At 63.7% G+C, this 112,115-nt stretch carries 110 protein-coding genes and 1 riboswitch (2 of these 111 cut by a window edge); of the genes, 52 read left to right on the top strand and 58 right to left on the bottom strand.

Going from position 1 to position 112,115, the window contains the following annotated elements:
• From xdhC to uraH, 4 genes are all read right to left on the bottom strand, one after another.
• Positions 1-549: the 5' portion of a xanthine dehydrogenase accessory protein XdhC gene (xdhC, locus tag HNQ71_RS14280; RefSeq protein WP_184873164.1), read on the bottom strand. 342 nt of this gene lie to the left of the window's left edge; only the first 549 of its 891 coding nucleotides appear in the window; it begins with the start codon at positions 547-549; the stop codon falls past the left edge of the window.
• Positions 550-611: 62 nt separating this feature from the next.
• Positions 612-2,963: a xanthine dehydrogenase molybdopterin binding subunit gene (gene xdhB, locus HNQ71_RS14275; protein ID WP_184873353.1), complete on the bottom strand. Its 2,352-nt coding sequence runs from the start codon at positions 2,961-2,963 to the stop codon at positions 612-614.
• On the bottom strand, positions 2,963-4,444 hold the full coding sequence (gene xdhA, locus HNQ71_RS14270; RefSeq protein WP_184873163.1) for a xanthine dehydrogenase small subunit: 1,482 nt from the start codon (positions 4,442-4,444) through the stop codon (positions 2,963-2,965). The genes xdhB and xdhA overlap by 1 nt, the downstream gene beginning before the upstream one ends.
• A gap of 3 nt (positions 4,445-4,447) precedes the next feature.
• The gene (gene uraH, locus HNQ71_RS14265; RefSeq protein ID WP_184873162.1) at positions 4,448-4,822 is read right to left on the bottom strand and encodes a hydroxyisourate hydrolase; all 375 of its coding nucleotides are present in this window, start codon (positions 4,820-4,822) and stop codon (positions 4,448-4,450) included.
• A gap of 203 nt (positions 4,823-5,025) precedes the next feature.
• Between uraH and puuE the strand changes: the two genes are divergently transcribed.
• The 13 genes from puuE (at position 5,026) to HNQ71_RS14200 (ending at position 19,663) form a co-directional block, all read left to right on the top strand.
• Positions 5,026-6,444 carry an allantoinase PuuE gene (puuE, locus tag HNQ71_RS14260; RefSeq protein WP_184873161.1) on the top strand — a complete coding sequence of 473 codons (1,419 nt, stop codon included), beginning with the start codon at positions 5,026-5,028 and terminating at the stop codon, positions 6,442-6,444.
• 10 nt (positions 6,445-6,454) lie between these two features.
• The gene (locus HNQ71_RS14255) at positions 6,455-7,318 is read left to right on the top strand and encodes a bifunctional allantoicase/(S)-ureidoglycine aminohydrolase (RefSeq protein ID WP_184873160.1); all 864 of its coding nucleotides are present in this window, start codon (positions 6,455-6,457) and stop codon (positions 7,316-7,318) included.
• Positions 7,315-7,818, top strand: coding sequence for an ureidoglycolate lyase (locus HNQ71_RS14250; RefSeq protein ID WP_184873159.1), 504 nt, complete (start codon positions 7,315-7,317; stop codon positions 7,816-7,818). Before HNQ71_RS14255 ends, HNQ71_RS14250 begins: the two co-directional genes overlap by 4 nt.
• A complete protein-coding gene (locus HNQ71_RS14245; RefSeq protein WP_184873158.1) occupies positions 7,818-8,411 on the top strand; it encodes a nucleoside deaminase in 594 nt (197 codons plus the stop codon). The genes HNQ71_RS14250 and HNQ71_RS14245 overlap by 1 nt, the downstream gene beginning before the upstream one ends.
• 82 nt (positions 8,412-8,493) lie before the next feature.
• Positions 8,494-10,479, top strand: a complete 1,986-nt coding sequence (locus HNQ71_RS14240; RefSeq protein WP_184873157.1) for a CocE/NonD family hydrolase — start codon at positions 8,494-8,496, stop codon at positions 10,477-10,479.
• Positions 10,480-10,633: 154 nt separating this feature from the next.
• On the top strand, positions 10,634-12,220 hold the full coding sequence (locus tag HNQ71_RS14235) for an ABC transporter substrate-binding protein (RefSeq protein WP_184873156.1): 1,587 nt from the start codon (positions 10,634-10,636) through the stop codon (positions 12,218-12,220).
• A 16-nt stretch (positions 12,221-12,236) separates the two neighbouring features.
• The gene (locus HNQ71_RS14230) at positions 12,237-13,196 is read left to right on the top strand and encodes an ABC transporter permease (protein ID WP_184873155.1); all 960 of its coding nucleotides are present in this window, start codon (positions 12,237-12,239) and stop codon (positions 13,194-13,196) included.
• 9 nt (positions 13,197-13,205) lie between these two features.
• Positions 13,206-14,030, top strand: a complete 825-nt coding sequence (locus HNQ71_RS14225) for an ABC transporter permease (protein WP_184873154.1) — start codon at positions 13,206-13,208, stop codon at positions 14,028-14,030.
• A complete protein-coding gene (locus tag HNQ71_RS14220) occupies positions 14,030-15,685 on the top strand; it encodes an ABC transporter ATP-binding protein (protein WP_184873153.1) in 1,656 nt (551 codons plus the stop codon). Before HNQ71_RS14225 ends, HNQ71_RS14220 begins: the two co-directional genes overlap by 1 nt.
• Before the next feature lie 196 nt (positions 15,686-15,881).
• On the top strand, positions 15,882-16,721 hold the full coding sequence (locus HNQ71_RS14215) for an alkaline phosphatase family protein (RefSeq protein ID WP_184873152.1): 840 nt from the start codon (positions 15,882-15,884) through the stop codon (positions 16,719-16,721).
• A 278-nt stretch (positions 16,722-16,999) separates the two neighbouring features.
• Positions 17,000-17,566 carry a sigma-70 family RNA polymerase sigma factor gene (locus HNQ71_RS14210; RefSeq protein WP_184873151.1) on the top strand — a complete coding sequence of 189 codons (567 nt, stop codon included), beginning with the start codon at positions 17,000-17,002 and terminating at the stop codon, positions 17,564-17,566.
• Positions 17,563-18,231, top strand: a complete 669-nt coding sequence (locus HNQ71_RS14205) for an anti-sigma factor (protein ID WP_184873150.1) — start codon at positions 17,563-17,565, stop codon at positions 18,229-18,231. Before HNQ71_RS14210 ends, HNQ71_RS14205 begins: the two co-directional genes overlap by 4 nt.
• Complete coding sequence (locus HNQ71_RS14200; RefSeq protein WP_184873149.1) at positions 18,221-19,663, top strand: S8 family serine peptidase; 1,443 nt, start codon at positions 18,221-18,223, stop codon at positions 19,661-19,663. Before HNQ71_RS14205 ends, HNQ71_RS14200 begins: the two co-directional genes overlap by 11 nt.
• 13 nt (positions 19,664-19,676) lie before the next feature.
• On the opposite strand, the gene HNQ71_RS14195 is transcribed toward HNQ71_RS14200, so the two are convergent.
• Both HNQ71_RS14195 and HNQ71_RS14190 read right to left on the bottom strand, forming a co-directional pair.
• On the bottom strand, positions 19,677-20,171 hold the full coding sequence (locus HNQ71_RS14195; protein WP_184873148.1) for a hypothetical protein: 495 nt from the start codon (positions 20,169-20,171) through the stop codon (positions 19,677-19,679).
• A 23-nt stretch (positions 20,172-20,194) separates the two neighbouring features.
• Positions 20,195-21,013, bottom strand: a complete 819-nt coding sequence (locus HNQ71_RS14190; RefSeq protein WP_184873147.1) for a class I SAM-dependent methyltransferase — start codon at positions 21,011-21,013, stop codon at positions 20,195-20,197.
• Between the two features lie 180 nt (positions 21,014-21,193).
• Here HNQ71_RS14190 and HNQ71_RS14185 point away from each other — a divergent pair, with 180 nt between their 5' ends.
• On the top strand, positions 21,194-22,102 hold the full coding sequence (locus tag HNQ71_RS14185) for a LysR family transcriptional regulator (RefSeq protein WP_184873146.1): 909 nt from the start codon (positions 21,194-21,196) through the stop codon (positions 22,100-22,102).
• A 39-nt stretch (positions 22,103-22,141) separates the two neighbouring features.
• On the opposite strand, the gene HNQ71_RS14180 is transcribed toward HNQ71_RS14185, so the two are convergent.
• Positions 22,142-23,164, bottom strand: coding sequence for a substrate-binding domain-containing protein (locus HNQ71_RS14180; RefSeq protein ID WP_184873145.1), 1,023 nt, complete (start codon positions 23,162-23,164; stop codon positions 22,142-22,144).
• A gap of 362 nt (positions 23,165-23,526) precedes the next feature.
• On the opposite strand from HNQ71_RS14180, the gene HNQ71_RS14175 reads away from it, so the two are divergent.
• From HNQ71_RS14175 to HNQ71_RS14155, 5 genes are all read left to right on the top strand, one after another.
• Positions 23,527-24,882 (top strand): ABC transporter substrate-binding protein, encoded by a 1,356-nt coding sequence (locus HNQ71_RS14175; RefSeq protein WP_184873144.1) that lies wholly within the window; start codon positions 23,527-23,529, stop codon positions 24,880-24,882.
• 271 nt (positions 24,883-25,153) lie between these two features.
• Positions 25,154-26,167, top strand: a complete 1,014-nt coding sequence (locus HNQ71_RS14170) for a carbohydrate ABC transporter permease (protein ID WP_095083068.1) — start codon at positions 25,154-25,156, stop codon at positions 26,165-26,167.
• A gap of 1 nt (position 26,168) precedes the next feature.
• Complete coding sequence (locus HNQ71_RS14165; protein WP_184873143.1) at positions 26,169-27,323, top strand: carbohydrate ABC transporter permease; 1,155 nt, start codon at positions 26,169-26,171, stop codon at positions 27,321-27,323.
• A gap of 4 nt (positions 27,324-27,327) precedes the next feature.
• The gene (gene bglA / locus HNQ71_RS14160; RefSeq protein WP_184873142.1) at positions 27,328-28,992 is read left to right on the top strand and encodes a beta-galactosidase BglA; all 1,665 of its coding nucleotides are present in this window, start codon (positions 27,328-27,330) and stop codon (positions 28,990-28,992) included.
• 43 nt (positions 28,993-29,035) lie between these two features.
• Positions 29,036-30,148: an ABC transporter ATP-binding protein gene (locus HNQ71_RS14155; RefSeq protein ID WP_184873141.1), complete on the top strand. Its 1,113-nt coding sequence runs from the start codon at positions 29,036-29,038 to the stop codon at positions 30,146-30,148.
• 75 nt (positions 30,149-30,223) lie between these two features.
• Here the strand turns inward: HNQ71_RS14155 and HNQ71_RS14150 are convergent, their stop codons facing one another.
• Both HNQ71_RS14150 and HNQ71_RS14145 read right to left on the bottom strand, forming a co-directional pair.
• A complete protein-coding gene (locus tag HNQ71_RS14150; RefSeq protein ID WP_184873140.1) occupies positions 30,224-30,463 on the bottom strand; it encodes a DUF680 domain-containing protein in 240 nt (79 codons plus the stop codon).
• Between the two features lie 68 nt (positions 30,464-30,531).
• A complete protein-coding gene (locus HNQ71_RS14145) occupies positions 30,532-30,732 on the bottom strand; it encodes a DUF680 domain-containing protein (RefSeq protein ID WP_184873139.1) in 201 nt (66 codons plus the stop codon).
• Positions 30,733-31,241: 509 nt separating this feature from the next.
• A riboswitch (cobalamin riboswitch) is annotated at positions 31,242-31,443 on the top strand.
• Between the two features lie 114 nt (positions 31,444-31,557).
• Here HNQ71_RS14145 and HNQ71_RS14140 point away from each other — a divergent pair.
• Entirely contained in the window at positions 31,558-32,805 is a 1,248-nt protein-coding gene (locus HNQ71_RS14140) for an aromatic ring-hydroxylating oxygenase subunit alpha (protein WP_184873138.1), read from the top strand.
• Between the two features lie 79 nt (positions 32,806-32,884).
• The gene (locus tag HNQ71_RS14135; RefSeq protein ID WP_184873352.1) at positions 32,885-33,985 is read left to right on the top strand and encodes an FAD-binding oxidoreductase; all 1,101 of its coding nucleotides are present in this window, start codon (positions 32,885-32,887) and stop codon (positions 33,983-33,985) included.
• Positions 33,986-34,002: 17 nt separating this feature from the next.
• Here the strand turns inward: HNQ71_RS14135 and HNQ71_RS14130 are convergent, their stop codons facing one another.
• The 8 genes from HNQ71_RS14130 to HNQ71_RS14095 all read right to left on the bottom strand — a co-directional run bounded on the left by HNQ71_RS14130 (position 34,003) and on the right by HNQ71_RS14095 (position 40,888).
• Positions 34,003-34,407 (bottom strand): PIN domain-containing protein, encoded by a 405-nt coding sequence (locus HNQ71_RS14130; protein WP_184873137.1) that lies wholly within the window; start codon positions 34,405-34,407, stop codon positions 34,003-34,005.
• A complete protein-coding gene (locus HNQ71_RS14125; RefSeq protein WP_184873136.1) occupies positions 34,404-34,637 on the bottom strand; it encodes an AbrB/MazE/SpoVT family DNA-binding domain-containing protein in 234 nt (77 codons plus the stop codon). The genes HNQ71_RS14130 and HNQ71_RS14125 overlap by 4 nt, the downstream gene beginning before the upstream one ends.
• A gap of 94 nt (positions 34,638-34,731) precedes the next feature.
• Entirely contained in the window at positions 34,732-35,478 is a 747-nt protein-coding gene (locus tag HNQ71_RS14120) for a ferredoxin reductase (protein WP_184873135.1), read from the bottom strand.
• Positions 35,475-36,086, bottom strand: a complete 612-nt coding sequence (locus HNQ71_RS14115; RefSeq protein WP_184873134.1) for a sulfite oxidase-like oxidoreductase — start codon at positions 36,084-36,086, stop codon at positions 35,475-35,477. The genes HNQ71_RS14120 and HNQ71_RS14115 overlap by 4 nt, the downstream gene beginning before the upstream one ends.
• A gap of 150 nt (positions 36,087-36,236) precedes the next feature.
• Positions 36,237-37,760: a DegQ family serine endoprotease gene (locus tag HNQ71_RS14110; protein ID WP_184873133.1), complete on the bottom strand. Its 1,524-nt coding sequence runs from the start codon at positions 37,758-37,760 to the stop codon at positions 36,237-36,239.
• Positions 37,761-38,017: 257 nt separating this feature from the next.
• Positions 38,018-38,737, bottom strand: coding sequence for an MBL fold metallo-hydrolase (locus HNQ71_RS14105; RefSeq protein WP_184873132.1), 720 nt, complete (start codon positions 38,735-38,737; stop codon positions 38,018-38,020).
• A gap of 34 nt (positions 38,738-38,771) precedes the next feature.
• Complete coding sequence (locus HNQ71_RS14100) at positions 38,772-39,938, bottom strand: diphosphate--fructose-6-phosphate 1-phosphotransferase (RefSeq protein WP_184873131.1); 1,167 nt, start codon at positions 39,936-39,938, stop codon at positions 38,772-38,774.
• Between the two features lie 185 nt (positions 39,939-40,123).
• Positions 40,124-40,888, bottom strand: a complete 765-nt coding sequence (locus HNQ71_RS14095; protein WP_184873130.1) for a L,D-transpeptidase — start codon at positions 40,886-40,888, stop codon at positions 40,124-40,126.
• 240 nt (positions 40,889-41,128) lie between these two features.
• Here HNQ71_RS14095 and HNQ71_RS35500 point away from each other — a divergent pair, with 240 nt between their 5' ends.
• From HNQ71_RS35500 to xylB, 4 genes are all read left to right on the top strand, one after another.
• Positions 41,129-41,251 (top strand): hypothetical protein, encoded by a 123-nt coding sequence (locus HNQ71_RS35500; RefSeq protein WP_281391379.1) that lies wholly within the window; start codon positions 41,129-41,131, stop codon positions 41,249-41,251.
• Positions 41,252-41,346: 95 nt separating this feature from the next.
• Positions 41,347-41,970 (top strand): LysE family translocator, encoded by a 624-nt coding sequence (locus HNQ71_RS14090; RefSeq protein ID WP_184873129.1) that lies wholly within the window; start codon positions 41,347-41,349, stop codon positions 41,968-41,970.
• Between the two features lie 150 nt (positions 41,971-42,120).
• Positions 42,121-43,446: a tetratricopeptide repeat protein gene (locus HNQ71_RS14085; RefSeq protein ID WP_184873128.1), complete on the top strand. Its 1,326-nt coding sequence runs from the start codon at positions 42,121-42,123 to the stop codon at positions 43,444-43,446.
• Between the two features lie 82 nt (positions 43,447-43,528).
• Entirely contained in the window at positions 43,529-44,983 is a 1,455-nt protein-coding gene (xylB, locus tag HNQ71_RS14080) for a xylulokinase (RefSeq protein ID WP_184873351.1), read from the top strand.
• A 38-nt stretch (positions 44,984-45,021) separates the two neighbouring features.
• On the opposite strand, the gene HNQ71_RS14075 is transcribed toward xylB, so the two are convergent.
• Entirely contained in the window at positions 45,022-45,384 is a 363-nt protein-coding gene (locus HNQ71_RS14075; RefSeq protein ID WP_184873127.1) for a nuclear transport factor 2 family protein, read from the bottom strand.
• A 113-nt stretch (positions 45,385-45,497) separates the two neighbouring features.
• Here HNQ71_RS14075 and xylA point away from each other — a divergent pair, with 113 nt between their 5' ends.
• The 4 genes from xylA (at position 45,498) to HNQ71_RS14055 (ending at position 48,648) form a co-directional block, all read left to right on the top strand.
• Entirely contained in the window at positions 45,498-46,823 is a 1,326-nt protein-coding gene (gene xylA, locus HNQ71_RS14070; protein ID WP_184873126.1) for a xylose isomerase, read from the top strand.
• Positions 46,824-46,968: 145 nt separating this feature from the next.
• On the top strand, positions 46,969-47,445 hold the full coding sequence (locus HNQ71_RS14065; RefSeq protein ID WP_184873125.1) for a GNAT family N-acetyltransferase: 477 nt from the start codon (positions 46,969-46,971) through the stop codon (positions 47,443-47,445).
• A gap of 174 nt (positions 47,446-47,619) precedes the next feature.
• Positions 47,620-47,823, top strand: coding sequence for a hypothetical protein (locus tag HNQ71_RS14060; RefSeq protein WP_184873124.1), 204 nt, complete (start codon positions 47,620-47,622; stop codon positions 47,821-47,823).
• Positions 47,824-47,883: 60 nt separating this feature from the next.
• Positions 47,884-48,648 carry a TIGR01458 family HAD-type hydrolase gene (locus HNQ71_RS14055; protein ID WP_343068165.1) on the top strand — a complete coding sequence of 255 codons (765 nt, stop codon included), beginning with the start codon at positions 47,884-47,886 and terminating at the stop codon, positions 48,646-48,648.
• Here HNQ71_RS14055 and HNQ71_RS14050 read toward each other — a convergent pair.
• Positions 48,626-49,609 (bottom strand): GlxA family transcriptional regulator, encoded by a 984-nt coding sequence (locus HNQ71_RS14050; RefSeq protein ID WP_184873122.1) that lies wholly within the window; start codon positions 49,607-49,609, stop codon positions 48,626-48,628. The genes HNQ71_RS14055 and HNQ71_RS14050 overlap by 23 nt on opposite strands.
• 135 nt (positions 49,610-49,744) lie before the next feature.
• On the opposite strand from HNQ71_RS14050, the gene bcoG reads away from it, so the two are divergent.
• The 8 genes from bcoG (at position 49,745) to HNQ71_RS14010 (ending at position 57,998) form a co-directional block, all read left to right on the top strand.
• Complete coding sequence (gene bcoG / locus HNQ71_RS14045; protein WP_184873121.1) at positions 49,745-50,662, top strand: 3-dehydrocarnitine:acetyl-CoA trimethylamine transferase BcoG; 918 nt, start codon at positions 49,745-49,747, stop codon at positions 50,660-50,662.
• A gap of 100 nt (positions 50,663-50,762) precedes the next feature.
• The gene (locus HNQ71_RS14040; RefSeq protein ID WP_184873120.1) at positions 50,763-51,386 is read left to right on the top strand and encodes an HD domain-containing protein; all 624 of its coding nucleotides are present in this window, start codon (positions 50,763-50,765) and stop codon (positions 51,384-51,386) included.
• A 2-nt stretch (positions 51,387-51,388) separates the two neighbouring features.
• Positions 51,389-52,471, top strand: coding sequence for a carnitine 3-dehydrogenase (locus HNQ71_RS14035; protein ID WP_184873119.1), 1,083 nt, complete (start codon positions 51,389-51,391; stop codon positions 52,469-52,471).
• A gap of 4 nt (positions 52,472-52,475) precedes the next feature.
• Positions 52,476-53,639, top strand: a complete 1,164-nt coding sequence (locus HNQ71_RS14030) for an acyl-CoA dehydrogenase family protein (protein ID WP_184873118.1) — start codon at positions 52,476-52,478, stop codon at positions 53,637-53,639.
• An 84-nt stretch (positions 53,640-53,723) separates the two neighbouring features.
• Complete coding sequence (locus tag HNQ71_RS14025) at positions 53,724-55,802, top strand: acetate--CoA ligase family protein (protein ID WP_184873117.1); 2,079 nt, start codon at positions 53,724-53,726, stop codon at positions 55,800-55,802.
• On the top strand, positions 55,795-56,577 hold the full coding sequence (locus HNQ71_RS14020) for a carnitinyl-CoA dehydratase (RefSeq protein WP_184873116.1): 783 nt from the start codon (positions 55,795-55,797) through the stop codon (positions 56,575-56,577). Before HNQ71_RS14025 ends, HNQ71_RS14020 begins: the two co-directional genes overlap by 8 nt.
• Positions 56,578-56,607: 30 nt before the next feature.
• On the top strand, positions 56,608-57,546 hold the full coding sequence (locus tag HNQ71_RS14015) for an alpha/beta hydrolase (RefSeq protein WP_184873115.1): 939 nt from the start codon (positions 56,608-56,610) through the stop codon (positions 57,544-57,546).
• Between the two features lie 131 nt (positions 57,547-57,677).
• Positions 57,678-57,998 (top strand): hypothetical protein, encoded by a 321-nt coding sequence (locus tag HNQ71_RS14010; protein ID WP_184873114.1) that lies wholly within the window; start codon positions 57,678-57,680, stop codon positions 57,996-57,998.
• Here the strand turns inward: HNQ71_RS14010 and dapA are convergent.
• From dapA to HNQ71_RS13975, 7 genes are all read right to left on the bottom strand, one after another.
• Positions 57,957-58,910: a 4-hydroxy-tetrahydrodipicolinate synthase gene (dapA, locus tag HNQ71_RS14005; RefSeq protein WP_184873113.1), complete on the bottom strand. Its 954-nt coding sequence runs from the start codon at positions 58,908-58,910 to the stop codon at positions 57,957-57,959. The two genes, HNQ71_RS14010 and dapA, sit on opposite strands and share 42 nt — an antisense overlap.
• A gap of 690 nt (positions 58,911-59,600) precedes the next feature.
• Positions 59,601-59,792 (bottom strand): hypothetical protein, encoded by a 192-nt coding sequence (locus HNQ71_RS14000; RefSeq protein WP_184873112.1) that lies wholly within the window; start codon positions 59,790-59,792, stop codon positions 59,601-59,603.
• Positions 59,793-59,993: 201 nt separating this feature from the next.
• Positions 59,994-61,652, bottom strand: coding sequence for an FAD-binding dehydrogenase (locus HNQ71_RS13995; RefSeq protein WP_184873111.1), 1,659 nt, complete (start codon positions 61,650-61,652; stop codon positions 59,994-59,996).
• An 87-nt stretch (positions 61,653-61,739) separates the two neighbouring features.
• A complete protein-coding gene (locus tag HNQ71_RS13990) occupies positions 61,740-62,726 on the bottom strand; it encodes a Gfo/Idh/MocA family protein (protein WP_184873110.1) in 987 nt (328 codons plus the stop codon).
• A gap of 79 nt (positions 62,727-62,805) precedes the next feature.
• On the bottom strand, positions 62,806-63,381 hold the full coding sequence (locus tag HNQ71_RS13985) for a YceI family protein (protein ID WP_184873109.1): 576 nt from the start codon (positions 63,379-63,381) through the stop codon (positions 62,806-62,808).
• Positions 63,382-63,452: 71 nt separating this feature from the next.
• Positions 63,453-64,031 carry a cytochrome b gene (locus HNQ71_RS13980; protein WP_184873108.1) on the bottom strand — a complete coding sequence of 193 codons (579 nt, stop codon included), beginning with the start codon at positions 64,029-64,031 and terminating at the stop codon, positions 63,453-63,455.
• A gap of 161 nt (positions 64,032-64,192) precedes the next feature.
• Positions 64,193-65,083, bottom strand: coding sequence for a LysR family transcriptional regulator (locus HNQ71_RS13975; protein ID WP_184873107.1), 891 nt, complete (start codon positions 65,081-65,083; stop codon positions 64,193-64,195).
• 96 nt (positions 65,084-65,179) lie between these two features.
• Between HNQ71_RS13975 and HNQ71_RS13970 the strand changes: the two genes are divergently transcribed.
• Positions 65,180-66,175 carry an aldo/keto reductase gene (locus HNQ71_RS13970; RefSeq protein ID WP_184873106.1) on the top strand — a complete coding sequence of 332 codons (996 nt, stop codon included), beginning with the start codon at positions 65,180-65,182 and terminating at the stop codon, positions 66,173-66,175.
• 253 nt (positions 66,176-66,428) lie between these two features.
• On the opposite strand, the gene HNQ71_RS13965 is transcribed toward HNQ71_RS13970, so the two are convergent.
• From HNQ71_RS13965 to infC, 8 genes are all read right to left on the bottom strand, one after another.
• Positions 66,429-67,031: a nucleotidyltransferase family protein gene (locus HNQ71_RS13965; protein WP_184873105.1), complete on the bottom strand. Its 603-nt coding sequence runs from the start codon at positions 67,029-67,031 to the stop codon at positions 66,429-66,431.
• A gap of 39 nt (positions 67,032-67,070) precedes the next feature.
• Positions 67,071-69,479, bottom strand: a complete 2,409-nt coding sequence (pheT, locus tag HNQ71_RS13960) for a phenylalanine--tRNA ligase subunit beta (RefSeq protein WP_184873104.1) — start codon at positions 69,477-69,479, stop codon at positions 67,071-67,073.
• Entirely contained in the window at positions 69,476-69,898 is a 423-nt protein-coding gene (locus tag HNQ71_RS13955) for a GFA family protein (protein ID WP_184873103.1), read from the bottom strand. The genes pheT and HNQ71_RS13955 overlap by 4 nt, the downstream gene beginning before the upstream one ends.
• Positions 69,895-70,980 (bottom strand): phenylalanine--tRNA ligase subunit alpha, encoded by a 1,086-nt coding sequence (pheS, locus tag HNQ71_RS13950; protein WP_184873102.1) that lies wholly within the window; start codon positions 70,978-70,980, stop codon positions 69,895-69,897. The genes HNQ71_RS13955 and pheS overlap by 4 nt, the downstream gene beginning before the upstream one ends.
• Before the next feature lie 97 nt (positions 70,981-71,077).
• The gene (rplT, locus tag HNQ71_RS13945; RefSeq protein WP_023672281.1) at positions 71,078-71,479 is read right to left on the bottom strand and encodes a 50S ribosomal protein L20; all 402 of its coding nucleotides are present in this window, start codon (positions 71,477-71,479) and stop codon (positions 71,078-71,080) included.
• Positions 71,480-71,516: 37 nt separating this feature from the next.
• Positions 71,517-71,720, bottom strand: coding sequence for a 50S ribosomal protein L35 (rpmI, locus tag HNQ71_RS13940; RefSeq protein ID WP_006201248.1), 204 nt, complete (start codon positions 71,718-71,720; stop codon positions 71,517-71,519).
• Between the two features lie 227 nt (positions 71,721-71,947).
• Entirely contained in the window at positions 71,948-72,574 is a 627-nt protein-coding gene (locus HNQ71_RS13935) for a methyltransferase family protein (protein ID WP_184873101.1), read from the bottom strand.
• A 295-nt stretch (positions 72,575-72,869) separates the two neighbouring features.
• Complete coding sequence (gene infC, locus HNQ71_RS13930) at positions 72,870-73,406, bottom strand: translation initiation factor IF-3 (RefSeq protein ID WP_010912915.1); 537 nt, start codon at positions 73,404-73,406, stop codon at positions 72,870-72,872.
• Between the two features lie 206 nt (positions 73,407-73,612).
• Between infC and HNQ71_RS13925 the strand changes: the two genes are divergently transcribed.
• Positions 73,613-74,383 carry an alpha/beta hydrolase gene (locus HNQ71_RS13925; protein WP_184873100.1) on the top strand — a complete coding sequence of 257 codons (771 nt, stop codon included), beginning with the start codon at positions 73,613-73,615 and terminating at the stop codon, positions 74,381-74,383.
• Entirely contained in the window at positions 74,383-75,567 is a 1,185-nt protein-coding gene (locus tag HNQ71_RS13920) for a benzoate/H(+) symporter BenE family transporter (protein ID WP_184873099.1), read from the top strand. Before HNQ71_RS13925 ends, HNQ71_RS13920 begins: the two co-directional genes overlap by 1 nt.
• 88 nt (positions 75,568-75,655) lie before the next feature.
• On the opposite strand, the gene HNQ71_RS13915 is transcribed toward HNQ71_RS13920, so the two are convergent.
• Positions 75,656-76,669 carry a 1-aminocyclopropane-1-carboxylate deaminase gene (locus HNQ71_RS13915; protein ID WP_184873098.1) on the bottom strand — a complete coding sequence of 338 codons (1,014 nt, stop codon included), beginning with the start codon at positions 76,667-76,669 and terminating at the stop codon, positions 75,656-75,658.
• 162 nt (positions 76,670-76,831) lie between these two features.
• Between HNQ71_RS13915 and HNQ71_RS13910 the strand changes: the two genes are divergently transcribed.
• The 3 genes from HNQ71_RS13910 (at position 76,832) to HNQ71_RS13900 (ending at position 78,861) form a co-directional block, all read left to right on the top strand.
• On the top strand, positions 76,832-77,296 hold the full coding sequence (locus tag HNQ71_RS13910; protein WP_184873097.1) for an Lrp/AsnC family transcriptional regulator: 465 nt from the start codon (positions 76,832-76,834) through the stop codon (positions 77,294-77,296).
• 225 nt (positions 77,297-77,521) lie between these two features.
• Positions 77,522-78,004 carry a DUF2852 domain-containing protein gene (locus HNQ71_RS13905; RefSeq protein WP_095083163.1) on the top strand — a complete coding sequence of 161 codons (483 nt, stop codon included), beginning with the start codon at positions 77,522-77,524 and terminating at the stop codon, positions 78,002-78,004.
• A gap of 98 nt (positions 78,005-78,102) precedes the next feature.
• Positions 78,103-78,861 carry a M48 family metallopeptidase gene (locus HNQ71_RS13900; protein ID WP_184873096.1) on the top strand — a complete coding sequence of 253 codons (759 nt, stop codon included), beginning with the start codon at positions 78,103-78,105 and terminating at the stop codon, positions 78,859-78,861.
• Positions 78,862-78,955: 94 nt separating this feature from the next.
• Here HNQ71_RS13900 and HNQ71_RS13895 read toward each other — a convergent pair whose 3' ends face one another.
• On the bottom strand, positions 78,956-79,174 hold the full coding sequence (locus HNQ71_RS13895) for a hypothetical protein (RefSeq protein ID WP_184873095.1): 219 nt from the start codon (positions 79,172-79,174) through the stop codon (positions 78,956-78,958).
• 113 nt (positions 79,175-79,287) lie between these two features.
• On the opposite strand from HNQ71_RS13895, the gene HNQ71_RS13890 reads away from it, so the two are divergent.
• The 6 genes from HNQ71_RS13890 to HNQ71_RS13865 all read left to right on the top strand — a co-directional run bounded on the left by HNQ71_RS13890 (position 79,288) and on the right by HNQ71_RS13865 (position 84,994).
• Positions 79,288-79,947, top strand: a complete 660-nt coding sequence (locus HNQ71_RS13890) for a phosphoribosylanthranilate isomerase (RefSeq protein ID WP_184873094.1) — start codon at positions 79,288-79,290, stop codon at positions 79,945-79,947.
• Positions 79,948-80,034: 87 nt separating this feature from the next.
• The gene (gene trpB, locus HNQ71_RS13885; RefSeq protein ID WP_184873093.1) at positions 80,035-81,285 is read left to right on the top strand and encodes a tryptophan synthase subunit beta; all 1,251 of its coding nucleotides are present in this window, start codon (positions 80,035-80,037) and stop codon (positions 81,283-81,285) included.
• Positions 81,286-81,287: 2 nt separating this feature from the next.
• The gene (trpA, locus tag HNQ71_RS13880; protein ID WP_184873092.1) at positions 81,288-82,127 is read left to right on the top strand and encodes a tryptophan synthase subunit alpha; all 840 of its coding nucleotides are present in this window, start codon (positions 81,288-81,290) and stop codon (positions 82,125-82,127) included.
• 48 nt (positions 82,128-82,175) lie between these two features.
• Entirely contained in the window at positions 82,176-83,102 is a 927-nt protein-coding gene (gene accD / locus HNQ71_RS13875) for an acetyl-CoA carboxylase, carboxyltransferase subunit beta (protein ID WP_095083177.1), read from the top strand.
• 119 nt (positions 83,103-83,221) lie between these two features.
• Positions 83,222-84,547 (top strand): bifunctional folylpolyglutamate synthase/dihydrofolate synthase, encoded by a 1,326-nt coding sequence (locus tag HNQ71_RS13870; protein ID WP_184873091.1) that lies wholly within the window; start codon positions 83,222-83,224, stop codon positions 84,545-84,547.
• A 27-nt stretch (positions 84,548-84,574) separates the two neighbouring features.
• Positions 84,575-84,994, top strand: coding sequence for a VOC family protein (locus tag HNQ71_RS13865; protein ID WP_184873090.1), 420 nt, complete (start codon positions 84,575-84,577; stop codon positions 84,992-84,994).
• 29 nt (positions 84,995-85,023) lie between these two features.
• On the opposite strand, the gene HNQ71_RS13860 is transcribed toward HNQ71_RS13865, so the two are convergent.
• The 13 genes from HNQ71_RS13860 to HNQ71_RS13800 form a co-directional block, all read right to left on the bottom strand.
• Positions 85,024-85,305: a cupin domain-containing protein gene (locus HNQ71_RS13860; RefSeq protein WP_095083181.1), complete on the bottom strand. Its 282-nt coding sequence runs from the start codon at positions 85,303-85,305 to the stop codon at positions 85,024-85,026.
• A 133-nt stretch (positions 85,306-85,438) separates the two neighbouring features.
• Positions 85,439-85,762 (bottom strand): thioredoxin, encoded by a 324-nt coding sequence (gene trxA, locus HNQ71_RS13855; RefSeq protein WP_013891648.1) that lies wholly within the window; start codon positions 85,760-85,762, stop codon positions 85,439-85,441.
• Between the two features lie 75 nt (positions 85,763-85,837).
• Positions 85,838-89,350 carry a double-strand break repair helicase AddA gene (addA, locus tag HNQ71_RS13850; RefSeq protein ID WP_184873089.1) on the bottom strand — a complete coding sequence of 1,171 codons (3,513 nt, stop codon included), beginning with the start codon at positions 89,348-89,350 and terminating at the stop codon, positions 85,838-85,840.
• Positions 89,347-92,481 carry a double-strand break repair protein AddB gene (gene addB / locus HNQ71_RS13845; protein ID WP_184873088.1) on the bottom strand — a complete coding sequence of 1,045 codons (3,135 nt, stop codon included), beginning with the start codon at positions 92,479-92,481 and terminating at the stop codon, positions 89,347-89,349. Before addB ends, addA begins: the two co-directional genes overlap by 4 nt.
• A complete protein-coding gene (locus tag HNQ71_RS13840) occupies positions 92,478-93,206 on the bottom strand; it encodes an NTP transferase domain-containing protein (RefSeq protein WP_184873087.1) in 729 nt (242 codons plus the stop codon). The genes addB and HNQ71_RS13840 overlap by 4 nt, the downstream gene beginning before the upstream one ends.
• Positions 93,203-94,714, bottom strand: a complete 1,512-nt coding sequence (gene tsaE, locus HNQ71_RS13835) for a tRNA (adenosine(37)-N6)-threonylcarbamoyltransferase complex ATPase subunit type 1 TsaE (RefSeq protein ID WP_184873086.1) — start codon at positions 94,712-94,714, stop codon at positions 93,203-93,205. The genes HNQ71_RS13840 and tsaE overlap by 4 nt, the downstream gene beginning before the upstream one ends.
• An 8-nt stretch (positions 94,715-94,722) precedes the next feature.
• On the bottom strand, positions 94,723-97,278 hold the full coding sequence (locus tag HNQ71_RS13830; protein WP_184873085.1) for a sensor histidine kinase: 2,556 nt from the start codon (positions 97,276-97,278) through the stop codon (positions 94,723-94,725).
• A 202-nt stretch (positions 97,279-97,480) separates the two neighbouring features.
• Entirely contained in the window at positions 97,481-98,881 is a 1,401-nt protein-coding gene (gene ahcY, locus HNQ71_RS13825; protein WP_095083195.1) for an adenosylhomocysteinase, read from the bottom strand.
• 181 nt (positions 98,882-99,062) lie between these two features.
• Positions 99,063-99,359 (bottom strand): HPr family phosphocarrier protein, encoded by a 297-nt coding sequence (locus tag HNQ71_RS13820; protein WP_184873084.1) that lies wholly within the window; start codon positions 99,357-99,359, stop codon positions 99,063-99,065.
• Positions 99,356-99,757, bottom strand: a complete 402-nt coding sequence (locus tag HNQ71_RS13815) for a PTS sugar transporter subunit IIA (RefSeq protein WP_056589309.1) — start codon at positions 99,755-99,757, stop codon at positions 99,356-99,358. Before HNQ71_RS13815 ends, HNQ71_RS13820 begins: the two co-directional genes overlap by 4 nt.
• Before the next feature lie 164 nt (positions 99,758-99,921).
• Positions 99,922-100,419: an HPr kinase/phosphorylase gene (locus tag HNQ71_RS13810; RefSeq protein WP_246461502.1), complete on the bottom strand. Its 498-nt coding sequence runs from the start codon at positions 100,417-100,419 to the stop codon at positions 99,922-99,924.
• Between the two features lie 35 nt (positions 100,420-100,454).
• A complete protein-coding gene (locus HNQ71_RS13805) occupies positions 100,455-102,242 on the bottom strand; it encodes a sensor histidine kinase (protein WP_184873083.1) in 1,788 nt (595 codons plus the stop codon).
• 144 nt (positions 102,243-102,386) lie between these two features.
• Positions 102,387-103,088, bottom strand: coding sequence for a response regulator transcription factor (locus tag HNQ71_RS13800; protein WP_013528337.1), 702 nt, complete (start codon positions 103,086-103,088; stop codon positions 102,387-102,389).
• Between the two features lie 343 nt (positions 103,089-103,431).
• Here HNQ71_RS13800 and HNQ71_RS13795 point away from each other — a divergent pair, with 343 nt between their 5' ends.
• The 3 genes from HNQ71_RS13795 to HNQ71_RS13785 all read left to right on the top strand — a co-directional run bounded on the left by HNQ71_RS13795 (position 103,432) and on the right by HNQ71_RS13785 (position 106,316).
• A complete protein-coding gene (locus HNQ71_RS13795) occupies positions 103,432-105,042 on the top strand; it encodes a phosphoenolpyruvate carboxykinase (RefSeq protein ID WP_184873082.1) in 1,611 nt (536 codons plus the stop codon).
• Between the two features lie 91 nt (positions 105,043-105,133).
• Positions 105,134-105,571, top strand: coding sequence for an alternative ribosome rescue aminoacyl-tRNA hydrolase ArfB (gene arfB, locus HNQ71_RS13790; RefSeq protein WP_184873081.1), 438 nt, complete (start codon positions 105,134-105,136; stop codon positions 105,569-105,571).
• Positions 105,572-105,662: 91 nt separating this feature from the next.
• Positions 105,663-106,316: an alpha-ketoglutarate-dependent dioxygenase AlkB family protein gene (locus tag HNQ71_RS13785; protein ID WP_184873080.1), complete on the top strand. Its 654-nt coding sequence runs from the start codon at positions 105,663-105,665 to the stop codon at positions 106,314-106,316.
• Positions 106,317-106,353: 37 nt separating this feature from the next.
• Here the strand turns inward: HNQ71_RS13785 and coaA are convergent, their stop codons facing one another.
• The 9 genes from coaA to hisB form a co-directional block, all read right to left on the bottom strand.
• Positions 106,354-107,313 carry a type I pantothenate kinase gene (gene coaA / locus HNQ71_RS13780; protein WP_184873079.1) on the bottom strand — a complete coding sequence of 320 codons (960 nt, stop codon included), beginning with the start codon at positions 107,311-107,313 and terminating at the stop codon, positions 106,354-106,356.
• A 24-nt stretch (positions 107,314-107,337) separates the two neighbouring features.
• Complete coding sequence (locus HNQ71_RS13775) at positions 107,338-107,661, bottom strand: phosphoribosyl-ATP diphosphatase (protein WP_184873078.1); 324 nt, start codon at positions 107,659-107,661, stop codon at positions 107,338-107,340.
• 72 nt (positions 107,662-107,733) lie between these two features.
• Positions 107,734-108,528: an imidazole glycerol phosphate synthase subunit HisF gene (hisF, locus tag HNQ71_RS13770; protein ID WP_184873077.1), complete on the bottom strand. Its 795-nt coding sequence runs from the start codon at positions 108,526-108,528 to the stop codon at positions 107,734-107,736.
• Positions 108,525-109,361: an arginase family protein gene (locus HNQ71_RS13765; protein ID WP_184873076.1), complete on the bottom strand. Its 837-nt coding sequence runs from the start codon at positions 109,359-109,361 to the stop codon at positions 108,525-108,527. Before HNQ71_RS13765 ends, hisF begins: the two co-directional genes overlap by 4 nt.
• A complete protein-coding gene (hisA, locus tag HNQ71_RS13760) occupies positions 109,358-110,107 on the bottom strand; it encodes a 1-(5-phosphoribosyl)-5-[(5-phosphoribosylamino)methylideneamino]imidazole-4-carboxamide isomerase (RefSeq protein ID WP_184873075.1) in 750 nt (249 codons plus the stop codon). Before hisA ends, HNQ71_RS13765 begins: the two co-directional genes overlap by 4 nt.
• A gap of 3 nt (positions 110,108-110,110) precedes the next feature.
• Entirely contained in the window at positions 110,111-110,401 is a 291-nt protein-coding gene (locus HNQ71_RS13755) for a DUF1330 domain-containing protein (RefSeq protein WP_184873074.1), read from the bottom strand.
• 6 nt (positions 110,402-110,407) lie between these two features.
• Positions 110,408-111,058: an imidazole glycerol phosphate synthase subunit HisH gene (gene hisH, locus HNQ71_RS13750; RefSeq protein WP_184873073.1), complete on the bottom strand. Its 651-nt coding sequence runs from the start codon at positions 111,056-111,058 to the stop codon at positions 110,408-110,410.
• Between the two features lies 1 nt (position 111,059).
• Positions 111,060-111,536, bottom strand: a complete 477-nt coding sequence (locus tag HNQ71_RS13745) for a DUF2628 domain-containing protein (RefSeq protein ID WP_184873072.1) — start codon at positions 111,534-111,536, stop codon at positions 111,060-111,062.
• A gap of 4 nt (positions 111,537-111,540) precedes the next feature.
• Positions 111,541-112,115 carry the 3' portion of an imidazoleglycerol-phosphate dehydratase HisB gene (gene hisB, locus HNQ71_RS13740; RefSeq protein WP_184873071.1) on the bottom strand. It continues 25 nt past the right edge of the window, so only the last 575 of its 600 coding nucleotides appear in the window; the start codon falls outside the window, past its right edge; it ends in the stop codon at positions 111,541-111,543.

Below are 112,115 nucleotides of genomic sequence, written 5' to 3'. Positions count from 1 at the left end.
ATCGCGCACCATCGCTTCGGGCATCGGCGTCAACCGCGTCTCGACTGTTTCCGGCATGCCTTCCAGCGCCTCGGCCCGCGTCTCAATGACGACGGCGTGCACAGGGAGAAGGGCGGCCGCGGAGGCCAGCGCCTGGCCGACATGGCCGCCGCCGAAGATATAGACATGGGGCAAGTGCGCCTCTTCGGTCTCCGCCACCGCGACCAACTCGGCTGCCAGCGCGGTATCGACGAGCCGGATCCCCACTTCGACGCGCCCGCCGCAGCATTGGCCGATCTCGGGGCCGAGCGGCACATCCAAGGTCGCGCAGACCTCGTCGACCTCGATGCGGGCATCCCTTGAGGGGGAGAAAAGCATCTGCCGCGCCTTGTCGATGGCCATATACTCGAGCTGGCCGCCACCGATCGTGCCAAAGATCGCCGCCCGCGAGACGAGCATGAAGGCGCCCTTCTCGCGTGGCGTCGAGCCTTTGGTGCCCGCCACTTCGACCAGGGCGACCCGACCGGCGGTACTGAGAAAGGCTTTCAGGCTTTGCACTTTCGAGTTCATTTCTCGCGTTCCCGAATGGGAAATGTAGGCTTTTTCGGCCTGAATTGCACGTCTCGCCGGTTTCAGGCGCCCGCTTTGACCTCGTTCTTCAGCCGCTCGATCGCCATCAGCACGCGTTCCGGCGTTGCCGGCGCATCGAGGCGGGGGCAGATCCTGTGGTCGGCGACGCTGGCCACCGCGTCCGACAGCGCGTGCAGAACCGACATGCCGAGCGGGAACGGCGGTTCGCCAACCGCCTTGGAGCGGTGGATCGTCGGCTCGCTGGCTTCGGGCCAGTCGGCCAGGGTGACGTTGAAGATCTTCGGCCGGTCCGAGGCCAGCGGAATTTTGTAGGTCGACGGCGCGTGCGTGCGCAACCGGCCCTTGCCGTCCCACCACAGTTCCTCGGTCGTCAGCCAGCCCATGCCCTGGATGAAGCCGCCTTCGATCTGACCGATATCGATGGCGCGGTTCAGCGAGCGGCCCGTGTCATGCAATATGTCGGTGCGCTCGACCATGTACTCGCCGGTCAGCGTGTCGACCGAAACTTCCGAGCACGAAGCGCCATAAGCGAAGTAGTAGAACGGGCGGCCCTGGCCCTTGTCACGGTTCCAGTGGATCTTTGGCGTTTTGTAAAAGCCCGCCGCCGAGAGCTGGATGCGGGCCATGTAGGCCTGTTTGACGAGGTCGGCGAAGGCGATCTCCTGGTTGCCTATGCGCACCCGATTGGGCAGGAACAGCACCTGGTCGCGCGGCACCTGATATTTTTCGGCGGCGAAATCGGTCAACCGATCCTTGATCTGGCGAGCGCCATTCTGCGCCGCCATGCCGTTGAGGTCGGAACCGGATGACGCTGCGGTGGCCGAGGTGTTCGGCACCTTGCCGGTCGTCGTCGCGGTGATCTTCACCTGATCGAGATCGATCTGGAACTCCTCCGCCACCACCTGCGCCACCTTGACGTAGAGGCCCTGCCCCATTTCCGTGCCGCCATGGTTCAGATGCACCGAACCATCGGTGTAGACATGCACCAGCGCGCCGGCCTGGTTGTAGTGCGTGGCCGTGAACGAGATGCCGAACTTGACCGGTGTCAGCGCCAGGCCACGCTTGATGAAACGGCTGTTGGCATTGAAGGCCGATATCTCGCGCCGCCGCCGGGCATAGCCGGCGCTTTGCTCCAGCTCGGCGACGATGCGCTGGATGATGTTGTCCTCGACCGTCTGGTGGTAGGGCGTGATATTGCGGTCGCTGGTGCCGTAAAAATTCTTCTTGCGGATTTCGAGCGGATCCTTGCCGACGGCAAAGGCAACCTCGTCGATGACACGCTCGGCGCCGACCATGCCCTGTGGACCGCCGAAACCACGGAAGGCGGTGTTCGACACCGTGTTGGTGTAGAGAGGCGCCGACTGCGCATGCACCGCCGGCCAGAAATAGGTGTTGTCGCAGTGGAACAGCGCGCGATCGGTCACCGGACCTGACAGGTCCGAGGAGAAACCACAGCGCGCCGCGAACATGAAATCGACGCCGAGAATGTTGCCGTCGTCATCGAAGCCGACTTCGTAGTCGACGAGGAAGTCATGCCGCTTGCCGGTGGCGATCATGTCGTCGTCGCGGTCGGGCCGAATTTTCACGGCGCGATGGTGCTTTTTCGCGGCGATGGCGGCCAATGCCGCAAACTGGTTGCCTTGCGTTTCCTTGCCGCCGAAACCGCCGCCCATGCGGCGGATTTCCACCGTGATGGCGTTGCTCGGCACGCCGAGCGCATGGCTGACCATGTGCTGGACTTCGCTCGGATGCTGGGTCGAGGAATAGATGGTGACGTCCTGGTCCTCGCCGGGCACGGCCATGGCGATATGGCCTTCGAGATAGAAATGCTCCTGACCGCCGACGCGCATCTGGCCTTTGAGCCGGCGGGGCGCGGCCTTGATCGCTGCCGCGGCGTCGCCACGCTTCAGGGTCAGTGGCGGCGTGACCAGCCTGTCCTTGCGGGGATCAAGTTCGCCGATGTCGGTGACGAAAGGCAATTCCTTGTATTCGACCTTAGCCAGCCTGGTGGCGCGGCGTGCCTGCTCGCGCGTCTCGGCAATGACGCAGAAGATCGGCTGGCCGTAGAATTGAACCTTGCCGTCGGCCAGCACCGGCTCGTCATGGCGACCTGTCGGCGAAATGTCGTTTTCGCCCGGCACATCCGTGGCCGTCAGCACGTCGACGACCCCTGGGGCGGCGCGCACCGCCGACAAGTCCATGCTGGTGATGGTGGCATGGGTGGCAGCCGAAAGCCCAAGGCAGCCATGCAGCGTGCCGGCCGGTTCCGGCATGTCGTCGATGTAGACAGCGGTGCCGCTGACATGCTTGTGGCCAGAATCGTGCCGCTGGTCGGTGGCGACGCCGCCGGTGATCTTTTCAGCCCTGAGATTGGGGGTGGCGTGCTTGTTCATCATGCCGCCTCATGCCTTGAAACCTGGATCGGCTCCCTGGTGCCGCTGGTCTCGGCGAAGAAGCGCAGCAAAAGATTGCGCGCCGCCAGGGCGCGATACTCGGCCGAGGCCCGCATGTCGGTCAGCGGGGTGAAATCATCCGCATACTTCGCCATCGCAGTCTCAACCGTCTGTTCGGTCCATGGCTTGCCGAGCAGCGCTTTTTCGACAGCCGACGCCCGCTTCGGTATCGCCGCCATGCCGCCATAGGCGATGCGCACATCCGCGACCGTGCCATCCTTGGCCAGGGTCAGGAAGAAGGCGCCGAGGGCAGCAGTGATGTCCTCGTCGCGGCGCTTGGTGATCTTGTGGACGGCGAATTTCGTGCCCTTGGGGGGGACAAGAACGTGTACCGCCTCAACGAATTCGCGAGACTGCCGGTCCTGCTTTCCATAGGCAATGAAGAAGGTTTCCAGCGGGATCGTCCGCCGTTTCTTGCCCTTGCGCAGCGTCAGGCGCGCGCCGAGCGCGATCAGGGGCGGTGGCGTATCGCCGATCGGCGAACCGTTGGCGATGTTGCCGCCGATGGTGCCCATGTTGCGCACCTGTTCGCCACCGATGCGATCGAACAGCGGCCCCATCGCCGGGATGCGCTTGGCGAGGGTCGAGAACGCCTCGGTGTAGGTGACGCCGGCGCCAATGGTGATGACGCCGTTGTCTTCGGCGATGGTGCAAAGCCCGTCGAGATCGCCGATGAAGATCACCGGCGAAATGTCGCGCATGTGCTTGGTCACCCACAGGCCGACATCGGTCGAGCCGGCGACGATGGTGGCGCCGGGTTCCTTGTCCAGCACGGCGGCGAAATCGTCGACGTTGGCCGGCACGACGAGCCGGTCCTTGCCGGCGCCGATCTCGACCCGAGCGCCGTCATGCATGGCCCCGAGCCTTGCCGTGATTGCCCTGCGCTCGACCGCCAGCGGGTCCTTCGCCGCCTTGCCGTAGCTGGAGATCGCGCGGGCCGCGCGCATGATCGCCTCGTAGCCGGTGCAGCGGCACAGATTGCCTTGCAGCGCCTTTTCGATGGCTTCATTCGACGGGTCTGGTGATTTCATCCACAGGGCATAGAGCGACATGACGAAGCCCGGCGTGCAGAAGCCGCACTGCGAGCCATGGAAATCGACCATCGCCTGCTGCACCGGGTGCAACTGGCCCGGCGGGCCGCGCAAATGCTCGACGGTTACGACATGGGTGCCGTCCAGCGAGCCGAGGAAGCGGATGCAGGCGTTTACGCTTTCATAGACCAGCCCACCAGCCGAGAGCTTTCCGACCAGCACGGTGCAGGCGCCGCAATCGCCCTCGGCGCAGCCTTCCTTGGTGCCGCGCAGCGAACGGTCGAGGCGCAGCCAGTCGAGCAGGGTCGCGTCTGGCGCCACCGACGAAAGCGCGACATCCCTGCCATTGAGAATGAAACGTATCTCGTTTCGGATACGGACCTTGGCCATGCCTCAGCTCCCCCTGTAGGTCGAATAGCCGTAGGGCGAGACCAGCAGCGGCACATGATAGTGCACCGGTTCGGCCATGCCGAAACGGATCGGTATCACGTCGAGAAAGGCCGGTTTGGGCAATTTCGTCCCCTGCTTGCGCAAATAGTCGCCTGCGGCAAAGATCAGTTCGTATTCGCCGGTGCGGAACTCGGCGCCGACAAGCAGCGGTGCGTCGCAACGGCCATCGTCATTGGTGACAACGGTCTTCAGATGTGTGCGCGCATCGCCCTCGAGGTGATAGAGCGCGATCGACAATCCCGCCGCCGGCATGCCGGTCGCCGTGTCGAGGACATGGGTCGTCAGACGCCCGCCATCGGCTTTCGACGTTTCTGCCACTGGCCGCCTCCCATTTCCTGTACGTGCGAACTAGCCCGGTACAATCGAACATTGCTGATGAATTGTGCGCCAATTAAAGGCGATGCATAAGTCCCGGTCGAGCGGAGTGCGACAAAAACACTTTCAAAAATTTTCGGGGGAATGCGCGAGCAGCCCTTTCGATATCCTGATCATACATCGGGCGATGCCCGGCGGGAGGGACGATGCGTTACATCAGAGACATGCGCGGCTATGGAGCCAATCCGCCGGATCCGAAATGGCCTGGTGGTGCGCATGTCGCCGTGCAGTTTGTGGTCAACTACGAAGAAGGCGGCGAGAACTGCGTGCTGCATGGCGACAAGGCGTCGGAAGCCTTCCTGTCGGAGATCGTCGGCGCCGCACCCTGGGTGGGCCAGCGCCACTGGAACATGGAATCAATCTACGAATACGGCGCCCGCGCCGGTTTCTGGCGGCTGCTCAGGCTGTTCACCGAGGCCGAAGTGCCGGTGACCTGCTACGGCGTCGCCACCGCGCTCGCCCGTTCGCCCGACCAGGTCGCGGCAATGCAGGAAGCCGACTGGGAGATCGCCTCGCACGGCCTGAGATGGATCGACTATCGCGACCACAGCCCCGAGGACGAGCGCCGGGACCTCGAAGCGGCGATCCGTCTGCACTACGAGGTGACCGGCCAGCGCCCGACCGGCTGGTACACGGGGCGCACATCGGTCAACACGGTGCGGCTGGTGGCTGAGGAAGGCGGCTTCGCCTATGTGTCGGACACCTATGACGACGAGCTGCCCTACTGGTTCGAGCATGAAGGCGGCGCGCAGCTCATCATCCCCTACACGCTCGACGCCAACGACATGCGCTTCGCGACGCCACAAGGCTTCAATTCAGGCGACCAGTTCTTCGCCTATCTGAAGGACAGTTTCGACACGCTCTATGCCGAGGGCAAAGCCGGGCGGCCGCGCATGATGAATATCGGCCTGCATTGCCGCCTCGTCGGGCGCCCGGGCCGGGTGGCGGCGCTGAAGCGCTTCGTCGACTATGTGAAGTCGCACAACAAGGTCTGGCTGGCACGGCGCATCGATATCGCCCACCACTGGCAAGAGAACCATCCCTATCGACCCGCGGCACTCAGGCCATCGAAGATGGAATTCGAGGCGTTCCTCCACACTTTCGGCGGCGTCTTCGAGCATTCGCCCTGGATTGCCGAACGCGCCTACGAGCTGGAGCTGGGCCCGGCGCATGACTCATCCGGCGGCCTGCACAACGCGCTCTGCCGCGTTTTCCGTTCCGCCAGCGAGACAGAGCGGCTTTCAGTGCTCAACGCTCATCCCGACCTTGCCGGCAAACTGGCCAAGGCCAAACGGCTGACGGCGGAATCGACCCGCGAACAGGCCTCGGCCGGCCTCGACGCTCTGACCGATAAGGAACGCGAACTGTTTTCCAAGCTCAATGCCGCCTACGTCACCACCTTCGGCTTTCCTTTCATCATCGCGGTAAAAGGCAAGACCAAGGAGGAGATCCTGGCGGAATTCGAGGCGCGCATCGGCAACAGCCGCGGCGTTGAATTCGAGACCGCCTGCAAACAGGTTGAGCGCATCGCGCTGCTCCGCCTCAAGGACATGCTTCCGCAATAGGTTTAACCTCATGGATACGATCAGGATGCCCGACCGAACCTATTACGCGCCGCATGGCGGCCACCCCGGCCAGAGCGAGCTGCTGACCGGCCGCGCCGTCTTCACCGAAGCCTATGCCGTCATCCCCAGGGGGGTGATGCAGGACATCGTCACCAGCGCCTTGCCGTTCTGGGACAAGACCCGCGTCTGGATATTGTCGCGGCCGCTGTCCGGCTTTGCCGAGACGTTCTCGCAATACATTGTCGAGGTCGCGCCCGGTGGCGGCAGCGAGCGCCCAGAGCCCGACGCCGGCGCCGAAGGCGCCCTGTTCGTGGTCGAAGGCGAGTTGACCGTTCTGCTTGCCGGCAAGAAACATGTGCTGCGACCGGGCGGCTTCGCCTTCCTGCCGCCGGGCAGCGGATGGACGGTTCGCAACGCGGGCAAGGACGACGTCCGTTTTCACTGGATCCGCAAGGCTTACGAGGCGGTCGACGGTCTCGATGCGCCGGAAGCCTTCTTCGCCACTGAACAGAACATCGCGCCAACGCCGATGCCGGGCACCGAGGGCCGCTGGGCGACGACGCGCTTCGTCGACCCGGCCGATTTGCGCCACGACATGCACATGACCATCGTCACGCTCGAGCCCGGCGCGGTCATTCCCTTCGCCGAGACCCATGTCATGGAGCACGGTCTCTATGTGCTGGAAGGCAAAGCGGTCTACCGCCTCAACCAGGACTGGGTCGAGGTCGAGGCCGGCGACTACATGTGGCTGCGCGCCTTCTGCCCGCAGGCCTGCTATGCCGGCGGCCCGGGCAAATTCCGCTATCTACTCTACAAGGACGTCAACCGCCACGCCAAGCTCGGCGGCGCCGGCATTGCAAGGCGGGCGCCGTGACCCGCATCGTCGCGCGGCGGCTGACCCGCGAGAATTTTGCCGCCTTCGGCGACGTCATCGACATGGGCGGCGACAACCACTATCCGATCAATGGCGGCAGGGCCGAGCGCTATCACGATCTTGCCACGGCGCAAGCGACAGGGCCGAACGCCCGCGTGCTGATCTCGATGGTACGCGGCACGCCCTACGAATTGCCGCTGAAGCTGACCATGGTCGAGCGCCATCCCTTCGGCACCCAGGCTTTCATTCCGCTGTCGCCGCGGCCGTTCCTGGTCGTCGTCTGCCACGACGGCGATGGGGGACCGGGTGAACCGCAGGCCTTCATCACCGCGCCCGGACAAGGCATCAACTATTCCCGCAACCTGTGGCACGGCGTGCTGACGCCGCTCGGCGAGGCGCAGGATTTCCTGATCGTCGACCGTGGCGGCGACGGCTCCAACCTGGAAGAGTTCCATTTCTCGCACGCCTACGAGATCCATCTCCCCAACGAGCGCCTGTAATGACCGACATTTCGCTGATCGACCGCCTGCTCGACGTCATCGAGCAGGACATCGTGCCGAAGACGGCGGACGGCGTTGCCCACGGCAACAAGCTGTTCGGCGCCGCGATTCTGCGCAAGGACGACCGTTCGCTGGTGCTGGCCGAGACCAACAACGAGATGGAAAACCCGCTCTGGCATGGCGAGGTGCATTGCCTGAAGCGCTTCTATGAAATGCCGAAGGCCGAGCGCGTGGATACCAAGGAAGCCATCTTCATCGCCACGCACGAACCCTGCTCGCTCTGCCTGTCGGCGATCACATGGACCGGCTTCGACAATTTCTACTATCTGTTCAGCCACGAGGATTCGCGCGACAGCTTCGCCATCCCGCACGATCTGAAGATCCTTAAGGAGGTCTTCACCCTCGATCCCGGCGGCTACAATGCCGAGAATGCCTATTGGAAGAGCTTTTCGATCCGCAGGCTGGTGCGGTCGCTGCCCGAGACCGAACGCCAGCGCCTGGAGACGCGCATCGGCAAGATTTCGGCCCGCTATGACGAATTGTCCGGCGCCTACCAGGCGAGCAAGGGCGACAACGACATTCCGCTGAATTGACGTGGATTGACCAGCCGAATTCGTTGGCTGGCCCACGACGCGGTCCCGTCGGCTCCATCATCTGGCGATCCTGGAGTCCCGCATGAAAACCGTCACCGAATTTCCCCGCAAGGTCGTCGAATATCCAGACATGGGCATCGTCATGCCCGATGGCTGCCGGCTGTCGGCGCGGGTGTGGATGCCGCACGATGCCGGCGACGACCCGGTGCCGGTGATCCTCGAGCACCTGCCCTACCGCAAGCGGGACGGCACCATCTTTCGCGATCAGCTGACGCATCCCTATTTCGCCGGTCACGGCTATGCGTCGATCCGCGTCGACATGCGCGGCAATGGCGATTCCGAAGGGCTGATGGACGACGAATATTCCGAGCAGGAATTGCAGGACGCCTGCGACGTCATCGCCTGGGCGGCATCGCAGCCCTGGTGTAACGGCAATGTCGGCATGATGGGCATATCCTGGGGCGGGTTCAACTGCCTGCAGGTGGCGGCCAAGCAGCCGCCGGCGCTGAAGGCGGTCATCAGCCTGTGTTCGACCGTCGACCGCTATGCCGACGACATCCACTACAAAGGCGGTTGCCTGTTGATCGAGAATTTCGGCTGGGCCTCGACGATGCTGTCCTATTCGTCGCGGCCGCCGGACCCGCTCCTGACCGGCGACAACCGATGGCGCGATCTGTGGCTGACCCGGCTGGAGAACCAGCCCTTCCTGGCACCGCTGTGGCTGAAGCACCAGCATCGCGACGCCTATTGGAAACGCGGCTCGATCTGCGAGGACTATTCCGCCATCCAGGCCGCGGTGCTGTCGATCGGCGGCTGGCATGACGGCTACCGCAACACGATCTCGCACCTCGTCACCAACATCCCGTCTCCGGTGAAGGGCATTGTCGGGCCGTGGATCCACAAATACCCGCACTACGCCGCCCCCAAGCCCGCCATCGGCTTCCTGCAGGAAGCGTTGCGCTGGTGGGATCGCTGGCTGAAAGGCATCGACACCGGCGTCGAGGCCGATCCGGCCTACCGCGCCTATGTCATGGACAGTGTCCGCCCCGCGCGCTGGCATCCCGAGCGGCCCGGCCGCTGGGTGGCGGAGCAGGAATGGCCGTCGTCCACCGTCAATACGCAATCGATCGATCTGATCCCTGATGGCAGCAAGCCCGCTATCGTTGCCTCGCCGCAGAGCTGCGGCCTCGCCGGCGGCGAGTATTTTCCGTTCACCTTCGGCCCCGAATTGCCCGGCGACCAACGCCCCGACGACGCTTTGTCGGTGTGTTTCGACCAGCCGGAGCTGGCTGAGGCGGTCGACATCGTCGGCGCGCCCGAAGTCGAGGTGCGGCTGTCGTCCGACCGCCCGCAGGCAAACATCGCGATCCGGCTGTGCGATGTGCATCCTGACGGCGCCTCGGAACTGATCTCCTATGGCGTGCTCAATCTGACGCATCGCAATTCGCACGAATTCCCCGAAGCGCTGGTGCCGGGCGAAACCGTGTCGGCGCGCGTGGTGCTCGATCAATGCGCCTATCGCGTGCCGGCAGGCCACCATCTGCGCATCGCCGTGTCGAACGCCTATTGGCCGATGATCTGGCCGTCGCCCGAACCGGTCCGGCTGGCCTTGTCGGCGGCGACGCTGGCCTTGCCGCTGCGCCCCTTGGCGACGGGCAACGAAGTGACGTTCGCCGAGCCGGAAGGCGCCACGCCGTGGGCGACCGAGACGATCCGCGCCACCAATTCCGAGCGTCATGTCGATCGCGACGAGAAGACCGGAATTGTGACGCTTTCCATCGTGGATGATTTCGGCGAGGTGCGCGATCTTGCCCACGGCCTCGTCCATGGCAGCATCGCCCGCGAGACCTGGACGATCCATCCGGACGATCCTTTGGCGGCCTCTGGAAAAACGCACTGGACCCAGACCCTGTCGCGAAATGGATGGTCGGTGCGCACCGAAACATTTGCCGAAATGCGATCGGACGCGCAAAACTTCATTGTGAGCGCCAGAATCGAGGCCTACGAGGGCGAAACTCTCGTTTTCGAGCGTAACTTCGAGGAAGGGGTGCCGCGCGTCCTCCTGTGACCACGGATTTCGTTGGTCCAAATGCGACGTACGATTTACGCCACGGCATGTCGCATTCGGTCTTGCTTACCGCTTTCCCTTGCGGTCATTATTCTCCTCACAAGAAACAAGAAAAACGACCGCAGAGTCGAACCAACAGAGTGAGGAACTCAACATGTCGAACGAACTGGAATTTCTTAGCCGGCGAGTCGCTTCCGGCAAATTGAGCCGTCGCGATTTTCTCGGTCGGGCGGCAGCGCTCGGCGTCACCGCGACCTTCGCCAACTCGCTGCTTTCAGGTGCGGCGCGCGCTGCCGGCCCAATCAAGGGCGGCACATTGAAGGCCGGCCTCGTCGGCGGCGAATCCACCAACAGCCTCGATCCGGCGCTTATGATGACGCAGGTGCCGTTCGCCTTCGGCAAGTGCTGGGGCGAAATGATCGTCGAGCTGTCGCCGGAAGGCAAGCTCGAGAACCGCATCGCCGAGGAGATCGGCTCCTCGGACGACGCCAAGGTGTGGACGTTGAAGATCCGCGACGGCGTCGAATTCCACAATGGCAAGACAGTGACCGCGGCAGACGTCGCCGCGACTCTCGAGCGCCATTCGGACGAAAAGTCGAAATCCGGCGCGCTCGGCTACATGAAGGGCATCGAGACTATCAAGGCGAGCGGCAAGGAAGTGGTGCTGACGCTGAAGGAGGCCAACGCCGACCTGCCCTATCTGCTCAGCGACTATCACCTGATCGTGCAGCCGAACGGCGGCAAGGACAAGCCGGATGCCGGCATCTCGGCCGGCCCGTACGTGGTCAAGACCAACGAGCCTGGCGTTCGCCATGGCGGCGAGCGCTTCGCCAATTACTGGCAGGGCGACAAGATGGGCCATGCCGACCAGGTCGAAGTCATCGTCATCAACGATGCGACCGCCCGCACGGCGGCCCTGCAGGGCGGCCAGGTCAACATGATCAACCGCGTCGAGCCGAAGATCGTCGACCTGATCAAGCGCCTGCCGGGCGTCACCATCCGGAACCACGCTGGTCCTGGGCACTACGTGTTCATCATGCATTGCAACACGGCACCGTTCGACAACAACGATCTGCGCATGGCACTCAAGCTGGCCATCGACCGCGAGGAAATGCTGGACAAGATCCTGCGCGGCTACGGCTCGCTCGGCAACGACTTCCCGATCAATTCGTCCTATCCGCTGTTCACCGAGATCGAGCAGCGCAAGTACGATCCCGACAAGGCCAAGTTCCACTACAAGAAGTCGGGTCACGACGGCACCGTGCTGCTGAGGACCTCGGACGTCGCCTTCCCGGGCGCTGTCGATGCCTCGCAGCTGTTCCAGCAGAGCGCGGCCAAGGCCGGCATCAAGATCGAGCTCAAGCGCGAGCCCGGCGACGGCTACTGGAACGAGGTCTGGAACAAGCAGCCCTTCTGCGCTTCCTACTGGGGCGGCCGCTCGACGCAGGACCAGATGTACTCCACCGCCTATCTGTCGACCGCCGACTGGAACGACACACGTTTCAAGCGTCCGGACTTCGACAAGATGGTGCTGGCGGCGCGTGCCGAACTCGACGAGACCAAGCGCAAGCAGATGTACCATGACATGGCTGTCCTGGTGCGCGACGAGGGTGGCCTGATCCTGCCAATGTTCAACCAGTTCATCGATGCGACCGGCGCCAAGGTTGATGGCTGGGTCGATGATCCGCATCAGGAATTGATGAACGGCTACGCCCTGGCGAAGTGCTGGCTCCAGGCCTGAGCCCGGCTTTGCGGATATGTCTTCACCCATCCTGAAGCTAATTGCCCAGCGCGTTGCGCTGGGCATCGTCCTGTTGTTGGCCGTTTCGGTCCTGATCTTCGCCGGCACCCAGATCCTGCCCGGCGACGTCGCGCAAGCCATTCTCGGGCAATCGGCAACACCGGAGTCGCTCGCCAATTTGCGCGAGCAACTCGGCCTGAACGATCCGGCCTATATCAGGTATTTCCGCTGGCTCGGCGGCGTGCTCACCGGCGATCTCGGCACAGCCATGTCGAGCGGCCAGGATATCGCAACGTCGATCAAGGACCGGCTGTGGAACACGCTGTTCCTCGCCTTCTGGGCGGCTATCGTCGCCGTACCACTGGCCATCATCCTTGGCCTGATCGCGGTGCGCTACCGCAATGGCTGGGTCGACAAGCTGATCTCCGGACTGGCGCTGGCCTCGACCTCGTTTCCCGAATTCTTCATCGGCTATGTGCTGGTCTATTTCTTTGCCGTGAAATGGCAGATCTTCCCCGGCATTTCGACCGTCTATGACGGCATGCCGTTCGGCGAGCGCATGCAGGCGATCGCCTTGCCGGCGACGGCGCTGACGCTGGTGGTGCTGGCCCACATGATGCGCATGACGCGCGCGGCGATCCTCAACGTCATGCAGTCAGCTTATGTCGAGACGGCCGAACTGAAAGGTCTTTCGGCGTTCAACGTCATCCGCAGGCACGCCTTCCCCAACGCGATCGCGCCGATCATCAACGTCGTGATGCTCAACCTCGCCTATCTGATCGTCGGCGTCGTCGTGGTCGAGGTGATCTTCGTTTACCCGGGCATGGGGCAGTATCTCGTCGACCACGTCACCAAGCGCGACGTGCCGGTGGTGCAGGCGGTCGGCCTGATCTTCGCCGCCGTCTACATCAGCCTGAACATCATTGCGGACATAGGGGCCATCGTCGCCAATCCGCGCCTCAGACATCCAAAATAGGGGGCGGATATGCTCGATATCAAACGCATCCCCATCCCCGCGCTGATCGGCATCGTGCTGACGGCACTGTTCGTGCTGGCGGCGCTCTTCGCACCCTGGATCGCGCCACACGGCAATGGCGAAATCGTCGGCGACGTCTGGGAACCGATGTCGGCAACGCATTGGCTGGGCACCGACAATCTCGGCCGCGATCTCCTGTCGCGCATGATCTACGGCGCCCGCATCACCCTGTTCATCGCCGTGCTTGCCACGGCGCTGTCATTCTCGCTCGGCGCCATCCTCGGTTTCTCGGCGGCGGTGTTCGGCGGCTGGTTCGATACGCTTTTGTCGCGCCTCGTCGATCTCCTGATGTCGATCCCGACGCTGATCATGGCCCTTGTCGTGCTCTCCGTGCTGCCGACCAACCTGGTGACGCTGATCCTGGTGATGGGCGTTCTGGACTCGACCCGCGTCTATCGCCTGTCACGGGCTGTCGCCGTCGACATCAACGTCATGGACTATGTCGAGGCGGCGAAGCTGCGCGGCGAAGGCAGCGCGTGGATCATTTTCCGCGAGATCCTTCCCAACGCGCTGTCGCCGCTGGTTTCGGAACTCGGCCTGCGCTTCATCTATGCCGTGCTGTTCCTGTCGACGCTGTCGTTCCTCGGCCTTGGCGTTCAGCCGCCGGATGCGGACTGGGGCGGCATGGTCAAGGAAAACAAGGACGGTATCGTCTTCGGCATCGCAGCCGCGCTCATTCCGGCGGCGGCAATCGCCATGCTGGCGATTTCCGTCAACCTGGTTGCGGACTGGGTGCTCAACCGGACGACCAGCCTGAAGGGAGGACGCGGGTGATGGCTGAGAGCAAAGCGAACCCTGGCCTGCTGCTCGACATCCGCAATCTGCGCATCGAGGCCACTGTCTTCCCGCCCGGCGAGCCGCCGAAGAACATCGTGCTGGTGCACGATGTCTCGCTGACCCTGCAGAAAGGCAAGGTGCTTGGCCTGATCGGCGAATCCGGCGCCGGCAAGTCGACCATCGGCCTGTCGTCCATGGGCTATGGCCGCGGTGGTGTGCGCATCACCGGCGGCGAGGTGATCCTCAACGGCCGCGATATCCTCAAGGGCGGCAAGGACGGCTTCCGCAAGCTGCGCGGCCGTGAGGTCTGCTACGTCGCGCAGTCGGCGGCGGCTGCCTTCAACCCGGCGCACAAGCTGATGGACCAGGTGGTGGAAGCCACGCTGCTGCATGGCACGGCGACACGCGCCGAGGCCGAGAAGCGCGCCGTCGCGCTGTTCAAGAAGCTCAGCCTGCCCAACCCCGAAACCATCGGCGAGCGCTTTCCGCACCAGGTCTCGGGCGGCCAGCTGCAGCGCGTGATGACGGCGATGGCGCTTTGCTCCGAGCCGGACCTGATCGTCTTCGACGAGCCGACCACGGCGCTCGACGTGACAACGCAGATCGACGTGCTGGCGGCGATCAAGGACGCCATCCGCGATACGCATGTGGCGGCGCTCTACATCACCCACGATCTTGCCGTCGTCGCCCAGGTCTCGGACGAGATCATGGTGCTGCGGCATGGCCGGCTGGTCGAATGGGGCGGCACGCGCCAGATCATCAAGGAGCCACGCCAAGAATACACCAACGCGCTGGTTTCGGTGCATGAGATCGAGCACGCCGAGCAGAAGCCCGGCACGACGCCGTTCCTGTCGGTGAAGAACGTCACCGCCGCCTATGGCCGCAGCCACATCAAGGTGCTGAAGAACGTCTCGGTCGACATCTATCCGGGCCAGACGCTGGCCGTGGTCGGCGAATCCGGCTCCGGCAAGTCGACGCTGGCGCGCGCCATCACCGGGCTATTGCCGCCCGAGGAAGGAACCGTCACCTTTGACGGGCGCCCGTTGGCAAACCGGCTGGCCGACCGGCCGAAGGAGGATCTGCGCCAGCTGCAGATGATCTACCAGATGGCCGACGTGGCAATGAACCCGCGCCAGACCGTCGGCACCATCATCGGCCGGCCACTCGAATTCTATTTCGGCATACGCGGCCGCGAGCGCGACAAACGCGTCGCCGAACTGCTCGACAAGATCGAAATGGGCAAGGGCTTTTCCGACCGCTATCCGGCTGAGCTTTCCGGTGGCCAGAAGCAGCGCGTCTGCATCGCCCGCTCGCTCGCCGCCAAGCCGAAGCTGATTATCTGCGACGAGGTGACCTCGGCGCTCGATCCGCTGGTGGCGCATGGCATCCTGAAGCTGCTGCTCGAGCTGCAGAAGGAAGAAACCGTCGCCTATCTGTTCATCACCCATGACCTCGCCACGGTGAAGTCGATCGCCGATTCGATCGCCGTGATGTATCGCGGCGAAGTGGTGCGCTATGGGCCGAAGAGCAAGGTGCTGAGCCCACCCTTCGACGACTACACCGACCTTCTGCTGTCGTCGGTCCCCGAGATGGAGATAGGCTGGCTGGAAAAGGCGATCAAGGGACGGCGCATGGCCAGCGCGGGGAATTAGGGCAATTCCAGGAAAAGTGTGAACCGTTTTCCCGGGAAAAGCGCGTAGCGAACAAAGAGATAGAGCGGTTCGGCGTTTCCGTGAAACGATGAACCACTCTCGCCAATCCCGCCTGTTGTTTCATAAGAAGGAACGCCGTGCGCCCCAGCGGTGCACGGCGTTCTGATTTCAACTGGTCAATCGCAGGGAGCCGCCCGTGGCGCTCAAGACAAAACTTTTGCTGATCATCCTCGATGGCGTCCCCTACAGGAACTGGCGCCGGCTGATGGGCAATCTCGAGGGCTGGGTGCAATCGGGCGAGGCAAATGTCTGGAAGATGCGCTCCGTGCTGCCGTCGACCTCCGCCTGCTGCTACGCCTCGATCCACACCGGGGTCTCGCCGCAGGTGCATGGCATCCTGTCCAACGAGAACCGGTTCCGCGTCGAACAACCCGACATCTTCTCCGAAGTCAGCAAGGCCGGTGGCAAAACGGGTGCGGTGACCCATTCCTATTGGTCGGAATTCTTCCGCGCCTATCCCTTCGACCTGGTCGAGGACATGGAATTCGACGAGCCGGGCGGACCGATCACGCATGGCCGGTTCCACACCATGACCGGTTACAATCTTCGCAACCAGATGACGCCGAGCGACGTCGATTTGTTCGCGACGCTGACCATGCTGACCAGGCGCCACGGCATCGATTACGGCATCCTGCACACCTGCACGCTGGACTCGATGGGCCACCGCTTCGGCCATGACTGCCACGAGATGGATCATGCCGTCTATGCGATGGACGGCATGCTGGCCGCCTTCCTGCCACGCTGGATCGAGGCGAGCTACGAGGTCATGGTCACCGCCGACCACGGCCAGACCGATCGCGGCCATCATGGCGGCCATGACGACGAAATGCAGGATTTCGCGCTGTATTATTTCGGCCCCGGCAAAGGCCCGCAGGCCGAGACGCTGCTCGACCAGCTGCAACTGGCGCCGACCATCTTGAGCCGCCTCGGCGTGCCGGTGCCGGCGACAATGAAGGCGAAGTCTTTCCTGGACTGAAGGCGTGCCGGCGACGCACGCCAACATTGAAAATAAATAGCGAACGCCGGCGCCGCTGCTCATCCGCCTGCCGGCGTTCGTCGTTCAAAAAGCCAAGCAATTGGCTTTTCGTCCGTTACGCGGACCACGTCTCACCTCCCCGTACAGGAATGTGGAGAAGGGATAGTCTGGCAACCGCCCCGCTCTTCGGTTAGCCTCCGCGAATTCCTTGGCGGAGGATGAACCTTTTTGGACCGATCAGCGACAGAGCAGACAGGAGCCAGGCGGCTCGACCGGCCATGACGGCAGCGACGGAGACCGATCGCGCTCTTGTCGACCGGGTCGCGAAGGGCGACCGTGCCGCCGTGCGGCTCCTGTTCATGCGTCACCACGCGCGGATCTACCGCTTCGTGGCGCGCCAGACGGGATCGGATATGATGGCAGACGATATCGCGAACGAGGTGTTCCTCGAATTGTGGCGGCAGGCGCCAAGTTTCGAAGGACGCTCCGAGGTCTCGACATGGCTGCTCGGCATCGCCCGGTTCAAGGCGCTGTCTTCGCTGCGCAAGAAAAAGGAAGACTGGATCGACGACGAGGCTGCCGCCGCGGTGCCCGACAGCGCCGACACGCCGGAAGTCGTCACCATGAAGGAAGACAAGGCCGCCGCCTTGCGACGCTTCGTCGACGCCTTGCCGGAAGAGCACCGCACAGTGATCGACCTTGCCTATTATCATGGGCAGTCGGTGGGCGAGATCGGCGAGGTGCTCGGCATTCCGGTCGCTACCGTCAAGACCCGGATGTTCTACGCCCGCAAGAAACTCGGCGAGGCCCTCAAGGCCGCCGGTTACGACAGGGGGTGGCCATGAGCGCCGCTGAAAAAATGTCGCGCCGCGACGAAATGGAAACGCTGCTGCCGTTCTATCTGAACGGCTCGCTGGAAGGCTCGGACCTGGAAGCCGTCGAGGAATGGCTGGCCAGCGATCCCGCGGCGCTGGCCGCCCTTGGCGAGGCCGAAGCCGAATTCTCCGGCACCACGGCCGCCAACGAAGCGATCCGCCCGCCGGCCGATGCGCTGAGCCACTTCGCCAAAGCGCTCGACGCCGAGGCCGGGCCAGCGCCCGCGCCGGCAAGCGCGTCCTGGCTGGCGCAGGCCTGGGGCCGCTTCATGGCGGTGCCGGTCGGGGTTGCCTGGGCGGCGGCCGCGGTTCTGCTGGCGCTGATCATCGCGCAGTCGTTTGTTCAGCCCGGCGGCAAGGGCAAGGATTTCGAGATTGCCGGCGCGGAGGGTGATCTGGCGAAAATGCCGTTCGCCCTGGTCAAGTTCAAGCCGGATGCAAAGATGTCGGATATTTCGGGCTTTCTGGGCAGCAACGGGCTGAAGATCATCGGCGGACCGACCGCCGATGGCGTGTTCCGGCTTGGCATTCCCGCCGCCAACGCAGCCGACTACACCAAGCAGCTCGGCCTTATTGCCGCCCAGCCCTTCACCGAGACTGTGATCGAGGGAAGGAAACCGGTTGATGGCGGCTGAGGCGTCGGTCATTCGATTTGCGGCAATCCTGGCGGCGGCGATGACAATCGCCGCCGTGCCTGCATCGGCGCAGACCAACGCCCCCAATCCCGATCCGACGAAAATCGACTGCAGCGACGCGAGCAATGCGGCAAGCGCCGACTGCGCCAAGGATGGCCGCGATACAAAGGGCGGATCGGGCGCGGTGCAGCCGGGCGCTGTCTTCCTGCCAGCCCTGATCGTCGACCTGTTCCCCAATCCGGTTGCGCCCCCGGCACCGCTGCCGACGCCACGGCCGGACCCGGCGACGCCGCCTGCCAACAATCAAGCCGGCCCACCGCCTGGTGGCCCGATCGTCTCGCCGACCGATCTCATCGCCGTTCAGCCGCCGCGCGCGGTGGCCGGCGATTTCGTGCCCGACGAGGTGCTGGTGACGGTGGACGGCGATGCCGGCGCGGTGCAGCAGATCGCCGCTTCCTTCGGCCTCCAGGTGCGATCGCTGCGCCAGTCGCGGCTGCTTGGCACCACGCTGGTGCGGTTCGGCATTCCCGACGGCCGCCCCGTCGGCGTCGTGCTGGCGCAACTGGCCGCAGACGGCCGCACCCAGCGGCGCGAACCCAACCATGTCTATTCGCTACAGCAGGCCGCCAGCATCGTCAATTATGCCTTCGAGCGCATCGCGCTCGATTCCAAACAGGCGAGCGGCGAAAACGTCCGCATCGCGGTGATCGACACCGGCATCGACGACAGCAATCCGGCGCTCTCAGGCGTCATCGCCGGGCAGTTCGACGCCATGCCCGACGTGCCGATTGAAAAGCGCGATCACGGCACTTCGGTCGACGGGCTGATCGCCGGCGTCGGCGCGCTGGAGGGCATGGCGCCCGGCGCCAGGATCTACCACGCCCGCGCCTTCGAGGGCGGCAAGTCGACCATGGACGTCATCCTGTCGGCGCTCGACTGGGCGGCGAGCCAAGACGTGCGCATCATCAACATGAGCTTCGTCGGGCCGAAGAACGACCTGCTCGGCGTCGCCTGCCGCAATGCGCGGGCGCTCGGCATCGTGCTGGTCGCCGCCGCCGGCAACAACGGGCCGAAGGCGCCTTATGGCTACCCGGCCGCCTTCGACGGCGTCATCGCGGTGACCGCCACCGATGCCAAGGACGGGCTGATGCCGCAGGCCAATCGCGGCCCCTACGTCTTCATCTCGGCGCCTGGCGTCGAGATGGTGGCGCCGAGCGGCGCTGGCTCGGACGTGGTTACCGGCACCTCGTTTGCGGCAGCGATCGTCACCGGCGCCATTGCCAATCTCATCCATGCCGCGCCCGACCGCTCGGCCGACGGCATCGAGAAGGCGCTGGCGGCAACGGCCAGGGATCTCGGCCCTAAGGGGCGCGACAATGATTTCGGCTACGGCCTGCTCGACATCAAGGCGGCCGAGGCGGCGAAGGAGTAGTCCGCGACAGGGCTCAAGCTGCGGCTTGTCGAGGACGCACCATAAAATAGAACGCGGCGATGTGCGTGATCATCAGCAGCGGCACGTAGATGACCGGGATCGCATAGGTGGCGCCCAATTCCCCGGCGCGAGCGGGAAGGCCGATCTGGATGGCGAGGTAGTAGTCGAGGATGAGGTCGACCGTCCCGACAAGATTGAAGGCCACCACGAACACCCAGAAGAGCGGAGGTATCCTTATCGTGAGCAGCGCCAGCATGGCCAGCACCCCGGTTGCGAAGTCGCCGTAGGCGGCGAACACTGCGAAGCTGGCTGGCAGATCGGGGCTTACGACGCCCGGGACGAGGAAGACGAGCCCGAAGAAGCGGAAGCTGTGCAAGGTCGCAATGACGCGTTGCGCGGCGACGCGGTCCATCGACCTGAGCCACGGCAGACCGTAGGCCCCGAAGCAAAGCAGCCACGCGACATAGCCCAGAACGAGATGGGTTTGGAACAAGACTTCCGTGGTCATTTGGTCTCCACTCGACGATTGGTTCAGGCAGCCTCGAACACCGCGGTCAGGACGCCGAGCCGGCCCTCCATGAGATTTCGTCCCAGGTTGGCCGCAAGCTCCGCGAAGTCCGGCCCCATCACCACGCCAAGATTTGGCGAAGGCGGCGGTCCCGAAACGCGGAGTTGTGCGAACCACGCCTTGGCAACCTCGGTGTCGTCTTGCCATGTCAGTATGCGGAAGCCGGCTGGTTCGATCGCCTCGCGCGTCGCACCGATTGTCATCAGAAAGCTCGTCGCCGGCGTTCGCGCCCATGGGAGCGGATAGTGTGGCTCACCTACCGCCAACACGACGTCGAAAGTGGCAAACCTGCCGCCTGGCTTCAGCACGCGCCGAATCTCGCGATAGAGCTGCGCCCGGTCGGAGATGTTCATCGCCACATGCTGCAGCAGCACGATCTCGAAACGGCCATCATCGAACGGGAGCTCCAGTGCACTGGCGGTCTGGAACGATAGCTGCCCGCTCTGTCCCGTGCGGTCGGTCAGATAGCGCGCGGCATCCACGAAAGGCTCGCTGATATCCACGCCGGTGACCTGGCAACCGTAGGTCGCGGCCAGAAACCGCGCCGGCCCGCCGACGCCCGATCCGACGTCAAGTACCGACATGCCGGCGGCGACCCCCGCCAATTGGGCGAGCTCGGCGGTGGCGGCAAGCCCACGGGTGTGAAATTGGTCAAGGGCGCTCAATTGCTGGGTCGTGAGAAGCTGATCATCCGGACCAAGGGCGGCCAGTACCGTCTTCAGCCGCTCAGTCAGGCCGGTTGCGCGATAGTGGTCGCGCACCCCATCAAGTTCATCGGTCATTGCAAGATGTCTCCTTGAGCGGTTCACCCGTTTCACGGAAAAGCCGAACCGCTCTATCTCTTTGTTTCGCGCAATTCCGGACGGAAAACCGCTTCACACTTTCCTGGAATTTGCTCTGGCTTCAGCTGTTACCTAAGCCCGCTTCCATAATTCGACTATCCACTGTAATCACAACAACCCATGAAGCAGAACTACACAGTCCGACACGGTGCGCTGGAGGGCATCGAGGCGTTCCTGGCTGTCGCCAGGCACCGCAACTTCCGCCGTGCCGCCGCGGATCTCGGCGTGACGCCGTCCGCCGTGAGCCAGGCGGTGCGCGCGCTGGAAGCGCGTATGGGCACGGCGCTGTTCGTCCGCACGACGCGCAGCGTCGGCTTAACCGAGCCTGGCCAGCGCTTCCTCGACCGTGCAGGCCCTGCCTTCGAGGAGCTCGTTGCGGCCGGCGAGGCTGTGCGCGATGCCAGCCAGCGGCCGACCGGGCTGCTGCGCCTGTCCGTACCCCGCGCCGTCGTGCCGTTGATCCTGGAGCCGATGATCGCGTCGTTCTGCCGAGCCTATCCCGAGATCCAGCTGGAGATCGCCGCGAGCGACGAGATGGTCGATCTGGCGACCGGTGGGTTCGATGCCGGCATCCGCCTTGGCCAGTTCATCGCGACCGACATGGTGGCGGTACGGCTCACGCCGCCGTTCGCGTTCGTGGTCGTCGGCAGCCCTGACTATCTCGAGCGCCACGGCCGCCCCGAACGGGTCGACGACTTGCGCCATCATGCCTGCCTGCGCTTGCGCCGTTCGAACGGCGCCATCGCGCCCTGGTCCTTTGTCGACGGCAACGAGGCTATCGAGGCGATGGTCTCAGGCCCGTTGATCGCACACGACTATCCGACGCTGCTCGGTGCCGCCATGCAGGGCGTCGGGCTGGCGCAGACGCCTCGACCCGTTGCCGAACGCCCGATCGCCGAAGGAAAACTCATGTCGGTTCTGGACGGCGTTGCCGGCTCGACGCCGGGCGTCTTCCTCTATCATCCCGGCAAGCGCCAGGTGCTGCCTAAGCTGCGCGCCTTCATCGATCACCTCAAATCGGTGGCCTGAACAGCAGCCGACCAACCATCGTGCGGAGTTGTCAGGTCCCTAGGCCGGCGCGCCGGCGACCGATCCCCTGACCACCAGGTCGACCGGCCAGACCTCGCCGCGGGCGCCCTCTTCCAGCCCCGAGATCCGCGCCGCCAGCCGCTCGGCGACGCGCGCGCCGGCGAGACGGATCGACGAGCGCGTCGTCGACAGCGGCACGGAGAAATTCTCCGGCCTCAGCCAGGGGAAAACATCGTCATGGGCGATCAGCGATATGTCGCCTGGAATGGTCAGGCCGAGATCGCGCACCGCACGCACGACGCCCAGCGCCATGATCAGGCTGGAGCAGACAATCGCCGTCGGCGCGTCGCCCGCCTCCAGCAAGCGCCTGGTGGCGCGATAGCCGTTCTCTTCGGTCATGACCACCGAGCAGACATGGCGTTCGTCCAATGCCAGCGCGCTCGCCGCCAGCGCCCGGCGAACGCCGCGCTCGCGATGGATGGCAAAGGTTTCGCGGTCGTCGCCGTTGATCAGCGCCAGCCGCCGGTGGCCGAGCTGGATCAGCAAGCGCGACGCCTCGTGAAAGGCGCCCTCATTGTCGATGTCCGTGAACGGATAGTCGAAATCGAAACCTTCGCTGCGGCCATGGACGATGAACGGAATGCCGAGCGTGTTGACTAGCGCCACGCGGCGGTCGGCGGGTCTCGGCGAGGAAATGTAGACGGCGTCGACCTGCCGGTTGGCGACGATGCGCCGGTAGGTCGTTTCCTGGTCGTCGGCGTCGGCCGGCGACAGCACCAGGTCCAATTCATGCGAGCGGGCATAGTCGCCGAGGCCGGACAGGAACTCGACGAAGTGCGGATCGATGTCGACGGACGCACCGGTCGGCAGGACATAGCCGATCATGCCGGTCTTGCCGGTCGCCAGCCGGCGTGCGCTGGGGTTGGGACGATAGCCGTGGCGCTTGGCGGCGTCCATCACCCGCCGGCGCGTCTCCTCGTTGACCTCGGGATAGCCGTTCAAGGCACGACTTACCGTGGTCTGCGAAAGCGCCAGCATATGGGCGAGCTGTTTGAGGTTCACAGGAGGCCTCCGCGCCTCAAAGCGCTTTTAGTTCGATTGGATCCGAGCGCCACGCGGGACGCAGCGATATGAACACAAGCATAGGCGCGCTTTGGGCGAGTTTGAAACAATAATTACTGCTGCACCGCCATAAATACATGCTGCAGCGCACTTTTTTCGCGTCGCAAGCCCAAAATCAAATCGATTAGCCGGTCACCCTCTTGACTTCCGAGCGATTCAATGGCGAGATCAAAAAAGCCAAAGCGCTTTGGAAGACTCTTCGAAAGGTTGCGGTTCCTTTCCGAACGAGTCACAGTCCTGCGGCGTCGGCGGGCGGAATGGAGGTTCCGTCCGGTGTTTGTGACCCACTGGGAGGAATACCGATGAAGAAAATGCTTTTGCTGGGTGCTGCGTTTGTCACGCTCGCCCTGAACGCGCCCGCGCAGGCCGAACTGAAGTTCAAGCCGGGCGAGGATCCCCGCTTCAACTGGGCGAACTACGAAGAGCTCAAGAAAGTCGATCTCAAGGGTGAGACGCTGTCGATCTTCGGACCGTGGCGCGGTGAGGACGAAGGCCTGGTGCGCGGCGTTCTCGACTATTTCTCGGAAGCCACCGGCGTCGAGATCAAATACTCCTCCTCGGAGAATTACGAGCAGCAGATCGTCATCGACACGCAGGCCGGCAGCCCGCCCAACATCGCCGTGCTGCCGCAGCCTGGCCTGATCCAGGACCTGGCATCGAAGGGCCTGCTGACGCCACTGGGCGACGACACCGCCAAATGGGTCAAGGACAATTACGGCGCCGGCCAGTCATGGGTCGACCTCGGCACTTTCAAGGACAAGGACGGCAAGCCGGGCTTCTTCGCCTTCCCCTATAAGGCCGACGTGAAATCGCTGGTCTGGTACTCGCCGGATAATTTCGAGGAAGCCGGCTACAAGGTGCCGAAGACACAGGAAGAACTCGCCGATCTCGAGAAGAAGATCATCGCCGATGGCGGCAAACCGTGGTGCATCGGCCTCGGCTCCGGCGGCGCCACCGGCTGGCCGGCGACCGACTGGGTCGAAGACCTGATGCTGCGGACCCAGGCTCCGGACGTCTACGACAAATGGGTGAAGAACGAGATCCCGTTCAACGATCCCGCGGTGGTCAATGCCATCGACATCTTCGGCAAGATCGCGACCGACGACAAGATGGTCGACGGCGGCGCCAAGGCGGTTGCGGCGACCGATTTCCGCGACAGCCCGAAGGGCCTCTTCTCGGTTCCGCCGAAATGCTACCTGCACCATCAGGCGTCGTTTATCCCGACCTTCTTCCCGGAAGGCACCAAGGTCGGCCAGGACGCGGACTTCTTCTACTTCCCGCCCTATGCCTCCAAGCCTGAACTGGGCACGCCCGTGCTCGGCGCCGGTACGCTGGCGATGATCACCAAGGACTCAAAGGCCGCGCGCGCCTTCATCGAATTCCTGAAGATGCCGCTCGCTCACGAGATCTGGATGGCCGAGGGCGGTTTCGTGACGCCGTTCAAGGGGGTCAACAAGGCTGCCTATGCCAGCGACGCGCTGCGGAAGCAGGGCGAAATCCTCGCCAATGCCTCGACCTTCCGATTCGACGGTTCCGACCTGATGCCGGGCAAGATCGGCGCCGGCGCCTTCTGGACCGGCATGATCGACCTGGTCGGCGGCAAGTCCGCGCAGGATGTCGCCACCGACATCCAGAAGAGCTGGGACGCGATCAAGTAGCGGCTTGGCAAGTAGGCGGCCGGCAAGTAGCTGCCCGTCCGGCTCGGCGATCAAACGGCCGAGCCTGCCATCCTCGCACTGGATCCGGACCTGCCGGCCCGGATCCGACGGCGGTCAGTGCCGCAGCCTTTCGTCATGAGCGCATTGACATAAAGCGCGGTCGGCATGCGAGCAGGTTTCCGCCGCCGATGACGCTCCAAACAACTGAATCGGCGCCTGGTCCCGTCACCAAGGTCATTCCTTGTCGGATCATGCGCAGGGAGAGGGACCCATGGCGGCTCAGATTTTCTCGGCCATATTCGTCATCATCGTCGGGGTCGGCGGTTGCGTCGCCTATTTCTGGGGCGCCAACAAGCTGGTCGACCTGATTTTCCCGTCGCGCGGCGTCGCCGGCGCTGCTGCCATCGACAACCTGCGCCGGCAAGGGCTGGTCAGGCCGTGGCTGTTCGTCGGTCCGGCGATGATCATCCTGACCATCTACCTCATCTATCCGGTGGTCGAGACGCTGCGGCTGTCGTTCCTCGATCGCGGCGGCATAAACTTCGTCGGCCTCGCCAACTATGAATGGGCCTTCGGCGATCGCGAGTTCCGCAACTCGATCCTCAACAACATCGTCTGGCTGGCGGTGGTGCCGGCCGCGTGCACCTTCCTCGGGCTGATCATCGCCGTGCTCACCGACAAGATCTGGTGGGGCACCGTCGCCAAGAGCCTGATCTTCCTGCCTTTGGCGATCTCTTTCGTCGGCGCCAGCGTCATCTGGAAATTCATCTACGAGTACCGTGGCGAGGGCCAGACCCAGATCGGCCTGCTCAACGCCATCATCCAGCATTTCGGCGGCCAGCCGCAGGTCTGGATATCGCTGCCGTTCTGGAACAATTTCTTCCTGATGGTGATCCTGATCTGGATCCAGACCGGCTTTGCCATGGTCATCCTGTCCTCCGCCTTGCGCGGCATACCGGAAGAAACTCTGGAAGCCGCCGTCATCGACGGCGCCAATCCGTTCCAGATCTTCTGGAAGATCATGGTGCCGCAGATCTGGGGCACCATCGCCGTTGTCTGGACGACGATCACCATCCTGGTGCTCAAAGTGTTCGACATCGTGCTGACCATGACCAACGGCCAGTGGAACAGCCAGGTGCTGGCCAATCTGATGTTCGACTGGATGTTCCGTGGCGGCGGCGATTTCGGCCGCGGCGCCACCATCGCCATCATCATCATGATCGCGGTCATTCCGATCATGGTCTGGAACATCCGCCAGGCGAACAAAGAGACGGGAGGACACTGAGATGGCCGTTGCGACCGGAAATTCCTTCGCCAGCCGCTTCGGCGTCCATATTGCCGTCCTCATCTTCGTCGCCATCTGGACCATACCGACGCTCGGCATCCTGGTCTCGTCGCTGCGCGACAAGGACCAGATCATCGCCTCGGGCTGGTGGAATTCGTTCTCCAGTTCCACCCAGACGGAAGCCGGCCGCCTGCCGGCTGCCTCGATGCAGGTCGAAAAGGACGGCAAGTTCGTCCTTCAGGGCAACATCTTCGGCAACAGCGCTGTCCGCAACATCAGCGCTTTCGGCGTCAAGTCGGCAGCACCAACGCAATACCCCGCCGGCACATCGGCCGATCTCGGCGACGGCGTCACCCTGCAGCTCAATGCTGACGGCAGTTTCATTATGCAGTCGCCCAAGGCCTTCGAAGGCGATCGCGGCCAGCGCATCTATTATGCCTCGTCGGCGCCGCCGAAATTCACCACCGACAACTACAAGACCGTGCTGTTTTCGGAAGGCATCGGACGGTCGTTCATGAACTCGCTGACCGTCACGATACCGGCGACCGTCATCCCGATCCTGATCGCCGCCTTTGCCGCCTATGCCCTGGCCTGGATGCGCTTTCCCGGCCGGGCGCTGCTGATCGCGGTCATCATCGGCCTGCTGGTGGTGCCGCTGCAGATGTCGCTGATCCCGCTGTTGAAGCTCTATAACGGCGTCGGCGCTTTCTTCGGCATGCCGTCGAAAACCTATCTCGGCATCTGGCTGGCGCATACCGGCTTCGGCCTGCCCTTCGCCATCTACCTGCTGCGCAGCTACATTGCCGGCCTGCCACGCGAAATCATGGAATCGGCGCGCATCGACGGCGCCAGCGATTTCGAGATCTTCGTGAAGATCGTGCTGCCGCTGTCGTTCCCGGTACTGGCCTCGTTTGCCATCTTCCAATTCCTGTGGGTATGGAACGATCTGCTGGTTGCGATGGTTTTCCTGGGTACGGAGGCAGACCAGATCGTGCTGACCGCCAAGCTCAATGCGCTGCTTGGCTCACGCGGCGGCGATTGGGAGATCCTGACGACATCGGCTTTCGTGACCATCATCGTGCCGCTGATCGTGTTCTTCTCGCTGCAGCGCTATTTTGTCCGCGGGCTGCTTGCCGGCTCGGTGAAAGGAGGCTGAGACCATGCAATCCGCTTTGAAGGCCAGTTCGAAGCCTGACCTCGCCGTCGATCGCGACTGGTGGCGAGGTGCGGTGATCTACCAGATCTATCCGCGCAGCTACCAGGACTCGAACGGCGACGGCATCGGCGACCTGAAGGGCATCATCGGCCGGCTCCCCTACATCGCGGCACTCGGTGCGGATGCCATCTGGATCTCGCCGTTCTTCAAATCGCCGATGAAGGATTTCGGTTACGACGTCACCGATTACTGCGATGTCGATCCGATGTTCGGCACGCTGGCCGACTTCGACGCGCTGACCGCCGAGGCACACAGGCTGGGCTTGAAGGTGATGATCGACGAGGTGCTGTCGCACACTGCCGACAACCACCCATGGTTCAAGGAAAGCCGCTCGAGCCGCACCAACCCGAAGGCAGACTGGTATGTCTGGGCGGACGCCAGGCCGGACGGCACGCCGCCCAACAACTGGCTGTCGATCTTCGGCGGCTCGGCCTGGCAATGGGACACCAGCCGTCAGCAATATTACCTGCACAACTTCCTGGCCGAGCAGCCCGATCTCAACTTCCACAACCATGAGGTCCAGGACGCGCTGCTCGACGTCACCCGCTTTTGGCTGGAGCGCGGCGTCGACGGCTTCCGCCTCGACACCATCAATTTCTACTTCCACAGCCAGGGCCTGGAAAACAATCCGCCGCTGCCGCCCGAGCAGCGCAACGACCAGACCGCACCCGCGGTCAATCCCTACAACTACCAGGACCATCTCTACGACAAGAGCCGCCCGGAAAACCTCGGCTTCCTCGAACGCTTCCGCGCCTTGCTCGATGAATATCCGGCTACCGCCGCGGTCGGCGAAGTCGGCGATTCGCAGCGCGGGCTGGAGGTGGTGGCCGCTTATACCGCCGGCGGCAAGCGCGTGCACATGTGCTACTCGTTCGACTTCCTGGCGCCGGAAAAGATCAGCGCCGCCAAGGTCCGCTCGGTGCTGGAATCGTTCGGCAAGGTCGCCAGCGACGGCTGGTCGTGCTGGGCCTTTTCCAACCATGACGTGATGCGCCCTGCCTCGCGCTGGGCGGCAGGCGAAGCCGACCCGACCGCCTATCTCAAGGTCATCTCGGCGCTGCTGATGTCGCTGCGTGGCTCGGTCTGCATCTACCAGGGCGAGGAGCTTGGGCTCGGTGAGGCCGACCTCCGCTTCGAAGATTTGCAGGACCCCTACGGCATCCGCTTCTGGCCGGAATTCAAGGGCCGCGACGGTTGCCGCACGCCGATGGTGTGGGACGGCAGCGCCAGGAATGGCGGCTTCTCCTCGGCCAAGCCGTGGCTGCCGGTGCCGGCCAAGCATCTGTCGCAAGCGGTCAATGTCCAGCAGGGCGACGAGAACTCGCTGCTCGAGCACTACCGGCGCTTTCTCACCTTCCGCCGCGCCCATCCGGCGCTGGCCAAGGGCGACATCACATTCATCGAAAGTGAGGGCGATACCGTCGCCTTCACACGCCGCGCAGGCAATGAGCAGGTCGTCTGCGTCTTCAATCTGGGAGCCAGGCCAACCAAGGTTGACCTTGGCAACCGATCGCTGCACCCTTTGCCCGGACACGGATTTTCGGGGCAGGCGAGCACTGGTTCCATACAGCTCGGCGGCTACGGCGCCTGGTTCGGGCGCATCGACTGAATTTCAAATCACTCTTGAATTTCAAATCACTGGGAGGAAACCAATGGCCGATGTCACGCTAAGACAAGTGAAGAAGTCCTACGGCAATCTGAACATTCTCCACGGCATCGACCTCGATATCAAATCGGGCGAGTTCATCGTCTTTGTCGGCCCGTCGGGCTGCGGCAAGTCGACATTGCTGAGGTCGATCGCAGGGCTGGAGGAAATCACCTCCGGCGAACTCAAGATCGCCGGCGAGGTCGTCAACGACGTGCCGCCGTCGAAGCGGGGCATCGCCATGGTGTTCCAGTCCTACGCGCTCTATCCGCACATGACCGTCTACGACAACATGGCGTTCTCGATGAAGATCGGCAAGGAGAACAAGGCCGAGATCGACCGCCGCGTGAAGCAGGCCGCGGAAATCCTGCAGCTGACCAAATATCTCGATCGCCTGCCCAAGGCGATGTCGGGCGGCCAGCGTCAGCGCGTCGCCATCGGCCGCGCCATCGTGCGCAATCCGAAAGTGTTCCTGTTCGACGAGCCACTGTCGAACCTTGACGCGGCGCTGCGCGTCGCCACCCGCATCGAGATCGCCAAACTCAAGGAATCGATGCCCAACACCACCATGATCTACGTCACCCACGACCAGGTCGAGGCGATGACGCTGGCCGATCGCATCGTGGTGCTCAAGGAAGGCCATATTGAGCAGGTCGGTACGCCGATGGACCTCTACAAGAAGCCCGGCAACCTGTTCGTCGCCCAGTTCATCGGCTCGCCGGCCATGAACATCCTGCCGGCGACCATCGACAAGACCGGCAACCCGACCGTCGTCAGCCATGTCGGTGGCCGCAAGGCAAGCGTGCCGATCGCAACGCCGGCTTCGGCAAAGGGTGCCGCGGTGAGTTTCGGCGTGCGGCCTGAAGATCTGATCATCGCCAGCGGCACGGAGTATCTGTTCGAAGGGACGGTCGACTATGTCGAACAGCTCGGCGAGGTCCAGCTTGTCTATGTCGACATCGGCCGCGCCGATCTGCCGCTGGTGACCAAGCTGCCTGGCAATGTCGAGGTCAAGCGCGGTGCGACGCTGCGGCTGAGCGCGGACGCCAACGACCTTCACATCTTCGACGCGGACGGGCACTCCTTCTCGCTCCGTCAGCCGGAAGTAAAGGCGGCTTGAGACAGAACCAAGTCTCGAAACAAAAAGAGCGGCGGGCCAAACCCGCCGCTCTTTTTTGGAAATCAACTTCGGCTGTTAGTGATTGCCGAAGAGGTCGCGGTCGGCGCTCTGAGGAGCGGGCTTCTCTACGTCACCCGACGGATTGAGCAGCTTACCAACGAAACCACCGCTGTTGCGGATCGAGCCCGTTTGCGAGTTGTCAACCGAACCCACCGCAGGCTGGTTGGCACCATTCGAACCGTAGTTGTCGCTGGCGGCGAAAGCGCTGCCGGAGATCGCCAGGACGGCGGCGGCAGCAAGCATGATCTTCTTCATTTCAAATCTCCTGAATTCTGGATTTCGCCACGGCGGCGGGAGAGCCCGCCGCCCCTGGGAATCGGCTGTTAGTTGTTGCCGAAGAGGTTACGGTTGCTACCCTGGGCAGGCGTCTGAGCAGCCGGCTCCGACTTCTTGGTCGAAGCGGTGTACGAGCTGTCGACAGCAGCGGTGGCTGCCGAGTCATTCGAACCATAGTGGTCGCTATTCGCGAAGGCGCTGCCGGAAATGGCCAAAAGGGCGGCGGCAGTGAGAATGATCTTTTTCATTTTTTGGTACTCCAGTATTTCTTATTTTTGCCGTCCGTCTAGCGGCGTGTCTTGGGAAGAAATCGCGTCGTTCGGACAGCCCCGATGTGGGAAAGCCATCCAGCCATTTCCAATCACGAAGTTGTTCAGCGTGGACCAAGAATCCACCACTTGAAATTGTGCCAGGGGTTTCCACCCTCACTTTTTTTCCAAGTTATATCAAATAGTTGCCTGAAATTGGCAGCCCGATCACCAACTGTGTCGGAGGCCCAGCGTTCACACCTCCTGCACGCACCGTCAACAGAAACGAACCGTTCGGTTCGATTTTAGCGGCGGCTAATAGTCACTTTTCGATACTGTTAACCTTTTTGCTTCCCGACAAGGGGCCGATTCGGCGATATTGCAGCCGGCTATGCTTGCCCAAGGGACGGGCTTCCGCTCCGTGATCGCCAACGGGAACGTTTCGCAAGCGTGTCGCGCCGCATGGATACGATGTCGTTTTCATGCCGATGGCGCGCCCGCGATCGTGATTAGATCATGCCATCTCAGGTGCCGCTTCGTGACGACGAGGCGGAGAATTGGGAAGCCGGTCAGAATCCGGCGCTGCCCCCGCAACGGTGGTGGAGTTCAAGTCGCAACGGGAGACCACTGGGCGTCAGCCTGGGAAGGTGTCGCGATGGTCCGCAAGGACAACTCCAGAGCCCGGAAACCAGCCCGAGATGTCTAGACTCGACTGATCGCGGTGGGCGGTCAAGAGGCGGATAGTGCATGTCCGGCGCATCGCCGGCCTGCGTCCAATCCTTCCTCCGTCACCACCAGTTCAGTCCTTAGAAACGAGGACAGGACATGGATGCTCGCAACGACATGCTGAGGCTCTTGAGTGGTCGCCGGCAAGGCTTTTCGCTGGAACAGCCCTTCTACACCGATCCAGACTATTTCAAGCTCGACATGGAGCTGATCTGGTATCGCGACTGGCTGTTCATCGGTCATGATTGCGAGCTGCCGAAGCCGGGCAGCTACATCACGGCGCAGATTGGCGACTATCCGGTCGTGCTTGTCCGCGACCAGAAGGGCAATATCAACGCCTTCCACAATTCCTGCCGCCATCGCGGCAGCCGCGTCTGCAATTCCGACAAGGGCACGGCGGCAAAGCTAGTCTGCCCCTATCACCAATGGACCTATGAGCTGGACGGAAGGCTCTTGTTTGCCAGGCAGATGGCCGACGGTTTCGACAAGAGCCAGTTCGGCCTGAAGCCCGTCGCCTGTGAAAGCGTCGGCGGCTACATTTTCATCTGCCTGGCCAAGGAGCCCGCGGATTTCGCACCGATGCGCGCGATGATCGAGCCCTACCTTTTGCCGCACCGGCTGCGCGAGGCCAAGGTGGCGTTCGAGTCGACCATTGTCGAGAAGGGCAACTGGAAGCTGGTCTGGGAAAACAACCGCGAGTGCTATCATTGCGCCGGCAATCATCCGGAGCTCTGCAAGACATTTCCGGAGGCACCCACGGTGACCGGCGTGCAAGGCGCCGACAGTGACCCGGAAATGCTTGAGCACTGGGCGAAATGCGAAGCAGCCGGCCTGCCGAGCAAATTCCGCATCGACCCAGCCGGACAGTACCGCGCCACCCGCGCGCCGCTGCTGCGCGATGCCGTCAGCTACACGATGACGGGAAAGCGTGCGGTCAAGAAGAACCTGTCCGACAGTGTTTCGACCGACCGAATCGGTTCCTTGCTGCTCTATCACTATCCGACGACCTGGAACCACATCCTGGGCGACCACGCCGTCACTTTCCGGGTGCTGCCGATCAGCGCCACGGAGACGGCGGTAACGACCAAATGGCTGGTCCACAAGGATGCGGTCGAGGGTGTCGACTACGATCTCGAAGAACTCACCCATGTCTGGACCGAGACCAACGATCAGGACCGACGCATCGTCGAGGAAAACGCCTTCGGCATCCTGTCGCCCGCCTACGAGCCCGGCCCTTATTCGGAGCTGCATGAGGGCGGCGTCATCCAGTTCGTCGAATGGTACGCATCGTTCATCGGCCCGCGCCTTGCCGAAGGCGGCCGGCCGGCGCTGCGCAGCGTTGCCTAGTGCATGTCGCCCAAAAGTGCGCAGCGGTTTGGGAACTCGACATGCACAGGGCTAGAGTGAGGACAAGAGGATGAATGCGATGACGGATCTCGGCCTCTATCGCCATCTCGACCAGATGACGCCCTGGAACGACAGGCTCCAGGTGCTGGAAGTGATCGGCGTCAGCGACGAAGCGCCTGATGTGAAAACCTTCACCTTCCGCTCCGACAACCAGACCTGGTTCCGCTACAAGCCCGGTCAGTTCGTGACGCTGGAACTGCCAACCGCCGACGGGCCGCTGATGCGCACCTATACGCTGTCGTCTTCGCCATCGCGGCCGTTCTCGATCGCGGTGACGATCAAGGCTCAAGCGGGCAGCATCGGCACACGCTGGATGTTCGACCATCTGACGCCGGGCTCGCACGTCAAGGCCTATGGGCCGACCGGCGACTTTTCGCTGCACAGCCACCCGGCGGCCAAGTACCTGTTCATTTCAGCCGGTTCCGGCGTGACCCCGATGATGTCGATGCTGCGCTGGCTGAACGACTGCGCGCCATGGACCGATGTCGGCTTCGTCAACTGCGCGCGGCGCCCGGAAGAGATCATTTTCCGCAAGGAGCTCGAATTGCTCGGCAGCCGCATGCCGGGCCTGTCGCTCGGCTTCATGATCGAGGAGCGGTCCAGCCGCGAGGGCTGGTTCGGCCATATGGGCCGCATCGACGCGATCCGGCTGCCACTGTTGGCGCCCGATTTCCGCGAGCGCGAAATCTTCTGCTGCGGCCCCGATCCCTTCATGCGCGCCGTGCGCGGCATGCTGGACGCCGCCGGCTTCGACATGACGAAATACCATCAGGAAAGCTTTGCAGCGCCAGCTGTGGAGGAGATCCCGGCACCATTCACCTCGCCGGCGGAAGACGGCGCCGCCATTGTCGTCGAAGTCGCGACGACGATCCGGTTTTCGCTTTCGGATGTCGAGGCCGAATGCGTCGCCGGCCAGACCGTGCTGCAGACGGCCCGCGCCTCGGGCGTGCGGATTCCCGCCGCCTGCGAGTTCGGCCTCTGCGGAACCTGCAAGGTGAAGAAGGTCGCCGGCGATGTCGAGATGAGCCACAATGGGGGCATCCTCGATCACGAAATCGACGACGGCTTCATCCTCGCCTGCTGCTCGAAGCCGCTTTCGGCGCTCGAAATCGAGGCGTGACCGGCGGGCGATGCCATTCAGGAATTCGGAGTGATCAGGTTCAAAGTCGGAAAATAGGTCCGGTATCGGCCGACATCGCGGGTCAGGAGCGGAAGCCGACCGACAGCGGCATGGGCGCCGATGAAGAAGTCGGGCAATACGCCGGTCCTGGACCCTCCTGACCGGCGGTATTGCGTAGATACCTTTCCAGCAAGGAAAAGGGCGGCTCTTGGCATCGGTGCCATTTCGAGCCCGGCCGCATCAAGAAACGCCTCGAGGTCCTCGATGCTGATGTAGCGAACAGCAAGTTCGGCGTAGACCGCATCATTGATCAGCAACGGCCCATTGAGGCTCGCTGCCTCAAGCTGCGCAACCGACCAGTCCGCCCAGTTCGGATCGTCCGTGACAAGGTCGAGCAGAACGTTGGTGTCGACGAACGTCACGCTTCGCCACGCGTCAGCGCCATGATCGCTTCGGTCGTGAGCCCCTCGCCGGCATGGCCGCGCAACTTGGCAAAGCGGCTCCCAGGCTGTCTTTTGTCAACACGAGCCAGCACCACGCTGCCATCCGCGGCGCGTCGAAAATCGACCTTGCTTCCCGGCACGATCCCCAGGAGATCGCGAACCGGTTTCGGAATGGTCACTTGTCCCTTTGCCGTAACGGTGGTGGCCATCTTGATCCCTCAGTAATACCACATTCAGACAAGGTATTACCTTGCGGGTTGAATTTCAATGATTGAACCGCCGAGCTCAAAGGGCCATGTCCGTTCAAACTCCGTAGCGCTCGGTGCGGATGATCTCCGCTGCGACGCCGGCATCGATCAGCGCTTGGGCGGCGGCCGAAACGAAGGCGTTGGAGCCGCAGACGAAGGCGATATCAGGCGGTCCGGGCAAGTGCGCCATGGATTGCACCATCATGGCAACGTCCACGCGCCGCGAATAATCGGCTGGACGGCGTGCGGCTTCGCGCGTCAGGGTCAAAACGAGGTCGAAGCCATCCTTGCGATCGTCGAGGGCAACCAGTTCGTCACGAAAGATCACTTCGTCCCAGACCCGCGCTGAAAAGACCAGGGCGACGGGCACGCTCGAATTGCGCCTGGCGCGATGACGGACCATCGCCATCAATGGCACGACGCCCGAACCACCCCCGACCAGCAAGACAGGCCCGCCATCGACATCGGGCCAGATGAAATGGCCGCCGAGCGGCCCGCGCAGTTCGACCTCGTCGCCAATTGCTGCGACGTCGTGGAAGAACGGAGACACCTCGCCATCGTCGAGTTTTTCGATCGCCAGTTCGATCACCCCGCCATCTCCGGGAGCGGAGGCAATGGAATAGGAGCGGCGCGCCTGATAGCCGTCCGGCGCCGTCAGCCTGACGTCAACATGCTGACCGGCGAGATAGGCGAAAGGCCGCGATAGCTGGAAAAAGAAGCTGGTGACACGCGGCGTGCGCTTTTCGATACGGACGATCCTGACTGTCTGCCAGGGCGATTGCACTGCCGCTGCGTCGCTCATGGATCGTTCGTGTAGCGCTGCTCGCGCCAAGGGTCGCCATAGATGTGATAACCGCGCAGTTCCCAGAAACCCGGCTCATCGCGCTCGGTGAACTGCAGGCCGTTCAGCCATTTGGCCGATTTCCAGAAATAAAGATGCGGCACCAGCAGCCGCGCCGGGCCGCCATGGTCAGGCGTGATCGGCTTGCCTTCGTAAAGCAGCGCTACCATCGCCTTGCCGGCGGTGAGGTCCTTGGTAGGCACGTTGGTGGAATAGCCGTCGAAGGAATGCGCCAGCGTGAAGGCGGTCGGCGGCTCGATGCCGGCATCGGCAAGAATATCGTCGATCAGCACGCCTTGCCACGGCGTGTCGAACTTGGTCCACGCGGTCACGCAATGGATGTCGCGCGTCATCTTGGTCAGCGGCAGCGCGTTGAACTCGGCCCAGTTCCATTTCTTGATCGGCCGCGGCCCTTGCTTCAGCGTGAACGACCAGTCCTCGGTGCGTACCCGCGGCGTCGGGCCGGCTGACAGGACCGGAAATCCCTGCTCGAGATATTGCCCAGGAGGGATGCGCGCGTCGCCGTCGGTCGGCGGGCGCCGTCCTGAAGAAAACCCTCGGGTGACCATCGCTGCAATCCCCCTGCATCAGGCCACTATCGGCCTTATGCAATGTTCTCGAAGATGCCGTGGCGGGCAACCGAAATCTTAACGGACAGGATCGGCGGAACCGGCATCGCCGAGCCCGCCGATTGCTGCCTTCACGTCAGCGCCCCGGCGTCAGCCATTGGCAAACGGCACCGCGACATAGATCTGGCTGCCGTCGCGCTCGACCAGCAGAAGCACCGACTTGCGGCCGGACTTGCCGGCCTGGGCGATCGCCTGCGTCACTTGCCTGGCGGTTTTCACCGGCGCCTGATTGACGGCAACGATGATGTCGCCGGGCTGGATGCCCGAGGCCGAGGCCGGCTTGTCGGGATTGACGCTTGCGACTAGGGCGCCATGCTGATTGGCCGCCAGGTTCATCTCCTGGCGGACATCAGGAGTGATGTCCATCAGGCCAAGCCCGATCGCCGGGACGCGCGAGCCCTGCTCGGCACTTGGCGCGCCGGATTCGTCGGGCACAGATGCGGTCTTCACATCGTCGCCGTTGCGCCCGACATCGACGGAAACATTCATGGCCTTGCCCTTGCGCCAGATATCCAGCGTCTCCCTGACGCCCGGCGCGACATCGGCGACGGCCCGCGACAGGTCCTTGGGATCCTTCACATCCTGTCCGGCAAAGCTGACGATGACGTCGCCGGTCTCGACGCCGGCCTTGGCAGCCGGCGAACCTTCATTGACCTGCGAAACCAGCGCGCCGCCAGGATGATCGAGCCCAATGGCGCTGGCCACATCCGGCGTCACCGGCTGTATCTCGACACCGAGGTAGCCATACTGGATGGAGCCATCCTTCATCAGCTTGGCGACCACCTTCTGGGCCTGGTCGGACGGGATGGCGAAGCCGACGCCGACACTGCCGCCATTGGGCGAATAGATCGCCGTGTTGATGCCGACCACATTGCCGCTGACATCGACCAGCGGACCGCCGGAATTGCCGTGATTGATCGGCGCGTCGATCTGGATGAAGTCGTCGAACGGCCCGCTGTGCAGATCGCGGCCGCGCGCCGAGACAATGCCTGCGGTGACCGTGGTGCCGATGCCGAACGGATTGCCGATTGCCAGCACCTGGTCGCCGGTCATCAGCCTGTCGGAATCGCCCCATTTGACGGTCGGCAAGGGCTTGTCGGATTTGATCTTGAGCACGGCGAGATCGTTCTTGGCATCGCGGCCGACGAGCTTGGCGGGAAGCTCGGTGCCGTCGTCGAGCGTCACCTTGATGGAAGAGGCGCCATCGACGACGTGATTGTTGGTGACGATGGTGCCATCGGCAGCGACGATGAAGCCCGAACCGAGCGCCTCGGCACGTGGAGCCTGCTGCGGCGGGGTTTGTGGAGCGGGCATGCCCTGGTCGCCGAAGAACTGACGGAAATATTCGTCGAACGGCGAGTTGCCGAGAGGCATGCCGTCGTCCGTGCTTTCCGGCTGCGCCTTCATGACGGTGGTAACTGTCACCACCGCGGGCTTGTCGGCGGCCACGATGGGGGCGAACGAGCCGTTGGGTGCCGTGATGCCGGCGACAGGGGTCTGGGTTGTCGGAACGGCGTTGCTCGCACTTTGAGCGAAAGAGATGACAAAGGGAGATATGATCAGCGCAGCGCCCAGCGAGGCCGCGACGCGATGTCTGCGAATGATATCTGACATGGTCGTTTGTCCGGGCGAGAGTTGATCCTGCGCAGTGGCCGCCTCTCTTGGAAACTGGCCATCCCGCGTGTCGAGGGTCGCGATTGCCCGTCTCGCCTTGCATGGCAGCCGACCGGATCGACAGCCCTGCATCTAGGGTGCGGATTGGCCCGATTTAGGGTTTTCAGGCGACCTTACGAAGATTTAATTTCCAGACGGCGGCCGGTCACAATGTCGTGGGTTGAGCGGCCAGGCGGTCTTCCCAGCCCACTGGGGCATCAGTCCGCGCCGGTTCGCGCTAGATAGGCCGTTGCAATTTCGTGCATGCGCTTGCAGTCGAAGCTCGGCCCGTGGCCGCCATGACCAATACGGATCGGGATGTCGAGCAGGCGCTGCATCGTGCGGCGATAGGCTGTTCGATCGGAGTCCGGCAGGTCGTCGATCAACTTGTCGTCGTAGATGGCGTCGCCACTGAAGAACAGGCCATCGGCCTCGTCGAGCAGTGCGATCGAATCCGGCGAATGCCCGGGCAGATGCAGCACGCGAAACCGACGATCGCCGAGATCGACCACGTCGCCCTCGTCAAGGGTCCGCGTCAATGGCGCTGACGGGATTCTGTAATCGGCTGCCTTCCAGCCCGGCGCCGGCAGTTTCGAGACGGCACCTTCGAGGTCGTGGAACATGTAGGCATAGGTCGCGGCGTCATCCATGCTGTCGAACTGCGCCGCACTCATCCTTGGCCCGGCCCGCAACGGGAACTCGTGCAGCGAGCCGACATGGTCGAGATGGATATGGGTGGCGACGACCAGCAACGGCTTGCCGTCGGACAACTCGATCTCCGGCGCCAGCGGACAGATGCCCATGCCGGTATCGACCAGCAGGTCGACATCGCGGCCGCGCAGATGCCAGATGTTGGCGCGCACGTAATCATGCACGAACGGCTCGGTCAGCATCGTCGTCTTCTCGTCAATGGTGCTCTTGCTGAACCAGCCCGGCATCACGTGTGAGCCGGCATCACGTGTGAGTCCGGCATCAGACGAACGGCTTCCCGACCTTGTATTTTTCCGGCACCAGCCGCTTGAGATAGGCCATGCCGGCCTCGGACAGCTGATTAACATCGGGCTTCATGAAATCGTCGGGCATATGGCGGGTCTTGCCGGCGACGTTCTTCAGCGGCACCTTCTTCAGCACCGTTTTGGCGCCGTCATATTGCAGCGCCACCGAGCCGCCACCCTGTTCGGCGACGCTGACGGCGAAGGCGCCGGCATCGAAGGCCTCCTGCGCGTCGACCGCGCTGATGGCGCCGATATAGCCGCGCGGCATGTAGCCGAGCGCATCGACGCGGGCCCGCTTGCCGGGCAGGCCTTCGGCCAGCGCGCGCTCGAGTGCGGCCGGCAGGTCGCTACCCGACAGCTTGACGTTGCCATGCGCGTCGCGCTCGAGCTTCTCCGGCGGCACCAGGCTTTCGACGAGCGCCTTGCCGTCGGCGGTGCTGACACCTTCCGACACGGCGACGATACAGCGCTTGTGGCGATCGAGCGTGGCACGCACGTCGTCGATGAAGCCGGCCGCCGAGAATGGCCGTTCCGGGACGTAGACGAGGTGCGGGCCGCTGTCCGGGTCGAGTTGCCAGGCCGCGGCCGCAGCAGTGAGGAAGCCGGCGTGCCGGCCCATGACGATGCCGACATAGATGCCGGGCAGCGCGCGAAAATCGAGGTCCACGGACAGGAAGGCGCCAGCGACGAACTCGGCCGCCGAGATGAAGCCCGGCGTGTGATCGTTTTCCTCGAGATCATTGTCGATGGTTTTCGGCGCATGGACGAAAGCGATCGTGCCGCCGGCGGCGTCGGTCAGGATCTGCTGCGTGCCGGACGTGTCATTGCCGCCGATGTAGATGAAGGTGTCGGCGCCGGCCTTCTTCAGCCCGTTGAGGACGACCTCGCAATAGGCGGCGTCCGGCTTGTCGCGCGTCGAGCCAAGGGCCGCACTTGGCGTTCCGGCGATCAGCCGAAGCCGGTCCTCGGGGATGGCGGAGAGGTCGACATAGTTGCCGTCACGAATGCCGCGCACGCCGTGGATGGAGCCCAGCACCTTGGCACCGGGATGCCGCTTGCGGATCTCCAGCGTCGCCCCGACCACTGTCTGGTTGATGACGGCGGTCGGGCCGCCGCCTTGTGCGATAACGAAAGTTCCGGCCATTCCTGACGTCTCCCGAGCGATGAATTCGCAGGCACATTCGCCTGTCTTTCGCCATCGCGCAACGGGAGAACAAGAGCATGATCCCGAAAAGCACGCCCTGGGCTCAACCCGACGGTGGGAACCGGCTTTCGCCGGAGATCATGCTCGAACAAAAGAAGAAGCGGCCGCACCGGCGGCCGGCAGGGTCACATGACGACGACCGGATTTTTCTTGGTGACGCGGCTGTAGAGGTCGATGATGTCCTGATTGATCAGGCGCACGCAGCCCGACGACATCGCCTGGCCAATGCTCCACCATTCGGGCGAACCGTGGATGCGATAGCCGGTGTCCTTGCCGTCCTGATAGATATAGAGCGCCCGGGCGCCAAGCGGGTTGGTGAGACCGCCGGGCTGGCCGGCCTGCCATTTCACCAATTCCGGCTTGCGGGCGATCATTTCGGGCGGCGGCGTCCAGGTCGGCCATTCCCTGCCGTACTGGATGTTGGCGCGGCCGGACCAGCGGAAGCCGTCCTTGCCGATGCCGACGCCGTACCGGATGGCATCACCGCCCGGCTGGACGAGATAGAGCATGCGCTCCTGCAGATGGACGACGATGGTGCCGGGCGCCTCGCCGGTCGTGTCGACGACGATCTGGCGGCGGAACTCCGGCTTGACCTTCAGATAGGGCACTTCCGGCACGTTGAAGCCGCCATCGGTCAGCCCCGCATACATCAGGTCGGGGCTAGTGATGTGCTTGTCGACGCTGATGCTCGGCCGGATCGGCACTGAGTTGGTGACGGTGTCGTCGAGATCCAACACCGGCAGACCGCCACCCGAGGTCGAGCAGCCGGCAGCGCTGAGCAAAGCCAGCGCCCCTGCGCCGGACAGGATGGTGCGACGGGAAAGATGATGATCGGTTTCGATTGCGTCGCCGTTTCGCGGCGGCGTCAGACCTTGCGGCAACTCACGCATATACCCAAACCCTACGCTGTCGGCGGGAAGCACGGTCCGGCCGGATAGAACGCATCTTCATCATTCATGGTTGATAAAGCGTGAAGGCCTTGCGCTGCCTGCGTTTGCGCGTCGCCTTGCCGGTATTCGAGCCGCCGCCCGACCGTCGCCCGAAGGGCTGTTGCACAAAAAGACCCCCGTCAGGTCATATTCCCGGCGCCGGCGCTTCCTACCCCTCTCAGGCGGCTACCGAGGGGATCCATGTGCAAGGCCTTAAGAACCGACATCAAGCTTTTTGCCGCGGCCATTGCCGCAGCAGCAATCGTTCTCGGTGCCGATGTCAGCCTGGCCGATATCGTGAGCACGCTGAGCGGCGCGAACTGACACCGACCTGCCGTTGGCGAAATTAGGGAAATCGCCCTTTACATTCTCCCGTCGCCAAGGATTTATCCTCTTCTTTACGCTCAAAGGAGACGAGCATGTCCTTCGAAAACTGGGCTGCCTTCGCTGCCGCCTCGACAATCCTTCTCATCATTCCAGGTCCGACCATCCTTCTGGTCGTGTCCTACGCGCTGGGCCAAGGCTGGCGTACCGCTCTGCCGATGGCGGTCGGCGTGGCGCTCGGCGACTTCACCGCGATGACGCTGTCGATGCTGGGCATCGGCGCATTGCTGGCCGCTTCGGCGACCGTCTTCACCGTCCTGAAGCTGATCGGCGCCGGCTATCTGATCTATCTCGGCGTGAAACTGTTTCGCGCCGGCGGCGCGCTGAAAGCCGAACCGCGCACCGACGTGGTGTCCTCCGCTAAGATGATGGCGCATGCCTGGCTGGTCACCGCGCTCAACCCGAAAAGCATCACCTTCTTCGTCGCCTTCCTGCCGCAGTTCCTCGACCGGCATGCCGATTTCTGGACGCAGATGTTGATTTTCGAGACGACCTTCCTGGCGCTCGCCTTCGCCAATGCCTTCGGCTATGCGCTGATCGCGGCGCGCGCACGCAACGTCGTGCGCAATCCCAAGGCGATCCGTATCTTCAACCGCACCGGCGGCACGCTGCTGGTCGGCGCCGGCATCGCCACGGTGGCGATGCGTTCGGGCAATTAGGACAATGGAGAAAATTCGGCTTCACCATTTAACGCTGAAGCCGAGATTGCCCTGGAAAATGCACCGGTTGGCGAGTCCGTGGCCCATGCTTTAGGATCGCTTTGGGCCGAAGGATCGAGGCCTCGTCATGAGCCGATCAAAGGACATCGCATGGCCATCAGGGACGCATTCGACCTGACACTTTCGGGCGCAACGGCGGCGGGGTTCACGCCCTACAACCAGGCTGTGCGTGAATTGCAATGCTTCATCGGCGATCCCGTCGCCTCCGTCGATCGCGCCATCGCGGAAGATCCCGGCTTCGTCATGGCGCATGTCTTCAAGGGCTACCTCTTCGGCCTCGCCACCGAGCGAGAGGCGACCGCCGTGGCCAAGGCTTGCCATGAGGCGGCGCTGCCGCTTGCCGCGACGACGCGCGAGCGGGCGCATGTCTCGGCCCTTGGTCATCTCGCCAACGGGCGCTGGCACGATGCCGCCGGCGTTCTTGGGGATATCGCCATCGACTTCCCGCTCGACGCTGTGGCGCTGCAAACGGGGCATCAGATCGACTTCTTCACAGGCAATGCGCGCATGCTGCGCGACCGCATCGCCCGCGCCCTGCCATCCTGGCAAAGCGGCATGCCGGGCTACCACGCCATCCTCGGCATGCAGGCCTTCGGACTGGAGGAGATGGGTGACTATGCGCAGGCCGAGAGGCTTGGCCGCACCGCGGTCGACCTGGAGCCGCGTGACGGCTGGGCCCAGCATGCCGTTGCCCATGTCATGGAGATGCAAAGCCGGCAAATGGATGGCATTGCCTGGATGCGGGCCAATCCAGAAGCATGGACAAAGGAGAGCTTCCTCAAGGTGCACAATTGGTGGCACCTGGCGCTGTTCCACTTTGACCTCGGCGAGACCGACGAGGTGCTGGCTCTCTATGACGGCCCGATCTACGGCGAGCGATCGACGCTGGCGCTCAACATGGTCGATGCTTCGGCGATCCTGTGGCGGCTCTATCTCGGCGGCGTCGATGTCGGCAACCGCTGGGCAGCGGTCGCCGCCAACTGGGCGCCCAAGGCCGGCGACGGCAATTATGCCTTCAACGATGCCCACGCGATGATGGCCTTTGTCGGCGCCGGGGTCGAAGCACCGGCTCAGACCTTGCTGGAGGCGCAGCGCGAGGCGATGCAGGGCAGCGACGACAATGCGGTCTTCACCCGGGATGTCGGCCATCCGCTGACGCTCGCCATCAAGGCATTCGGTGCCGGTAACTATGCCGAGACTGTTCGCCTGATCCGGCCGATCCGGGCGATCGCCTACCGTTTCGGCGGCAGCCACGCCCAGCGCGACGTCATCGACCTGACGCTGATCGAGGCGGCCTTGCGGACCGGTGACGGTGCGCTGGCCAGGGCGCTCACGGCGGAACGTTCGACGGCACGACCCGACAGTCCGCTGTCGGCGCTGCTTTCGCGGCGCGCCGCCAATTTGTCAGAGAATTGACCCGAAGCGGATCTTGTCTTAAAAACTGGCCAAGCCAGATTTTTTCGAGATCCGAAAAAATTAAATGGCATGGGAGGAAATCATGTATCTCGGCCTCGATCTCGGGACATCGGGCGTCAAGGCGCTGCTGATCGATGCCGAGCAGACAGTCATCGGCTCCGGTCATGCATCGCTCGACGTATCTCGGCCGCATCCGGGCTGGTCGGAACAGGATCCGTCTCACTGGATACATGCCTGCGAAGAAGCAATTGCCGAACTGAAGGCTTCCCACCCAAGCCAGCTCGCCGCGGTGAAAGGCATCGGCCTGTCCGGGCAGATGCATGGCGCGACCCTGCTCGATTCCGCCGACAAGGTGCTGCGGCCCTGCATCCTGTGGAACGACACGCGCAGCCATGCCGAGGCCGCCGCGCTGGACGCCGACCCGCGCTTTCGCCAGCTGACCGGCAACATCGTCTTTCCCGGCTTCACAGCGCCGAAACTTGCCTGGGTGAAGAACAACGAGCCCGCGGTCTTCGCCAAAGTCGCAAAAGTGCTGCTGCCCAAGGATTTCCTGCGGCTCTGGCTTTCAGGCGAATACATTTCGGAAATGTCGGATTCGGCCGGCACCTCCTGGCTGGATGTCGGCAAGCGCCGCTGGAGTGCGGATCTGCTCGCGGCGACCTCGCTCGACGAGAAGCAGATGCCTTCGCTGGTCGAGGGCACTGAGAAGGCCGGAGCGTTGCGCAGTGAACTGGCCTCGAAATGGGGCATGCAGGCCGGCATCCCGATCGCCGGCGGCGCCGGCGACAATGCGGCTTCAGCCTGCGGCATGGGGACGGTGGGCCCGGGCCACGCCTTTGTCTCGCTCGGCACATCGGGTGTGCTGTTTGCCGCCAATGCTTCCTATCTGCCTAACCCGGCAAGCGCCGTCCACACCTTCTGCCATGCGCTTCCGAACACCTGGCATCAGATGGGCGTCATCCTATCGGCGACCGATTCGCTGAATTGGCTGGCGGAGATCACGGGCAAAGGCGCAGGCGAACTGACCGCCGAACTCGGCGATACGCTAAATGCGCCGAGCGGCGTGTCCTTCCTGCCCTATCTGTCGGGCGAGCGCACGCCCTACAATGATGCAGCCATCCGCGGCGCGTTCACCGGATTGGCGCATGAATCGAGCCGCGTGGTGCTGACGCAGGCCGTGCTCGAAGGCGTCGCTTTTGCCTTCCGCGATAGTCTCGAAGCCCTGGCCACAGCCGGCACGACGTTGACGCGGGTGACGGCGATCGGCGGCGGTTCACGTTCGCGCTATTGGCTGAAAGCGATCGCCACCGCGCTTGACCTGCCCGTCGATATTCCCGCCGACGGCGATTTCGGCGCCGCCTTCGGCGCGGCGCGGCTTGGCCTGCTCGCGGCGACGGGTGCCGATCCGCTCAGCATCTGCACGGCACCCAGGACGGATGCCACCATCGAACCGGATGCGGCACTCGGCGGCGTCTATGCCGATGCCTATCAACGCTACCGGGCGCTGTATCCGGCGATCAAGGTGGCCACGGCGTGAGTGCGCTCTCGCCCACGCCGCGGCCCGGAAGGGCAGCGTTATTGCGCCGGCACCTTGTCGAGAAAGCCGGTGACGTTCTTCAGGCGGCCGTTCTCGATGACGCCGATGTCGGTGCCTTCGATGATGGAGGGAGTGCCTTCCGGGCCGAGGTTCCAGGAGAAGCGGATGGTGTCGGCAAAACCGTCCGGCGTGCCCTTCAGCGAGAACCGGAAGCCGGCAAAGCGCTGCTGTACGCCGTCGATCAGCGCCGCGACGCCTGCATGGCCGTCCCCCTGCATCAGCGGATCGCGATAGCTGACGTCTTCGGTGAAGGTCGCCTTGAGCAATTCGGCCCGGCGTTCGGCGTCGCTCTCGTTCCAGGCGCTGATGTAGCCTTCGGCGATCTTGATGAGGTCGGTCATGGTCTGTCTCCTTCGTTTGACGTTTTTGACATGAGCCTTTTCGACCAGCGGAAGAACGAAACCAATTACGCCTGAGGTAATCAGGGCGAACTATTCGAGAGAGGACAAAGATCATGAGCAGCGGATTTTTCGGCGACATCAAACAGATCAAGTATGAAGGGCCGGATTCGACGAATCCGCTGGCCTACCGGTTCTACAATCCCGACGAGGTGGTGGCCGGCAAGCGGCTGGAAGACCATCTGCGCTTCGCCGTCGCCTACTGGCATTCCTTCGCCTGGCCGGGCGGCGATCCGTTCGGCGGGCAGACCTTCGACCGCCCGTGGTTCCCCAAGGCCGGCGGGATCGACACGATGGAACTGGCGAAGCTCAAGGCCGATGTCGCCTTCGAGATGTTCTCGCTGCTCGGCGCGCCCTATTTCTGCTTCCACGACGCCGACGTGCGGCCGGAGGGCAAGGATTTCTCCGAGAGTGCGGCACGCCTCGACGAGATCGCGGACTATTTCGCCACCAAGATGAAGCAGACCGGCGTCAAGCTGTTGTGGGGCACGGCAAACCTGTTCTCCAATCGCCGCTTCATGTCGGGCGCCGCCACCAATCCCGATCCGGATGTCTTTGCCTATGCGGCGGCGACGGTGAAAAACTGCATCGACGTCACCAAGCGGCTGAAGGGCGAAAATTACGTGCTGTGGGGCGGCCGCGAGGGCTATGAGACCCTGCTCAACACCGACCTTGCCCGTGAGCAGGAACAGGCCGGCCGCTTCCTCAGCCTGGTCGTCGACTACAAGCACAAGATCGGCTTCAAGGGCACGATCCTGATCGAGCCGAAGCCGCAGGAGCCGACCAAACACCAGTACGACTATGATGTCGCGACGGTCTATGGCTTCCTCAAGCGCTTCGGGTTGGAGAAGGAGGTCAAGGTCAACATCGAGCAGGGCCACGCCATCCTGGCCGGCCATTCCTTCGAGCACGAGCTGGCGCTGGCCAATGCGCTCGGCATTTTCGGTTCGATCGACATGAACCGCAACGACTACCAGTCGGGCTGGGACACCGACCAGTTCCCCAACAACGTGCCGGAAATGGCATTGGCCTACTATCAGGTCCTGCAGGCCGGCGGCTTCAAGACCGGCGGCACCAATTTCGACGCCAAGCTGCGCCGCCAGTCGCTCGACCCGCAGGATCTGCTGATCGGCCATATCGGCGGCATGGATTCGTGCGCGCGCGGCCTGAAAGCCGCAGCCCGCATGGTCGAGGACAAGGCGCTGTCCGCACCTCTGGCAGAACGCTACGCCGGCTGGAATACGGCCGAGGGCAAGGCGATGCTTGCCGGCAAGCGCACGCTGGAGGAGATCGCCGAGCGCGTCGTCAAGAAGAAGATCGAGCCGCAGCCAAGGTCCGGCCGCCAGGAACTGCTGGAAAACATCGTCAACCGCTACGTGTGAAGCCTGATCTCTGGACCGACATCCACCACCTCTGGCTGAAAGCCGCCGTGGTCGCCTTCTGCTAGTCACGGATCTTTGTTGGCCTGTGCGAGTTCAAGGTGCCGCGCCGCCGAAAAGGCGACGCGGCGGCTGGCAGGAGGAGGAAATGGCAGAGGATCGAATCATCGTGCGCCGGGCGCAGGCAACCGACATCCCGGCGTTGAAGCAGGTGCTGCAGGAAACATTCCAGGGCACCTGGCTGCCGAACATCACCGAGGGGGCGGCGCAGCGCTACGTCGAATCGGATACTGGCGGGCGCTATGTTGACCAGAGCTGGCCGGAATTTGCCGTTGCCGAGATCGATGGCGGCGTCGCAGGCCTGATCCATTGGCGTGCGGACTTTATCGAGGCCCTGCACGTCATGGCGTCGCGCCAGGGGCAAGGCGTCGGCCGCAAGCTGCTTTCCCATGCCGAACGGGCCATCGCTGCCGCCGGATTTGTGCAGGCGCGGCTGGAAACCGACACGTTCAACCTGCGCAGCCAGACGCTCTACAAAGCGGTTGGCTATGTCGAGAAGGATCGCTACCCCGACGACGAATGGGACAGCGGCTTCACCACCGTACTGTTCGAGAAGCGGCTGTAGAAGTCTCCGACCTGGCCTGGCCAGGCGCAGGAACGGCTTTGCGCAAGGCTGGCTCCGACGACACGGTTTGGCCCTTTGCCGCCCCTCAATGACCTCGCTCTTGCCTTCAAACTGCCGTCACGTATCTCGTATAAGACTGGCTCGTAGCGGGAAGGAAGAAGGAGGCGAACCGATATGCAGAACGAACGTGAAATCGACGCCCTGCTCTCACCTGGCGAGGTCGGATCGATCATCGACCGGCTGATGGCAATGCCGCATCCGAAAGACGGCACGCAGCGCACAAACGAATGGGATCGCGCGGTTGCAGCGCGACTTGAAACGGTGCTGGCCAAGAGCATGCGCTCGCGCATTGTCCACGAAAGCCGCGACGTCGCTTGAAGGTCCCTGCGGTTTGACGAACGGAGCCTGTTTCGTCATCCTTCACCGATGGTACGCGCGGTGCTTCTGGACCTTTTGGGTGTCGTCTACAATGGCGACACCCCGATAGCGGGCGCTGTCTCGGCAATCGATCGCCTGCGCAATGCGGGCTTGCCGCTCCGCTTTGTCAGCAACACAACGCGCTCACCACACAAGGCAATCATCGCGCAGCTTACCGCCCTCGGCGTCGAGGTTGAAGAAGAGGAATTGCTGACGCCGGCGCGTGCCGCCGTCGAATGGCTGCGCAGGCACGGCCTCACACCGCATCTGCTCGTCCATCCCAACCTGGAGCCTGAGTTTTCCGGACTGGACGGCGCAAATGGGCGGGCCGTCATCGTCGGAGATGCAGGCGAAGCCTTCGATCATGCCAGGCTCAACCGGGCGTTCCGCGAGCTGGTGGCCGGCGCCGATTTTGTGGCGCTCGCCACCAATCGCACCTTCAAGGATGCAGATGGTCTGCTCAGCCTCGACACGGGCGCCTTCGTTGCCGCCCTCGAATTCGCCAGTGGCCGAAGCCCTGTCGTGCTCGGCAAGCCGACACCGGACTTCTTTCTTTCGGCGCTTGCCAATATGAACTGCTCGGCCGCCGATGGGGTCATGGTCGGCGACGATGCCGAGAGCGATGTCGCCGGCGCGCTGCGCGCCGGGCTTGGTGCGGCGCTGCTTGTGCGGACAGGCAAGTATCGCCCAAACGACGAAACACGCTTCAATCCGGCGCCCACGGCTGTGGTAGATGACCTCGCCGCCGCGACCGACTGGATACTCACCAACCGCGCCGTACTCTGACTGGCGCTTCGCCAAAAGCTCTCGAAAACGCCCTCGAAAACGCCGCGGCGGACGAAAATCCGGTCCGCCCGGCAATATCGGCCATCGCCACCCGCGTATCGACAACCAGCCGGCGCGCAGCGCCGAGGCGCAGCCTGAGATAATAAGCGCCCGGCGTCTCGCCGATCGACTTGCGGAAAATGCTTTCCAGGGTTCGCGCCGTCACGCCGGCGCGTTTTGCCACCGCTTCTATCGTCAGCGGCTGGTCGACATGCGATTCCATCAATCGGATGGCTTGCGCCAGCCGCGGATCATAGCCATCGAGCCGGCCGAGCGAGACCAGTGGCTGGGCGTCGGTGGCGGCGCGTGCCTGGTCGTAGATGAAGACGCTGGCGACATCGAGCGCCACCGCCATGCCGAGGCGCGTGCGAATGAGATGAAGCATCAGGTCGAAGGTCGGCGACGCGCCGCCCGAGGTGAAGACCGGTCCGTCGATGACATAGCGGTCGGGGCGGACATCGACGCCGGGAAAGGCCGACGAAAAGTCCTCCATGTCCTCCCAGTGAGTGGTGGCGCTGCGCCCTTCCAGCAGGCCGGCGCGCGCCACAAGCCATGTGCCGGCCTCGACGCCGCCGCAGGCACGCGCCGTCCGTGCCGCCCGGCGTAGGCCTGAAAGCAGAGCCGACGTTGCGTAGTTCTGGGTGCCGAAGCCGGCGACAACGACAAGGACGTCGGTTGGATCAGCCGCGTCGAAGCGGCCACTGACCGCCACCGGCAGGCCGCACGTGGTGACTGGAGCCTCGCCGGTCACCGAGACCAGCTTGAAATCGAAGAGGGTCTCGCCGGAGATGCGGTTGGCGGCGCGCAATGGATCGACTGCCGACGCGACGCACATGATGGACGAGCCGGAAAACACCAGCAGCGTCACCTTGAGCGGTAGGCGCTCGGCGCGAAAGATATCGGATTTTTCGCTTTTTATCATATGCCCTTCGTAAAAGGCAAAACAGTTTCCGGCAAGTCAGGCAATGTTGGTTGGTTCTTATGCATGTCGGTGTCCCAAGACCGGTTGCCACCTTTGGGCGGCATGCATGGTTGTTTCGATTGGGAGGAGAATTCGATGCCGCTCGCGATGAACCGTGAGGTCTTCATTACCTGTGCCGTGACCGGGTCCGGTGGCTCGCAGGACCGCAGCCCGCATGTGCCGCGCTCGCCCAAGCAAATCGCCGATTCGGCCATCGATGCGGCCAAGGCCGGCGCCGCGATCGTGCATTGCCATGTGCGCGACCCCGAAACCGGCAAGCCTCGTCGCGACGTGCATCTCTACCGCGAAGTGACCGAGCGCATCCGCGCGGCAAACGTCGACGTCATCCTGAACCTGACCGCCGGCATGGGCGGCGACATGGTGTTCGGTTCGCCCGAAGCACCGCTGCCTTTGAATGAAAAAGGCACCGACATGGGCGGCGCCACCAACCGCATGGAACATGTGCGCCAGTGCCTGCCGGAAATCTGCACGCTCGACTGCGGCACCATGAATTTCGCCGAGGCCGACTATGTCATGACCAACACGCCCGGCATGCTGCGCGCCATGGGCGGCATGATGACTGCGCTCGGCGTCAAACCGGAGATCGAGGCCTTCGACACCGGCCATCTGTGGTTCGCCAAGCAACTGGTCGAAGAGAAGGTTCTTAATCCGGATGCCCTGGTGCAGCTCTGCATGGGCGTGCCGTGGGGTGCGCCTGACGACCTCAACACCTTCATGGCCATGGTCAACAATGTGCCATCGACCTGGAACTGGTCGGCCTTTGCCATCGGCCGCAACCAGATGGCCTATGCCGCCGCGGCAGTGCTTGCCGGCGGCAATGTCCGTGTCGGGCTGGAAGACAATCTCTGGCTAGACAAGGGCGTGCTGGCGACCAATGCGCAGCTGGTCGAGCGCGCCGCCCGCATCGTCACCAATCTGGGCGCCAGGATCCTCGGGCCCGAGGAAGTGCGCAAGAAGCTGAACCTGACCAAGCGGGCGCCGATAGCGGCATGAGCATGATCCCGAAAAGTGGGAACCGGTTTTCCCGGACAAACGAAACCGTTTGTCCAGAGATCATGCTCAAACAAGAAGACTAATTCGCTGGGAGGTCGGCATGACTACCGTCAAGTTCACGGCGATGAAGGATGGCGACAGGCAAGACTACGAGTTCCTGACCGCGCATGAGATCGACTATGCGGCCAAGACCGGCGAGCGGCTGCTCGACGCGCTGGTCCAGCTCGATGAGGGCCTGTCGGGCTACAAGATCACGCGGCTCGGCCATTCGCTGCAGGCGGCGACGCGCGCCTGGCGCGACGGCGCCGACACCGACTGGATCGCCTGTGCGCTGCTGCACGACATCGGCGACATCTATGCGCCCTACAATCACGATGAATACGCCGCGTCGATCCTGAAGCCCTTCGTGCGCGAGCAATGCACCTGGGTGGTGGAGAAGCACGGCGACTTCCAGCGGCTTTATTATGCCCATCACCTCGGCGGCGACCGGCACGCCCGCGACCGCTTTGCCGGCCACGCCTATTTCGGCGACTGCGATGCGTTTTGCGAACGCTGGGACCAGTCGAGCTTCGATCCCGACTACGAGACGCTGCCGATCGAATTCTTCCGGCCGTTCGTGCTCGAAGTCTTTGCCCGCAAGGCCTATGACCCGTCAGTGATCCGCGCCGGCGAGCGAGTGCCCCTCCTCGATCCCGAAACTGCCACCAAGAGAACCGGAGCCTAAGCATGAGCATCATCAACAAGGCGGCCGCCATCGGCGGCGGTGTCATCGGCGCCGGCTGGGTGGCGCGCCTGCTGCTCAACGGCATTGATATTTCGATCTTCGATCCCGACCCGGAGGCGTCGCGCAAGGTCAGCGAAGTGATGAAGGGAGCGCGCCGCGCCTACAAGCAGATGGTGCCCGGCGGCCTGCCGAAAGAGGGCAAACTGACCTTCGCCAAGACCATCGCCGAGGCGGTGGCCGACGCCGACTTCATCCAGGAAAGCGTGCCGGAACGGCTCGACCTCAAGCACCGCGTGCTGGCCGAGATCGATGCCCATGCGCCTGCCAATGCCATTGTCGGCTCCTCGACCTCCGGCATCAAGCCGACCGACATGCAGGTGGCGATGAAGAAGCACCCGGAGCGGCTGGTCGTCGGCCATCCGTTCAACCCGGTCTATCTGCTGCCGCTGGTCGAGATCGTCGGTGGCGAGCAGACCTTTCCCGAGGCGATCGAGGTCGCCAAGGAGATCTACGCCTCGATCGGCATGAAGCCTGTCGTCATCCGCAAGGAAATCGAAGCCTTCGTCGGCGACCGCCTGCTCGAAGCCGCGTGGCGCGAGGCGCTGTGGCTGATCAAGGACGGCATCTGCACGGTCGAGGAACTCGACGACATCATGCGCTATGGCTTCGGCCTACGCTGGGCGCAGATGGGCATGTTCCAGGTCTATCGCGTCGCTGGCGGCGAGGCCGGCATGCGCCACTTCATGGCGCAGTTCGGCCCGTGCCTAAAATGGCCGTGGACCAAGCTGATGGACGTGCCGGAATTCAACGACGAATTGGTCGACCTGATCGCAACGCAGTCGGACGACCAGGCGCATGGGCTGTCGATCCGCGAGCTGGAAAAGATCCGCGACGACAATCTGGTCGCCATCATGGACGCGCTGTCGAAACAGAACAAAGGCAAGGGCTGGGGCGCCGGCGCCTTGCACAAGGACTATACCAAGCAGCTGGCCAAGCTGGCGGCGAAGAAGCCGACCGCCTCCAAAGCGGCGGAGAAGGCAAAGGCAAGCAAGCCGAAGAAAAAGACCGGCAAGAAAAAGGGCTGATCCCATGGATTTCGGGCTGTCGGAGGAACAGAGGCTCATCGTCGAGACGACGCGTGCCTTCGTCGAAAACGAGCTTTATCCGCATGAGCGCGAGGTCGAGCGCACCGGCGTGCTGCGCCGCGAGTTGATCGAGGAGATCAAGGCCAAGGCGATCGAGGCCGGGCTCTATGCCGCCAACATGCCGGCGGACGTCGGTGGTGCCGGGCTCGATACGGTGACCTGGCTGCTTTATGAAAAAGAGCTCGGCCGAGCCAACTACGCCCTGCATTGGACCTGCGTGGCGCGCCCGTCCAACATCCTCTTGGCCGGCACGCCGGAGCAGCGCGAAAAATATCTGTTTCCTTGCATCCGTGGCGAGAAATGGGACTGCCTGGCGATGACCGAGCCGGGGGCCGGTTCCGATCTGCGCGGCATGAAGGCGACCGCGGTGCAGGATGGTGACGACTGGGTGCTGAACGGCACCAAGCACTTCATCAGCCACGCCGACCTCGCCGACTTTGCCATCGTCTTCATGGCTTCGGGCGAAGAGGATTCGCCACGCGGCAAGCGCAAGAAGATCACCGCGTTCTTCGTCGACAAGGGGACCAAGGGTTTTGCCGTGCGCGACGGCTATCGCAACGTCTCGCATCGCGGCTACACCAACGCCATCCTCGAATTCGACGATTGCCGGCTTCCGGCAAGCCAGGTGCTCGGCGAGGTCCACAAGGGTTTTGACGTCGCCAATTCGTGGCTCGGCGCCACCCGGCTGCAGGTCGGCGCCACCTGTCTGGGCCGCGCCGAGCGGGCGCTTGGCCATGCTGTCGAATATGCCGCCCAACGCCAGCAGTTCGGCCAGCAGATCGGCAAGTTCCAGGGCGTGTCGTTCAAGCTTTCCGACATGGCGACGGAACTGAAGGCGGCTGACCTGATGGTGTTCGAAGCCGGCTGGAAGTACGATCAGGGCACCGTCACCGATCAGGACATGGCCATGGCCAAATTGAAGGCCACCGAGATGCTTGCCTTCGTCGCCGACGAAGCGATCCAGATCCATGGCGGCATGGGATTGATGGACGACCTGCCACTGGAACGCATCTGGCGCGACGCGCGCGTCGAGCGTATCTGGGAAGGCACGTCCGAGATCCAGCGCCACATCATTTCACGAGCGCTGCTGCGCCCGTTTGGAGCCTGAGCATGATCGCGAAAAGTGGAATCCGGTTTTCTCGGACAAACGATCTCGTTTGTCCTGAGATCATGCTCCAACGAGAAAGTGATCATGCATAAACTCGAACGTCTCCTGCGGCCGAAGTCGATCGCTGTCTTCGGCGGCGCGCAGGCTGCCGCCGTCGTCGCGCAGTCGATCAAGATGGGCTTTGCCGGCGAGATCTGGCCGGTGCACCCGACCAAGGACGAGGTGGCCGGCCGCAAGGCCTACCGTTCGGTAGCCGATCTGCCCGGCGCACCTGACGCCGCCTTTGTCGGCGTCAACCGCCACCTGACCATCGAGGTGGTCAAGGCGCTGGCCGAACGCGGCGCCGGCGGCGCCGTCTGCTTTGCCGCAGGCTTCCTCGAGACCGAGGCCTATGATGACGACGGCGAGCGGCTGCAGGCCGAGCTGGTCGCGGCGGCGGGCCAGATGCCGATCATCGGGCCGAACTGCTATGGCCTGATCAACTATGCCGACGGCGCACTCCTGTGGCCCGACCAGCATGGCGGCATCAGGCTGGCCGACGGCGGCAAAGGCGTCGCCATCATCACCCAGTCGTCCAACATCGCCATCAACATGACGATGCAAAAGCGCGGCCTGCCGATCGCCTTCCTGATGACGGCCGGCAACCAGGCGCAGACCGGCCTGTCCGAAATGGCGCTTGGCCTGATCGAGGACGAGCGGGTTACGTCGCTCGGGCTGCACATCGAGGCCTTCGATTCGGTAGCCGGCTTCGAACGGCTGGCGGCCCGGGCACGCGAGCTGAAGAAGCCGATCATCGCCATGAAAGTCGGACGCTCCGAACAGGCGCGGCAGGCGACAGTCTCGCACACCGCCTCGCTGGCCGGCTCAGACGCGGCCTCGGGGGCCTTCCTGAGGCGGCTCGGCATTGCCCGCGTCGATTCCATTCCGGCCTTTATCGAGGCGCTGAAGCTGCTGCACGTCACTGGTCCGCTGCCCGGTTATCGTCTGTCGTCGATGAGCTGCTCGGGCGGCGAGGCGTCCGTCATGGCCGACAGTGCGGAGGGTCGCTGGGTCAATTTCCCTGACCTGACCGGCTCGCACCGCGCTCATGTCAAATCGACGCTCGGGCCGCTGGTGGCGGTGGCCAACCCGCTCGACTACCACACCTTCATCTGGAACAACGAGCCGGCGATGACCGCCACCTTCACCGCCATGGTGTCGGGCGGTTTCGACCTCAACATGCTGGTGCTGGACTTCCCGCGCCCCGACCGCTGCTCAGACACCGACTGGTGGGCGACCCTGCGGGCCTTCGAATCGGCGCTGAAGACCAACAAGGCGCAAGGCGCCATCGTCTCCTCGCTGCCCGAGAACTTGCCGGAGGAGTACACGGCCGGGCTGATGGCGCGTGGCATGGTGCCGTTGTTCGGCATTTCCGAGGCCATGGACGCCGCCCAGGCGGCAGCCTTCATCGGCTGGGCATGGCGCGAGCCGCAGGCGCAGCCGATCGACACGTCCGCTTCCGGCGCGCCCGGTGGCGACCACATCACGCCCGACGAGGCCGAGGCGAAATCGCGGCTGATCAAGGCCGGCCTGCCGGTGCCCAAGGGCGAACGCGCCGCCAATGCCGTCGAGGCGGTGATCTCGTCGATGGCGCTCGGCTTTCCGGTGGCGCTGAAGGCGCTGGGCGTCACCCACAAATCCGAGGTCGGCGCTGTCAGGCTCAACCTCAAGGACGCCGAATCCGTCAGCACGGCAGCGCATGACCTGCTGCCGCTCGGCACCGGCCTCTATGTCGAGCACATGGTGCGCGACGGCGTCGCCGAACTGATCGTCGGCTTCACCCGTGACCCGATGTTCGGCGCGGTGATGACGCTGGGCACCGGCGGCGTGCTGGTCGAACTGCTGCGCGACAGCGTCACGCTGATGCTGCCGGCAACCCGCGACGACATCGAGGCGGCGTTGCGCGGCCTCAAACTGTTCCCGCTGCTCGAAGGCTATCGCGGCCGGCCGAAGGCAGACGTCGCCGCGGCCATCGAGGCCATCTCGGGCATTGCCGCCTTCGTGCAGCAGAATGCCGGCGAGATCGAGGAACTCGACATCAACCCGCTGATCGTCTGCACAGAGGGCAAGGGTGCCTGGATCGCCGACGCGCTGCTGGTGCTGGGAGACAAGAAGAATGGCTGACGTCATTTCGACCCGCCGCGAGGGTACCATCCTCGAGGTCACGCTCGACCGGCCCAAGGCCAACGCCATCGATCTCAAGACCTCGCGGCTGATGGGCGAGACATTCAAGGCCTTCCGCGACGATCCGGAGTTGCGCGTCGCCATCGTCAAGACCGCCGGCGACAAGTTCTTCTGCGCCGGCTGGGACCTGAAGGCGGCTGCCGGCGGCGATGCGGTCGACGGCGACTATGGCGTCGGCGGCTTTGCCGGACTGCAGGAACTGCGCGACCTCAACAAGCCGGTCATCGCTTGCGTCAACGGCATGGCGGTGGGCGGCGGCTTCGAGCTGGCGCTGTCGTGCGACCTCATCTACGCCTCCGATCATTCCTCCTTTGCGCTGCCCGAGATCCGCGCCGGCACGCTGGCTGACGCGGCGACGATCAAGCTGCCGAAGCGCATCCCCTATCATGTCGCCATGGATCTTTTGCTCACGGGCCGCTGGATGGATGTCGCCGAGGCGCATCGCTGGGGCCTTGTCAACGAAGTACTGCCCAAGGAGAAGCTCGAGGACCGCGTCTGGGAGATCGCCAGGCTGCTCGCTGGCGGCCCGCCACTGGTGTTTGCCGCGATCAAGGAGACGGCGCGGGTGGCGGAGGCGCTCACCTTCCAGGACGCGATGAACAAGGTAACACGCCGCCAGTTGCCGACGGTCGATGCCCTCTATGGCTCCGAAGACAATATGGAGGGTTTTCGTGCTTTCGCCGAAAAGCGCGAGCCGGTGTGGAAGGGGAAGTAGTGGCGGCCCCATGGCCGACTACAAAGCCCCATGACCGACTACAAAACCCTCATCGACGCCGAGACCTGGGCCTTCATCGAGCAGACCAATTCCTATTATCCGCCTGACACGATCGACTACACGATCGCACAGCAGCGCGAGATCTATGACCGCATGTGCCGCGAGTTCTTTGCCGGCTATCCCGAGGGTGTTGCGGTCGAAACCTCTGCCATTGCAACGACCACTCATGATATCCCGATCCGCATCTACCGAAGCGCGTCGCAGGCAGCGGCGACGGTGCTGTATTTCCATGGCGGCGGCTTCATCCTCGGCGGGCTGGACAGCCATGACGATGTCTGCGCCGAGCTCTGCGGCCGCACCGGCCATGAGGTGGTCTCGGTCGACTACCGGCTGGCGCCGGAACACTTGCATCCGGCCGCCTTCGACGATGCAATGGGCGCCTTCGAATGGGCCACCACCAATCGCGAGCATCCCATCGTGCTTTGCGGCGACAGCGCCGGCGGCAATCTTGCCGCTGCCGTCAGCCATGCGACACGCGGCCATCAGCGCAAGCCGATTGGCCAGGTGCTGATCTATCCCGGCCTCGGCGGCGACCGCTCGCGCGGCTCTTACGTGACGCATGCCGAGGCGCCGATGCTGACGGTGCGCGACCTGGAATTCTACAAGAAGGTCCGCACCGGCGGCGTGGATAGGACCGGTGACATCACGCTGTCGCCGCTCGCCGATGGTGACTTCGCCAATCTGCCGCCGACGGTGCTGATCACTGCCGAGTGCGACCCGCTGTCATCAGACGGCGAAGCCTATCGCGCACGCGTCGCCGCCGCCGGCGGACGGGCATATTGGTTCGAGGAAGCTGGGCTGGTGCATGGCTATCTGAGAGCCCGGCACACGGTCGGCCGCGCCCGCGCCAGCTTTACGCGGATCGTCGATGCGGTAGCCGCTTTGGGAACGGGCGAATGGGTCCCCTGAGCGCCGTCATCCATATGCGGCGTATATAATTCAGGCCAAAACCTGGTCTCGAATTCCTATACGGCCAGCGACTATGTATTTCCGGGCCGCCGCTCGACGGCGGCCGGAACGACAGACTGGCTTCAACGACCATGAGATCACATTCAGTCTGGCTGACCTCCAGGGTCAGCCGCAGGGTGCCGACGGAATATTTTGTCCTGGCAAACCTCAGAGAACAAGGCGCGATCATCGGCCGGCTCGCCGGCCATCCGATCGCCGATACGGTCGTCGATGCGAGCGGATCCCGATATCGCTATGTCGGCGTTGCAACACGCGACGCCGATGGGCGTTTCGATGTCGAAGCGCTGCGGGCTGGCGAATGGATCGTCCAACCGGGCCTGGTCTACGCCGCTGACGGCAAGGCCGCTCCGTCAAAACCGCTGCTGAGCAGGCACGGCCGCAATCAATCCTGATCGCATTGCGCTGTATCCACCCTCGTTCAAAGTCACCATCGCCTCTCGAATTGCCGTCGCGGTTTCAGGACGGACAGCGGTCATTGGCAAGCGGACGTCAGGGCTTAGGCCTAGCGCCAGGTGCAGGGCGTATTTGACCGGCACCGGATTGCTCTCCAGCTCGAGCGCCGCGATGAGTGGCCGCAAGCGATGATGGATGGCCCGAGCGGTATGGTGGTCGTCTTGCCGGCAGGCATCATGCATCTCGACGCACAGTCGAGGCGCGACGTTCGAGACCACGGAGATCGTGCCACGCCCGCCCATCGTGTTGAAGCCGAACGACGTGGCGTCGTGACCGGACAGACAGATGAAGCGACGCCTCAGCACTGCGGGAAGCGAGGACAGGCGGTTCACATCGCCGGTGGCGTCCTTGATGCCGACGATGGTTGGAATCTGCGCTAGGCGCTCGACCGTCTCCAGCGACAGGTCGACACCGGTCCGGGCCGGGACATTGTAGACGATGATCGGTATCTTGACCTTGCTGGCGATGGCTTCGAAGTGGCGGAATATCCCCTCCTGGCTCGGCCTGTTGTAGTAGGGCGTGACGATGAGGGCCGCGTCGGCCCCGAAAGCCTCGGCGGCTGTCGAAAGAGCAATCGTCGTCTCGGTGCTGTTCGTCCCGGTGCCGGCGATGATCGGCACCTTCCCCGCGGCAATTTTCACGCAGAGCGCGATGATGTCGAGGCGCTCCTCCCACGATAGGGTCGGGGACTCACCGGTGGTGCCGCACGGCACCAGCCCGTTGATCCCTTGTTCGATCTGCCAGCGCAGCAGCGTGGTCAGTTGCTTCAGGTCGACCTCGCCGTCGGTGAATGGCGTTACCAGCGCGGTCATCGCTCCGGTCAGGCGCGTTCGTGCTTGTTCGGGTGTCATGGGAATCAAATTCTCCTTGGTGATTGTTTGGGGACGCCGCCTGTTCGCGGTGCGAAAGAAGCAGAGCCGAGAGCACCGCTGCTGCCAGATCGGTGTGGTCCGCTTCGAATTTGCGGGCGTTGCCAGGCATCCCTGCAGGCGGGACTTGAATGGTGCAAAACCATCGCTCGCCGATCCTGCTGAGCGACGAAACCGAGCGCTCCGGCTTCGACAAGGCGACGAGCAGGAGGACGGCGTCGAGCGTGGCGCCGGCCTCGACCAGACGGGCAAACCGCCGGCCTTGCCGGGACGATCTGTCGAGCGACGGGCCGCGTGCGGCCTCCCACAGCTGGTGTTCGAGCAATCTGCCGACATGCGGGAGACGATCGAGCAATCCGACCAGATCGGCAGTGTTGGACGTGTCCATGGTCAGACCGTTCCGGAAAGGTGAAAGCAGCCGGAAGCAGGATCAGTTGAACAGGGAAAGCCGGACGCTTGCCGGGGCGAAGCGTATCGCGCCGGCCTGATGACCGCTTTCCATTGTGGCAAAACGAACAGCGGAACTCCTATCGGCGAAAACGCCGCCGGTCAGGCCTTCTTCGTCGCGCGCGATCCAGTGGCCTTCACCGTCGCGCCCAACCACGAAACGGTGAGGGGCCCTTCCGTCAGGGGGAATGTGAGAACGTTGCATGATGATCTTGTGCCTTGCGATCAGGAAACTTGAGCAGCGATGGTGGCGGCGACCAGCAAGCCGCCGACGACCAGGAGCCACCATGTCGATGTGAAGGGCGCGACCAGGCTGCCCGGCCGGCGATTGTTGTTGGCCGCCCGCCTGATTTGTTCGAGCTGCGACGCCGGCAGCGGACGATGGGTGGGCAGATAGAGCCCGTCCGAGAGGAACATCGAGGACTTCCTTCTTTCTTAACTGTCGCCACGAGGTGGTGACTGCCTGCAGCGGCTCAGGACCGGCTGCACTCAGAAAGATAAAAGCAACCGCATTTGTATTCGAGGCGGCCGAAAACTGAAAAATATAAAAAAGTCATATGTTTATCGCCTGGGCGTATGTGCCCCCCAAGCAGGAAATCGGACCGCGACGGCGCTGTTTCACGCCACCGCGACGGCCGCCGCCCGGCCGGCGCTGCGGCCGGAAAAGATGCAGCCGCCAAGGAACGTGCCTTCAAGCGCCGCATAGCCATGAACGCCGCCGCCACCGAAACCGGCGGCTTCACCGATGGCATAGAGGCCCACCACCGGCTGGCCGTCGGTACCCAGCACGCGGCTGTCGAGATCGGTCTGCAGGCCGCCGAGCGTCTTGCGGGTCAGGATGTTGAGGCGGACCGCGATCAGCGGGCCGTTTGCCGGGTCAAGCATTTTGTGCGGCTTGGCCGTGCGGATCAGTTTGTCGCCAAGGTAAGCACGCGCACCGCGCAATGCGGTGATCTGCATGTCCTTGGAGAACGGATTGTCGAGCTGCCGGTCGCGGGCGCGGATCTCGCGTTCGACCTTCGCGAGTTCGAGTAGCGGCTCGCCGCCGGCCAGCGCGTTCATGCGGGCGACCAGCGTCGACAGGTCGGCCTCGACGATGAAATCCTCGCCCTTTTCCATAAACGCCTTGACCGGGCCCGGAATGCCTGAAGTGGCGCGGCCGAGAACCTGGCGCCAGCTCTTGCCGGTCAGGTCGGGATTCTGTTCGGAGCCCGACAGTGCGAACTCCTTCTGGATGATCTTCCTGGTCAGGATGAACCAGGAATAGTCGAAGCCGGTGCTCATGATGTGGCTGAGCGTGCCCAGCGTGTCGAAGCCGGGATAGAGCGGCACCGGCAGGCGCTTGCCCCTGGCATCGAGCCACAGGGATGACGGGCCGGGCAGGATGCGGATCGCATGATCGGTCCAGATCGGCGCCCAGTTCTTGATGCCCTCGACATAGTGCCACATGCGGTCGCGGTTGATGATGCTGCCGCCGGCCGTTTCGGTGATCGCCAGCATGCGGCCGTCGACATGGTCGGGCACGCCCGTGATCATGCGCCTGGGTGCCGCGCCAAGCCGCTGCGGCCAGTTCTCCCGGACAAGCTGGTGGTTGGCGCCGATGCCGCCGGAGGCAACGATCACCGCTTGCGCATGAAGCTCGAAATCGCCTGATATGTCGCGCGAGCTTTTGTGGCCACGCTCGACGGCGCTCGGCTGCAGGATGTCGCCGCGCACGCCGTCGACGATGGCACCCGTGCGGGTCAATTCGTTGACCCTGTGGCGGAATTTGAAGCGGATCAGCCCACTTTTCTCGGCTTCGCGGACGCGCTGGACGAAGGGTTCAAGCACGCCGGGGCCGGTGCCCCAGGTGATGTGAAAGCGCGGCACCGAATTGCCATGGCCGATGGCATTGCCACCGCCACGCTCGGCCCAACCGACGACGGGAAAGAATTTCAGGCCGCGCTGCGTCAGCCATGAGCGCTTCTCGCCGGCGGCAAAGCCGACATAGGCTTCGGCCCATTTGCGCGGCCAGTGATCTTCCGGGCGGTCGAAAGCGGCGGTGCCCAGCCAGTCCTCGAGTGCCAGATCATGCGAATCGTGGATGCGCATGCGCCGCTGCTCGGGCGAATCGACGAGGAAGAGCCCACCGAACGACCAGAACGCCTGGCCGCCGAGCGACTGTTCCGGTTCCTGGTCGACGATGACGGTTTTCTTGCCGGCCTCGGCAAGCTCGGCGGCGGCGACCAGCCCGGCGAGGCCGGCGCCGACAATGATCACGTCAGCATGGTCAGCCATCTTTCCCCCTTCCCATTAGCCGGCTAAAGCAACTCCAGGAATTGTGAAACGGTTTTCCGTCCGGAATTGCGTCAAACAGAGGGCTGGCTAGACGGCCTCCCAACCTTCCTTGCCGCCAGCGCGGAAGATGGCGTCGATGACCTTCTGGTTGAGCACGGATTCTTCCAGCGTGAAGACCCGCTCCTTGCCACCCTGTGCGGCCCGCGCGAAGGTCTCGACCTCCAGCCGGTACTGCTGGGTGCCGGGAAAGCGGAATACCTGCGCCTCCGTGTGGTTCTGGTTGTGCAGTTCGACGCGGTGATGGTCGTAGAGCCCGGCGTTGAAGGGCGAAAACACCTCGATGAAACCCTTCTCGCCATGGAACACCATGACCTGGCGCGCCGCCATCTGCGTCGACAGGTAGAAGGACAGCTCGAAGTCGCCGAAATCTGCGCGGATCGAGGAATAGATGTCGGTGCCGAATGTCTTGTCGCGCTCGATCGTCGCCTGGACGCGCAACGGCTCCTTGCCAGTGGAAAAGCGCGTCGAGACGGTGGGGTATACGCCGATGTCGGGCAGCGCGCCGCCGCCGAGATCGAGCTTGTTGCGCATGTTGTTGGGATCGACGTTGTAATAGGAGAAGGCGCCCTGCACGTGCCGCAGCCGGCCGATGGCGCCGCTGGCGATGAGATCGCGCACCTTGATCCATTGCGGGTGGTAGATGACCATGAAGGCTTCGCAGACCAGCACCTTCTTGGCATCGCGCAGCTTGATCAGCGGCAGAATGTCCTTGGCGTCGAGCGCCAGCGGCTTTTCGACCAGCACGTGCTTGCCGGCCTCGATCGCCTTGGCCGCCCATTCGACGTGTTGGGAGGTCGGCAGCGGGATGTAGACGCCGTCGACCTCGCTGGAGGCGAGCAGGTCCTCATAGGAGCCGAAGGCATGGCGCGCGCCGAAGCGCTCTGCCAGTGCCTTGGCTTTCGATAAATCGCGGCTGGCAATCGCCGACAGAACGCCGTTCTCCGCGTCGACCATTGCCGGCAACAACTGCTCGCGGCCGATCTTGGCCGTCGACAACACACCCCATCGGAACATCAGGCCTCTCCATAGCGATTGCAGGCGACGAGGTTTGCCCGAAATCTCAGGAAAAGCCAATGACCGGGACTGCCTGGTTTCAGCCCCGTTTGCCCGTCAGCGTCATGTCGAAGTCGACGATGTTGGAATAGATCGGCGTGCCGACATCCATGCCGTAGCGTGACCTGAGCACCTGGCCGGTGACATGGAATTTTATCGTGCCGGCCTTCAGACCGCCAAGCTCGGCCGTGAACTTTTCCGGGAATGTCTTGCCGCGCGCCGTCAGCCGGCCGCTGACCAGCGCCGTGGTGTCGCTGGTGCGGGTCACGCTGGTCGAGCGGAACTGGATCTCAGGGCTGTCGGCGGCATCGAACACCGCGTCGGAGCGCAGGAAGGCATCGATGCGGCCCTGGCCGGTGCCGACGCTTTCGGGAAATATGGTGAAATTGACCTGCGAGCGGGCGACGTCGCTGTTGTCGATGCGGATCGAGCCTTTGAAGCGGCCGAAGGCGCCATCGAGGCCGCCGCCACCGACCTTGCCGATGGAAAAGCGGATCGAGGAGTTGGCCGGGCTGATCGCGTAGCTGCCGGCGGCATCACCAAGCGCTATTGCCGCTGAAGCCGGCATGGCAAGACAAACGGCGACCGCCGCAAATCCGAGGATACGCGTGTACATTGAGGTGTTCCTTGTTGTAGGCAGCGCATTTCCTGCGCGCCCTCACCCAATGAACGAATGACCCCACCGCTCTATTCCGCACTGTCCTCTGACGAAGGCGTGATCATGCGAGTGAGCACGCCATCCCTGAGCTGGAAATGATGACGCAGCGCCGCCGCGACATGCAGTACGACCAGGGCCATGCCGGCATAGGCGAGATACCAATGCGCTGACGCCCAGAAGTTTTCGGCCGCATCCGATTCGGCCAGCGGCAGGTTCGGCATGAGGAAAAGATTGAACGGCAGGCTGGGTATCTCCAGCATCGACACCGACACCAGCGCCCAGCCGGACAAGGGTAGGGCCAGTTGAAACGCGTAGAGAGCAAGGTGAGCGAGCGGCGCGGCCCGCCGCTCCAAGGTTCCAACCGAGCGCGGCAGCGCCGGCGCCGCATTGCCGAAGCGCCAGGCGATGCGCAGGATTACCAGCCCGAGCAGCAGAAAGCCGAGGGATTTGTGCAGTTGGATCAGTTCGAAGGCAGTGCGCTGGCTGGTCAGCCGCACCATGATGAAGCCGAGCCCGAACTGGCCGATGAAGATCAGCGCAATCAGCCAGTGAAGAATGATCGCACCCCAGCCATAGCGGGTCGTGCTGTTGGTGATCGATGCATGCATGGGACGTGAACGAATGCCGGGGCGACTTTCTTCCTTCGCTTCACCCTCCCCTTGCTCGCAGCGGAGATTGCAAGACGGGGCGCGCCCTACGAGACCCCCGCTTCGCAACGCCGCCTTGCGGCATTTGCAGCGCGACCCTCCCCACAAGGGAGAGGGTGAAGTTATCCGCTCACCTTGAAGAAATCGACGAAGGCGCGCAGCGCCGGCCGCATCTGGCGGCGGCTGGGATAGTAGACGAAGAACCCGTCGAAAGGCGGGCACCAGTCCTCCAGCACGCGGATCAGTCGGCCATCGGCGAGTGGCGTGCGGATATAATCCTCGAAGACGAAGGCGAGCCCGGCGCCGTCGACGGCCGCCCGGGCGATCAGATGGTCCTCATCGAGGACAAGCGGTCCCTGCACGGCCATCTCGATCGCCTTGCCGCCCTTCTCGAACTCCCACCGGTAGAGGATGCCGCTGGAGAAACGAAAGCGGATGCAGCGATGATCGGCAAGGTCTCGCGGATGATGCGGTCTCGGCATGGCCGCGAAATAGGATGGCGCGCCGACCACCGCGCCGCGAATGTCCGGCCCGATGCGCACCGCGATCATGTCGCGCTGCAAGCTCTCGCCGAGCCGCACACCGGCATCGAAACCGCCCTCGACGACATCGGTGAAGCGGTCCTCGATGACGATCTCCAGCACGATATCGGGATAGGCCGCGGCAAAGGCGCCGAGCCGTGGCGTCAGCACCAGATGTGCTGCCGTGCGCGGCACGCTGAGCCGCAGATTCCCGGTCGGCCGGTCGCGCGCCTCGACCGCCGTCTCCAGAGCCAGGTCGATCTCGGAAAGGGCCGGCCGCAACCGTTCAAGCAGTTGCGCGCCCTCCTCGGTCGGGGCGACGCTGCGGGTGCTGCGCGCCAGAAGACGAACGCCCAGTCGCGCCTCGAGGCTGGACACCGCATGGCTGACCGCCGATGGCGCGATGGCCAATTCCCTGGCCGCGCCGCGAAAGCTGCCGCATTGGGCAACGGTTGCCAGCACGGCCAATTGGGACAGATGCGCTCGGTTCATTGATCTATTCTTTGGAACAGCCCGTGCAAATGAGAGACGATTATCGAACACAAAGCAAGGCGCTATCTCTGTCGCATCACAACAAGGAGATGCCTGATGCAAACCCGCAAGCTAGGAACTGAATTGAACGTGTATCCCGTCGGCCTCGGCTGCATGGGGATGAGTTTCGTCTATGGCGGCCAGCCGGAGGCCGACGCGATCGCCACGTTGCACCGCGCCGTCGAGATCGGCGTCAACTTCTTCGATACGGCGGAAGTCTATGGCCCCTACGAGAACGAGATCCTGCTCGGCAAGGCTCTGAAGTCGGTTCGTGACAAGGTGACCATCGCCACCAAATTCGGCTTCAAGATTTTGGAGGAAGGTACCGGCATCAACCGTATGGCCGGCGTCGACAGCCGTCCCGAGCACGTCAAAGCCGTCGCCGAGGCCTCGCTGAAGCGGCTCGGCACCGATGTCATCGATCTCTACTACCAGCACCGCGTCGATCCCAATGTGCCGATCGAGGATACGGTCGGCGCCATGGCCGAACTGGTGCGCGAGGGCAAGGTGCGCGCGCTCGGCCTGTCGGAGGCCAGTGCCGCGACCATCCGCCGGGCGCATGCCGTGCATCCGATATCAGCCGTGCAGAGCGAATATTCGCTGTGGAGCCGTGACCCGGAAGACGAAGTGTTCGCTGTCTGCCGCGAACTCGGCATCGGCTTTGTCCCCTACAGCCCACTCGGCCGTGGCCTTTTGACCGGCACGATCGCCAAGCCCGAGGCCTTGGGCGACGACGACTGGCGGCGTGGCCTGCCGCGCTTCCAGGCCGACGCCATGGCGGCCAATGCCGCTGTCATCGCGACGCTGGAAAAGATGGCGGCTGAAAGGGGCGTGACCTCGGCGCAGCTGGCGCTGGCCTGGGTGCTGCACCAGGGCGATTTCATCGTGCCGATCCCCGGGGCGCGAAAAATCCGCCATCTGGAGCAAAACACGGCGGTGGCTGGGATCGAGCTGAGCACGGCCGAGGTGCAAGCCATCGGCGATGCGCTGTCGCCGGATAAGGTCGTCGGCAAGCGCTACACCGAGGAGCTGCTGGCGCTGGTGAATGGGTGAAAACGGAAGAATTGGCAGATTAGAAGGGCGCTTCGGCGCCTCCTTTCTTCGACAGTGCAGAAGGTGCGAGATGACGGCGCGAAACACCCCTCTCTGTCCTGCCGGACATCTCCCCCTCAAGGGGGGAGATTGGATGTCACCGCGGGTTTCGCCAATCGCCAGTGTTGAAGGAAGGGCTGGACGGCAAAGCCGCCAATCTCCCCCTCGAGGGGGAGATGCCCGGCAGGAAAGAGGGGGCGCTGTCCCGCCGACATCACCAAGGATAGACAGTGATCTCCGGCCAGTAGGCCTTCGCACGCGCCCCCTTGGCCTCATGCGTCTGCCGGTTGTCCATCACCCGGTTCGGCGTAATGCGAAACGAGAAGATGTCGTCGAGGCCAAACGGCGCCACGAGGTCGAGCTGCCCATCCGCGTCGAAACGGACGCCGACCGCATGGGTTTTGGAGGCGAAGTGGCGGACCGAGTCGCTGGAACTCGTGTAGTGCGGGCACGACTGTCCGAACTTCAGGGGATACCAGAGATGGACCCGCGCCTGGTTGCGCACCTCGACCGGCAGGGGCAGCTCGGCGAAGACCGGAGCGACAGCGGCGATCACGCCATCCTCAGCCTCATAGGAGAGGTCGCTCTCATCGAAATAGAACAGGTCGACATCCCTGATGCCATAACCCGATGGCTTGCCGGTCAGCTCGTTCCAGACGGAGTTGTAGAGCGCGCCGGAGACCAGGAGCCAGTCGGGCAAGGCAAGACGCCGCGCCCGACCCAGAGCGTCACTCAGCAACGCATCTCTCGACACAATGTCGAGAAACGCTGCACGTTGTGCTTCGAACGGGAGCCCTGAATGGCGTAAATGGTCCATCGCCCTTTGGAGGGCGATTCGCCTCTTGCCCGCAATCCCTCAAGTCCTGAGCACACCGCCCGTCTGCTTGCCGACATTCTCGATGATCCGCTTGGCCAAGGCTTCGAAATCCTCGTCGGTCAGCGTCTTCTCGACAGGCTGGATCGACACCTCGATGGCGATCGACTTCTTGGCCGCGCCGAGTGACGCACCTTCGAAAATGTCGAAGACCGAGACTGCTGTGATCAGCTTCTTGTCGGCGGCGAGGGCGGCGCGAACCAGCGTGCCTGCCTCGACCGTCCTGTCGACCACGAACGCGAAATCGCGCTTGACCGCCTGGAAGGCGGACAGTTCTAGCTTCGGCTTGGTCTTGGTCGGCTTGGCCTTCGGCTCGGGCACGGCGTCGACGAACACTTCGAAGCCGCAGAGCGGGCCGGAGGCATCCAGCCCTTCAAGCGTCTTCGGGTGGAATTCGCCGAAAGTACCGAGGACGGTTTTCGGCCCGAGCTTAATCGTGCCGGATCGGCCGGGATGATACCAGGCCGGGCCGCCGGCCTCGACCTGCAATCGCTCGACCGGTGCGCCGCAGGCTTCGAGCGCGGCGATCGCATCGGCCTTGGCGTCGAACACGCCCACGGCGCCTGAATTGCCGGCCCAGTTGCGGCCGGAGCCGTCGAGCTTGGCGGTGCCACGCCGCACGCCGGCGGCAACGCGCCGCTGCTGGTCGGCGCCGTCGCCCTCATAGGTGCCCGACACTTCGAACAAAGCGACGTCGCCGATGCCCCTGTCGGCGTTGCGCTGGGCAGCGGCGATCAGCCCCGGCAGCAGCGACGGCCGCATGTCGGACATGTCGGCGGCGATCGGGTTGGCAAGCTTCAGCGCGGTCTGGCCGCCGCCGAACAGTTCGGCGTGCCTGGCCGGAATGAACGACCAGGTGACGGCCTCCATCATGCCGCGCACGGCAAGCGCACGCTTGGCCGTGCGGGTGCGGACCTGCAGCGTTGTGAGGATCCTGGCATTGACCGCATCATGCGCACCGAGCGGCTGCGGCGCGATGTTGTCGACGCCATGGATGCGCATCACCTCCTCGACCAGGTCGGCCTTGCCGTCGACATCAGGGCGCCATGACGGCACGGCGACGTTGACAACATCGCCCGAGCCCTGCGGCTCGAAGCCGAGGCGCGACAGGATATCGAGGCTTTCCGCCCTTGGCACCTCGATGCCGGTCAGCCGCTTCACTTCCGACAGCGGGAAGGAGACGATCTTGGGCTGGTAGCCGGCATAGCCCGCCACCTCGATCTCCGTCGGCGTGCCGCCACAGAAATCGAGCACCAGCCTGGTCGCCAGTTCGACGCCGGGAACCATGAATTCAGGGTCGACGCCGCGCTCGAAGCGGTAGCGCGCGTCGGTGATGATGCCGAGCGTGCGACCAGTGCGAGCGGTGGTGATCGGATCCCAAAGGGCCGATTCGATCAGCACGTCTGACGTGTTCTCGTCACAGCCCGAATGCTCGCCGCCCATGATGCCGGCGATCGACTCGACGCCGTCCTCATCGGCGATGACACACATCTCCGGCGTCAGCGTGTATTCGCGGCCGTCGAGCGCCAGCACCTTTTCGCCATCGCGTGCGCGGCGCACGGTCAGGTTGCCGGCAACCTTCCTGGCGTCGAACACATGCAGCGGCCGGCCGCGGTCGAAGGTGACATAGTTGGTGATGTCGACCAGCGCACTGATCGGCCGCAGCCCAATGGCGATCAATCGCTGCTGCAGCCATTTCGGCGATGGACCGTTCTTGACGCCACGCACCAGCCGCAGCGCGAAACCGGGGCAGAGCTCCGGCGCTTCAATCGCCACCTTGACCGGCGTCTCGCCTTTGCCGGGGATCTCCTCGATCGCAGCGCTCTTCAACGTACCAAGCCCGCTCGCCGCCAGATCCCGGGCGATGCCGTAGACGCTGGTGGCGTCCGGCCGGTTCGGCGTCAGGTTGATCTCGATGACCGGATCGTCGAGATGCGCATAGGCGGCAAAGCTGGTGCCGACAGGCGCGTCCTCGGGCAGATCGATGATGCCGTTGTGCTCGTCGGAAAGCTGCAGCTCGCGCTCCGAACACATCATGCCATGGCTTTCGACGCCCCTGATCTTGCCGACCGTCAGCGTCACGTCGATGCCGGGCACATAGGCGCCGGGCGCTGCAAAGGCGCCGATCAGGCCCGCACGGGCGTTCGGCGCGCCGCAGACGACCTGCACGGGCGGCTTGCCGTCGCCGGTATCGACGGTGAGCACGCGCAGCCGGTCGGCATCGGGATGCTGCACCGCCGTCAGCACCTTGGCGATGACGAACGGTTTCAGGCTCGACTTGTCGTCGACATGCTCGACTTCGAGGCCGATCGAGGTCAGCCGCTCGACGATCTCGTCGAGCGTGGCGTAGGTCTCGAGATGGTCCTTGAGCCAGGAGAGGGTGAATTTCATGGGACTGTTCCGTCTGGTCTTTTGACGCTTGTTTTCGAATATCTCGGCAGGTCGTCGGGCATGTGCAGGAAGGGAAGCTGCTCACTGACATAGGCATGCAGCGTCGGCGGGAAATCGGCCGGCACGTCCATGGCGCCGAGCGTGAAATAGATGACGTCCTCCAGCCGCTCGTCGACATAGGCGATCGGCGAGCCGCATATGCCGCAGAAGGAGCGCGTCACCGGCCCGTTCTCGTACATCTTCAGCGCCTTGCCGGTGAACGCCACCTGATCGACCGGGAAGCCGACAAAGGCCGATACCGGCGCGCCGCTCGCCCGCCGGCAATCGCCGCAATGGCAATAGCTGACGTGGTGCGGTTCGGCCGAGACCTCGAACCGCACGGCGCCGCAGCGGCAGCCGCCGGCGTGGGCGGCTGTCATGCGCTCAGGCCTCCGAACAGCGTCGGCATGTCGAGCGGCCGGAACCCGTAATGCGACAGCCAGCGCACGTCGGCATCGAAGAAGGCGCGCAGGTCCGGCATGCCGTATTTCAGCATGGCGATGCGGTCGATGCCCATGCCCCAGGCAAAGCCCTGGTATTCGTCCGGGTCGAGCCCGCCATGGCGCAGCACATTGGGATGCACCATGCCGCAGCCGAGGATCTCCATCCAGTCGGATCCTTCGCCAAAGCGCACTTCGCCGGGCCGCGAACGGTCGCACTGGATGTCGACCTCAAGGCTCGGTTCGGTGAACGGGAAGAAGGACGGCCGGAACCGCATCTTTACCGAGGGCACTTCGAAGAAGGCCTTGCAGAACTCCTCCAGCACCCACTTCATGTTGGCGACATTGGCCGTCTTGTCGATCACCAGCCCCTCGACCTGATGGAACATCGGCGAGTGGGTGGCGTCCGAATCCTGCCGGTAGGTCTTGCCCGGAATGACGATGCGGATCGGCGGCTTCTTCGTCTCCATGGTGCGGATCTGCACCGGCGAGGTGTGGGTGCGCAAAAGCTTGCGCTCGCCCTTCTCGTCAGGCTGGAAGAAGAAGGTGTCGTGCATCTCGCGCGCCGGATGGCCTTCGGGGAAATTCAGCGCGGTGAAATTGTAATAGTCGGTCTCGATGTCCGGGCCCTCGGCGATCGAGAAGCCGAGGTCGCCGAAGATCGCCGCAATCTCGTCGATGACCTGGCTGATCGGATGGATGCGGCCGCGCTCGGCGGGCGACTGCCGCACCGGCAAGGTCACGTCGACCTTTTCGGCGGCCAGGCGGGCGGTGATCGCCACATCCTTCAGCTCGGCCCGTCGCAACGAGAGCGCATCGGTAACGCGGTTCTTGAGGCCGTTTATGGCCGGACCCTTCAGCTGGCGCTCCTCGGCGCTCATCGCGCCAAGCGTCTTCAGCATCTCGGAAACCGAGCCCTTCTTGCCCAGCGCCGAAACGCGCACAGCCTCGATCGAGGCCTCGTCCGCGGCGGATGCGATATCAGCCATCAGGGAATTTTCGAGAGTTTCCATGTCACTCATGTTCCAGACCCGATTGAAGGCATAAGAAAAACCCGCGCCAGCCGTGCCAGCGCGGGTTCCCCAAATCAGAATTTCGAATGCTTGGGAAGCGCTGGTCTTAAGCGACAGCGCTTTCAAAAGCGTTCGGCGTGGTGTTCTTCAGATATTCGAGGGCAACCTTGGCCTTGGCCACGAGTGCGGCGAAAGCCTGCGGCTCATGGATGGCCATGTCCGACAGGATCTTGCGATCGATCTCGATACCCGACTTGTTGAGGCCGTCGATGAAGCGGCCATAGGTCAGGCCGTGCTCGTGCGTCGCGGCGTTGATGCGCTGGATCCACAGCGCGCGGAACGAGCGCTTGCGGTTCTTGCGGTCGCGATACGCGTACTGCATCGACTTTTCCACCGCCTGCTTGGCGATGCGGATGGTGTTCTTGCGGCGGCCGTAGAAGCCTTTGGCGGCTTTCAGGACCTTCTTGTGCTTGGCGTGCGAGGTGACGCCTCTCTTTACGCGTGCCATGTCATGATCTCCTTAAAACGTGTCCGGACCGAATGCCTTAGAGGCCGTTCGGCAGAAAATTCTTGATGACCTTCTTGCCATCCGGTTCAGCCAGAACCATCGTGCCGCGGGCATTTCGAATGAACTTGTTGGAACGCTTGATCATGCCGTGACGCTTGCCGGCCGCAGCCGACAGGACTTTACCCGTACCTGTGATCTTGAACCGCTTTTTGGCGGCGGACTTGGTCTTCATCTTGGGCATTTTGCTACTCCGTTTCTTTGAGGTCGCTGTCCGTGCCTTTGGCAGGCAGCACCTCTTGTTTTGTTCGCTTCAGGCCGACCAAAGCCCGAAAAGCAAATGAAACCGCCACGGCATGCCCTGCCGGGCGGTTTTTTGGAACGCGGTCCTATACGTCAAAGCAGGCGGCTGTGCAACACCCACTACGCCGCTCGTTCCCTGAACGCTGGGACGCGACGCGCGGCCCTTGATCAGGGGAGCGTAAACCAGACCGGCAGCATGCCCGACTGCTGGGCGCCGTCGATAAGTTCGAAAGCCGGCAGCGCCATCAGGAACACCAGGCCGTCGAGCAGCGTGGTCAACAGCAGGCGCGGCTTGAAGCTGCCCGTATCGCCCTCCTGGTAGAGGGAAAGTTTCGGAAAGAAGCGCGGCACCCGCGCCAGATAGGCCTGATAGGGCGCGCCGAGCGTTTCCTTGAGGAATTTCTCTTCGCGCAGGATGACGATATGGAAGGCGCCCGCGCACAGAACAGCAAAGAGAATGATGCCGGAGAACGAACCGATCTGCGCGCCGACGCCGGCCGCAGCCAGGGTCGAGAACACATAGAGCGGATTGCGGGTGATCGAGTAGGGCCCGCCCGTCACAACTTCGGAAGATTTGCGCCCGCCTATGTAGAGCGTCGACCAAAGGCGACCGATGATGCCGAGAAAAATCAGCAGCACGCCGAACATTTCGATCGTCTCGTGCATCGCCGTATCGGGCGGGAAGGTCGATTGGCCAAACAGCAGTGCGGCGAACAGTACGACCACGAGAACGGCCAGCACTATCCTGCGCGTTTGCTGGTAGTTACCCAGCCCGTATTTGAGTTCTTTGTCCAAGGGAGGAATCCGATCGTCGAGAAGCCTAATGCATTCGCCCAAAAGTGGCCCTGGTTTTGGGAGGACGACATGCATGAAAACAGAGCCGGCGATCGCAGCTGTGGCCAGGAAGCAGGCGTCCCGCCGATCGCCGGGACGCCCTGTACTACAATTCAGGCGGATTTAGAGCGCGATGACCAGGCCTGACGTCATCGTGATCTCGGTGTGTTGACGTTCAGGCGATGCCAGCCTGCAAACGGCAGCTTCCTGTGCTTCCCACCATTTTCGGCTCGGCCTGACCTGAATCTCACTGCACCTAGCGCGGCGCCAGCACCATCATCATCTGGCGGCCTTCGAGCTTCGGTTCCGCTTCGACCTTGGCGATGGTCGCCACTTCCTCGCGAACCTTGTTCAGAAGCTGCATGCCGAGTTCCATATGCGCCATCTCGCGGCCTCGGAAACGCAATGTCAGCTTGACCTTGTCGCCTTCCTCGAAGAAGCGGCGAACCGCCTTCATCTTCGTCTCGTAGTCATGGCTGTCGATGTTGGGGCGCATCTTGATCTCCTTGATCTCGATGACCTTCTGGTTCTTGCGCGCCTCGGCCGCCTTCTTCTGGTTGGCGTATTTCAACTTGCCGAGATCGAGGATTTTCACGACGGGGGGCACCGCATTGGGCGATATCTCGACGAGATCGAGCCCGGCCTCTTCGGCGAGCAGCAATGCGTCGTTGATGGAAACATCGCCGCGGTTCTGGCCTTCGGCGTCGATAAGCTGGACCCGGGGAACCCGGATGTCACGGTTGGAGCGCGGGCCATCCTTGGTCGGCGCCGCTGCTTTGAAAGGTCTGCGAATGGTCGTGGTCTCCTTGGCCGTTTCGTTCGGGGTTTGTCAGGCTTGATGCGTGGACGCGCCAATGTGGTGAGCGCGCGGGCGGAGTCAATAGCACAGCGTCGACAGAAAATCACCCTGATCGCTGGCCTGCACCAAACAAAGAAATAGAGCGAGCACTTTCCGCCTCGCCGCTGGCTGTGCCAAAAGCGATGCGTGAGGAAAAAGCCATGACTGCCATGCCCCCAACCTTTCTGGATGTCGACGGAACGAGCATCGCGGTGCGCCATGCAAAAGGTGCCGCGCCCGGCATCGTCTGGCTCGGCGGCTACAAGTCGGACATGCTCGGCACGAAGGCGCAGACGCTATCGGATTGGACCGAAAAGGAAGGCCGCGCGTTTCTGCGCCACGATTATTCGGGCCATGGCGAATCAGGCGGCGCCTTTGCCGACGGCACGATTTCGACATGGCTTGCGCAAAGCCTTGCCGTGTTCGGGCGTTTCACACAAGGCAGGCAGATCCTGGTCGGCTCCTCGATGGGGGCCTGGATTGCGCTGCGCATGGTGCAGGAATTGCGCAAGGCGGGCGACAGCAATGTCGCCGGCCTGGTGCTGCTGGCGCCGGCGCCCGATTTTACCGCTGAGCTGGTCGAGCCGGCGCTGACCAAGGCGCAGAAACGCGCGCTCGCCGAAAAAGGCTTCTTCGAGGAGCCGTCGGACTATTCCACAGAGCCTTACATCTACACAAACGCGCTGATCGAGGATGGACGCAACAACCTGGTGATGACAGGCCCGATCGACACGCATTGCCCGGTGCACATCCTGCAGGGACTGGCCGATGCGGACGTGCCGGCAAGCCACGCGCTGAAGCTGGTCGGCCTGCTGCCCTCCGACGACGTGACCTTGTCACTGATCCCCGAGGGCGATCATCGGCTGTCGCGACCGCAGGATCTCGACATGCTGGTGCGGTCCGTCGATGCGATGGCGCGGAAGGGAAACTGATGCGCCTTTCCATTCCGATATCCGCTTTTGTCGCGGCAATCGTCGGCTTCGGCGGCACGCTGGCCATCGTCATCGCCGCCGCCAAGGCGGTCGGCGCGACACAGATCGAGACCGCGAGCTGGGTGACGGCGATCTGCCTGGCGATGACAATCGAATGCCTGTGGCTATCCTGGCGCACGAAGATGCCGGTCATCACCGCCTGGTCGACACCGGGCCTGGCGCTGATCGCCGCGTCGAGCAGCTTCTCGATGGGCGAAGCGGTCGGCGCCTTCATCGTCACCGGCATCCTCTTGATCGCCACCGGCCTGTTCGGACCGCTGACACGGCTGATCGCCAGGATCCCGCCTTCGGTGGCATCGGGCATGCTGGCCGGCATCCTCGTCAGCTTCGCCATCAACGCGATTAAGGCCATCCCCACCGATCCCTGGCTGATCCTGCCGCTGATCGCGGCCTTCTTCGTCATTCGCTTGTTTAATCCGGCGGTGTCGGTGCTGGTGGTGCTGATCGGCGGCGGCCTTGCCGCTTTCTTGACCGGCCGCGTCGGCGGCTTGCCGACACCGGAACTGTCGACGCTGACGCTGATCGCGCCGCACTTCAGCGTCGCCGCGACCGTCGGCCTGGCGCTGCCGCTCTACCTCGTCACCATGGCTTCCCAAAACCTGTCCGGCCTCGCCGTGCTGCGCGCCGCCGGCTATCACCCGGAGCCCGGCCCGCTGATCGGCGTCACCGGCCTGTTTTCGCTGCTGTCGGCGCCGTTTGGCGGCTCGACCACCAATCTGGCGGCGATCTCGGCGGCGATCTGCACCGGGCCGGACGTCCACCCCGACCCCGCCGAACGCTGGAAGACCGGCCCATTCTATGCGCTCGCCTATCTTGTCTTCGCCATCTTCGGTGCGTCGCTGGTGGCGATCTTCGCCGTTCTGCCACAGAGCCTTATCGTGCTGGTGGCGGGTCTCGCGCTGATGGCGCCGCTTGCCAACGCCCTGTCGATCGCGCTCAAGGAGGAAGGTCACCGTATGGCCGCCACCGTCACCTTTGCCGTCACCGCTTCGGGTTTGACGCTGTTCGGCGTCGGCGCGGCATTCTGGGGCCTGGTCGCCGGGGTGGTCGTGCTTTTCCTCGAAGAACTCAAAATGCGGCAATCGTTTCAGCCGCTTATCCGGATTTGGCGGACATTGTCCTGAATCGCCGCCTTTCCCCTTCCCATCCACCGCAACATGCTGCGGCGGGCGGGATGGTCGTCCGAGGTCACCTGCCACGCCCTGCGGGCATTCAGCCATTGCGAAACGTATAAGCATAGCCGTTGATGGCTGGAGCGCCGCCAAGGTGGGCGTAAAGCACCTTCGACCTTTCGGGGAAATAGCCCTTCCTAACGAGGTCGATCATGCCCTGCATGGATTTTCCCTCGTAGACAGGATCGGTAATCATGCCTTCAAGGCGCGCGCAGAGACGGATCGCTTCCTTCGTCTCCTGCGAGGGCACGCCGTAGACCGGGTAGGCATAATCCTCGATGAGGATCACATCGTCTTCACTGAGTTCCTTGCCGAGTTCGACCAGCGTCGCCGTGGACCGCACGATGTCCAGCACTTGCGCTTTGGTCTGCGCCGGGGTGCAAGATGCGTCGATGCCGATTACCTTGCGCTCGCGACCGTCCTTGGCGAAGCCGACCACCATGCCGGCATGGGTAGAGCCGGTGACGGTACAGACGACGATGTAGTCGAAGGCAAGGCCGAGTTCCTTCTCCTGCGCGCGCACCTCTTCGGCGAAGCCGACATAGCCCAGGCCGCCATATTTATGCACCGAAGCCCCGGCCGGAATCGGATAAGGTTTGCCGCCTTTGGCTTTCACATCGGCGATCGCCTGTTCCCAGCTTTCCCTGATTCCGATGTCGAAGCCCTCATCGACCATCTGGACATCGGCGCCCATGATCCGGCTCAAAAGGATGTTGCCGACGCGGTCATAGACGGCGTCCTCGTGGGGCACCCAACTTTCTTGCACGAGGCGGCATTTCATGCCGATTTTCGCCGCCACGGCTGCCACCATGCGCGTATGGTTGGATTGTACGCCGCCGATCGAAACCAGCGTGTCGGCGTTTGAGGCGATCGCGTCAGGAATGATGTATTCGAGCTTGCGCAGCTTGTTGCCGCCGAAGGCGAGGCCGGAATTGCAATCTTCCCGCTTGGCGTAGAGATCGACCTTGCCGCCGAGATGAGCGCTGAGCCGATCCAGTTTCTCGATATGGGTCGGTCCAAATGTGAGCGGATAGCGTTCGAACTTCTCCAACATGAGAGATCCTCCTCTGATTGTGATTTTGATGCTGGAAACACTATCAGTTTTCTCCTGAAAGGTGCTCTCTAAGAACGATCGGAAAATGCCTGAAATCTAACTTTCTGGCTCCAATATGCTATATTACTTCGATAAACCGCCTCAATAACGGAAGAATCTTCCATGAAGGCATCGCTCGACCGGATCGACCTCAAAATGTTGCGCCTGCTCCAGGACAATGGGCGGCTGACCAATGCGGAGCTGGCGCAGTCGGTTGCTGTCAGCCCGGCGACGTGCCACCGCCGCACACAACGCTTGTTCGATGAAGGCTACATCAGCCATGTCAGGGCAGTGGTGATGCCGCAGAAAGTCGACAGAGGCGCGCTGGTGATGGTTGGCGTCGTGCTCGACCGCTCGACCCCGGAAAGTTTCGCGGAATTCGAGAAGGCAGTCGCGAAACTGAAGTTCATTCTTGATTGCCATCTGGTGGCAGGCGACTTCGACTATTTTCTGAAGATCAGGGTCGGCGACATGGCGGACTTCAACCGGATCCACGGGGATCAGCTGATCGCATTGCCCGGCGTTCGCCAGACGAGGACGTTCTTCGTCATGAAGGAGGTCGTCGACAACGCGCCACTGGATTTTTGAAAGGAATGGGTTCCCGCCGATGCATCAAACCATAGCACCGCCGGCGGCATTGCCACTGTTCCTCATGCCTGGTCGTGCTTTTCTTCGATACGCTCGAAAAGCGATAATCATTTCATGAGCTTGTCCGGTTTTAGCCGATACTGTCTTGAATCGCCGTTTTCTCCTTCCCATTTCGATTCCACGCAGCCGGATTTTGGCTGTCTCCAACCGAAGGAATGGGAGAAAATGAACACATCTGCATTGATCCGTCCGGCCTGGACGCCGGCAACCATCGCGTTGATGGTGATCGGTTTCATGGTGTTCTGGCCACTCGGCTTCGCCATGCTTGCCTACATCATCTGGGGCGACCGCCTCGATGGTTTCAAGCGTGACGTCAACCGCGCCACCGACGGCATCTTCGCCGGCTGCCGCCGCGGTTCCGACAAGGCTGCGCGCTGGGGCCACGGCTCCGCCCGCACCGGCAACGTCGCTTTCGACGACTGGCGCGAAAAGGAACTGGAGCGCCTCGCCGAGGAACGCCGCAAGCTCGACGAGATGCTGACCGAGTTCGACGACTACGCCCGCGAATTGCGCCGTGCCAAGGACCAGGACGAGTTCGACCGCTTCATGGCCAACCGCAACAAGTCGACGGCGCCGACGAAGACCGACCCGAGCACCGGGACGACCACCACCAAGCGTGGCAAGGGTTCGAACCTGCTTGACGACTGAGGCCCGGCGACAGGCCAAGGTATGATGACGGCGTCGCGGGAGCGGCGCCGTTTCTTTTTTGTTCTATTCGTTTTTCTCGAATCGCGTATCGTCCCGCCATGACCCTCGGATTCTTCCGCAATCTGACAAAGCCCAAGCCCACGCCCGTCGTGGAGCGCGAATATTGCGTGGCCGGCCGTACCTTGCCGCTCAAGATCGTCGAGAACGACCGCGCAAGGCGGCTGACGCTGCGCATCGATTCGGGCGGTAAGGGCCTGCGCATCACCGTGCCGCCGGGCCTGCGCCGCGGCGAGGTGGAGAAGTTCCTCGACCGTCACCAGGACTGGCTGGAGCAGCGGCTGGCCAAGGTGCCGGCACGGCCGCAGGTGCGGCCGGGCATCAAGATCCCCGTACGCGGCGTGCCGCACCGCATCGTCCATGAGCCTTCGAAGCGCGGCACTGTGACCATATCGAGCGACGAGCGCGGTCCGTTGTTGATCGTGCATGGCGACCGCGTGCACCTGCCGCGCCGCATCGCCGATTTCCTCAAGCGCGAGGCCAAGCGCGAGATCGAGAAGCTGGTGGGCAAACACACGCTGGCGCTCGGCAAGCGCGCCAAGGCGATCCGCTTCAAGGACACGTCGAGCCGCTGGGGCTCCTGCACCTCCGACGGCAATCTGTCGTTTTCCTGGCGCATCATGATGGCGCCGTCGCCTGTCATAAACTACCTCGTCGCGCATGAAGTGGCGCATCTCAAGGAGATGAACCACGGTCCGAAATTCTGGAAACTGTGCGAGCAGCTTTGCCCGGATACCGAGCGCTGCAAGGCCTGGCTGAAGCGCAATGGCGGCGCGCTGCAAGCGATTGCGTTCGAGTAGGCCCTGGGTAAGGGCGGCGGAGAAGGCCGTGTGTAGCGATCCTTCCCACCCCCTCTGGCCGGCCGGCGTTTACACTTTTACTGACCGCCCGAGCTCAATCGTCATTCGCCGCGTTGAGTTCCTCCGGCCGCAGCCCCTCATCGCCATGATGCGGCCACGGCAGGAAGTTGCCGTCGAATTCATCGCCGCCGAAATACTCCAACGCGCGATGGGCTTCGGCGCCGTTGAAGGCGGCCTTGGCCATCAGATGGGCAATGACCTCGCGCGCCTGCGCGATCTTCTGCCTGAGTTCGGCAACGGTTCTGTCAGCCATGGTCTTGCTCCCGCCTTGTGTCCCTGTCCTTCAATAGGTAGCGCCTTTGGCCTTGCCGGCAAACAGCATGCTTTTTCTCGACTCTTGGCGCTTTTCATGCCAATCCCCGCGCCATGGCGCTCGACATCAAGATTTGCGGCTTGAAGACCGACGGGGCAATGGCCGCGGCGCTGGCCGGCGGCGCCAGCCATGTCGGGTTTATTTTCTTCGCCAAAAGCCCGCGCTATGTCGAACCGGCCGAGGCTAGCCGTCTGCGCCAGGCGGCGCGCGGCAAGGCAAAAGCCGTGGCCGTCACCGTGGATGCCAGCGACGCCTTCCTGGACGAGATCGTGGCAGCGATGCAGCCCGATATGCTGCAGCTGCACGGCTCGGAAACGCCGCAGCGAGTGGCCGAGGTGAAAGCCCGCTACGGCTTGCCGGTGATGAAGGCGCTGTCGGTCAGCGAGGCTGCCGACCTCGAGCGGATAAAGCCGTTTGTCGGCGTTGCCGACCACTTCCTGTTCGACGCCAAGCCGCCAAAGGGCTCGGAACTGCCGGGCGGCAATGGCGTGGCCTACGACTGGCGCATCCTCACCGGCCTTGACGCCGGCGTCGATTACATGCTTTCCGGTGGACTCAACGCCGCCAATGTCGGCGATGCCCTTCGGCTTGCCAACCCGCCCGGAATAGACATTTCCTCCGGCGTGGAAAGCGCTCCGGGCGTCAAGGATCCGGCGCTGATCGAACAGTTTTTCCGGGCCGTCAGGGCAGCGCGCGACAACCGCGCCGCCTGACCGGCTCAAACCAGAGCATGTCCCGGAAAAGTGGGAACCGGTTTTCCGGCAAGGACATGCCCCCACATCGAGACCAGGAGATCGGCGATGGACAAGCCGGCGACACCCAATTCCTTCCGCACCGGACCCGACGAACAGGGCATGTTCGGCATTTTCGGCGGTCGTTTCGTTGCCGAAACGTTGATGCCGCTGATCCTCGACCTCGAGCGGCACTGGAATGAGGTCAAGGACGATCCGGACTTCAAGGCTGAACTCACCGACCTGTCGACCCACTATGCCGGGCGGCCGTCGAAGCTCTATTTTGCCGAGGGCCTGACCAAGCATCTGCGCGAGGTTTCCGCGGCCAAGGGCCTCGGTGGCGGCGCCAAGGTCTATTTCAAGCGCGAGGATTTGAACCACACCGGCTCGCACAAGATCAACAACTGCCTCGGCCAGATCCTGCTGGCCAAGCGCATGGGCAAGAAGCGCATCATCGCCGAGACAGGTGCTGGCCAGCATGGCGTGGCGTCGGCCACCGTCGCGGCGCGCTTCGGCTTTCCCTGCGTCGTCTATATGGGCGCGACCGACGTCGCCCGCCAAAGCCCGAACGTCTTCCGCATGAAGCTGCTCGGCGCCGAAGTGCGGCCGGTGACCGCCGGCCACGGCACGCTGAAGGACGCCATGAACGAGGCGTTGCGCGACTGGGTGACCAATGTCGAGGACACCTATTACCTGATCGGCACCGCCGCCGGGCCGCATCCCTATCCGGAGCTGGTGCGCGACTTCCAGTCAGTGATCGGCACCGAAGCCCGCGCCCAGATCCTCGAGCAGGAAGGCAGGCTGCCGGACACCATCATTGCCTGTGTCGGCGGTGGCTCGAACGCCATCGGCCTGTTCCATCCCTTCCTCGACGACAAGGATGTTCGCATCATCGGCATCGAGGCCGGCGGCCGTGGTCTCGACGGCATCGAGCACTGCGCCTCGATGAGCGCCGGCGCGCCTGGCGTGCTGCACGGTAACCGCACCTATCTCCTGCAGAATTCCGACGGCCAGATCATGGACGGCCATTCGATCTCTGCCGGACTCGATTACCCCGGCGTCGGCCCGGAGCATTCCTGGCTGCGCGATTCCGGCCGCGTCGAATATGTGCCGATCCTCGACGACGAGGCGCTGGAGGCCTTCAAGCTGACGACACGGGTCGAGGGCATCATCCCGGCGCTGGAATCGGCGCACGCCATCGCCCATGCGGTGAAGATCGTACCGGCCATGGACAAGGACCAGATCGTCATCGTCAACCTGTCCGGCCGTGGCGACAAGGACGTGCACACGGTTGCCAGCATGCTGGGCATGGAGATCTGATCATGACCACCCGCATCGACCGCCGCATGGCGAAGCTGAAGACCGAGGGCCGCCCGGCACTCGTCACCTATTTCATGGGCGGCGACCCCGACTACGACACGTCGCTGTCGATCATGAAGGCACTGCCTGGAGCAGGCGCCGACATCATCGAGCTCGGCATGCCGTTCTCCGATCCGATGGCCGATGGCCCGGCGATCCAGGCAGCGGGCCTGAGGGCGCTGAAAGGCGGCCAGACGCTGGTCAAGACGCTGAAGATGGCGTTGGAATTCCGCACCGGCGACAATGAAACGCCGATCGTGCTGATGGGCTACTACAATCCGATCTATATCTATGGCGTCGACCGCTTCCTCAAGGATGCGATCGCCAGTGGCATCGATGGGCTGATCGTCGTCGACCTGCCGCCGGAAATGGACGAGGAACTGTGCATTCCGGCGCTCAAGGCTGGCATCAACTTCATTCGGCTGGCAACGCCGACCACCGACGACAAGCGCCTGCCCAAGGTGCTGCAGAACACGTCGGGCTTCGTCTACTACGTGTCGATGACCGGCATCACCGGTTCGGCGCTGGCCGACACTGGCAAGGTGGCGGCGGCGGTGAAACGCATCAAGGGTCATACCGACCTGCCGGTCTGCGTCGGCTTCGGCGTCAAGACCGCCGAGCAGGCCCGCGTGATCGGCGCCAATGCAGATGGCGTCGTCGTCGGCACCGCGATCGTCAATGCGGTGGCCAATGTGCTGGGACCGAAGGGCGAAAAGACCGCCGACCCGGCCGAAGCCGTCGCCACGCTGGTCAGCGGCCTTGCGCAAGGCGTGCGCTCGGCCCGCCTTGCTGCCGCCGAATAGTTCTCCTACCTCTCTTCCCAAATCTTCGTCAGGACAGGAGCCGAAGCGATGAACTGGATCACCAATTACGTTCGCCCGAAGATCAATTCGATGCTCGGCCGGCGCACCGACATGCCCGAGAATCTCTGGATCAAGGATCCGGAGACCGGCGAGATGGTGTTCCACAAGGATCTGGAATCCAACCAGTTCGTCATTCCGTCCTCCGGACACCACATGAAGATTTCAGCCAAGGAGCGGCTGAAGTTCTTCTTCGACAACGGCAAGTACGAGACCCTAGACAACCCCAAGGTCATGCAGGATCCGCTGAAGTTCCGCGACGAGAAGCGGTATGTCGACCGGCTGAAGGACGCCAAGGCCAAGACCGGCTTGGAAGACGCCATCATCAACGCGCTGGGGACCGTCGAAGGCCTGCCGGTGGTGGTGACCGTGCAGGACTTCGCCTTCATGGGCGGCTCGCTCGGCATGGCCGCCGGTGACGCCATCGTGCACGGTTTCGAAGTCGCCTTGCAGCGCAAGCGGCCGCTGATCCTGTTCGCCGCCTCCGGCGGCGCACGCATGCAGGAAGGCATCCTGTCGCTGATGCAGTTGCCGCGCACCACGGTTGGTGTCGACCGACTGAAGGAAGCCGGCCTGCCCTACATCGTCGTCTTGACCAATCCGACCACCGGCGGGGTCACCGCCTCCTACGCCATGCTGGGCGACGTGCACATCGCCGAGCCGGGCGCGCTGATCGGCTTTGCCGGGCCGCGTGTCATCGAACAGACCATCCGGGAAAAGCTGCCGGACGGGTTTCAGCGCTCCGAATATCTCATGGAACACGGCATGGTCGACATGGTGGTGTCGCGCCTGGAGATGCGCCAGACCATCGCACGGCTGCTGAAGATGCTGCTCAAGCTGCCAGAGGAGCAAAAGCCGCTCGAGCCGGAAATCCTGCCGCCGGCTACAATTCCGGCCGAGGCGCGGCCACAGGCCTGACGCGACATTCTTCGCGCGAACAGCGATTGCGCCATGTCCGTGGCGCGCTGTAGCTTTTTGATTGCCATGGCCATTGTGAAACCGATTCTGGTTCCCGGGCCATGGACCAGGATTGTGCCATGAAAACGCTTGCCGCCGACCGCGAAATCGAAGCCCTGATGGCGCTTCACCCGAAAGGCTTCGACCTTTCGCTCGACCGCATTTCACGGTTGCTGGAGCGGCTCGATGACCCCCAGGACCGGCTGCCGCCGGTCATCCATATCGCCGGCACCAACGGCAAAGGCTCGTGCGCCGCGTTTTCACGCGCGCTGCTCGAGGCGGCGGACTACCGCGTCCATGTCCACACCTCGCCGCATCTGGTGAACTGGCACGAGCGTTACCGGCTGGCCGCCGATGGCGGCGGCAGGCTGGTTGACGACAGGGTGTTCGCCGATGCCATCGCCCGTGTCGCCAGGGCCAATGAAGGCGAGCATATCACCGTCTTCGAGATCCTCACCGCGGTCACCTTCCTGCTGTTTTCCGAACACCAGGCCGATGCCGCGATCATCGAGGTCGGGCTCGGCGGCCGTTTCGATGCCACCAATGTCATCAGGGAGCCGGCGGTTTCAGTCATCATGCCGGTGTCGCTCGACCACGAGGCCTATCTCGGCGACCGTGTCGAACTGATCGCCGCCGAAAAGGCCGGCATCATCAAGCGCGGCTGCCCGGTGGTCATCGGCGCGCAGGAAAGCGAGACGGCGCTGCAGGTTCTGATCGAGACCGCCGAGCGGCTTGAATGTCCGACCTTCGTCTACGGCCAGGATTTCCTCGCATTCGAGGAGAACGGCCGCATGGTCTATCAGGACGAAGACGGCTTGATGGACCTGCCGCCGCCACGGCTGCCCGGGCGCCACCAGTTCGCCAATGCGGCGGCGGCGATCGCGGCGGTCAAGGCGGCCGGCTTCGAGATCAGCCATCGCGCCGCCGAGAAGGCGATGACCAGCGTCGCCTGGCCCGGCCGGATGCAGAAGCTGGCGCAGGGCCGGCTGGCCGAACTGGCACCGAAGGGCGCCGACATCTGGCTCGACGGCGGCCACAATCCAGGCGCCGGCGTGGTGGTTGCCGAAGCGCTGGCCGAGCAGGAAGAGAAGAACCCGCGGCCGCTCTTCCTCATCTCGGGCATGATCAACACCAAGGACCAGAGCGGCTATTTCCGCGCCTTCAAGGGCCTCGCCCGGCATGTCTACACCGTGCCGGTGAGCCTCAGCGACGCCGGCGTGCCGAACGACGAACTGGCGATCCGCGCGACGGAAGCAGGGCTGACGGCCGAACCAGTGAGTTCCGTCGCCAGTGCGCTGATGCTGTTGCGCGACACCTGGGACGGTCCGGCGCCGCGCATCCTGATCGGCGGTTCGCTTTATCTGGCGGGTGCGGTGCTCGCCGAAAACGGCACGCCCCCGACCTGAGGTTGGCTTTCGGCGCAAGGAGCAGTCATGATCAAGGTCAAGCAGCTCGCTCACGTCTGCATCTTCGCCAATGATCTGGAGGCGACCAGAAGCTTCTATCGCGATGTCCTCGGCCTGGGCACCCAGTTCAATTTCCTGCGCGACGGCAAGATTTTCGGGTTCTACCTCGATTGCGGCGGTCGCAGCCACGTCGAGGTGTTCCAGAAGGACGGGGCCAGCTATAGCGACCTGAACCAGATCAACCACTTCTGCCTCGAAGTGGAAAGCATCGATGCAGCGATCGCTCATATCGGGTCGAAGGGCGTCGACGTCACGGCAAAGAAGCTCGCCTGCGACGACACCTACCAGGCCTGGATCCGCGACCCCAACGGCGTGAAGATAGAGCTGTTCGAATATACCGAAAAGAGTGCGCAATTCGTCGGAGGCGATCGTATCGCCGACTGGTAATCGCGCATGCCGCTCGATGGCCTTCGCGGTTACTTCAGTTCGATCTCGATGAAGGCGTATTCGCCCTCATTGGCGTTGATGACATCGTGTTCGACGCCCTCCTTGCGGAAATAGGGCGCGCCCTTCTTCATCTCGGCGAAGGATTCGCCGTCCTTGGTCAACAGCTTCACCTTGCCATCCATCAGCGGCACGACGACATAGTCGTGGCCGTGACGGTGCCAGCCGGTGTTGTCTCCCGGCGCAAAGCGGTATTCGGTGACGATGACCCGCTCATTGTCGATGAAGACGGTGGCCTTGGCGGATCCGGTCATGGGCGTTCTCCTTGCTTCTCGCGCCAAGAGAAGACATGGCGCGCACAGGCGTGAGGGCCAGAGCGGCCCACCGATGACGCCAACAAAAAAGCCCGGCGCGAGGCCGGGCTTGATATCAGGAATTTCGGACGGATCAGGCGAGGCTGCCATTGATCCAGTGCGACAGCGCGGTCTTGGGTGCGGCGCCAACCTTCATGTCGGCCACTTCGCCGCCCTTGAAGATCATCAGCGTCGGGATCGATCGCACGCCGAACTGAGCGGCCAGTTCGGGATTCTCGTCGATGTTCAGCTTGGCGATCTTCACCTTGGCACCGAGTTCGGTGGCGATGTCTTCGAGCGCGGGGGCGATCATCTTGCAGGGACCGCACCATTCCGCCCAGAAATCGACGACGACCGGTACGTTGGCGTTAAGTACATCGGCCTGGAAATTGCTCTTGTCGACCTTGACGGTGGTCATGCGGAAAATCCTTTCGAAAGTTTTCGTCGCACCAAATGTGGTGGTGATCGCGCCCTTCTTCAAGCAGGTGTTGTGTCACGCTCCCGTGAGTCGAGCAAGGGCATCATCCATGGCGCTGGCCGGCAGTTCGATCAGCCGTGGCGCTTCGGTGAACAGCAAGGCCGCCTTGACCGTGCGTCCGGAATAAAGCGGCTGCAGCAGGGCGCGATAGAGCGCGAGCTGCAGGACATAGGCCGGCGGGACCTCCGCCAGGGAGGCGGGTGCCGGCCGGTTGGTCTTGTAGTCGACGATGGAGACCACGTCCGGCGTCACCGCAAGGCGGTCGATCTTGCCGGAAATCGAGCGCTTCTTGCCCTTGACCTCCAGGGTGCCCATGATCGCGACCTCGGCACGCGACGATGGCGCAAATAGCGGACCGAAGCCAGGATCGGCAAGGATGGCTGTGACCGATGTCAGAGCTTTTTCACGCTCTGATTGAGGCCAGTCCGCGCCTGTTCGCGCGAGGTAGCGTTGTGCCGCGCCCTCGCGTTCGCCCTCGGCAATGCCCGGCAACATCTGCAGCAATTTGTGCAAGGCGAGCCCGCGCAGCACGGCAAAGCCTGGCTCGGCATCGGCGTCGAGCACCGGCGAAGCCTTGTCGACCACCGCTTCCTTGCCTTCGTCGATGAGCGCAGAGGCGCCGGATGGCGACAGCGGACGCGGCAAATCCTCGAAGGGCGGCAAGGGCCGGAACAGGGTCGCCGGCAATGGCCCGAAACTGTGCGCCTGCCGCGCCTGCTCGCTGGAAACCAGTGCGACGGGCGGCAGCTTGGTGACGTGAAACCGATGCACCGGATCGCCGCCCGCCGGATGCGGACGCTCCTCGCTCTCGGGCGCGCCGATCAGAGCGCGGCTGACGATCGAGTGCCAGGTGCCGGAGTTCGGCGCCCGCTTGCCGTGATAACCGCAGACGATCAGCCGATCCTCGGCGCGGGTCATGCCGACATAGAGCAGCCGGCGGTATTCGTCGTCGGCGAGCTCCCGCGCCCGTACCGCCGCCGCTTTCGAAAACCCATTGGCGACATCGCTGGCCGATCGCCAGAGATAGCCCTTGCCGTCCCAGCCCGAGCCGTCGAAGGGCATCAGGCGCGGCAGATGCTGGTCGCTGAACGGCGCCGAACCGCCATCGACCAGGAACACGACCGGTGCCTCCAGGCCCTTGGCCGCGTGCACGGTCATGACGCGGACCTCGTCGCGGGTCTGGTCCATTTCCCGCTTGATCTCGGGGCCGGCATTCTCCAGCGTCGACAGGAAGGCTTCCAGCCCGGGCAGGCCGGTTCGCTCCTCGGCAAGGCAGAAGCTCAGGAACTCGTCGAGAATGTCGCCGGCCTCGGGCCCGAGCCGCGCGATCATCCTTTTGCGCACGCCATCGCGTGCCAGCAGGCCTGCATAGAATTCGAACACCGGCTTGAAGGCGGCCTCGTTCGTCCAGACGTCGAGCTGGGCGACGATCGCCGCCAATGCCTCGCTTTCACCGGCATGGGCGCGCAGCGACGTGATCAGCGACAGGCCGGTCGGCCTCTCCGCTGCAAGCGCAAAAAGCCCCTCCTCCGGCAGATCGAAGATCGGGCTGCGCAGGACGGCGGCGAGCGACAGATCGTCCTGCGGCTGGATGAGCAGGTGGCCGAGCGCGATCAGGTCCTTGACCGCGATGTGTCCGGGCAGGCTCAGCCGGTCGGCGCCGGCAACCGGAATGTCACGGCGTTTGAGCGCCCGGGTCAGCGCATGGACGAAGCGGTCGCGCTTGCGCACCAGCACCAGCACGTCGCCCGGCCGCAGCCGCTTGCCACGGCCTTCGATGATCTCGCCGGCGCCGATCCAGCCGGCAATGGTGGCCGCGACATGCTCGGCAACGCGCACCGCCGGCGCATGGGCATGGTCGATGGCTTGCGTCCAGTCGTCGGGCTCGTCAACGACGTCGGCACCGACCGACGGCCAGACTTCGACATAGCCCGGCGCGTCGGTGCGGATCGCCTGGTGGCGCAGCGGATCGGGGTCATGGCTGATGCCGCGCCGCACGATGGGATCGGCAAAGACGCGGTCGACCGCGGTCAGAACGTCGTCGGTCGAGCGAAACGACCAGGTCAGCTTGAGGTCGGCGAAGGACGCCTCGGCATCACGCACCCGTCCCGCAAACAACAGCCGGCTGTCGGCGAACGAATCCGGGGCGGCGCCCTGAAAGGAATAGATCGACTGCTTTTCGTCACCGACCGCAAAGATCGTGCGATGCACCCTGTCGCGGGCGCCGAAGCCGGCAAAGAACTCTTCCGCCAGCCGCTTCACCACCTCCCATTGATCCGGGCTGGTGTCTTGCGCCTCGTCGAGCAGGATGTGGTCGATGCCCTGGTCGAGCTTGTACTGCACCCAGGGGCCGGCGTCGGGCCGCGCCAGCAGATTGACCGTGCGGGTGATCAGGTCGTTGAAGTCGAGAAAGCCGCGGCTGCGCTTCAGCACCTCGTAGCGGGCGATCAGCCAGTCGGCGATCGTCAACGCGGCGCGCGTGCCTTCCAGCATCCTGAACAGCGCCAGCCTGTCGACCGTTTCGACGATGGCATTGGCCGTCGAGAGATACCGTTCCGCCAGATCCGGCAGCCGGTCGACCAGGGCCTTCTTGAACGCCTTGGCCGGATCATAGGCGTCGCCATCGGTCTTGAGAAAGGCCCTCGCCAGCAGTTGCAGACGGCGAACCGGGTCGCTTTCGGCGAAAGCCTGACGCGCATAAGGCAGGATGTTGTTCAGCACCGTCCTGGCATCGGTGGCATCTGCGGCTTGGGCGAAGCCGGCAAAATAGTCGGGCAGGAAACCCGGCAACGGCCAGACCGATGCCGCTATGCCTTCGGCGGTCTGACCAGGGCGGAAATGGAATTCATCGAACAGCGCCTGGAAACGCGTGCCGTGGCGCCCGACAGCGTCGATGAAATTGCGCAAGCCGTCGCGCTTGCGCACGATCTCGCCCAGCAAGGCATCGAGCCCGGCTTCGCCGCCCCGATCGAGAATGGTGGCAAACGCCTCGGCCAGGTCCATGTCGCCGGCGGCCGTTCCGGAAATCATGTCGCGGCGCGCGGTGGCGAACAGCGATGCCTCCATCGGCGGATCGAGCATCTCGAAATGGGCCGGGATGTTGGCCTCCAGCGGGAACTGGTGAAGCACCGATTCGCAAAAGGCGTGGATGGTCTGGATCTTCAGCCCGCCGGGCGTTTCCAGCGCCTCGGCAAACAGGCGCCGCGCCCGGCGCATGGTCTCAAGATCGGGCCGGCGGCCTTCCAGCGTTTCGATCCTTGCCGCAAGCTCCGCGTCGGCGAGTGCCGTCCACTCCGACAGCGTCGAGAAGACCCGGTTCGACATGTTGGCAGCGGCGGCGCGCGTATAGGTCAGGCACAGGATCTTTGACGGATCGGTGCCGCGCAGCAGCAGCCGGATGACGCGCTGGGCCAGCACATGGGTCTTGCCGGAGCCGGCATTGGCCGACACCCAGGCGGAATTCTGGGGGTCGGCGGCACGGGCCTGGCTGGTCGCGGTATCGCTGGGGATGGGATAGGCTTTCTTCATGCCTCCCCTCCCTCGTCGCCGGCATCGCCGCCGGCGGACCATTCGAGCACGCGGGCAAGATGGTCGTAATCGCCATCGGTCTCGCCTTCGCGAAACGGCAGCGCGCGCGACAAATAGCCGGTCGCCGGGTCGGCATAGTGGACCAACAGCTTTTCCAGCCGCGCCCAGGCCTCTTCGGCGAGATCGGTGGCGGTGCGCGGCTGGCGGTTGTGTTCGAGGATCGATTCCTCGAACACCTCGCCATTCGGCTTGAGCCGCACGAAGGCCAGTTGCGAGGGTTCGCGGGCGCCCAGATCCTTGAAGGCGCCGCGCCTGAGCAGCGCGCCCTCCAGCGCCAGTTGCGGTGCGAGTAGCGTGTGCGCCTGCGCCTTGGACGGCGAGGAGCCTGTCTTGTAGTCCAATATGTCGGCCATGCCACCGGCCAGCAGGTCGACGCGGTCGGCATAGCCGGATAGCGTCACGCCGGACTGGCCAACGACGGTCTTTCCGGCGCGCTCCTCGGCATGCCGCCGCATCACCGCGTCGGCGCGCGTGCGCTCCCACTCGATGATGTTGGCGGCGAGTTTTTCGAACCGCGGCCACCACACCGCCTCGACATCGGCAGGAAGCACGGCTTCGGCAAAACAGGCGCGGCCGGCAGCGATGAGGCCGGCGAGCGCGTCGGGTGCGCGGGGATCGGCAACGCGCGCCGAGAACAGATGCAGGATAGCGTGGAACAGCGTGCCGCGCTCGGCCGCACCGGGATCGCGGATGACCGGATCGAGCGGCATCAGGCCGAGAATTTTTCGTGCATAGACGGCGTAGGGGTCCCGGCGCAGGGTCTCGATCTCGGTGACCGAGAAATGGCCCGGGCGCACCGACAAAGGCGGCTTCGGCTGCGGCCGTGGCGCGAAGTCCTGTCTCGGACCGGTATCGAGCGCGCGCGCCCAGGCGAGCAACTCGTCGCCGCGGCGGCGCAGTTCAGCCGCTTGGTCGTTGCCGATGAAGGTGAGCAGGCGCTGCAGCCAGCGCGACGGCACGGCAGGCGCGTCGCCGGCACGCGCCGAGCGAGCCAGCACCACCGTCTTGGCGCCCATGGCCATCTGGAAATCATGCGCCGCGAGACCGATGCGCCGTTCCGGCGGTTCGAGATCGATGCCGGTCTTCATCAGCCGTGACATGAAGCCGTCGCTCTCGGGCTTGCGCGGCCACACGCCCTCGTTGAGCCCGCCGATGACCAGCGTGTCGACGTCCTGCAAGCGCGCTTCCAGCGCGCCCCAGATGGCAATGTTCCTGTCCGTGCCCTGTGCCGGCTTGACCGTTTCAGGCGCGATCAACGCCGCCATCACATCGGGCCACTCGTCTGCGGCGAAGGACAGCGGTGCAGACGCCGCGACCAGCCCGCGCAGCAATTCGGAAAGCTTCTCGCCGGCGTCACCCGCATAGAGGGCGCCAAGGCCGCCATCGGTGGTGCGACCGAGATTTTCGAGCGCCACGACGCTGGCTCCGACCAGGGCTGCGAGGTCGGCGTCCGCCTGGCCGCGAAACGCCGTGAGCGGCGCCAGCGCCTGTGTGAGACGTTCGAGCAAATTCTTCGCGGCTTCGATGGAGCGCAGGGTCAGACGGGAAAACCAGAAGGGCTGCCGGCTGCCACCGCCAAGACCGGTGAGACGGGTTTCGAACAGTTCCGGTAGCGAAACGATGTCGGGGCGGCCAGTGCCACCGCGCAGCGCCACCAGTTCGACGAGTTCCGCCGCGTGGCGCATATCGGCCCGTTCGAGGCCAAGCCCAAGCAGCGGATGTTTGAGCAGTGACAGCAGGCCTATGGGATCGCCTGGCCGGAACACCGCCTCGAGCGCCAGCCCGAGCAGGCCGGCGGCCGGGGTGTTGGCGAGCGGCGTGCCGCCGGAATCGTCGGCGACAACGCCGAACCGCAGGAGCTCGACCGAGACGCGCCGCGCCAGCGCGCGGTCGCCTGTGACAAGAGCCGCCCTTTGGCTGGGCTGTTCGACCGCGCGCTTGAGCACGACAGCGATAGCGACGGCTTCATCGCGTTCGCTGGCTGCTTCGAGCAGCGTCACGCCGGCAAAGGCCCCGGCGATGTCGGACGCTGAAAAGCCGTCGCGCGTTTCGGCCCACAATTCGGTGGTTTCAGCCGGCCTCAACGCTTCGCCGACCAGGGCGGCGCGGAGCGCAAGCCGCGGCTCGGCTGTGCCGATCTCCTCGACATCGCCGCGCAGCACGCCGATCTTGCCGATCAGCCTGGCGAGACCGTATTGCGGGTGGCCGAGCACGGCCGGACGCGCGCCGGGCGCCGCTATAGCCTGGAAGGATGCTTCGTCCAGCGTGCGGTCGAGACCGGGCAGCACGATGGCGCCGCCGGGCAGGCGGGCGATCGCGGCAAGCAGCTCGGCCGTGGCCGGTATCGAGCCGGTCGAGCCCGCGGCGATGACCGGCCCGGCCGGCGGATTGCGCTGCAGCCGTGCGGCTTCGGCACGGATCAGCGCGCTGCGATGCGCGGCCGGGTTGGAGCGATCGCGCTCTTCAAGGAATTTCGGCCAGGCATCGGTGACAATGCCGAGAAATTCGAGCGTCACTTGCCACCATCCGGCAAGGTTGCCGGTCACCAGGTCGGTGAGCTTGGCCCAATCCGTGCCTTCCGTCTCGATCTCGTCCATCAGCCGGGCGAGATCGCGCGCCAGCCAGATCGCGTCGGCGGCAGAGGCCGGGATGACGATCTCCTCGGCGAAGAGCGCCGCGACATGCGCCGGCAGACGGCGTTTCCAGGCGCGTACCAGCGGCGCCAGCAGCAACAGGCGTTCGGTTGCCGCGATCGGCGGCGCGAGGTCGATGGCGGCGGACGCCTCGGTTTCGAATGCGGCCTCATCCTCATCGAACTCGCCGAGCGGACGGATGACTGGCAGGATCGCCGAACCGCCGCCGCCGCGTGCCGCGAGGCTGTCGACGAAGGCACCCCGCAAGGCGCGCGCCGCGCGCCGCGTCGGCACATAGATGGTGACGTCGGCCAAAGCGAGCGGGTCGCCATCAAACCGAAAACCGGGAACAAGACGCCCGGCAAGCAGCGCCTCGGCAAGCGTCGGCAGAAACGGCGCTCCGGAGGGAATTGAGAAAACGCGGCTTGAGCCGCTCATCGTGACTCGGCTAGCGCGTCGGCCACTGCCGCTTCCGCGAGCGGAATGGCTTCGGGCGTGCCGACGGTGATCCAATGGCCGTGCATCGGCATGCCGAACAGCCGGCCGGCAGCAATGGCGGTGTCGAAATAGGCGTTGAGCGAGTGCGGCCCGGGCTGCGCATCCTCGAACAGGCGCGGATGGACGATTGCCGCCCCGGCATAGATCAGGCCGGCCGGATCACCTTTTGATCGCCGCAAGCCGCCATCCGGCGCCACCAGGAAATCGGTGCTGCCGCAGTGTCCGGTCGCCTGATGGAGATCCGCCAACATCAGCAGAATATCCATTTTCGCCGCGTCCCATGCAAGGGCAAGGCGGCCGAGATTGAGAGGACCCTGGTCGATCCAGAAGGTGTCGGCATTGAGGATGAAGAAGGGCTGCTCGCCCAGCTCCGGCAACGCCTTGACGATGCCGCCGGCGGAATCGAGAAGCCGGTCGCTCTCGTCGGAAATGATGATCCGTGGCGCGCGCCGCGCCGCGACATGGGCAATGATCTGTTCGGGAAGATAATGGACGTTGACGACGGCCTTGCCGACACCGGCGGCGGCCAGGCTGTTGAGCCCCCAGTCAAGCAAGGTCTTGCCGGCGATCTTGACCAGCGGCTTGGGAAGGGTGTCGGTGATCGGCCGCATGCGCTTGCCAAGCCCGGCGGCGAGCACGATGGCAGTGTCCGGTCTTGCTGTCACAGTGCCCGCTCCTCCAGCAAACCGTTGGCGTTGTAGAATTCCCGCAGGCTGGCCAGCGTCGGATGGGACAGCGCCCGGCGCAGATAATCGCGAATGCGCGGCAGGTGCTTCAGATAATAGGGCTTGCCGTCGCGCTTTTCGAGACGGACGAAGATGCCGAGGATCTTGGAGTTTCGCTGCGCCGCCATGATTGCGTAGGATTCCAGGAAGCCTGCTTCATCAAAACCACCGGCGGCGTGGCGCGCCGCGACATAGGCGTCGAGCGTCTCCCGCTCGATCTCGGGCGACATCGTAACACGCGCGTCCATGGCGAGCGAGGCGACGTCATAGGCGCACGGACCGATCAGCGCGTCCTGGAAATCGACGATGCCCAGCCGATCATGCCCGGTGCGGTCGCCACGCCAGATGATGTTGGGCGAATGGAAATCACGCAGCATCAGCGTGGTTTCGCGGCCTTGCAGCCGGTCGAGGAGTGCGTTCCACTCCTTGTGGTAACCGGCGCGCAAGGCATCGCTTGCCGGGCTGCCCGTTATCGCCGGCACGTACCAGTCGACCAGCAGATCGGCTTCGATCATCATGGCGTCGCGGTCGAAAGGCGGCACGTCATGGAAGCCGCCATGCCCCGTCGGCAGGCGTTGCGGCCAGGTCCTGCCGTGCATCGTGGCCAGCAATTGGGCCGCCGCCGCATAACGCTCGGCCGCCGGCTGGCCATCGCCACCGAGAAATCCCTCGGAACCAAGATGTTCGAGCAGCAGGAACCCCTGATCCTGGTCCTCGGCATGGATTTCCGGAACGCTGACCCCACCCGCCTTCAAAGCCCGGTCGACGGCGACGAAGGCGGAGACCGACTGCGCGGTATGTGCGATCTCGGCATAGGGCCTGCCGTCGCGGACCGGCGGCCCGAGCACCAGCCGCGGCGAGTTCATCAAGACCTGCGGCTTTCGGCCGGCAAGCGAAACAATCTCGTAGGAGCGAGCCGAGGCATCGCCGATGAGATGGCGGCGCCTTGCTTCGCCCCAGCCGGCACTTTCGAGAAAGTCGCGCATGGCCAGCGATCGTGCCGCGCGGTCGAAGGCAGCGCCCTCGCCCGACAGCCGGGCCAGCCGGCCCTCGCCATGCTGGACGAGTTCGATCAGAACCGAGGTTTTCGGCAGGTAATCTTCGGCTCGTTCCGGCCACTCGACCAGGGCTGCGCCTTGCGCCAGGGCTTCGTCGAAACCAAGTTCGTCAATCTCAGCCGCCGAGGACAGGCGGTAGAGATCGAAATGATGGACACGGATGCGGGTGTCGTAGCTTTGCACCAGCGTGAAGGTCGGGCTTGGAACATCGAGACCGGCATCGTCGGCCAAAGCCCTGATCAACGCCCGCGCCAGGGTGGACTTGCCGGCGCCGAGGTCGCCCTTGAGCGCCAGGACGTCGCCTGGTCGCAAAGACATCGCCAGATCCTCGCCCAGCAACGCCGTCTGTGTCTCGTCGGAGAGTAAACGCTCCAGCACCGGTCCCGTCATCGAGCGCGCTACTCGGCCGCAGCGCGGATGCCCGGCATGTCGGGAAAGGTGCAGATGACGGTCGTGCCCTTGTCCTTGCCGGTTTCGATGCGAACGCTGCCGCCATGCAGCTCGACAAAGCTCTTGACGATCGACAGGCCGAGACCGGCACCGCGCCGGCGGCCGCCATTGGCACGCGGCTCAAAACGGCGAAACACCGAATCGAGCAAATCCGGCGGCATGCCGGGGCCGTCGTCATGAACCGAGAATTCCACCCCGTCCGCCAGATGGCGGCAGGTGAGCCGGATGGTGCTGGCTTCCGGCGCGTAGTTGGCGGCGTTGCTGAGCAGATTGTAGAGGATCTGGCGCACGCGGATTTCGTCGCCGTGGAACGTCTTCGGCGCCGCGGCGGCATCGACCTCGAGCCTGATCGAATGCTCCTCCAGCCGGTCGGCCACCAGTTCGGCCGCAGCCGCGATGGTGCGATCGACATGCACCTCTGAAATGTCGAGTTGCATGATGCCGGCGTCGACCGTCGCCAGGTCCAGGATGTCGTTGACGATGGTGAGCAGGACCGAGGAGGACGAGCCGACATGCTCGACATATTCGCGCTGTTTCTGCGTCAGAGGACCGGTCGCCGGCAGCGACAGAAGTTCGGTGAAGCCGATGATGTTGGTCAGCGGCGAGCGCAATTCATAGGAGACGTGCTGGACGAATTCGTTCTTGAGCTGATCGGATTTCTGCAGCGCCTCGTTCTTGTCCTTCAGCGCCCGCTCGACGTTGACGCTGTCGGTGACGTCGACGAAGGTCATCATCACTTGCCCGTTAGGCAACGGGATTATGGCGTAGCTCAGCACATTGCCATTGTTGAGTTCGGTCTGGCCGTGGCGGTCGCGGCGCTCGTCGTCGAAGCCGGTGATGGCGGCAACGAAGCCCGGCCAGGGACTGTCCGCCGCCTGCCGGTCGCAAAGGTCGCGGATCGCGGACACGTGCACATTGGGCTTGGCCGCATCGCCGCTCAAGCCCCAGAGCTTGGCAAAGGCAGGGTTCGACAGCCGAAGCCTGCCATCGGGGCCGAACACCGCCACGCCTTCGGCAAGGTTGTCGAGCGTCTCGCCCTGCACCCGCACCGCTGTCTGGTAGCGGCTTTCGAGGTCCATCTTCTCGGTCAGGTTTTCGAATACCCAGGTCACGCCGCCCTTGGGCTGCGGGTTGGCGACGACGCGGATGGTCTTACCGTCCGGCAGATGCCACCAATGTTCCTGCGATTCGACCGCGCGGTAAGCGCCGAGCAGGCCTTCCTTCCAGCGGCGCCATTCCGGCTGCTCGGCGATCTTGCCCGAGCTGCGCAGCCGGTCGAGCAGCAGGGCATTGTCGGGAGCGCTGTGCAGGAAGCCGCTGTCGAGCCCCCACAGCTTCTGGAAAGCCTGGTTGAAGAACCGCAACTTCTCGTCGGTGTCGAAAATGGCGACAGCCGTGTTGAGCTGATCGAGCGTGTCGGCGTGGCTCCTGACGGTCCGTTCGTACTCGGTGCGAACGGTCTCGATGGCGCTGATGTCGCAGGCAAGGCCGGCAGAGCCATCGGCGCCGGCAAAATCGGTAACCGCAAACACTCGGCGGTCGCCTTCGATCACGGTGGAAAGCGACTGCTCGAAGACCGGATGCGTTTTGTGCTGGGCGGCAATCGCATCGCGTGCCTGGCCGCCGAGGAACTCCTTTGCCTCGCGAACCGCGGCTTCGGCACTTTCGGCTTCGACCGCATCGGCATAGGCCCGGTTGACCCACTTCAGCCGCCCATCCTCGCTGCGAAGCCATGCCGGCATGTTCAGCGCGTCGAGCAGGCCGATCATCGTGTCATGGTCGGCGGCCAGCCGCTGGTTCTCGATCTTCAGCCTGGCCTGGCTGCGCTGCGTCTCCGAGAGCGAGACGAAACGCACGAGCACATGGGCGGCGCTCTTGCGGCCATGCACTTCGAGCGGTGCGCCGGCCTGCGATTCGATGACGAGGTCGAAGTGCTTCGCCTTTTCGCGCAAACCCGCGACGGCGTGTTCGAGCGCCGCCGCCGAACGCGGCATCAGCCAGCGGCCGAAAGCTAGGAAAGCGGCCCGGTCCTCGGGAGCACCGCTTTCGACGGGCAATGTGCCGATGAGTTCGGGTTTCTTGTTTTCCGCGGCCCAGACGACCAGGCGCTGGTCGCGCAGATTGAGCAGCGCCTCCGAGCGGCGCAGGGCCGCGTTGATGTCGGCGAGGCGGCTCCTGAGTTCGACATTGTCCGCCGAGGTGCGGGCTCTTTCGCGGATGAGAACGATGGCCGACAGAAGTGCCGCGCCGGTCACGCCGACAAACACCGCAAGCTGCATGACCTCGATCGCGCTGATCGACATCCCGGCCGTGGCCACGCCGGCGGCTTGCGCATGCGCAACCGCATTGGCCAAGGGGCAGGCAAACGCGGATGTGGCAAGGAACAGTGCCGCGCGAGCACGCCATGACAGGCCTCCGCCTTGCAAGGCGGAGCCAGTAACCTCCGAATCGTCTTGGCCGCCGGAAACGGCCCGTCCCGCTGTGTGCGGGTGTTGCCCCGGCATGTCTTGGTCCTCTCCGCCGCCTGAATGCAAGACCGCCCTGAATGCGCGCCTCTCTCGATCCCCCTCTCGGGCCGGAAGCGTCGCGAATCACCTGACAATAAACCCTCGCCGAATCGCCGTGAAGGCTGGCGGCGCGCAAAAATAAAGCCGGGCGAAAAGTCAATCGCCCGGCATCAATATCTGGTAGCAATTTTAGCTTTGGTTAATAGCGGTAGTGTTCCGGCTTGAACGGTCCCTGCTGGGTCACGCCGATATAGGCGGCCTGCTCACCGGACAATTCGGTCAGGCGGGCGCCAAGCTTGTCGAGATGCAGGCGCGCGACCTTTTCATCGAGATGCTTGGGCAGGACATAGACCTGGTTCGCGTACTGACCGGGCTTGGTGTAGAGCTCGATCTGGGCCAGCACCTGGTTGGTGAACGAAGCCGACATGACGAAGCTCGGATGACCGGTGGCGTTGCCGAGATTGAGCAGCCGGCCTTCCGACAGCAGGATCATCCGCTTGCCATCCGGGAAGGTGATCATGTCGACCTGCGGCTTGACGTTGGTCCATTTCAGGTTGCGCAGCGCGGCGACCTGGATCTCATTGTCGAAGTGACCGATGTTGCCGACGATCACCATGTCCTTCATCGAGCGCATGTGGTCGAGGGTGACGACGTCCTTGTTGCCGGTGGTGGTGATGACGATGTCGGCGGTGGGTGCCGCATCTTCCAGCGTGACGACTTCAAAACCGTCCATCGCCGCCTGCAGGGCGCAGATCGGGTCGACCTCGGTGACCTTGACGCGGGCGCCGGCGCCCTTGAGCGAGGCCGACGAGCCCTTGCCGACGTCGCCGTAGCCGCAGACGACCGCGACCTTGCCGGCCATCATGGTGTCGGTGCCGCGGCGGATGCCGTCGACCAGCGATTCCTTGCAGCCATATTTGTTGTCGAACTTCGACTTGGTGACCGAGTCGTTGACGTTGATGGCGGGGAAGGGCAACAGGCCCTTCTTCTGCAACTGGTAAAGCCGGTTGACGCCGGTGGTCGTCTCTTCGGTGACGCCGCGGATCGCCGCCTTCTGCTTGGTGAAGAAGCCGGGCGAAGCCTTCAGGCGCTTCTTGACCTGGGCGTAGAAATATTCCTCTTCCTCGCTCTGCGGGTTGGACAGCACGTCCTCGCCGGCCTCGGCGCGGGCGCCGATCAGGATGTACATGGTGGCGTCGCCGCCATCATCGAGGATCATGTTGGAGGTGCCGCCGTCGGCCCACTGGAAGATCTTGTCTGTGTAATCCCAATATTCCTCGAGCGACTCGCCCTTGACGGCGAACACGGGGATACCCGCCTCGGCGATGGCCGCGGCCGCATGGTCCTGGGTCGAGAAGATGTTGCACGAAGCCCAGCGGATATCGGCGCCGAGAGCCTTCAGCGTCTCGATCAGCACCGCCGTCTGGATGGTCATGTGCAGCGAGCCGGTGATGCGCGCGCCCTTCAGCGGCTTCTTGTCACCGAATTCCTCGCGGCTGGCCATCAGGCCCGGCATTTCGGTTTCGGCGATCTCGATTTCCTTGCGGCCCCAGCCGGCAAGCGAGATGTCGGCGACCACATAGTCCTTGCTACCCGTCATGGCAGTGCTCCGATGCGAATTGTTCTTGCTGCGAATTGGTTGCGGATGCGCCCACGCCGGTCGGCGCGTCGAAGGGCGCGAATTGCCGGTCTGACTAGCAGATCGGGGCTTGGACGACAATGGGATATAAAGAAATCTTTATCCCTGCATGTCCATCGGACATGCTTTGGCGATGTGAGGATCAGCTTTCCTCGCCGAAACGGGACGCCACCAGTTGCTCCAGCGCGTCGATGACCTGCAGCGCCTCCGGCCCGCTGGCGGTGACACGGATCGAGTAGCCCGGGCTTGCCGCCAGCATCATCAGGCCCATGATCGAGGTGCCGCCGACCTTGACGCCATCCTTCTCGACATGCACCGAGGCGTCGAAGCCGCTCGCCAGCTGGACGAATTTCGCCGAGGCGCGCGCGTGCAGGCCGCGCTGGTTGATGATCGGAAAGTCCCGGACGATCTGGTCTTCTTCCGGGGACAGCGCGTTCATTTGCTGCTCAATAGCTGGCTGGCGACGTTGATGTATTTGCGGCCGGCGGCCTGCGCCTCGTCAAGTGCGGCCGCCATGTTGTCGCCCTTGCGGATCGAGGAGAGCTTGATCAGCATCGGCAGGTTCATGCCGGCGATCACCTCGGTGCGGCCGGACTCCATCACCGAAATGGCAAGGTTGGAAGGGGTGCCGCCGAACATGTCGGTCAGCACGATGACGCCCGTCCCGGTGTCGACACGTGCGACGGCGTCGACGATGTCGCGGCGACGCTGCTCCATATCGTCATCGGCGCCGATCGCCACGGTTTCGAAATTGTCTTGTGGCCCGACGACATGTTCCACGGCATGTCGGAACTCGGCGGCCAGTTGACCGTGCGTTACAAGCACGAGTCCGATCATTCTTTGGTGGCTCCCGTCATCGCCGCTTCACAGGCGCATATTATGCTCGCCAGCCATTCCAGGCGGCGGGAGCGCTATCTTGTCGACGCGCGGCCGGTTGACAAGCCCCAAATTGCGCCGGCCCATGCCATTTTGACGCATTGCAACAAAAAATCCGGAGCGGATCATCGAAAAGGCGCGATCGACAACCGCGCCATCACGGCGGGCAAGGCGGTGGCGGCGTTGCGCTCGGCAAGGTCGATACGCGGCACCGGGCAGCCTGCGACCGGCTCGCTGATTTCCTCCTGGAAACGGGCCATCTCTGCCTTTGGCACCAGCCTCACATGCAGGTCGATCACCCCGCCCGGCTCGAACGGCAGCGGCCGCGGCATGAATCCAGGCACCTCGGCGAGACCGGCAATGGTCGCCGGCACGCGACAGACCAGCCGCCCGGCGCGGGCCGCGGCAAGCAGCCTGTCGTCGCCGATCAGCCGCGAGAACAGCCCGCGCGCGCGGCAATGGTCCAGGAGTGTCAGCGCCAGCGTCGTCTTGCCGGCGCCGGACCGCCCGGTGATAAGGACGCCGCGATCGCCGATCAGGATCGCGGTCCCGTGAATGTTTTCAGGCTGCGCAGCCGGATCAGGCACGATCTTATCCGGGATCATGCTTTCTGAATGAAGCATGATCCTGTCCGAAAACCGGTTCCCACTTTTCGGGATCATGCTTCGGCCGGCAGTGTCACGACGAAGCGCGCGCCTTTGATTTCGCCAGGCTTGGTGCCGGGGATGTTTTCGGCGGTCAAGGTGCCGCCATGGGCCTCGACGATCTGCCTGGATATCGACAGGCCAAGACCCGAATTCTGGCCGAACGCCTCGCCTGCGGGCCGGTCGGTGTAGAAGCGTTCGAAGATGCGGTCGATGTTGTCGGCGCGGATGCCGGGACCATTGTCGTCGACGGTGACGATGTTGAACTTGCCGGCGCGCGCCAGCGACAGGCTGATGTGGCCATGGTCCTCGGGAACGAAGGAGCGGGCGTTCTCGATCAGGTTGGTGATGACCTGGCCGATGCGCAGATCATGGCCGACGACCACATAGCCTTTGACGCCCTGCGGCAGCTTGGCGACCTTGAACTCGATCTCGACGGCCTTCTTGTTGCGCGTGGCTTCACGCGAAACGGCAACGAGGTCGGTGATGAATTTCTTCAGGTCGACCGTGCCTGCATCTTCACGCGCCAGTTCGGCATCGAGGCGGGAGGCGTCGGAAATATCGGTGATCAGCCGGTCCAGCCGCCTGACGTCGTGCTGGATGATGTCCATCAGCCGGCCGCGCGAATTGTCGTTCTTGGCCAGCGGCAAGGTTTCCACCGCGCTGCGAAGCGAGGTCAGCGGGTTCTTCAATTCGTGCGACACATCCGCTGCAAAGCTTTCGATTGCCTCGATGCGGGCGTAGAGCGCGTTGGTCATGTCGCGTATGGCGATCGACAGATTGCCGATCTCATCCTGGCGATCGGAAAAGTCCGGAATTTCCTCGCGGCTCTTGACGCCGCGCCGCACCCGCACGGCCGCCGCCGACAGCCGGCGCAGCGGATTGGCGATGGTGGAGGCAAGCAGCATCGACAGGATGGCGGTGACAAGCGCCGCGATGCCGAAGACGCGCAGGATCGCCTTGCGCTCGGCGGCGACGATCTTGTCGATGTCGCCGCCTTCCGTCGACAGCATCAGCACGCCGAGGACGGCGCGGAAGCGCTGGATCGGTACCGCCACCGAAACGATCTGCTCGCCCTGTTCCGATACGCGCACGATGGTCGACGGGCTGCCGGTGAGCGCCTTGACCACTTCCGGGAAAGCGGCGCCATTGCCGCCCGGCTGCTCGTGATAGACCGGCAGCGCGGTGTTGCGGAAGAAATCGAAGACAAATTTCTGGATGCGCTCGACCAGATCGGGCTCTTCCTCTTCAACCGGCGGCAGGTCGTAGCGCAGGATCTGGCCACGCGAATAGAGATGGCGCGAATCGAGCAGCAGATTGGCATCGCGGTCATAGATGCGGGCGCGCGTGCGGGTCGGCGAGATCAGCCTTCTCAGCACCGGCGCGACACGCTCCGGATTGATCGGGAAGTCGAGATTGTCGAGCTGGTCCGAGCCCGGCCCAAGGCTTTCGCCGGCCTGCAGCTCGAGCAGCTTTTCCGGGTCGATGCTGATCGAATCCGTCTCGACCGTCGCCGATGCGGCAATGGCGCCGGCGATGATCTCGCCCTGGGTCATCAGGCTTTCGACGCGGGCGTCGATCAGCCCGTCACGGAAGGTGTTGAGATAGAGGATGCCGGTGACCAGGACGGCGAGGCCGGCGAGGTTGAGGAAGAGGATACGCCGCGTCAGGCTGGAAAAGATGTGATGGCCGAGGAAGCGGCGCATCGGCACAGTGATTTTCGACACGAATGACGGCATGATACGCGACGGCCGCCTGGCAGCGCCCGCCGGTCTTGTTCGCTGCTGTGCTTCCACTGCCATCGAATAGCAGCTCCCGCCTAGTCTTTGCCTTGATGCATGTCGTTGTCCCAAAACCGGGCCCACTTTTGGGCGACATGCATTACCTTGCTTTGACGCATGTCGTTATCCCAAAACCGGGATCACTTTTGGGCGACATTCATCAGCTTACGCTTCGCGGAACCGGTATCCGACTCCGTAGAGGGTTTCGATCATCTCGAAGTCGTCGTCGACGGCCTTGAACTTCTTGCGCAGCCGCTTGATGTGGCTGTCGATGGTGCGGTCGTCGACATAGACCTGTTCATCATAGGCCGAATCCATCAGCGCATCACGGCTTTTTACGACACCGGGGCGCTGTGCCAGCGAGTGCAGGATCAGGAACTCGGTGACCGTCAGCGTCACCGGCTCGCCCTTCCAGGTGCAGGTGTGGCGCTCCTGGTCCATGACAAGCTGGCCGCGTTCGAGCGAGCGGGCCTGCTGGCTGGGCGTCTTTGCCGCAGCCTCGCGGGCACTGGCACGGCGCAGCACGGCGCGCACCCGCTCGACCAGTAGACGCTGCGAGAACGGTTTGCGGATGAAATCGTCGGCGCCCATCTTGAGGCCGAACAATTCGTCGATCTCGTCGTCCTTCGAGGTCAGGAAAATCACCGGAAGGTCGGACTTCTGGCGCATCCGGCGCAGCAGTTCCATGCCATCCATGCGCGGCATCTTGATGTCGAGGATGGCAAGATTCGGCGGGCGTGCCGCCAGCCCTTCCAGCGCAGACGCACCATCCGTGTAGGTCTCGACACGATACCCCTCGGATTCGAGGGCGATCGACACCGATGTCAGAATGTTGCGGTCGTCATCGACAAGCGCGATTGTTGCCATTTCAAGCGGCTCCCTCATGAGCTGTCCCTTCTTTACGTAGAGAAGGGGCTTTTGCAGGACAAATTAGGTACAAAATGTGGCATAGGCCTTGTCCGCTGTCACGCGCGGCATGCCGGCGGCCACAATCCTACCTCGATATGGATTGGACGAACGAACACCGCCAATCCTTTGGGCAACCACCAAACTTTTTGCACATATAAACGATTTAAACAACTTTCAAAATTTTTAAATCGATTAATGATTTGATATCATTTGGCTTTTCTGGTTCTGACGATCTCAGCCTGCTAGTGGGCATGCCGGATATGCGCCGGCAAAGATGCGGAAAATCGAAGAGGGACACTTGATGTCGGAAGTCGGAAAACGCAATTCTGCCTGTGCGATCGATCATATCGGCCTGAAAACCACCGGCGTGGTGCGCTATAATTTCGCCGCTGCCGCCCTCTACGAGGAATCGATCCGGCGCGGCGAAGCCCGGCTCACCGCACATGGCGCACTGGTTGCCGAGACCGGCCAGCACACCGGCCGCTCGCCCAAGGACAAGTTCGTCGTGCGCGACGGTGCCACCGAGCCGCATATCTGGTGGGACAACAACAAGGCGATCTCGCCGGCCCAGTTCGACCTTCTGCTTGCCGATTTCCAGGCCCACGCCGCGGACAAGGATCTCTACGTGCAGGATCTGGTCGGCGGCGCTGACGACGGGCTGAAGCTGCCGGCCAGGGTGGTTACCGAACTTGCCTGGCACTCGCTGTTCATCCGCAATCTGCTCATCCGCCCGGATGCCGCCGCGCTCGAGCATTTCGTGCCGGAGATGACCATCATCGACCTGCCCTCGTTCCGCGCCGATCCCGTCCGTCACGGCAGCCGCACCGAAACGGTGATCGCCGTCGACCTGACGCGCAAGATCGTGCTGATCGGCGGCACCTCCTATGCCGGCGAGATGAAGAAGTCGGTGTTCACCATGCTCAACTATCTGTTGCCGGCGAAGGGCGTCATGCCGATGCATTGCTCGGCCAATGAGGGTGCGGGCGGCGACGCCGCCGTCTTCTTCGGCCTGTCGGGCACCGGCAAGACGACGCTGTCGGCCGATCCGTCGCGCACGCTGATCGGCGACGACGAGCATGGCTGGGGACCGCAAGGCATTTTCAATTTCGAAGGCGGCTGCTATGCCAAGACGATCAAGCTGTCGGCGGAAGCCGAGCCGGAAATCTTCGCTACCACGCAGCGCTTCGGCACGGTGCTGGAAAACGTCGTGCTCGACGCCGACGGCATGCCGGATTTCAACGATGGAAGGCTAACCGAAAACACGCGCTGCGCCTATCCGCTGGATTTCATCCCCAATGCCAGCAAGACGGGACGCGCCAATCATCCGAAGAACATCATCATGCTGACCGCCGATGCCTTCGGCGTGATGCCGCCGATCGCCCGGCTGACCCCGGCGCAGGCAATGTACCATTTCCTGTCCGGCTACACCGCCAAGGTGGCCGGGACCGAAAAGGGCGTGACCGAACCCGAGGCGACGTTTTCGACCTGCTTCGGCGCGCCGTTCATGCCGCGTCATCCCTCGGAATACGGCAATTTGCTGCGCGAACTGATTGCCCGCCATGATGCCGACTGCTGGCTGGTCAACACCGGCTGGACCGGCGGCGCCTACGGCACCGGCAAGCGGATGCCGATCAAGGCAACGCGGGCGCTGCTTGCGGCGGCACTCGACGGCTCGCTTAAGGCGGCCGAGTTCCGCACCGACCCCCATTTCGGCTTCGAGGTGCCGGTGGCGGTTCGCGGCGTCGACAGCGCCATTCTCGACCCGCGGTCGACCTGGGCCGACAAGGCCGGTTACGACCGGCAGGCGGCAAGGCTGGTCGGCATGTTCGCCGTCAACTTCGAGAAATTCGAAAGCCATGTCGACGCGGTGGTGCTGGGTGCGGCGCCGCGCATGCAGGAAGCGGCGGAGTAGTCACTTCCTTGGGCTGAACCCAGCCGGTCGTTAAAGGGCCCGGTTTCGATCGGGCCTTTTCTTTTTCGATCCGCCGCGCCATGAGTGCGGCATGGCGAGCGACGACGACATCATTATTGCCGACGATGCGGTGATCCATCCGGGCGACCTGCACGAGGACTTCATCCGCTCGTCCGGTCCGGGCGGCCAGAACGTCAACAAGGTGGCGACGGCGGTGCAGTTGCGCTTCGACGCGGCCAACGCAACGGGCCTTTCGGAGCGCGTACGCGAGCGGACGATCAAGCTTGCCGGCCAGCGTGCCACCAAGGACGGCGTCATCGTCATCGAGGCAAGCCGCTTCCGCACGCAGGAACAGAACCGGGCGGACGCACGGGCAAGGCTCACGGCGCTGGTCGCCAAGGCCGCCGAGCCGCCACCGCCGCCACGCAAGAAGACGCGGCCGTCGAAGGGCGCGGTGGAGCGGCGGCTGAAGAGCAAGGCCGGACGCGGCACGATCAAGAAACTGCGCGGCCGGGTCGGCGACGACTGAGCCATCGGAAGCGTCTGCAGATGCGGTTTTCGGGTCGCTGCCAGTGACCCGTCATGGCATCATGTTTTCACACGACCAATGTGATCAGCCCATGCTCGTCCTGCCCAAAGGCGTCCGCCACATGCCGGCCTATCTGCCTCGCACCGTGCAGGAAGCGCTGGTCGAGGCGGTGAGAGGCATTGTGCAGCAGGCGCCGCTGTTCGTGCCGGCGATGCCGCGCACCGGCAAGGAGATGAGCGTGCGCATGACCAATTGCGGTCCGCTCGGCTGGGTCACCGACAAGGAAGGCGGCTACCGCTACCAGCCGACGCATCCGGTGACCGGATTGCCATGGCCGCCGATCCCGGACGCGCTGCTCGACCTGTGGCGGCAGCTATCGGGCTATCGGCACCCGCCGGAAGCCTGCCTGGTCAATTTCTACACGCCGGATGCAAAAATGGGCCTGCATCAGGACCGCGACGAGGCCGATTTTTCGGCACCGGTGGTTTCCGTTTCGCTGGGCGACGATTGCCTGTTCAGGGTCGGCCAGACGACACGGGAGGGCGGCACGAAGTCGTTCAGGCTGAAAAGCGGCGACGTCGTGGTGCTCGGCGGCGAAGGACGCCTCAGCTTTCACGGCGTCGACCGCATCTACCCCTCGACCTCGGCCCTGCTGAAAAATGGCGGGCGCATCAATCTGACTCTACGGCGGGTGACGAAACCAATCCCTGCCGCGACGAACGACGTCTCGGGAGAAGGCCGATAGGCCATTCCAGGAAAATTGACGCGCTGGGCGACCGTCGTCACAGCTTCCTGAGCGCCACTTCCTCGATCAGGTGATCGGCGCCCTTGCGCAGGATGAGGTCGGCGCGAGCCCGCGTCGGCAGGATGTTCTCACGCAAATTCTTCAGATTGATGTTGGTCCACAGGCCTTCGGCGATGGCGCGGGCCGAATCCTCCGAGAGCTGCGAATAGCGGTGAAAGAAGGAATCGGGATTGCGGAAGGCGGTCTCGCGCAGCCGCATGAAACGGGCGGTGTACCATTGATGGATCAGCTTCTCGTCGGCATCGATATAGATGGCGAAATCGAAGAAATCCGACAGGAAGGGCACGATCTTGCCGTCCTGCGGCAGCTTGCCGGGCTGCAGGACATTGATGCCTTCGAAGATCAGGATGTCGGGGCGGTCGATGGTGACGAACTCGCCGGGAATGACGTCATAGGTCAGGTGCGAATAGACCGGCGCGCGGACATTGGGCAGCGCCGACTTGATGCCCGACAGGAAGCGCAGCAGCGCGCCGACATCGTAGCTGTCGGGAAAACCCTTGCGCTCCATCAGGTTTTCGCGGCGCAGCACCTCGTTGGGCAGCAGGAAACCGTCAGTGGTGATGAGATCGACTTTGGGGCTCGACGGCCAGCGCGCCAGCAGCTCCTTCAACACACGCGCGGTGGTCGATTTGCCGACCGCGACGGAGCCGGCAATACCGATGATGAACGGCGTCTTGACCACGTCAACCGCGTTGAAGAAGGCCTGGCGTTGCCTGAACAGCAGCTGGCTCGCTTCGACATGCGCCGACAGAAGCCGCGACAGCGACAGATAGATGCGCTTGACCTCTTCGAGGTCGACCGGGTCGTTGAGCGAACGCAGGCGCCGGAATTCGTCCTCGGTCAGCGTCAGCGGCGTGTCGGCGCGGAACTGCGACCATTGCTCGGCGGAGAAGAAACGAAAGGGGGAATATTTCTCGGTCGGCGCGAGCTGATCCATCGAAATACCTGCCCTCCCTCGCGGTCAGCCCTTGGGCCGTGACGCCTTCTCGGCAATGCCCGAACGACCGGTGCGGCCTTCGAGTTCCCTGAGCACGTCGCTCAACGGAACCCCTGAGATGCCGAGAACGACCAGCCAATGATATATAAGATCGGCACTTTCCGAAACGAGGGCGTGCTTGTCGCCCTTGACGGCGGCAATCACTGTCTCGATCGCCTCTTCGCCGAGCTTCTGCGCCGCCTTGTCGATGCCGCGCGCAAACAGCTTTGCCGTCCAAGACTCCGGGTCTCCGGAATGGGCGCGTTCCCTGACGATGTTTTCCAGATCGGAGAGCGAAAACTCGGTCATGGGCGTTATCTATCTGCTTGTTTAAGCATGATCTTTTCCGAAAAACCGGTTCCCACTTTTCGGGCTCATGCTTTAGGTCCGATTGTTCGTGGAGTCCAGCCGCATCGGCAGCCCGGCCTGGGCCATATGCGCCTTGGCCTGCCCAATCGTGTAGGTGCCGAAATGAAAGATGGAGGCTGCCAGCACCGCGCCGGCATGACCGTCGCGGATGCCTTCGACCATGTGATCAAGCGTGCCGACGCCGCCGGAAGCGATGACCGGCGCGCGTACCGCGTCTGCAATCGCGCGGGTCAAGGCAATGTCGTAGCCGGCCTTGGTGCCGTCCCGGTCCATCGAGGTCAAAAGAATCTCGCCGGCGCCGCGATCGACCATCCGCTGGGCGAATTCGACAGCGTCGATGCCAGTCTTCTCGCGTCCGCCATGGGTGAAGATCTCCCAGCGGTCGGCTTCGCCGACGCCGGACACCTTCTTGGCGTCGATGGCGACGACGATGCACTGGTTGCCAAACTTGTCGGCGGCCTCGGCGACGAAATCCGGGTTCTTCACCGCCGCCGTGTTGATCGACACCTTGTCGGCGCCGGCCAAGAGCAGCTTTCTGATGTCGGCGACCTGGCGCACGCCGCCGCCGACGGTCAACGGCATGAAGCACTGTTCGGCGGTGCGGGCAACGACGTCGAAGATGGTCTCGCGATTGTCCGATGAAGCCGTGATGTCGAGGAAGCAGAGCTCGTCGGCACCGGCCGCGTCATAGGCCTTGGCCGCCTCGACCGGATCGCCGGCGTCGATGAGATCGACGAAGTTGACGCCCTTGACAACACGGCCGTTCTTGACGTCGAGGCAAGGGATGACACGGGCTTTCAGCATCACTTTCCCTCTATCGTGGCGATGAGATCGTTAAGCAGCTGACCGACCAGCGGTGGAACATCGCCCTGCGCATCGAAACCCGGATCGTAGGCGGAAACGGTGATGCCGACGACCGGCATCGCAAGCGCCATGACGCAAGCCGCGCCGCGCAATTGTTCCGGGTTCGGCCCGCCCGAACTGACATAGCGGTTGGCCTGCAGTTCCTTCGGATCGTGTACGTCCAGATCAAGATGCATGTGAATACGTTTGGCGCCGGCGGCCTTCAGTCTTTCGATCGCCTGGGCCACTCCAGGACATTCCGTTCGAAAGATCGGCAATGTCTCGAGAAGCTGTTTTTCAGCCGGATCGAGATCGCGCGCGTTGACGAGCACGCAACGTGACGGATCGATCGGCTGGAAGCCGGGAATGGCCGCCGTCATCGGACGCCAGCACAGGCCGAGCACGGTCGCCAGCGCCATGCCGTCGAGAAAGCCATAGACGGACGTCTCGGGGGTGTTGAGGTCGCCGTGCTGGTCGGCCCAGACGATCGCATCGGCACCTTCGCCGGCGACCGCGCCGGCGCTGGTCAGGCAATTTCCTGAAAGAACGATGGGAAAGCAGCCTCGGTCGCGAGCAAGGCGAACCTCGGCAGCGACCGCATTACAGACGGCAAAGCCGGTGGCGATCTCGCGCTCCTGGGCGTCTCCGACCCGGCCGATGTCTTCGACCTCAATCTCATGTCCGGCCATGGTCAGGGTCTCGACGAGCCCGCCCGATATCAACGCGTCGGGACCCTGGCCCATGCCGCCATGATAGTGGCCGCTGTCATAGGAGGCCAGGATGATGGAGATCTTCACCGCCGCGTCTCCACCGCCGGCCTGCCTCGCAGGATCGCCAGCGCCTCGGCCGGATCGATGCGGCCGTCATAGAGCGCGCGGCCGGAGATCGCGCCTTCGAGCTTTTGCGCATCGGGCATGGTCACGCGCACGATGTCGGCGATCGAGGCGAGCCCGCCTGACGCGATGACGGGGATCGACACGGCGTCGGCGAGGTCGATGGTGGCATCCCAGTTGATGCCGGTCAGCACGCCGTCGCGGTCGATGTCGGTGTAGATGATGGCGGCGACGCCGGCACCCTCGAATTTCTTCGCCAGTTCGATGACACCGAGGCTCGACGCTTCGGCCCAGCCCTCGACGGCCACCTTGCCGCCTTTGGCGTCGATACCGACGGCCACCTTGCCCGGGAACGCCTTGCAGGCCTGCTTGACCAGATCGGGATCGCGCACCGCCACCGTGCCGAGGATGACACGGGCGAGCCCGCGGTCGAGCCAGTCTTCGATCTGCTCCAGCGTGCGGATGCCGCCGCCGAGCTGGACCGGGTTCTTCGTCGCCTTGAGGATGGCCCCGACCGCCGCGCTGTTGACGCTCTGGCCCTTGAAGGCGCCATTGAGGTCGACGACATGCAGCCATTCGAAGCCCTGCTGCTCGAAGGCTTTTGCCTGGGCGGCCGGGTCATCGTTGTAGATGGTCGCGGTCGCCATGTCGCCGTGCTTCAGGCGCACGCACTGGCCGTCCTTGAGATCGATGGCTGGAAACAGGATCAATTTTCAGGCGCCTTCAACGATGACGAAATGGCCGGTCGAGGCGGCAAGCCGGAACTTCGAGGCGTGCTGATATTCCGGCGAATGATAGCATTCGACCGCCTTGTCGTAGGATTCGAACTCGACCAGCACATGACGGTTGCCGGTCGGTCCTTCAGGATTCTCGTAGCGACCGGCCCGCACCGGGAATTTTGCCCCGTATTTCGCAAAGGCCACCGCATTCGCCTCGATGTACTGCTTGTACACTTCGGGATCGCGGACATCGATCATCGCCATCCAATAGCCCTTCTTGCTCATGATCCTTCAAGGCCTCCAGCGCAGGAAATTGGTGATCAACGCCAGGCCCAGCGCCTGGCTCTTTTCGGGATGGAACTGCGTGCCGACGAGATTGTCGCGGGCGACGGTGGCCGTCACCGGGCCGCCATAGTCGGCAACCGCCAGAACCTCGTCGGACTTCTGCGCATCGAGATGGTAGGAATGCACGAAATACGCGTGCAGTCCGCTGTTTCCGGTCGGAATGCCCGCAAACAGTGGGTGTTGACGCTTGAGTTCGATCGTATTCCAGCCGATCTGCGGGATCTTCAGCGCCGGATCGGTCGGCATGATCTCCTTGACGTCGCCGGCGATCCAGCCAAAGCCGTGCGTCACGGTCTTTTCCAGGCCACGCTCGGACATCAGCTGCATGCCGACGCAGATGCCCAGAAAAGGCCGGCCCTTCCGAACCGCGACTTCCTCGACCGCTTCCCACATGCCGGCGACGGCGCGCAAGCCGGCCGCGCAGTCGGCATAGGCACCGACGCCCGGCAGGACGATGCGGTCGGCGGTGCGGACCCGTTCGGCGTCGGTGGTCAGGTCGATTTCAGCCGATATGCCTGCCTCACGCGCGGCGCGCTCGAAGGCCTTGGTGGCCGAGCGCAGATTGCCCGAGCCGTAATCGATGATCGCAACCCGCATGTCAGGGTCTTCCCGGAATGTGGGTCAGCCCCAGCGCCATGCCTGGCTGCGCCGGGCGCGCCAAGGTGGCATCCGGGACCATGCGCGGCGGCGGTACGGCTTGATCGGAAAATGCTTCCGCTTCCAACGCGTAGCGCCCGTCGGCATCGTCGAGCCGACCGGCCTCGACCACGCCCCATTCATGCCAGCCGCGGCGGCGAAGTGCTGCTATGCGCAGCCCCTGCCCCTCCAACCCGACATAGAGCGAAACCAGCAGCGACAGAAGCGAACCGGTCAGCCCAAGGCCGAGCTTTTGGCCAAGCAATGAAAGCAGGCCCGCGACGACGAAGGCGAGCGCGGCTTCGATCCACAGCCTATGCCAGGCGAACCAGAGCGGGGGCACCAGGAATCCGAGCCAGGTGAAGCCATCGCGGACAAAGGCCGTTGCGTCGACCTTCTCGCTGCGGCCGGGTGGTTCCATCACGACATAGATGGCCATGACCTTATCCCTTCAACGATCCCTTGGTGGAGGGAACCGCGTCCGGCTGGCGCGGGTCGCGTTCGAGCGCTGTGCGCAGCGCACGCGCCACCGCCTTGAAGCAGGTCTCGGCGATGTGGTGGTTGTTGGCGCCATAGTGGTTGGTGACGTGCAGCGTGATGCCGGCATTCTGCGCCAGCGCCTGGAAGAATTCACGCACCAGTTCGGTGTCGAACGTGCCGATCTTCGGCGACGAGAAGGAAACGTTCCAGACCAGGAACGGACGGCCGGACACGTCGATCGCCGCGCGCGTCAGCGTCTCGTCCATGGCAAGGTCGATCGAGGCATAGCGCATGATGCCGCGCCGATCGCCGAGAGCCTTGGCCAGCGCCTGGCCGAGCGCGATGCCGGTGTCTTCGACGGTGTGGTGGTCGTCGATGTGCAGATCGCCCTTGGCCCTGACCGTCATGTCGATCAGGGAATGGCGCGACAGCTGATCCAGCATATGGTCGAAGAAACCGACGCCGGTCGAAATGTCTGACTTGCCCGAGCCGTCAACATGGACCGATACGGCGATATCGGTTTCCTTGGTCTTGCGGC

This window comes from Mesorhizobium sangaii (genome assembly GCF_014207355.1).
In the GTDB taxonomy this organism is placed as follows: Bacteria; Pseudomonadota; Alphaproteobacteria; order Rhizobiales; family Rhizobiaceae; genus Mesorhizobium; species Mesorhizobium sangaii.
The sequence above is the reverse complement of the archived record's forward strand: the minus strand, read 5'-3'. Positions and strand labels throughout refer to the sequence as shown.

What these genes read in the sequence shown, in the direction of transcription:
- xdhB (WP_184873353.1), bottom strand. Translation starts at nt 2,963, where the DNA reads ATGAACAAGCACGCCACCCCCAATCTCAGGGCTGAAAAGATCACCGGC.
- xdhA (WP_184873163.1), bottom strand. Translation starts at nt 4,444, where the DNA reads ATGGCCAAGGTCCGTATCCGAAACGAGATACGTTTCATTCTCAATGGC.
- puuE (WP_184873161.1), top strand. Translation starts at nt 5,026, where the DNA reads ATGCGTTACATCAGAGACATGCGCGGCTATGGAGCCAATCCGCCGGAT.
- HNQ71_RS14255 (WP_184873160.1), top strand. Translation starts at nt 6,455, where the DNA reads ATGGATACGATCAGGATGCCCGACCGAACCTATTACGCGCCGCATGGC.
- HNQ71_RS14245 (WP_184873158.1), top strand. Translation starts at nt 7,818, where the DNA reads ATGACCGACATTTCGCTGATCGACCGCCTGCTCGACGTCATCGAGCAG.
- HNQ71_RS14240 (WP_184873157.1), top strand. Translation starts at nt 8,494, where the DNA reads ATGAAAACCGTCACCGAATTTCCCCGCAAGGTCGTCGAATATCCAGAC.
- HNQ71_RS14235 (WP_184873156.1), top strand. Translation starts at nt 10,634, where the DNA reads ATGTCGAACGAACTGGAATTTCTTAGCCGGCGAGTCGCTTCCGGCAAA.
- HNQ71_RS14230 (WP_184873155.1), top strand. Translation starts at nt 12,237, where the DNA reads ATGTCTTCACCCATCCTGAAGCTAATTGCCCAGCGCGTTGCGCTGGGC.
- HNQ71_RS14225 (WP_184873154.1), top strand. Translation starts at nt 13,206, where the DNA reads ATGCTCGATATCAAACGCATCCCCATCCCCGCGCTGATCGGCATCGTG.
- HNQ71_RS14220 (WP_184873153.1), top strand. Translation starts at nt 14,030, where the DNA reads ATGGCTGAGAGCAAAGCGAACCCTGGCCTGCTGCTCGACATCCGCAAT.
- HNQ71_RS14210 (WP_184873151.1), top strand. Translation starts at nt 17,000, where the DNA reads ATGACGGCAGCGACGGAGACCGATCGCGCTCTTGTCGACCGGGTCGCG.
- HNQ71_RS14205 (WP_184873150.1), top strand. Translation starts at nt 17,563, where the DNA reads ATGAGCGCCGCTGAAAAAATGTCGCGCCGCGACGAAATGGAAACGCTG.
- HNQ71_RS14200 (WP_184873149.1), top strand. Translation starts at nt 18,221, where the DNA reads ATGGCGGCTGAGGCGTCGGTCATTCGATTTGCGGCAATCCTGGCGGCG.
- HNQ71_RS14195 (WP_184873148.1), bottom strand. Translation starts at nt 20,171, where the DNA reads ATGACCACGGAAGTCTTGTTCCAAACCCATCTCGTTCTGGGCTATGTC.
- HNQ71_RS14190 (WP_184873147.1), bottom strand. Translation starts at nt 21,013, where the DNA reads ATGACCGATGAACTTGATGGGGTGCGCGACCACTATCGCGCAACCGGC.
- HNQ71_RS14185 (WP_184873146.1), top strand. Translation starts at nt 21,194, where the DNA reads ATGAAGCAGAACTACACAGTCCGACACGGTGCGCTGGAGGGCATCGAG.
- HNQ71_RS14175 (WP_184873144.1), top strand. Translation starts at nt 23,527, where the DNA reads ATGAAGAAAATGCTTTTGCTGGGTGCTGCGTTTGTCACGCTCGCCCTG.
- HNQ71_RS14170 (WP_095083068.1), top strand. Translation starts at nt 25,154, where the DNA reads ATGGCGGCTCAGATTTTCTCGGCCATATTCGTCATCATCGTCGGGGTC.
- HNQ71_RS14165 (WP_184873143.1), top strand. Translation starts at nt 26,169, where the DNA reads ATGGCCGTTGCGACCGGAAATTCCTTCGCCAGCCGCTTCGGCGTCCAT.
- bglA (WP_184873142.1), top strand. Translation starts at nt 27,328, where the DNA reads ATGCAATCCGCTTTGAAGGCCAGTTCGAAGCCTGACCTCGCCGTCGAT.
- HNQ71_RS14155 (WP_184873141.1), top strand. Translation starts at nt 29,036, where the DNA reads ATGGCCGATGTCACGCTAAGACAAGTGAAGAAGTCCTACGGCAATCTG.
- HNQ71_RS14150 (WP_184873140.1), bottom strand. Translation starts at nt 30,463, where the DNA reads ATGAAGAAGATCATGCTTGCTGCCGCCGCCGTCCTGGCGATCTCCGGC.
- HNQ71_RS14145 (WP_184873139.1), bottom strand. Translation starts at nt 30,732, where the DNA reads ATGAAAAAGATCATTCTCACTGCCGCCGCCCTTTTGGCCATTTCCGGC.
- HNQ71_RS14140 (WP_184873138.1), top strand. Translation starts at nt 31,558, where the DNA reads ATGGATGCTCGCAACGACATGCTGAGGCTCTTGAGTGGTCGCCGGCAA.
- HNQ71_RS14135 (WP_184873352.1), top strand. Translation starts at nt 32,885, where the DNA reads ATGACGGATCTCGGCCTCTATCGCCATCTCGACCAGATGACGCCCTGG.
- HNQ71_RS14125 (WP_184873136.1), bottom strand. Translation starts at nt 34,637, where the DNA reads ATGGCCACCACCGTTACGGCAAAGGGACAAGTGACCATTCCGAAACCG.
- HNQ71_RS14120 (WP_184873135.1), bottom strand. Translation starts at nt 35,478, where the DNA reads ATGAGCGACGCAGCGGCAGTGCAATCGCCCTGGCAGACAGTCAGGATC.
- HNQ71_RS14115 (WP_184873134.1), bottom strand. Translation starts at nt 36,086, where the DNA reads ATGGTCACCCGAGGGTTTTCTTCAGGACGGCGCCCGCCGACCGACGGC.
- HNQ71_RS14110 (WP_184873133.1), bottom strand. Translation starts at nt 37,760, where the DNA reads ATGTCAGATATCATTCGCAGACATCGCGTCGCGGCCTCGCTGGGCGCT.
- HNQ71_RS14105 (WP_184873132.1), bottom strand. Translation starts at nt 38,737, where the DNA reads ATGCCGGGCTGGTTCAGCAAGAGCACCATTGACGAGAAGACGACGATG.
- HNQ71_RS14100 (WP_184873131.1), bottom strand. Translation starts at nt 39,938, where the DNA reads ATGGCCGGAACTTTCGTTATCGCACAAGGCGGCGGCCCGACCGCCGTC.
- HNQ71_RS14095 (WP_184873130.1), bottom strand. Translation starts at nt 40,888, where the DNA reads ATGCGTGAGTTGCCGCAAGGTCTGACGCCGCCGCGAAACGGCGACGCA.
- HNQ71_RS35500 (WP_281391379.1), top strand. Translation starts at nt 41,129, where the DNA reads ATGTGCAAGGCCTTAAGAACCGACATCAAGCTTTTTGCCGCGGCCATT.
- HNQ71_RS14090 (WP_184873129.1), top strand. Translation starts at nt 41,347, where the DNA reads ATGTCCTTCGAAAACTGGGCTGCCTTCGCTGCCGCCTCGACAATCCTT.
- HNQ71_RS14085 (WP_184873128.1), top strand. Translation starts at nt 42,121, where the DNA reads ATGGCCATCAGGGACGCATTCGACCTGACACTTTCGGGCGCAACGGCG.
- xylB (WP_184873351.1), top strand. Translation starts at nt 43,529, where the DNA reads ATGTATCTCGGCCTCGATCTCGGGACATCGGGCGTCAAGGCGCTGCTG.
- HNQ71_RS14075 (WP_184873127.1), bottom strand. Translation starts at nt 45,384, where the DNA reads ATGACCGACCTCATCAAGATCGCCGAAGGCTACATCAGCGCCTGGAAC.
- xylA (WP_184873126.1), top strand. Translation starts at nt 45,498, where the DNA reads ATGAGCAGCGGATTTTTCGGCGACATCAAACAGATCAAGTATGAAGGG.
- HNQ71_RS14065 (WP_184873125.1), top strand. Translation starts at nt 46,969, where the DNA reads ATGGCAGAGGATCGAATCATCGTGCGCCGGGCGCAGGCAACCGACATC.
- HNQ71_RS14060 (WP_184873124.1), top strand. Translation starts at nt 47,620, where the DNA reads ATGCAGAACGAACGTGAAATCGACGCCCTGCTCTCACCTGGCGAGGTC.
- HNQ71_RS14050 (WP_184873122.1), bottom strand. Translation starts at nt 49,609, where the DNA reads ATGATAAAAAGCGAAAAATCCGATATCTTTCGCGCCGAGCGCCTACCG.
- bcoG (WP_184873121.1), top strand. Translation starts at nt 49,745, where the DNA reads ATGCCGCTCGCGATGAACCGTGAGGTCTTCATTACCTGTGCCGTGACC.
- HNQ71_RS14040 (WP_184873120.1), top strand. Translation starts at nt 50,763, where the DNA reads ATGACTACCGTCAAGTTCACGGCGATGAAGGATGGCGACAGGCAAGAC.
- HNQ71_RS14035 (WP_184873119.1), top strand. Translation starts at nt 51,389, where the DNA reads ATGAGCATCATCAACAAGGCGGCCGCCATCGGCGGCGGTGTCATCGGC.
- HNQ71_RS14030 (WP_184873118.1), top strand. Translation starts at nt 52,476, where the DNA reads ATGGATTTCGGGCTGTCGGAGGAACAGAGGCTCATCGTCGAGACGACG.
- HNQ71_RS14025 (WP_184873117.1), top strand. Translation starts at nt 53,724, where the DNA reads ATGCATAAACTCGAACGTCTCCTGCGGCCGAAGTCGATCGCTGTCTTC.
- HNQ71_RS14020 (WP_184873116.1), top strand. Translation starts at nt 55,795, where the DNA reads ATGGCTGACGTCATTTCGACCCGCCGCGAGGGTACCATCCTCGAGGTC.
- HNQ71_RS14015 (WP_184873115.1), top strand. Translation starts at nt 56,608, where the DNA reads ATGACCGACTACAAAACCCTCATCGACGCCGAGACCTGGGCCTTCATC.
- HNQ71_RS14010 (WP_184873114.1), top strand. Translation starts at nt 57,678, where the DNA reads ATGAGATCACATTCAGTCTGGCTGACCTCCAGGGTCAGCCGCAGGGTG.
- dapA (WP_184873113.1), bottom strand. Translation starts at nt 58,910, where the DNA reads ATGACACCCGAACAAGCACGAACGCGCCTGACCGGAGCGATGACCGCG.
- HNQ71_RS14000 (WP_184873112.1), bottom strand. Translation starts at nt 59,792, where the DNA reads ATGTTCCTCTCGGACGGGCTCTATCTGCCCACCCATCGTCCGCTGCCG.
- HNQ71_RS13995 (WP_184873111.1), bottom strand. Translation starts at nt 61,652, where the DNA reads ATGGCTGACCATGCTGACGTGATCATTGTCGGCGCCGGCCTCGCCGGG.
- HNQ71_RS13990 (WP_184873110.1), bottom strand. Translation starts at nt 62,726, where the DNA reads ATGTTCCGATGGGGTGTGTTGTCGACGGCCAAGATCGGCCGCGAGCAG.
- HNQ71_RS13985 (WP_184873109.1), bottom strand. Translation starts at nt 63,381, where the DNA reads ATGTACACGCGTATCCTCGGATTTGCGGCGGTCGCCGTTTGTCTTGCC.
- HNQ71_RS13980 (WP_184873108.1), bottom strand. Translation starts at nt 64,031, where the DNA reads ATGCATGCATCGATCACCAACAGCACGACCCGCTATGGCTGGGGTGCG.
- HNQ71_RS13975 (WP_184873107.1), bottom strand. Translation starts at nt 65,083, where the DNA reads ATGAACCGAGCGCATCTGTCCCAATTGGCCGTGCTGGCAACCGTTGCC.
- HNQ71_RS13970 (WP_184873106.1), top strand. Translation starts at nt 65,180, where the DNA reads ATGCAAACCCGCAAGCTAGGAACTGAATTGAACGTGTATCCCGTCGGC.
- HNQ71_RS13965 (WP_184873105.1), bottom strand. Translation starts at nt 67,031, where the DNA reads ATGGACCATTTACGCCATTCAGGGCTCCCGTTCGAAGCACAACGTGCA.
- pheT (WP_184873104.1), bottom strand. Translation starts at nt 69,479, where the DNA reads ATGAAATTCACCCTCTCCTGGCTCAAGGACCATCTCGAGACCTACGCC.
- HNQ71_RS13955 (WP_184873103.1), bottom strand. Translation starts at nt 69,898, where the DNA reads ATGACAGCCGCCCACGCCGGCGGCTGCCGCTGCGGCGCCGTGCGGTTC.
- pheS (WP_184873102.1), bottom strand. Translation starts at nt 70,980, where the DNA reads ATGAGTGACATGGAAACTCTCGAAAATTCCCTGATGGCTGATATCGCA.
- rplT (WP_023672281.1), bottom strand. Translation starts at nt 71,479, where the DNA reads ATGGCACGCGTAAAGAGAGGCGTCACCTCGCACGCCAAGCACAAGAAG.
- rpmI (WP_006201248.1), bottom strand. Translation starts at nt 71,720, where the DNA reads ATGCCCAAGATGAAGACCAAGTCCGCCGCCAAAAAGCGGTTCAAGATC.
- HNQ71_RS13925 (WP_184873100.1), top strand. Translation starts at nt 73,613, where the DNA reads ATGACTGCCATGCCCCCAACCTTTCTGGATGTCGACGGAACGAGCATC.
- HNQ71_RS13920 (WP_184873099.1), top strand. Translation starts at nt 74,383, where the DNA reads ATGCGCCTTTCCATTCCGATATCCGCTTTTGTCGCGGCAATCGTCGGC.
- HNQ71_RS13915 (WP_184873098.1), bottom strand. Translation starts at nt 76,669, where the DNA reads ATGTTGGAGAAGTTCGAACGCTATCCGCTCACATTTGGACCGACCCAT.
- HNQ71_RS13910 (WP_184873097.1), top strand. Translation starts at nt 76,832, where the DNA reads ATGAAGGCATCGCTCGACCGGATCGACCTCAAAATGTTGCGCCTGCTC.
- HNQ71_RS13905 (WP_095083163.1), top strand. Translation starts at nt 77,522, where the DNA reads ATGAACACATCTGCATTGATCCGTCCGGCCTGGACGCCGGCAACCATC.
- HNQ71_RS13900 (WP_184873096.1), top strand. Translation starts at nt 78,103, where the DNA reads ATGACCCTCGGATTCTTCCGCAATCTGACAAAGCCCAAGCCCACGCCC.
- HNQ71_RS13895 (WP_184873095.1), bottom strand. Translation starts at nt 79,174, where the DNA reads ATGGCTGACAGAACCGTTGCCGAACTCAGGCAGAAGATCGCGCAGGCG.
- HNQ71_RS13890 (WP_184873094.1), top strand. Translation starts at nt 79,288, where the DNA reads ATGGCGCTCGACATCAAGATTTGCGGCTTGAAGACCGACGGGGCAATG.
- trpB (WP_184873093.1), top strand. Translation starts at nt 80,035, where the DNA reads ATGGACAAGCCGGCGACACCCAATTCCTTCCGCACCGGACCCGACGAA.
- trpA (WP_184873092.1), top strand. Translation starts at nt 81,288, where the DNA reads ATGACCACCCGCATCGACCGCCGCATGGCGAAGCTGAAGACCGAGGGC.
- accD (WP_095083177.1), top strand. Translation starts at nt 82,176, where the DNA reads ATGAACTGGATCACCAATTACGTTCGCCCGAAGATCAATTCGATGCTC.
- HNQ71_RS13870 (WP_184873091.1), top strand. Translation starts at nt 83,222, where the DNA reads ATGAAAACGCTTGCCGCCGACCGCGAAATCGAAGCCCTGATGGCGCTT.
- HNQ71_RS13865 (WP_184873090.1), top strand. Translation starts at nt 84,575, where the DNA reads ATGATCAAGGTCAAGCAGCTCGCTCACGTCTGCATCTTCGCCAATGAT.
- HNQ71_RS13860 (WP_095083181.1), bottom strand. Translation starts at nt 85,305, where the DNA reads ATGACCGGATCCGCCAAGGCCACCGTCTTCATCGACAATGAGCGGGTC.
- trxA (WP_013891648.1), bottom strand. Translation starts at nt 85,762, where the DNA reads ATGACCACCGTCAAGGTCGACAAGAGCAATTTCCAGGCCGATGTACTT.
- addA (WP_184873089.1), bottom strand. Translation starts at nt 89,350, where the DNA reads ATGAAGAAAGCCTATCCCATCCCCAGCGATACCGCGACCAGCCAGGCC.
- addB (WP_184873088.1), bottom strand. Translation starts at nt 92,481, where the DNA reads ATGAGCGGCTCAAGCCGCGTTTTCTCAATTCCCTCCGGAGCGCCGTTT.
- tsaE (WP_184873086.1), bottom strand. Translation starts at nt 94,714, where the DNA reads ATGACGGGACCGGTGCTGGAGCGTTTACTCTCCGACGAGACACAGACG.
- HNQ71_RS13830 (WP_184873085.1), bottom strand. Translation starts at nt 97,278, where the DNA reads ATGCCGGGGCAACACCCGCACACAGCGGGACGGGCCGTTTCCGGCGGC.
- ahcY (WP_095083195.1), bottom strand. Translation starts at nt 98,881, where the DNA reads ATGACGGGTAGCAAGGACTATGTGGTCGCCGACATCTCGCTTGCCGGC.
- HNQ71_RS13820 (WP_184873084.1), bottom strand. Translation starts at nt 99,359, where the DNA reads ATGAACGCGCTGTCCCCGGAAGAAGACCAGATCGTCCGGGACTTTCCG.
- HNQ71_RS13815 (WP_056589309.1), bottom strand. Translation starts at nt 99,757, where the DNA reads ATGATCGGACTCGTGCTTGTAACGCACGGTCAACTGGCCGCCGAGTTC.
- HNQ71_RS13810 (WP_246461502.1), bottom strand. Translation starts at nt 100,419, where the DNA reads ATGCTTCATTCAGAAAGCATGATCCCGGATAAGATCGTGCCTGATCCG.
- HNQ71_RS13805 (WP_184873083.1), bottom strand. Translation starts at nt 102,242, where the DNA reads ATGGCAGTGGAAGCACAGCAGCGAACAAGACCGGCGGGCGCTGCCAGG.
- HNQ71_RS13800 (WP_013528337.1), bottom strand. Translation starts at nt 103,088, where the DNA reads ATGGCAACAATCGCGCTTGTCGATGACGACCGCAACATTCTGACATCG.
- HNQ71_RS13795 (WP_184873082.1), top strand. Translation starts at nt 103,432, where the DNA reads ATGTCGGAAGTCGGAAAACGCAATTCTGCCTGTGCGATCGATCATATC.
- arfB (WP_184873081.1), top strand. Translation starts at nt 105,134, where the DNA reads ATGGCGAGCGACGACGACATCATTATTGCCGACGATGCGGTGATCCAT.
- HNQ71_RS13785 (WP_184873080.1), top strand. Translation starts at nt 105,663, where the DNA reads ATGCTCGTCCTGCCCAAAGGCGTCCGCCACATGCCGGCCTATCTGCCT.
- coaA (WP_184873079.1), bottom strand. Translation starts at nt 107,313, where the DNA reads ATGGATCAGCTCGCGCCGACCGAGAAATATTCCCCCTTTCGTTTCTTC.
- HNQ71_RS13775 (WP_184873078.1), bottom strand. Translation starts at nt 107,661, where the DNA reads ATGACCGAGTTTTCGCTCTCCGATCTGGAAAACATCGTCAGGGAACGC.
- HNQ71_RS13755 (WP_184873074.1), bottom strand. Translation starts at nt 110,401, where the DNA reads ATGAGCAAGAAGGGCTATTGGATGGCGATGATCGATGTCCGCGATCCC.
- hisH (WP_184873073.1), bottom strand. Translation starts at nt 111,058, where the DNA reads ATGCGGGTTGCGATCATCGATTACGGCTCGGGCAATCTGCGCTCGGCC.
- HNQ71_RS13745 (WP_184873072.1), bottom strand. Translation starts at nt 111,536, where the DNA reads ATGGCCATCTATGTCGTGATGGAACCACCCGGCCGCAGCGAGAAGGTC.